Here is a 110748-nt window from a genome sequence, read left to right as displayed (position 1 = left end):
TTGGCGGCCAGCTTCCCTCCGGGGTAGCTGCGCAGCGTCACGCTCTCGCCGAACACGCCGGTCAGTCCGGCCTTGCGGACGGCCTTCAACGCCTTGTCGGCCTTGGCTGCGGGCAGGTTCTTCTCGAGGACCACGTACTGGGTCTTCGGGGTGCGCAGCTTCTCGATCGTCTCGAAGTAGTCGATCCGGTCCTCGCCGAGCGAGGTCACGAGGATGCGGGCGATCTTGGGCGCCTTGTCCGCCGTCATCGTCGGGTCGGCGGTGAGGGTCAGACCGTCCACGCTCGTGGCGATCACCTCGCCGTTGCGGTCGAGGATGTCGCCGCGCGGGGCCGGGATGGTCGTCGTGTGCGTCCCGGCCTGGCGCGCCATGGCCGCGTAGGCCTGGGCGTCGAGCCCCTGGATCCAGAACAGCCGGACGCCGAAGAGGCAGAACAGCGTCACCACCAGGACGAGGCTGATGCGCAGCCGGGAGCGGGTCAGTCGTTGGCGCTTCATCGGTCCACCCTCGTCACGTTGCTGCGCGGTTCCGCCGGCTCCGGGTCACCGATGACCTCGCCGTCGCTGGGCCGCAGGAAGGCCGGGTTGGCGTTGGGCACCATCCCGAGGCGGATGGCTCGCTCGGCGAGCGCGGCCGGCGCCTGGAGGCGGTCGACCTCGCGGCGCAGCTCCTGCTGCTGGACGCCCAGGGCGTCGGCGCGGGTCGACAGTCGCGCGATCTCGAAGGCCTGGGCCTGCAGGACCGTGCTCAGCAGGATCAGACCCACGAGTCCCGCTCCGAGCACCGTCAGCACGACGACCACGAAGGGGGCCCGGCTCGCGCGGCTGCGCACGGGCGCGACGAGACGCAGCGGCAGGCTCGTGGGTCGAGCCTGCCGGGTGGTCCTCTGGCGCGGACGTGCCGCGTGCATCGTGCTCATGCCGTTCCCTCCCCCTTCGCCACGTCGTGTCCTCTCATGCCGCGGTCCGTTCCACGGCCCGCAGCCGCACCGAGCGGGCGCGCGGGTTCTCCGCGGACTCCGCGTCGCTCGCCTGCTCGGCACCCCGTGTGAGCTGACGGAACCGCGGCTCCAGCTCGGCGGGGACGACGGGCAGGCCGTGCGGGACCTTGAGGGTGGTGACCTCGGCCAGGGCCCGCTTGGTGATGCGGTCCTCGAGCGAGTGGTAGGCCAGCACGACGACCCGGCCACCGACGGTGAGCGCGTCGAGGGCGGCCGGCAGGGCCCGGGCGTAGACCGCGAGCTCGTCGTTCACCTCGATGCGCAGCGCCTGGAAGGTGCGCTTGGCGGGGTGGCCGCCGGTGCGCCGCGCCGCGGCGGGGATGCTGTCGCGGACGAGGTCGACCAGGCGAGCGCTGCGCGTGAACGGCTCGGTGTCCCGGGCGGCGACGACGGCCTCGGCGATGCGCTTGGCGAACTTCTCCTCGCCGTGGACCCTCAGCACACGGGCGAGCCGGTCCGCGGGATAGGTGTTCAGGATGTCGGCGGCCGTCATGCCCACGCCCGGCGTCATCCGCATGTCGAGAGGCGCGTCCTGCGCGTAGGCGAAGCCGCGATCGGCGAGGTCGAGCTGCATCGACGAGACGCCGAGGTCGAAGAGCACGCCGTCGACGTGGCGCAGGCCGGCGTCGGCGAGCACCTCGGGCAGCTCGTCGTACACCGCGTGCGCGTAGGTGACCCGGTCCTCGAACTCCGCGAGACGGGCGCGAGCGCGGCTGAGCGCCTCGGTGTCGCGGTCGACCCCGACGATCCGCAGGTGCTCGAAGCGGCGCAGCATCGCCTCGGTGTGCCCGCCGAGGCCCAGCGTCGCGTCGACGACGACCGGGGTCCGTCCGCCCGAGCCCGTGGTGGCGTTCGACTCGATGGCCGGGGCCAGCAGGTCGAGCACGCGGTCGAGCAGGACGGGGACGTGGCGGGCGTCGGGTCCGCCGGGCTCCTCGGTCGTCACGAGGCGCCTGCCGTCAGCGCGACCACGACGCCCAGCACCACGGCGATCGCCACGGACACGCCGGCGGAGAAGGCCATGAGCACGGCAGCGTCGGCGACCTCGTGGCGGACACGGCGTCGTTGGTTCATGGCACCTCCTCGGGCGCTCGAGGGTCGGGGTGTGGCGGGGTGGTCGTGCTGGACGTGGAGCGGGGTGGTGGAGACCGTGTGGCCTGATCCCCGTCCGTACGGCTCTGGCACCGGGGAAGTGATGCCAGGACCGGACAGCCGGAGGTCGGACCCTGCGGGCGTGGTCAGAAGATGCCGGGCATCACCTCGTCCGACATGTCGGAGAACTGCTCCTCCTGCGACGAGGAGTACTCGTCCCAGCGACGGGCGTCCCAGATCTCGAGGCGGTCCATGGCCCCGACCACCGCGACGTCGCGCTCGAGCCCGGCCCAGCTGCGGAGCACCGGCGGGATGGAGATGCGTCCCTGCTTGTCCGGCACCTCCGAGGAGGCCCCGGAGTAGAGCATGCGCACGAAGTTGCGGGCCTCGCGGTTCGTGAACGGCGTCTCGCGGATGCGGTCGGTGAACGCGCTGAACGAGTCGGTCGTCCAGCCGTAGATGCAGTTCTCCTGGCCGCGGGTCAGCACGATGCCGCCCTCGAGCCGGGGGCGGAACTTGGCGGGCAGGAACAGGCGGGACTTGTCGTCCAGACGCGGCGTGTAGGTGCCGAAGAAGTTGTTCGCATCGATGCCCACCTCCTTCCACCTCGCCCTCTGCGACGTGCCCCGTGGTGCGACCACCGCGCCACGAATGCTCCATTTCGCACCACAGTACCCCACACTCCACCACCGTCAAGCCGATTCGCCTGGTTTCGCGGCACCTTTCCGCCCGCCCTCTCCCCCGACGCCAGGACGGTCCGGCGCTGGGATTGCAGCCCTGCACCGGGAAGCGCGCCGACCCGGGGCGCGTGGTGGAGCGTGGTGGAGCGACATCGCCCCCACGGAGGGCGCATGGGCCCCGACGCCCGCTCGAGGACGCACGAGACCCCGCACGCACGACGACGCCGGGCCCCGCGTGTGCGGGACCCGGCGTCGGGTGGTGGTGCGAGGGCCGGCGACTCAGCGTCGCGGGCTCGGGTGGGTCAGAGGTCGTCGCCCTCCTGGCGACGCTGCCAGCGCTCCTCCATGCGGTCGACGAACGACCCGGAGGGCTTGGGCGAGGACGGGCGCGAGGGCGCGGCGTCGGGCGACGCGGCCAGGCCGTGGCGCCAGGCCGTGACGAAGAAGTAGGCGCCGACCAGCATCACGAGGAACCCGGCGACACCGAGCCAGGTGGTGGCGGTGACCGCACCGGCGAACATGACGCCCAGGCCCACCAGGAAGCCGAGGCCCGCCAGGACGGCGATCTTGCGGTTGCGCGCCGCCTGCTTGGACCCGCGCAGCGTCGAGGCGAAGTCGGGATCCTCGGCCGCAAGGGACTGCTCGAGCTGCTGGAGCAGGCGGGCTTCTTCGTCGGAGAGTGGCACGGGGGCCTCCTGGTCAGGTGGAACTACGTCAAGTCTAGGCGGGCGATGGTGTGCAGACCACCCGAGATCCCTGAGAACTCGCTGGACGACCGGACGAGTCGCTCGAGAGCGTACAGCCGCTCCCGCGCGCCGGGCTCGGTGTCGACCACCGCACTGGGCACGAGGTCGGCGAAGGTCCGCAGTCCCGACACGGAGGAGAGGGCGAACCCGGCTCCCTCCAGCTCGGCCGCGAGCTCGCTCTCGACGTACCGCCGAGGCCCTTGGGCGCGCAGGTCCCAGGTCGGCGCCGTCGAGCCGTGGATCGTGGCGGCACCGTCGAAGTCACCGGTGATCGCGCGGGCGAGCACCGCTGCCGGCCGTCCGGCCACGACCACGCTCACCACGCCCGACGGGCGCAGGACGCCGGCCACCGCGGCCAGGGCCTCCGCGGGATCGTCGACGTACTCGAGCACGCCGTGCAGGACCGCGAGGTCGGTGGAGGCGGCGGCGACGTGCTCGCCCAGGTCGGAGGTGTCGGCCAGGACGCCGACCACGTGGTCCTCGACGCCGGCCTCGGCGGCCCGACGACCGAGGGACGCCAGGGCGTCTGGGCTGGGGTCCACGACGGTCACCCGGTGGCCCAGCGCCGCCAGGCGGACGGCGTCACCGCCGGTTCCTCCTCCGACGTCGAGCACGTCGAAGGGACCCTCCCCCGGCACGGCCGCGATCGCGTCGAGGACCGCCTGCCACATGATCTCCTGACGCACCGGACGCATGGCGCCACTGTGTCACAGCGCCTCGGTCCGCACCGAGGCTCCTCGCGCATGACCTAGGGTGCGGGCATGGCGAGGATCGTGGTGGTCGGCGGGGGCTTCGCCGGCACCTCGCTCGCGGCGCGTCTCGCGAAGCTGCGGCACGAGGTGGTGCTGCTCGAGGCCTCCGACCGGCTCGGCGGTCGTCTGCGCGGTCACCGGGTCGGTGACGGCGTGTGGCAGCTCGACCCCGACACGTTCACCCTCCCGGGGGTGCTGCGGGACCTGTTCCGCAAGTCCGGCCGCCCCCTGGACGCCGCACTGACCATCGAGACCGTCCCCGGGCGACGCCACGTGTTCGCCGACCGAACGGTGATGGACCTGCCCATGGGCCGACGGTCGGGCCAGGTCGACGCCTTCGTCGAGGCCTTCGGGGTCGACCCGTGGAGCCCCTGGCTCGACACGATGTCGGACCGTTGGGACACGGTGCGCCGACGTCTGCTCAACCAGGTCCCGGACGAGGACGCGCTCGACCGCTCCACCCGCCGGATCCTCGAGGCGCGGCGCACGCTGCGTCGCGAGACCCAGCGGGTCCTCGACGACCGGCAGCTGCGGCGCATCGTGCTGGACCCCGTGGTCCTGGCCGGCGACGACCCCCGCCTGGTGCCCGCCGCCGCAGCCGTCGTCCACCACGTGGAGAGGGGCTTCGGGCGGTGGGCCGTCGACGGTGGGATGCCCGCGCTGGCCGACGCCCTGACGACCCGCCTGCAGGAGCGTCGGGTCGAGGTCCGCCTGCACACCGCGGCCTCGGGGATCACCCGCGACCGGGGGTCCGTGACCGGCGTGACCACCGACGGCGGTCCGGTCGAGGCCGACGTCGTCGCCTGGTGCGCGCCGTGGTGGCCCGACGGCCTGCCGGAGCCGACGCTCCACCCGCGGATCCCGGCGCACCGCACGCTGGTCCGCCTGGCGGCGGACGCCCCCGACCTCCCCCGGGACGTGGCGATCCACTCGGACCCGCCCATGCAGCTGTGGGAGTCCTCGCCCGGCTGCTGGACGATCACGCACCACAACGCCGAGGACCCCCTCGTCGCACTCGTCCGAGTGGGCGTCGACCTGCGCGAGCACGTCGTCGAGCGCCACGACCTGCGACCGGCCGACCTGGTGCGTCTCGGCCACTGGGGCTGGCAGTGGAGGGGCTGGCGCACGATGCTCGAGCGACCGGGGCCGCGCCTGCCACCGGGTCTGCTCATGGCCGGGGCCCACGCCTACCCGGGCGGCTCCCTCGAGGAGATCGGCCTGGCCACCGAGGCCCTGGCCGAACGTCTCGGTCCCGTGCCCCGTCGTCCCGCCACCTGAGCAGACCTCAGACCAGGCCCTCGCCCCGCAGGGTCTCGAAGATCTCGCGCGTCGCCTTGGACCGGTTGAGCGTGATGAAGTGCAGCCCGGGGGCACCGGCGGCCAGCAGGTCGCGGCACAGCTGCGTCGCGAGCTCGATGCCGCGCGTGCGCACGGCGTCCTTGTCGTCGGCGACCGGCTCGATGACGTCGAGCACCTCGCGCGGGATCTCCGCCCCCGAGAGCTCGGCCATGCGCGCGACCTGGCCGAAGTTCAGGATCGGCATGATGCCCGGCACGATCGGCAGGTCGCTACCTCGCGCCCGCGTGCGCTCGACGAGGTCGACGTAGTCCTGCACGCGGAAGAAGAACTGCGTGATCGCGAACTCCGCGCCCGCCCGGTGCTTGGCGACCAGGACGTCGGCGTCCGGGTCGCGGCCCCCGGCATCGGGGTGGCCCTCGGGGAAGGCCGCGACGCCGATCGAGAAGTCACCCAGGTCGCGTGCCAGCTCCACCAGCTCGATCGCGTGGTCCATGCCCCCGGGGTGCGGCTCCCAGGGCTCCCGCGGGCCACCCTTCGGGTCGCCGCGCAGCGCGAGGACGTGGTGGATGCCGGCGCTCGCGTACTGCTTGAGCACCTGCTCGATCTCCGCGCGGCTCTGCCCCACGAGGGTGAGGTGCCCGATCGCGCGGATGCGGGACTGCTCGGCGATGCGCGACGTCACGCGCACCGTGCGCTCCTGGCTCGTGCCGCCGGCCCCGTAGGTCACCGAGACGAACGTGGGCTGGAGCGGCTCGAGGTCGGCGATGGTGCGCCACAGCACCTCCTCGCCCGCATCGTCCTTCGGCGGGAAGAACTCGAACGACACGCACGGGCGTGGGTGGCGGAGGTCCTCGAGAAGCGATCGCGAGGACGTGGGCGCAGGACCGTCAGTCACGGGCCAACGGTATCGTCCGAACGGTGGGAGCAGCCGACCTTGACCGATTTCGGGACGACGTCGCACGTGAGCTCTCTCGCTTCGGCGACGATCGGCGCGCGGCCCTCGTCTCGGTGGGCCCCGACCTGGCCCCCTTCCTCGACGCGGCGACCTCGTTCGTGGCCGGGGGCAAGCGGTTGCGGGCGGCGTTCTGCCGGGCGGGCTGGCTGGTGGCAGGTGGTGACCCCGACGACCCCGCCGTGGTCACGGCCTCCGCCTCGCTGGAGTGGCTGCAGGGCAGCGCGCTGGTGCACGACGACCTCATGGACGGCTCGGACACCCGCCGAGGGAACCCCAGCGTCCACCGTGCCTTCGAGGCGCAGCACCGGGCCGGGGGCCAGGACGCCGTGGGGGACGCCGAGCGCTTCGGCCTGTCGACGGCGGTGCTCCTGGGCGATTTGATGCTGTCGTGGGCCGACGAGCAGCTGCGCTCGTCCGGCCTGCCGCGCGTCCCGGAGGCGTTGCACTTCCTCGACCTGTGCCGGTCCGAGGTCGTGGCGGGCCAGTACCTCGACGTCCTCGCCCAGACCCGTCCGACCGTGACGGTTGAGGAGGCCATGACCATCGTGCGGTTCAAGGCGGCCTCCTACACGGTGGAGCGGCCCCTGCACATCGGGGCGGCCCTCGCCGGCGCCGACGCCGACCTCATCGACGGGCTGAGCGCCGTCGCCCTGCCTCTCGGCCAGGCCTTCCAGCTGCGCGACGACGTGCTCGGGGTCTTCGGCGACCCCGCGGTCACCGGCAAGCCCGCCGGGGACGACCTCCGAGAGGGCAAGCGCACCGTTCTCGTCGCCCGGGCCACCGAGCTCGGCAGCGACGACGACCGCGCCCTCCTCTCCCGCCTCCTCGGCACCCGCGAAGGGGTGGAGCCGCTCACGGACCTGATGGTGCGCACGGGCGCCCTCGCGGCCGTCGAGCGTGACATCGCGCGCCTCGAGGACGAGGCCGACGCCGCGATCACCGCGCTCGGCGACCACGCCCGGTCCGTCCTCGGCCCTCTGGCCCTGAGCGCGACCCGCCGCACCTCCTGACCCGCAAGGGGGTCCGGGCCGAACAGCGGGGCAGGACACGGGCGGCGGAGCACGCCCGGCGCGCGGGCGTTCTCTACACTCGTCGCAGGGTCAGCCGGCCCTGGGAGCGGACGTGAGGAGGTCCGGCGTGACGGTCATCCGCGACGACGCCCTCGTCGGACGCGTCCTCGACGGTCGCTACCGCGTGGGCGAACGGATCGCCCGTGGCGGCATGGCCAGCGTGTTCCACGGTCACGACGAGCGGCTCGACCGCCCCGTCGCGATCAAGGTCATGCACGCCGGCCTCGGCGACGACGACGAGTTCTCCCAGCGCTTCGAGCGCGAGGCCCGCGCCGCGGCCAAGCTGAACCACCGTGGCGTGGTGGCGGTCTTCGACCAGGGGCGCGACGGCGACGTCACCTACCTCGTCATGGAGTACGTCCCCGGCAGCACCCTGCGCGACGTCATGCGCGCGGAGACGCCGATGCCTCCCCTGCGAGCCCTGCACCTGCTGGCCGACGTGCTCACCGCGCTCTCGGCGGCCCACCGGGCCCACCTGGTGCACCGCGACGTCAAGCCCGAGAACGTCCTCATCACGCCTGACGGCGAGGTCAAGGTCGCCGACTTCGGCCTGGCGCGGGCCGTGAGCGCCGCGACCACCGCCACCGGCGGGACGCTCATCGGCACCGTCTCCTACCTGGCGCCCGAGATCGTGGTCAACGAGGGCGCCGACGCACGGTCCGACGTGTACGCGTGCGGCGCGCTGCTCTACGAGATGCTCACGGGCACCAAGCCGCACACGGGCGACTCCCCCATCCAGGTGGCCTACAAGCACGTGCACGAGGACATCGCCGCCCCGTCGGCGGTGCGTCCTGACCTCCCGCCCTACGTCGACGCCCTGGTCGCCCGCGCGACCGTCCGCGACCGCTCCCAGCGGTCGCAGGACGCCGGCGTGCTGCTGCGGCAGGTGCGTCTCGTCGAACGCGCCCTGGCCGAGGGGCTCGACGACGACCCCGACCTGACCGCCGACCTGCGGCCCCGTCCGATGGCCGCCGACGAGGAGCCGACCCGTCCCGTCGACCTCGAGCACGAGGCACCGGACGGCGAGCTCACGGGCCCGATGACGCCGGCCGAGGCGAGTGACCTCGACGACGGCGGCGAGACCGTGCTCGTCGACCGCGAGACCGGCGAGGTCGTCGCGCGCGCCGAGCCCACCATGCGGTGGAGCAGCGAGACGTGGACCGACAGCCGGACGGCGACGGCCGCCGCGGCACCGGGCCTCCACCCCGCCATGACCGCCGAGGACTACCAGCAGTCCCGCGACCAGGACCGTTCGAGCAGGCGCGGACGCGTGCTCCTGGTCGCAGCGGTCGTCGCCGCACTGCTTTTGGCCGCGTTCGGCTACTGGCTGGGCGTGGGCCGCTACGCCGACACGCCCCAGCTGGTGGGCCAGGCGGAGGCCCAGGCCGCCGAGGAGGCCGAGGCCGCAGGCTTCACGCTCGACGTCACCCGTCGAGCCTTCTCCGAGACCGCCCCGCTCGGCACGGTGCTCTCCACCGACCCCGCGGCCGGCGACCGCCTGCTGCCGGGCGACACGATCCACGCCGTGGTCTCCAAGGGCAAGGAGCGCTACGCGATCCCCAACGTCCAGGGACAGACCGTGGACCAGGCGCGCGTCGCGTTCGAGGAGCTGACGCTGCAGGTCGGCGACGTGACCGAGGCCTACAGCGAGAAGATCCCCGAGGGTCGCATCGTCCGCGCCGTGGACCAGAAGGTCGGTCAGCAGGTCAAGCGCGGCACCGTGATCGACCTCGTCGTGAGTCGCGGTCGCCAGCCGATCGACGTGGTCGACCAGACCGGGAAGTCGCAGGCCGACGCGGTGAAGGCGCTGGAGGACGCCTCCTTCGACGTGAACGTGACCCAGCGCTTCTCCGACGACGTCGACAAGGGCGTGGTCATCAGCCAGTCCCCGTCCGACGGCACCCGCTTCAAGGGCGACACGATCACGATCGTCGTCTCCCGCGGGCCCGAGAACGTCGACGTCCCCGACGTCATGGGCCGCCCCCGCACCGAGGCCGTGGCCGCTCTCGAGAAGGCCGGCTTCAAGGTCGACGTGAAGAACCGCATCCCCGGGGCCGACCGCGTCGTGTTCCAGGAGCCCGGCTCGGGCGAGGCCAAGGTCGGCTCGACCGTCACGATCTACGTCTGACCTCGCGGTCGGGCGCCTGCATCCACACCCGCGGGCTCGAGGGCGACGCACCCCACAGCACGTTTCTGGTGCACTCGTCCCAGTTGCACCTCTAGGCTGGCCTCGTGACCGCCTCCCCGACGCCGCCTGCCTCCCCCGAGCCCATCGACACCGCGCCGCGCATCGGTCCGGGTGACCGACGCGACCTCGGCCTCGTCAACCACGGCATCAGCAGCATCGCGGGCCGCGTCATCGGTGGCCACCGCCCGAACGTGTTCACCACGCTCGGGCGCCAGCGGCGACTGTTCCGCGCCTGGCTGATGTTCAGCGCGGCCCTCATGCCGTTCGGACGACTCCCGCGCACCGAGACCGAGCTGGTCATCCTGCACGTCGCGACCCTGCGCGGGTGCGACTACGAGCTCGACCACCACCGACGGATCGGCCGCAAGGTGGGACTGACGCCCGAGCAGGTCGAGCACGTCGGTGACGCCACGTGGGACGGCTGGACCGATCGTCAGCGCGTGCTGCTGGACGCGACGGCGTCACTGGTGCACGACCGCGACCTCGACGACGCCACGTGGGCCCGCGTGCGCGAGCACCTCGACGAGGCGACCGCGATCGAGCTGCTCATGCTGTGCGGGCAGTACGACGCGCTCGCCACCACGCTCATGACGCTGCGGGTGCCGCTCGACGGTCGCTGACCGCCGAGGGGTCGGTCAGCGCTCGCGCAGCATGTCGGCGACGAGGAACGCGAGCTCGAGCGACTGCTCCCGGTTGAGCCGCGGGTCGCACAGCGTCTCGTAGCGCGTCGCGAGGTCCTCGGCCGACAGCCGACGCCCGCCACCGACGCACTCGGTGACGTCGTCGCCGGTGAGCTCGACGTGCAGGCCACCCGGCCACGTGCCGAGCGAGCGGTGCACCTCGAAGAAGCCGCGGGTCTCGTCGATGACGTCGTCGAACTCCCGCGTCTTGTAGCCGGTGGACGCTTCGAACGTGTTGCCGTGCATCGGGTCGCACACCCACGCGACGTCGAGCCCGGCAGCGGTGACCTTCTCGACGAGGGCGGGCAGGAGGTCGCGGATCTTGCCGGCGCCGAACCGCGTGATGAACGTGACCTTGCCGGGCGTGCGCTCGGGGTTGAGCTTCTCGTAGAGGGCGATCGCGTCGTCGGCCGAGGTGGTGGGGCCGAGCTTGACGCCGATGGGGTTGGCGATGTGGCTCAGCAGCTCCACGTGGGCGCCGTCGAGCTGACGGGTGCGCTCGCCGATCCACACGAAGTGGCCGGAGACGTCGTACGGCTGCTCGGTGCGTGAGTCGATGCGGGTGAGGGCGTGCTCGTACTCGAGGATCAGGGCCTCGTGCGAGGAGTAGAAGTCGACCGAGCGGAAGGCGTCGGGCTCCACGCCGATGGCGTCCATGAAGGCGAGGGCGCGGTCGATCTCGCCGCCGACCTTCTCGTAGCTGACGCCGACCGGGCTGTTCTTGACGAAGTCCTTGTTCCACTCGTGCATCTGGCGAAGGTCCGCGTAGCCACCGGTGGTGAAGGCACGGGCGAGGTTCAGGGTGGCACTGGAGGCGTTGTAGACGTCGACGAGTCGCTGCGGGTCGTGCACGCGCGACTCGGGGGTGAAGTCGAAGCCGTTGACGGCGTCACCGCGGTACGCCGGCAGCGTGATGCCGTCACGGGTCTCGGTGTCGCGGGACCGCGGCTTGGCGTACTGGCCACCGAGGCGACCGAGCTTGACGACCGGCACGCTCGCCGCGTAGGTCAGCACGACGGCCATCGACAGCAGCACCCGCAGCTTGTTGCGGACGTTCTCGGCGGTGACGCCCTCGAACGTCTCGGCGCAGTCGCCGCCCTGCAGCAGGAAGGCCTCGCCGCGCGCCACGGCGGCCATCCGGTCGCGGAGGTCGTCGCACTCGCCGGCAAACACGAGCGGTGGCATCCGGCGCAGCTGCCCGAGCGCACGCTCGCGCGCAGCAGGGTCGGCATACGTGGGCTGCTGGGCAGCACCCATCGCATGGAGGTCGTCAAGGCTCGGAATGCTCACCGGTCAAGGATACGGGGACCCCGTCCGCGCCCACGACCACCCACGCGCACGTGGACGCCGCCGGGGCGACACGCTGCCGGCCGAAGCCCAGGTCGGCGACCCCAGCCACCACAGGTCGAGCGAAGCGAGACAGGCGGCTGGGCGGAGCCCAGGGCGGCGACGAAGGAGCCGCCGAAGCGGCGAGGAACGAGCCGCGAGCCGCCTACCATCCCAGCGTTCCCGGAGCCCCCTTGAACGGTCCGCTCACGCGCGAGGTGATCCAGCCGCCGTAGAAGTCGCCGTCCTGGGCCTGGACGACCTCGCCGTCGACGGTGCAGCGGTCCATGCGGCCGGGGTAGAGGGCCAGGTGGTCGAGGAGCATCTCGTAGCCGGGCCGGGGCCGGGGGTAGGTCCAGGCTCCGGCGGGGACGACGCGGTCGCCGACGACGAGGTCCCAGTAGCTCGCCTCACCCTTGAACTCGCAGACCGTGGTGCCGGCGATCGGCCGGAGCACGCCCTCGGCCACGGCGTCGACGGGCAGGTAGTAGGTCGGCGGGTGACTGGTCTCGAGCACGCGGTAGCTGTGCGTGGTCCGCAGGATCTCGACACCACCGAGCTCGACGACGACCAGCTCGTCGCTGGGCTCGACTGCAGGCGGTCGCGGGTAGCTCCAGACGTCCTCGACGTCGCGTCCTTCACTCATCCGAACAGCACCTCGGCCTCCTCGTAGAGCTCGGGCCGGACGAGCTTGAGCTCACCGGTCCCCTCGCTGAGCGGGACCCGGACGATGTCGGTGCCACGCAACGCCATCATCATGCCGAAGTCGCCGTCGTGCACGGCCTGGATGGCGTGCAGCCCCAGGCGGGTGGCGAGCCACCGGTCGAACGCGGTCGGGGTGCCGCCGCGCTGCACGTGGCCCAGCACCACGGCCCGCGCCTCCTTGCCGGTGCGCTCCTCGATCTCCTGCGCCAGCCGCTCCCCCACGCCACCGAGCCGCACGTGGCCGAAGGCATCCTTCTCGCCGGACTGCAGCGTCATGCCCGTGCCGTCGGGCGAGGCGATCGGCACTGCTCCCTCGGACACGACCACGATGGGCGAGAACCTTGTGGCGAACCGGCTCTCCACCTGCGCGCAGACCTTGTCGATGTCGAACGGCCGTTCCGGGATCAGGATGATGTTCGCGCCCCCGGCGAGCCCGGAGTGCAGGGCGATCCAGCCGGCGTGGCGCCCCATGACCTCCACCACCAGCACCCGGTGGTGCGACTCGGCCGTCGTGTGCAGCCGGTCGATCGCCTCGGTGGCGATGTTGACGGCGGTGTCGAAGCCGAACGTGAAGTCGGTCCCCGACAGGTCGTTGTCGATGGTCTTCGGCACGCCGACGACGGCCACGCCGAGCTCGGCGAGGCGGGTGGCGACCCCGAGGGTGTCCTCGCCACCGATGGCGATCAGTGCGTCGCAGCCGCGGGACTCGAGCGTCGCGCGGATCCGCTCCACGCCGCCCTCGACGGCGAACGGGTTGGTCCGCGACGAGCCCAGGATGGTGCCGCCACGCGGCAGGATGCCCCGGACGTCGGCGACGCCCAGCTCGCGGGCGTCGTCCTCGAGCGGGCCGCGCCAGCCGTCACGGAAGCCGATGAACTCGTCATCGAACGTCTGGACCCCCTTGCGGACCACCGCCCGGATCACCGCGTTGAGTCCGGGGCAGTCACCGCCCCCGGTCAGTACTCCGATCCGCATGGCTCGCTCCTTCGTCGGTACCGACGTCGTGCCCGCCTCGTGCCGGGGTGGGCCTCACTCGGGCTTGATCTGGTCCCACACCTCGTCGGACTCGGCGCGCTCGACCGCCTTGGCGGCCGCGCGCTCCGACTCCTTGTCGCGCTTCTTGGCGTCCTGGGCGTAGAGGTCGACGTACTCCTGGCCGGAGAGGCGCATGATCTCGTACATGATCTCGTCGGTGACGGCGCGCAGGATGAAGCGATCGCCCTCGAGGCCCTCGTAGCGGCTGAAGTCGAGCGGCTCGCCGAAGCGGACGCCCGGGCGAGCCATCTTGCCGAAGACCTTGCCGGGGGGCGCGACGACGTCGGTGTTGATGACGGCGAGCGGGATGACCGGTACGCCCGCCTCCAGCGCGATCCGCGCGACGCCCGTGCGACCGCGGTACAGCTTGCCGTCGTGGGAGCGGGTGCCCTCGGGGTAGATCCCGCACACCTCGCCCTCGGAGAGCAGCCGCAGCTGGGTCGCGATGGCGCCGGCGGCGGCGGAGCCGCTCGACCGGTCGATCGGGACCTGGCCTGCACCGGAGAAGAACTTCTTCTGGAACCAGCCCTTGATGCCGGGCGACTCGAAGTACTCGGCCTTGGCCACGAAGGTCACGCGACGCGGGATGACCAGCGGCATGAAGAGCCAGTCGCTGTAGGACAGGTGGTTGCTGGCCAGGATGACCGCCCCGTCCTTGGGCACGTTCTCGGTGCCCTCGGCCCAGGGCCGGAAGATCAGCTTCAACAGCGGACCCAGCGCCAGGAACTTCAGGAACCAGTAGAACAACGTCGCCTCCTCAGCGTCACCCGGACACTACCGCGCTCAGGGGGGTGCACGGTGGCGACACCGTGAGGGAGGATGCATCCATGAGCCCCACCTCCTCCGGATCCAGCGCGTCGCAGCCCTCCGTCGTGCCGGGAGCCGAGCCCTTCACGAGCGACGGCGGACCCGTCGGGGTCCTGCTGAGCCACGGCTTCACCGGCTCGCCGTACTCGATGGTCCCCTGGGGTCGCGACCTCGCCGACCGGGGCTACACGGTGCGGGTGCCCCGTCTGCCCGGCCACGGCACGACGTGGCAGCAGATGAACCGCACCACCTGGTCGGACTGGTACGGCGCGCTCGAGACCGAGCTGGACATCCTGCGCGACACCTGCGAGCGGGTCGTCGTAGGTGGGCTCTCCATGGGCGGCTGCCTCGCCCTGCGGCTGGCCGAGCAGCGTCCGCACGACGTCGACGCGGTGGTCGTGGTCAATCCCGCCATCGCCTCGCGCGACCCGCGACTGAAGGCCGTCCCCCTCCTCAAGTGGGTCGTCCCCTCGCTCGAGGCGATCGGTGGCGACATCAAGAAGCCGGGGATCGAGGAGAACGCGTACGACCGCACGCCGCTGAGGGCCCTGCACTCGATGATGCAGCTCTGGGGCGACGTGCGGGCCGACCTCGGACGGATCAAGGCCCCGGTGCTCTTCTTCCGCTCCACCGACGACCACGTCGTCGACGACAGCACCCTGTCGCTGGTGCGCGAAGGGCTGCGCCCCGGGCTCGGGGAGTTCGTCACGCTCGAGAACAGCTACCACGTGGCCACCCTCGACAACGACGCTCCGCAGATCTTCGAGCGCTCCGCCGCCTTCATCGCCGAGCACGCAGGGCCGGGACGCGCCGGTGGCTGACGTGGGCGGCCCCGGCTCGGGCGGGCGAGGGCCGGGCGACACAGGACCGGACGGGAACGCACCGGGCGACGGTCCCGACGAGGGCGGGCGCGACGCGTTCGACGACATCGTCAGCCGCCTCGACCTCGACCTGCCCTTCCCCGCGGAGGCCGACGAGCCCGACCCGGCACCGGTCGAGGAGCCTGCCGAGCCCGAGCCGTTCGAGCTCGACGACGAGCCCGACCCGGTGGACGAGCAGTTCTACCGTCGGGTCGACCCGGGTCCGGGTCGGCCCATGCACCGTGGGCGAGCCGTCGCCTGGGGCGGCCTGGTGGGATCGCCGCTGCTGCTCATGTTCGCCTCGCTGGCGGGTCAGTGGTTGTCCAGCCCCGTCCTGCTCGGCGCGGCCCTCACCTTCGTCGCCTCGGCGATCTACTTGATCGCGCAGCTGCCCGAACACGGACCCTCGCAGCGGGATTGGCCGGACGACGGCGCCGCGCTGTGAGTCGGGCCATGTCGGCCGCGCCGATCAGCCCGGCCTCGGGGCCGAGGTGCGCGCGGACGATCCGGGCCTCGGACCGGTAGCCGCGACCCGTCAGCGTGCGCGAGTAGGCCTCGCGTGCCGGGCCCAGCAGCATCTCGCCGGCGTCGCTCACCCCTCCGCCGACGACGAACAGACCGGGGTCGAGCGCCGCGGCGAGGTTGGCCATGCCGACGCCGAGCCAGTCGCCGACGTCGGCGATCCAGGAGATCGCCTCCTCGTCGCCGTCCTGCGCGAGCGGAGTGACGTGCGCCCCCTCGACGCGATCGGCCCCACCGGCGGCCTCGGCCAGCCGGCGGCCGATGGGCGAGCCCTCGGCCACCGCCGCCGCCGCCCGACGTCCGAGCACGCGCCCGCTGGCGTACTGCTCCCAGCAACCGAGGTTCCCGCACTCGCACCGGTTGCCGCCGGGCACGACCTGCATGTGCCCGAACTCCCCCGCGATGCCGAAGTGGCCGCGGTACGGCAGTCCGTCGATGACGAGCGCGCCGCCGATGCCGGTGCCGAGCGTGATGAGGACCAGGTCGGGCTCGTTCTGCGCGGCCCCGAACCGCCACTCGGCCCAACCGCTGGTGTTGGCGTCGTTGTCGACCATCACGGGCAGCATCGTCCGGCGGGCGACCCGGTCGCGCAGCGGCTCGTGCCGCCACGCCAGGTGCGGCGCGAAGAGGACGGTCGACTGCGACGCGTCGACGAAGCCTGCGGCGCCGATGCCCACGGCCTTGACCGGGAGCTCGGCGCGGAACTCCGCCGTGATCTCGGTGATCGCGTCGAGCACGGCCTCCGGCTCGGTCGTGGGCGTCTCGCGGCGGGTGCGGGCGACGACCCGTCCGTCCTCGTCGACCACGCCGGCCGCGATCTTGGTGCCGCCGATGTCGATGCCGACGGCCAACCTGTCCGCCATGTCAGTCCCCTGTTCCTGAGCCGGGTGCGGAGCCGACCCTCTGCGCCGTCGCACTGCGGGCGGAGCGGCCGAGGTCGGCGGCGCCGACGATGCCGGCGTCGTTGCCGAGGGTCGCGAGGCGCACCTCGGCCACACGACGGTGGAAGCGCGCGGGCAGGTGCTCCTCGAAGGCCTCCCGCACGGGGTCGAGCAGGAGGTCGGCGGCTGCCCCGACCCCGCCCCCGATCACGATGACGCTCGGGTCGAGCACGGCGGCGAGCGAGGCGCAGCCCTCGCCGATCCAGGCCCCGAGGTCGCGCAGCAGGTCCACCGCGAACGGGTCGCCCTCCTGGGCGAGGTCGGTGACCAGCGGACCCTTGATCTTCGCGACGCCACCGGCGCGGGCCACGAGGGCCGCCGCTGCCGGGTCGTCGCTCGCAGCCCGTTCACGTGCCTCGGCCACGAGGGCGCTGCCGCTCGCGTACTTCTCGAAGCACCCGTGCTGACCGCACCCGCACAGGCGCCCGTCGCGGACGAGCCGCAGGTGCCCGATCTCGGCCGCCGCGCCGAACCCGCCGCGCATGAGGTCGCCGTCCTGGATCACGCCACCACCGACCCCGGTACCGATGGTCACGAGCAGCAGGTCGTCGGAGTCGGCGCCGGCGCCGAACCGGTACTCGCCCCAGGCCGCGGCGTTGGCGTCGTTCTCGACGACGACGGGCAGCTCGACCAGCTGGGCGATCCGCTCGCCCAGCGGCTCGTCGCGCCAGTCGATGTTGGGGGCGAAGGTGACCGTGGACCGGTCCGCCGCGACGAACCCCGCCGCACCCACACCGATCCCGGCGACCGGGTGCTGGGCCTGCGCACGGAGCCGGCCCACCAGGTCGGCCACGAGCCCGGCGATGGCGTCGGCGTCGGGCGTGGGCTCCGAGACGCTGGCCAGGATGGTGCCGTCGGGCCCCACGAGGCCGGCGGCGATCTTGGTGCCGCCGATGTCGACCCCCACGCCGAGGCGCGTGTCGTGGTCGTGCGTCGAGCTCATCGGCTCGCCTCTCCCTCGTCGGTACGTCGGTCGCTCGTGTCGTGGGTGCCGTCGCCCTGGCGCAACGCGGTCTCGAACGCGTCGCGCACGGTGCGCGCGAAGTGCAGCGCCGCCACGGCGACCTCCTCGACCACGTCGGGGTTGGTCTTCACGAAGCCCACCACCTGGCACACCGGGCACCACGACGTGGTGCACACGTGCGCGTCGGCGTCGGCGTCGGGCGACCCGGCGTCGGCGTCGTTCCGCCGGGGCGCCGTGGTGTCGGCGTCGACGGCGAGCGCTCGCAACAGCTTGAGGGTCTCCTGTCCCAGCGACCCCACCTCGTCGTCAGCCAAGAGTCTCGACCCGTTGCTTCAAGCCGCTCAGGGCCGCGTCGATGATGACCTTCTCGGCCTTGCGCTTGAGCGTGCCGAGCAGCGGCACGGCGACGTCGACGGCGAGCTGGTAGGTCACCCGCGTCCCGCCGGCCACCTCGGCCAGCGCGTACGTGCCGTCGAGCGCGGTCAGCACCGTGGCCTTCTCCGCCAGGCTCCACGACACCGACCGGTCGCCGTCCCAGGTGTAGAGCAGCTCGTAGGTGTCGCGGATGGGTGCGGCGTCGAGGGTGAAACGGACCCGGTCGGCCCGATCGCCGACGGAGTCGCCGGCAGCTCCCGGCTCGACCACCTCGGCGCTGCGGACGCCGGTGGCCCACGACGGATAGGCGTCGAAGTCGGCGATCACGGCCATGACGTCCGACGGTGCGGCATCGATGACGATGTCGCTCGTGGTGCGCGCCATGGGCCCTCCTCGCTTCCTCGGGATCCTCATCGTAGTGGGACGCCGCTCCACGTCCGCCCCGCGGCTCCCGTGCCCGTTCGACGCCGAGTAGCCTGCCGTACGTGAACGCTGCGGACGGTGACCGACCTGACCCTGCCGCGTCGGACGGACGCCCCGACCGGGGCAACCTGACCGACGACGTGCTCGACCGCCTCGCGGCCGATCCGGAGGCCGTGGCCCTCGCCCGACGTGGGCCGGACGGCTGGTCCGACGTGACGATCGGCGCGTTCCACGCCGACGTCGTCACCGTCGCCAAGGGACTCCTCGCGGCAGGCGTCCGGCCGGGCGACCGGGTCGCCCTCCTGTCGCGCACGCGGTACGAGTGGACGCTCGTGGACTACGCCGTGTGGTGGGCCGGAGCGGTCACCGTGCCCATCTACGAGACGTCCTCGACCGACCAGGTGGCGTGGATCCTCTCCGACTCCGGCGCCGTCGCAGCCGTCGTGGAGAGCGCACAGCACCTCGGACGGGTCGACGAGGCCCGTCGCGACGCCCCGGACCTGAAGCACGTGTGGACCATCGACGAGGGCGGCCTCGACGAGGTCCGCTCCGCCGCCGCGGGCGTCAGCGACGCACAGCTCGAGCAGGCCAGGGCGACCCTCACGTCGGACTCGCTCGCCACCCTCATCTACACGTCGGGCACCACGGGCCGTCCCAAGGGCTGCCGGCTCACGCACGGCAACTTCCGGGCCGAGCTCTCCGGGGCGCTCGAGCAGCTGCCCGATCTGTTCGGCCGCGAGAACGCCTCGACACTGCTCTTCCTGCCGCTGGCGCACGTGTTCGCGCGGATCATCCAGGTCGGCGCCATCCGCTCCGGCACCCGGCTGGGCCACACGGCCGACGTGAAGGACCTGGTGGCCGACCTCGGCGAGTACCAGCCCACGTTCGTCCTGGCGGTCCCCCGCGTCTTCGAGAAGGTCTTCAACTCCGCGAGCACCAAGGCCTACGCCGACGGCAAGGGTCCGATCTTCGACCGGGCCGTGGCGACGGCGATCGCCTACAGCAAGGCCCAGGACGCGACGACGAGGCGCGGGAAGCCCAAGCGGGTGGGGGCGGCCCTGCGCGCCAAGCACGCCCTCTTCGACCGGCTGGTGTTCGCCAAGCTGCGTCAGGCGCTGGGTGGCCACGCCGAGTGGGCGATCTCCGGCGGCGCGCCGCTCGGCGACCGGCTGGCGCACTTCTACCGGGGCATCGGCGTCACGGTGCTCGAGGGCTACGGCCTCACCGAGACCACGGCAGCACTGTGCGTGAACACGCCGTCCGACCAGCGCATCGGGACGGTCGGGCGTCCGTTCCCCGAGACCGAGGTACGGGTTGGCGACGACGGCGAGCTGCTGTTCCGCGGCCCCCAGGTGTTCACCGGGTACTGGAACAACGACGAGGCCACGGCCGGGGCGCTCGACCCCGACGGCTGGTTCGCCACCGGCGACCTCGGCGACGTAGACGACGACGGCTTCGTCCGCATCACCGGTCGCAAGAAGGAGATCATCGTGACCGCCGGCGGCAAGAACGTCGCCCCCGCGGTGCTCGAGGACCGGGTCCGCGCCCACCCGCTGGTGAGCCAGTGCCTCGTGGTCGGCGACGGCAAGCCGTTCATCGCCGCGCTCGTGACGATCGACCGGGAGGCCTGGACCGGACCCCTGGACTCCCCCGAGCTGGAGACGCAGGTCCAGCAGGCCGTCGACGACGCCAACGCCCTGGTCTCGCAGGCGGAGTCGATCCGCAAGTTCGTCATCCTCGACGACGACTGGACCGAGGAGAACGGCTACCTGACGCCGTCGTTCAAGGTCAAGCGGACCGCGGTGCTGCGCGACCTTCACGACACGGTCGAGGCGCTCTTCTCCAGGTAGGCGCGCCACCGGGCGGTGATCTGCTCGACGCTCAGCCCGAGGCGCTCCCGGGCGGCGTCCGCGACGTCGCCACCGTCACGCACGTCCTCGTAGAAGGCCACGATCCGGTCGTTCGACGTCTCGTCGGCGAGCATCTCGAAGACGAGCCATGCGGACTCGTAGACCGCGCCGAGCCCGTGCCCGCCGGCGGAGGCGAAGGCCTGGGCGTCGGGAAGGGCGTCGGGCGGGCCGTCGGCACGGACCTGGGCGAGGATCTGCCCGGCGCTCACCGCGAGCGGCGCGTCGTCGTCGCGCAGCGCCACGTAGTCGGCGAAGCCCTCGGCCACCCACGTCACCATCGAGGTCCCGACCGCTCCGGTGAGCAGGTGCGCGGCCTCGTGCGTGATGACGACCTGCCGGGCGCGGGCGTCCATGCCGGCGAAGAGGTCGGGGTTGAGCACCACGACCCGCGCGGTCCCGGTGGAGCCGTCGACGGTGGTCGTGACACCGGCGATCGCGGCCACGTCCTCCTGGGACTGGCCCACCAGCGCCGCGGTCGTGGCCCTGCTGCTGGGGGCGATCACCGTGAGCCGACCGTCGGCCTCCGGCACCGTCGCCCGCACGCTGCGGTCCGCAGCCCTGGCCGCGGCCAGGGCGTCGAGGTCGGGCACGCCACCGTCGATGCTCACCACGCGGACCGCGTCGCCTGCCGACTGGACACGCACGTCGCCCGCCAGCCAGAGCGGGAGGCGGTCCCCCACGGCCGCGGCCCCGCGCACGGCGAAGGTGCCGTCGTCCCGGGGGTCGAGGCGCAGCCCCACCTGCGTGGACCGGACGCTCGTGCCGGCCACGGGCGACGCGTCACCGGCCCGCCACGAGACCTCGACCGTCGCGAGGGTGGAGCCGTCGGCGCGGTCCGCCACGTCACCGCCCGAGACGTAGCGCAGCGACACGTCGGTCACCGAGAGCGCCTCGCGCGCCTGCCAGGCCTGCTCGGCGAACGTGCGCGCCCGGGACCCCTCGCCGGCTGCGGCGACGAACTCCTGCTCCGTCGTGGCCCGTGAGAGCGCGGTCAGCTGGTCCGCCAGCACGACACGTGCGTCGTCGGGGATCGCGACGACGTCCGCGTCCTCCGACCCGCCTGACCAGGGCCGCTGCCAGAGCAGCACCGCGAGCGCGACCCCGAGGAGGACGAGCGCGGCCGTGATGTTGGCCGAAGGCCTCCTCACGGGGCGCCCGTCATGATCTCGCCGTCATCCGACACCCGGCACGGGTCGGCTCAGACGACGCGTCCGGCCTTGGTGAACCCGTAGGACACGCTCGTGACCTCGATGCTCTTGCCCGGCCGGGGCGCGTGGATGACCTTGCCGTTGCCGATGTAGATGCCGTCGTGCGACATGTCGCCGTAGAAGACGATGTCGCCGGGCTGGAGCTCGCTCATGGAGATCTTGCGCGACGCGGCGTACTGCGGACCCACGACGCGGGGCAGCGAGACGCCGGCCGCGGCGAAGGCCTTCATGACCAGGCCGGAGCAGTCGTAGCCCTTCGGCCCGGTGCCGCCGTAGATGTAGGGCTTGCCCAGCTGGGCGGTCGCGAAGTCGATCGCGGCCTTGGCGCGGCCGCTCGCGTCGACCTCGAAGCCGATCTCGACGTCGCTGGTGTTGAAGGCGGCCTGCTCGGCGGCCGTCAGACGGGCCAGCTCGGCCTTGGCGTCCTCGTACTTGGCCTTGATCTGGGCGCGCTTCGCGTCAGCCTTCTTGCGATCGCGCTCGAGCTCGGTCTTGCGGTCCTTCAGGCTGGCGCGTCGGTTCTTGAGCTCCTTGGCCGTTGCGGCGAAGGACTCGACGGCGTCGGCGCGCGTGCTGTTGAGCGCCTGGACCGCACCGAGGCCCTCGAGGAACTCCTCGGGGTCCTGGCTGCCGAACAGGCTCACCGTGGGGCCCAGCGGCGAGTCGAGCTGCTGCTGCACGACCGAGGCGCCCAGCGCGTCGCGCTGCTTGCGGTAGACGGCCAGCTGGTCGGCGATGTCGTCGTCGAGGTCGGCGATCTCGGCGCGCGTGTCCTTGACGTCCTCGTCGAGCTGGTTGACCTGCTCGGCCACCACCTCGACGTCGTGGAAGGCGGCCTCGACGTCCTCGGTGGTCACCGGGTCCGCCTGCGCGGGGCCGACCACTCCGACGGTGACGCCGATGGTCAGGGCCGCCACCGCTGCGGTGGCCAGGGTCGATCGTGTGCTGCGTGTACGGGCCAGGCCTCGTCGGTGCACGTGCACCCTCCAGTGTCCTCGACGCCTACCGGGTGAGCTGACGGGTTCGGGCCAAGGTCTGCCCTACCCACGGGCGCGGGCGCCCGTGCGATTCACCCCAGGAACGTGGTTCCCCGGTCCGCCCTGGACGTCTTCCCCACGTCCGCGGCGGTTCGGCGGTGCCTCCGATGTCGCTCTGGGTGAGCAGCATGCTCCGGACGCACGGTTGCCGAGTCTAACCGAGGGCGCGAGGAAGCGGGCGACGACCCGACCCCTCGACGGACCGCGTGGGCCCTGTGCGGGGTGAGGTGCGTCACCCGGCCTGGACGTCAGGTCCGGAGACGGGGGTGACGAGCCTCAGCGGTGGCACGAGACCCTCGTCGGCGAGGGCGGTGAGTGCGGCCATCTCCTCGGCGTCGACCTCGACACCCTGGGGCGGACCGCCGAGCAGCACGCTGACCACGCAGTCGCCGCACGCGCTGGGACTGCGGACGAGGCAGCTGTCGCAGTCGATCACGACGGATTCGGGGTTCATGTCGCCGACGCTAGGCAGGCGTCCCGACAGAAACCGTTCAGTCGTCATGCGTCGGGGTTGCCGTGAGTGGTCCCCCGACGGCTGCGGGGCTTCGGGGTGGGTCTTCGCCTGCGGCTGCGTCGCTCCGGCTGGGTCTCGACCTGCGGCTGCGTCGCTCTGGCTCGGTCTCGACCTGCGGCTGCATTGCTCCGGATAGGTCGTTCCTTGCTCATGCGTCGCTGTGGCTCGTCGTCGACCTGCTCTCCGAAAGGGCCTCGACCGGCGGACGAGTCCGGGCTCGGTCGGCCTCTCGGAGCGTGGCTCGGGGGGACGCAAGATTCTGCGTTCGTGCGTGAGGGGGCGAAGGATGCTGCGTTCGCTACCGGATCCCGTCACCAACGCAGCATCGTTCGGGCTTCAGCACGCGAAAGCAGAATCGTGCGTGGATCCCGCACAGATGAAGAATCGTGGCCGCGCCCCGCAGACCCACCCTGCGGCTGCGTCGAGGAGAAGACCCACCCCACCGACGACACCAACGGAATCGCCCACTCTGTCGGACGCCGCGCCTAGCGTCGGCGCCGTGACGAGCCCCTTCCCCCACCAGGCCAGCTTCGACGACCTCGGTCGAGCACTGAGCGACGTCACGTTCTGCGTCGTCGACCTCGAGACCACGGGCGGCTCGCCGAAGACAGGATCGCGCATCACCGAGATCGGTGCGGTCAAGGTGCGCGGTGGCGAGGTGCTGGGCGAGCTCCAGACGCTGGTGAACCCCGAGGAGAGCATCCCGGCGTTCATCACGGTGCTCACCGGGATCACCGACGCGATGGTCGTCGAGGCGCCCCGCATCGCCGAGGTTCTCCCCAGCTTCCTCGAGCTGGCCGCCGGCAGCGTGCTCGTGGCGCACAACGCCCCCTTCGACGTCGGCTTCCTCAAGCACGCCGCGCAGGAGCTCGGGATCCCCTGGCCGCGCTTCGAGGTGCTCGACACGGCCGTGCTGGCCCGGCGGGCGCTGCTGCGCGACGAGGTGCGCAACGTCAAGCTCTCCACCCTCGCCGCCCACTTCGGCGCCACCACCACGCCCGACCACCGGGCCCTGCACGACGCGCGCGCCACCGTCGACGTGCTGCACGGCCTGTTCGAGCGGCTCGGCTCCCTCGGCGTGAACTCCCTCGAGGACGCCGTCACGTTCACGTCGCGGGTCTCCCCCGAGCAGCGTCGCAAGCGCCACCTGGCGCAGCACCTGCCGCACGAGCCCGGCGTCTACCTGTTCCGCGACGTCCGCGACCACGTGCTCTACGTCGGCACGTCACGCGACCTGCGCAAGCGGGTCGCGAGCTACTTCACGGCGTCGGAGACCCGCACCCGCATGGGCGAGATGGTCCGCCTCGCCGAGCGGGTCGACTCCGTCGTCTGCGCCACGGCGCTCGAGGCGCACGTGCGCGAGCTCCGCCTCATCGCGGCGCACCGTCCCCCGTACAACCGCCGCTCGCGGTTTCCCGAGCGCCTCACGTGGATCAAGCTCACCCGCGAGCCCTGGCCCCGACTGTCGGTGGTGCGCCGCGTCCTCGACGACGATGCCGACTACGTCGGGCCGTTCGGCAACCGACGCCAGAGCGAGCTCGCCCTCGCCGCGCTGCACGAGACCTTCCTCGTGCGTCAGTGCACCACCCGCATGGGCCGACGCCCGCGCGGCAGCACGTGCGCCCTCGCCGACCTCGGCCGCTGTCTCGCGCCCTGCACCGGCGACCTCGACCCCGCCATCTACGACGCCGAGGTCGCACGCCTGCGCGAGGCGCTCACCGGCGACCCGCTCGAGGTCGTCGACCGGCTGCGCCTGCGGATGACCGAGCTGGGCGACCAGCAGCGCTACGAGGACGCCGCTGCCGTTCGCGACCGGCTCACCGCGTCCCTGCGGGCGGTCGACCGCACCCAGCGGCTGCGCCAGCTCACCGAGGTCGACGAGCTCGTGGCGGCGGCGCCCGGCGAGCGGGGCTGGGAGGTCCACGTGGTTCGGCACGGTCGCCTCGCCGCCGCCGGGCTCCTGCCCCGCACGGTCCACCCGTCCGCGTGGGTCGAGGCACTCCTGGCCACCGCCGAGGAGGTAGCCGCTCCTGCGCACGCCGCCCACCCCGCCCCGGTCGCCTCGGTCGAGGAGACCGAGACCCTCCTGCGGTGGCTCGAGACGCCCGGCGTGCGCATGGTGCGAGGCAGCTGGCACGTGCCTGTCGCCGGCGCCGCGCGGCACGTCGCCGACCTGCCGGTCGAGTCCGACGTCCACCGGGCGAACCGGTCTAGGCTGACGGCGTGATCACCGCCATCGTCTTCATCCAGGCCGAGGTCTCGCGGCTTCCCGAGACCGCCGCCCAGATCGCCGACCTCGACGGCGTCAGCGAGGTCTACTCCGTCACCGGCGACCACGACCTCGTGGCCATGGTGCGGGTGCAGCGCATCGACGACGTCGCCGCCGTCGTGGCCGACCGGCTCAACAAGGTCGAGGGCGTGCTGTCGACGCAGACCCAGATCGCGTTCCAGACGTTCAGCCGCCACGACCTCGAGGACGCGTTCAGCATCGGCCTCTGACGTCCGAACGCGCACGACGCACCGTCAGCGAGGGGGCGCGAGCTCCTGCGTCACGGTCGACCAGCGCGCCAGCACCTCGCGCGCTGCGCCGCTGTCGATCGACGTGCGCGCCTGCTCCATCCCGGCCCCCAGCCGCTCGAGCAGCGGCCCGCTCCCCCCGGCGTGGGCCGCCAGGGCCGCTCCGGCGTTGAGCAGCACGGCGTCGCGCACGGGTGAGGTCTCACCGTCGAGCACGCGCCGGAACACGTCGGCGTTGTAGGTCGGGTCTCCTCCACGCAATGCCTCGGGCGAGGAGAGGGCGACGCCGAGGTCTCGCGGGTCCAGCAGCCCCTCGACGACCTGTCCGTCCGCGACGGTCCAGACCCGCGTCGTGGAGGTGGTGGTGATCTCGTCCAGACCGTCGTCGCCCCGGAAGACGAACGCGTCGTCACCGCGGTCGGCGAACACCTGCGCCATGAGCGGAGCGGTCCGCAGGTCCGAGCACCCCACGGCCGACGCCGCCGGGCGGGCCGGGTTCACGAGCGGGCCGAGCACGTTGAACGGGGTCGCGATGCCGATCTCGCGTCGCGGCGGCCCCGTGAAGCGCAGCCCGGGGTGGAACAGGGGGGCGAAGCAGAAGGTGATGCCGGCGCGCTCCAGCACCGTCGGCACCGCCTCGGCCGGAACGTCGAGACGGATCTGCAGCACCTCGAAGACGTCGGCCGTGCCGCTGTCGCTGGAGGCCGCCCGGTTGCCGTGCTTGACCACGGGCACGCCCGCACCGGCTGCCGTGACCGCCGACATCGAGGAGATGTTCACCGTCTTGGCCCGGTCTCCGCCGGTGCCGACGATGTCGACGACCCGGCCGGGCACGTCGACGAGGACGGCCTTCGACAGGAGGGCGTCGACCAGGCCCTGCAGCTCGGGCTGGGAGATCCCCTTGGCGCGCAGCGCGACCGCGAAGGCCGCGATCTGCGCGGGCGTGCTCTCCCCGTCCAGGATCGAGGCCATGGCCCACGCCGTCGACCGGGCGTCGAGGTCGTGCCCGAGCACGAGCGCGTCGAGCACGTCGGGCCAGGTGTGGGCGCTCACGCCGTGAGCACGGACCGCGCGAGCCCGATGACCGCCTCGGCCAGCCGCAGCGGGTCGATCGGGTGCGAGACGGCGGCCTCGGCCCGCGACCACGTCGCGAGCCAGGCGTCCTGCGGCCGACCCGTGAGCACGAGCACCGGCGGCGCCTGGAAGATCTCGTCCTTCATCTGGCGCGCCACGCCCAGCCCACCGGCCGGGTTGGCCTCGCCGTCGAGGATCACGAGGTCGGGTCGGCGGCGGGTGTCGTCGAGGTGCTGCCACACGACCGGCTCGGTGGCGCACTCCACGTACTCGAAGGGCGGAAGGTCCGGGTGCGGACGCGTGCCGAGCGCTGTGATGACGGCATTCCTGACGTCTCGGTCGTCGCTGTAGACGAGGACGTGGAACCTGCTGCTCTCGGTCACGTTCGAATCGTACATAATGAGCGCGTGGCCACTACTTCCGTGATCCCCGCGTCCCGACTCCACGGCACCGAGGGACGTCCCTCGATGGTGACCGTCGGCACGATCGTCTGGCTCTCCAGCGAGCTGATGTTCTTCGCCGGACTGTTCGCCGCCTACTTCACGGTCAAGAACGTGACCCCGGAGCTGTGGGCCCAGGAGACGCAGCTGCTGAACGTGCCGTTCGCGACGATCAACACCGCGATCCTGGTGCTGTCGTCCCTGACCTGCCAGTTCGGCGTCTTCGCCGCCGAGCGCGGTCGCGCCGGACGCACCGGCACGTTGCTGCAGATGGGCAAGTGGGGCATGCGTGAGTGGTTCGTCCTCACGTACGTCATGGGCGCGATCTTCATCGGCGGCCAGGCCACCGAGTACGCCGAGCTCGTGCACGAGGGCGTGACGATCCCGTCCTCGGCCTACGGCTCGCTCTTCTACCTCGCCACCGGCTTCCACGGCATCCACGTCGTGGGCGGTCTGCTGGCCTTCCTGCTCGTGATCGGCCGCACCTTCGTCGCGCGCCGCTTCACCCACGAGCAGGCCATCTCGGCGATCGTCGTGTCCTACTACTGGCACTTCGTCGACATCGTCTGGGTCGCTCTCTTCGCGACGATCTACCTGATCCGCTGACGCCTCGCTCACCGGCACGGCGTTAGCCCAACCTAACCCTGCGGACCTGCGACATCGCTAGGTACGCTGGACACCCCTGACAGGAATGAGGTTCTCGGTGCGCACTCTGTCGACCCGCCGCCGTCATCCCCTCGCCGGACTCGCTGTCCTGCTGCTGGGACTCGTGACGGTAGGAGCCCTCTGGGCCGCCGCCGCACCCAAGGCCGCACAGGCCGAGGAGTACACCGCGCGCGACGTCGAGGTCGGGCGCGAGCTCTTCCTCATCGGCTGCGCGAGCTGCCACGGCCAGAACGCCGAGGGCATCACGACGAAGGACGGCGGGAACTACGGTCCGTCGCTGATCGGCGTGGGCGCCGCCGCGGTCGACTTCCAGGTCGGCACCGGCCGCATGCCGATGGCGCAGTCGGGCCCCCAGGCGCCGCGCAAGGCACCGGAGTACGACGCCGAGGAGACCAAGCAGCTGGCGGCCTACATCGCCTCGCTGGCCCCCGGCCCGGCCATCCCCGCCGAGGACGTCCTCGACTACGAGAACGTCGACGAGGAGGGCCTCAAGGAGGGCGGCGAGTTCTTCCGCACCAACTGCACCGCCTGCCACAACTCCGTCGGCGCCGGCGGTGCCCTGCCGAACGGCCGATACGCGCCTACCCTGAAGGGTGTGAGCGCCAAGCACCTCTACGAGGCCATGCAGACCGGCCCGCAGCAGATGCCTGTCTTCAACGACGACATCGTCACGCCTGAGGACAAGCGCAACATCATCGCCTACATCAAGAACGTCCAGGAGCAGCCGAACTACGGCGGCGTCGGTGGCGGCGGCCTCGGTCCCGTGGTCGACGGCGTCTTCGTCTGGGTCGTCGGCATCGGCGGCCTCGTCGGATTCGCCATCTGGATCGGCGCCCACGGCGCGCGCGTGAAGACCAAGAAGAAGGCAGCATGAGCGACGACCTCGAGCAGCACGGCAGCAGCACCCCCGCCACCACGGAGCCCATCCAGGACCCGGGCCTGCAGCCGCACCAGTGGCGTCCGACCGACGTCGACCCGGCGCAGGAGCGCCGCGCCGAGCGTCAGGTCTCGGGCATGTTCTTCGCCGCGGCCCTGCTCTTCGTGGTGTTCTGCTTCTCCTACTTCCTGATCGACGAGGACCAGACGTTCCTCAACTGGTCCGCCTCGAACTTCGCGCTGGGCGCCACCCTCGGCGGCGGCATGCTGCTCATCGGCGTCGGCATCATCCAGTGGGCCAAGAAGCTCATGGGCGACCACGAGATGGTCGAGATGCGCCACCCCGCCAAGTCCTCCGACGAGGACCGCGCGGCGGTCATGGCCGACATCAATGCCGGCATCGAGGAGTCGACCTTCGGCCGACGCCCGCTCATCCGCAACAGCCTGTTCCTCTCCGTCGGCGCGCTGGCGCTGCCGTCCGTGGTGCTCCTGCGTGACCTCGGTCCGCTCCCCCACGGCCAGGACGAGACGGTGTGGAAGAAGGGCATGCGGGTCGTCAACGACGTGTCCGGCCTGCCGATGCGTCCGGAGGAGATCGAGGTCGGTCAGCTCATCAACGCCGAGCCGGCCGTGTTCTTCCCCGCCGAGGGCGAGGAGGAGGCCGAGTACCACGGCCACGAGCTCCTGGCCGCGAAGTCCAAGGCCGCGATCATCGTCGTGCGCATGCGCCCGGAGGACATCACGCCCGAGCAGGGCAAGGAGAACTGGGGCATCGACGGGATCCTCTGCTACTCCAAGATCTGCACGCACGTCGGATGCCCGATCTCCCTGTGGGAGCAGCAGACGCACCACCTGCTCTGCCCGTGCCACCAGTCGACGTTCGACCTGGCCGACAACGGCAAGGTCATCTTCGGCCCGGCGCACCGCCCTCTCCCCCAGCTGCCGCTGGGTGTCGACTCCGAGGGCTACATCATCGCCATGAGCGACTTCCCCGACATCGTGGCGCCGAGCTACCCCGAGCTTGCGCGCGACCAGAAGAGACTGGATGGTGAGTCATGAGCAACGACACCTACACCCCGGTCGAGGACACGGCCTTCGGCAAGAAGGCCGCCGGTCCGGTGGGCTGGCTCGACGACCGTCTGGGGCTCGCCGGTGTGGCGAAGAAGAACCTGCGCAAGGTCTTCCCCGAGCACTGGTCCTTCATGCTCGGAGAGATCGCGCTCTGGAGCTTCGTCGTCCTGCTGCTGACCGGCGTCTTCCTGACGTTCTGGTTCCAGCCGAGCATGGCCGAGGTCGTCTACGACGGCTCCTACGCCCCCTTCCGGGGCCTGGAGATGTCGCAGGCCTACGCCTCGACGCTGCACATCTCCTTCGACATCCGTGGCGGTCTGCTCATGCGGCAGATCCACCACTGGGCGGCGGCGCTGTTCGTCGGCGCGATGATCGCCCACATGCTCCGCGTGTTCTTCACGGGCGCGTACCGCAAGCCGCGTGAGATCAACTGGGTCATCGGCGTCGGCCTGCTGACGCTCGGCATGGTCGAAGGCTTCGCCGGCTACTCCCTGCCCGACGACCTGCTGTCGGGCACGGGCCTGCGGTTCGTCGACGGCATGATCCGCTCGGTCCCGATCGTGGGCTCCTACGTGGAGTTCTTCATCTTCGGCGGCGAGTTCCCGGGCGAGGAGATCATCCCCCGTCTGTACATGGCGCACATCCTGCTGATCCCGGCGCTGCTGCTCGGCCTCATCGCCGCGCACATGCTGCTGCTGATCTACCACAAGCACACGCAGTGGCCCGGCGCCGGACGCACCAACGACAACGTCGTGGGCTACCCGATGCTCCCCGTGTACGCGGCCAAGGCCGGCGGCTTCTTCTTCGTCGTCTTCGGCTTCACCGCCCTCATGGGTGCCATCATCCAGATCAACCCGGTGTGGGCGTACGGCCCGTACAACCCGTCGGAAGTCACGGCGGGCTCCCAGCCGGACTGGTACATGGGCTTCTCCGAGGGCCTCGTGCGCCTCATGCCGGCGCTCGAGACCACGTTCCTCGGCTACACCTGGAGCTGGAACGTCTTCATCCCCGGCGTGGGTGGCTTGGGCGTCCTGTTCACGACGCTCTTCCTGTGGCCGTTCATCGAGCGCTGGATCACCGGCGACGAGCGTGAGCACCACCTGCTCGAGCGTCCGCGCAACGCCCCGACGCGCACCGCGTTCGGCGTGGCCGGCATGACGTTCTACGGCGTCGGCTGGGCGGCGGGCGGCAACGACATCATCGCCACCCAGTTCGGTCTCGACATCATGGCCCTGACCTGGATCTTCCGGTTCGGCCTGTTCCTCTTCCCGGTCGCGGCGTTCTTCATCACCCGTCGCATCTGCATCGGGCTGCAGCGGGCCGACCAGAACAAGATCCTGCACGGCTACGAGACGGGTGTCATCGAGCGCTCGCCCGACGGCAGCTACGCCGAGCGTCACGCTCCGCTCCCGGTCCTCGAGCAGTACCGCCTCACGGCCCACGACCGGGTCCCGGCTCTCGAGGCCCCGGCCGAGACGGACGAGAACGGTGTGGCTGCTCCGGCCGGACGCAAGGCCAAGCTGCGCCACAAGGCTCGCTCGTTCTACTACCACGGCGCGATCGACAAGCCGACCGTGGCCGAGGTCGAGCACGCCGAGGAGCACCTCGGTGAGATCGAGGGGCACCCCGTGCACCTCGGTGAGGACTTCCAGGGCGTGTCGGAGACCGGCATCCCGAAGTCGCACTGAGCACCATCACCGCACGAAGGCCCCCGCTCCGGCGGGGGCCTTCGTCGTTCCCGGGGGACGCAGGATTCTGCGTTCCCGGGCGACGCAGAATTCTGCGTTCGTGCGTGGGAGGTCGAAGGATTCTGCGTTCGTGGCGGTATCCCGTCGTGAACGCAGCATCGTTCGGGCTTCTGCACGCGAAGGCAGAATCCTGCGTCCGGCGGGGTGACGTCTGCGTGGGTGCGACGACAGGTGAACCTGGGCGAATCGCCGGGTGCGGCCGACTCGACGAAGCTTCGCCCTGAGGCTGCTTCGTCGTGAACGGGTCGCTCCTTGCTGCTGCGTCGCCCCGGCCGGCTCTTCACTCGCGGCTGCGTCGCTGTGGCTGCGAGTCGACCTGCTCTCCGAATGGGCCTCGACCGGCGGCGGGGTCCGGGGTCGGTCGGGTTCTCGGGGCGTGGTTCGGGGGGACGCAAGATGCTGCGTTGGTGTGTGAAGGGTCGAAGGATGCTGCCTTCGCTACGGGATCCCGTCACCAACGCAGCATCGTTCGGGCTTCAGCACGCGAAGGCAGAATCCTGCGTCCGCCGGGGCGCCGGTGCGCGGCGGATGGGCAGAGATTCTTCCTTTGCGTGGGACGGTCCACGAGAAGGGAGAATCCCTGCCCGTACGGGCACCTTTTCGTCGCCACGATTCTTCCTTCGCGTGGCACGGTCCACGCGAAGGAAGAATCGTGCGTGGATCCCGCGCAGATGGAGAATCGTGGCCGCGCCCCGCAGACCCACCCGGACCGAGACCCCCCGCTCCGGTCGAGGACCTTTCGGAGGCCGCCCCGCCTCGAAGCCACAGCGACGCAGCATCGAGCGAGAACCCCGCCGCGCCCAGCAGACCCAGCCGACTCGAGACCCACCGCTCAGGTCGAGACCCTCTCGGAGACCACCCCGACTCGCAGCCCCAGCGACGCAGCAGCAGGTGAAGCCCCACCGCCAGCGACGCAGCACCACCCGAAAGCCCACTGCAGTGGCGCAGCAGCATGCGCAAAGCGCCAGAGCCGAGTGCGGCAACCAGGACCCCCCAGAGCGCCCTCAGCGGCTCAGAACGCCCCTCAGGACGCCGCGGAGCTCAGCGCCGACCCCTTGGTCCACTCGCTCCAGTCGACGTTCCAGTCGGTCCAGCCGTTGTTGTCCTCGAGGGACCGGGGGCTGTTCACGAAGCGCACGACGTCGCCGCGGCGCGAGCGGTCGTAGACCCACTTGGCATCGGCGGTGCTCATGCCCACGCAGCCGTGGCTCACGTTCTCGCGGCCCTGCGAACCGACCGACCAGGGGGCGGCGTGCAGGAACTCGCCGGAGTTCGTGACCCGCATGGCCCAGCGGACGTCGCTGATGTCGTAGTAGTCGGGATCGGAGGAGTCCACGCCGGTGGTGGCGGCGTCCATGTCGACCGAGGAGAACTTCTCCATGATCACCTTGGTGCCGCGCCGGGTCTCGTTCCCGGGCTTGCCGGTGGACACCGGGATCGTGCGCAGCTTCTCGTCGTCGACGCTCATCGTCAGCGTGTGCTTGGCGACGTCGACCGTGGTCACGACCTTCTTGCCGATCGTGAAGGGGATGTCCTGGTCCTGCTGGCCGTACACCCCTCCCCCGGCGGGAAGGCTGTTGAGGTCGAGGTCCACCGTCACCTTCGTCCCGGCGGGCCAGTAGCGCTCGGGGCGGTAGTGCACGACGGAGTCGCTGATCCAGTGCCACGACCCCTCGACCTCGGGGGTGGACCGGACGTGCATGTTCTCCTCGAACAGCTCCCGGTTCTTCACGGGGATGTCGAAGGTGACGATGACCGGCATGCCCACGCCGACCGTCTCGCCCTTGAGCGGAGCCACCGACGGATAGGTCTGGTCGTCCAGGGTCAGCGTCTGGGTCGTGAACGTGCGCACGAGGTCGACGTCCTTGCCGTCGTCGCCACGGACCTGCGCGGTGAGCGTGTAGGCCGTGCCGGGCTCGAGCCGCGAGGCCGCCGTCCAGCCGGACTCGCCACCCTCGCCCTCGATGGCGTCGGCGCCGTCCTCGGTGGACAGGGAGGCCTCGACGATCGTCCCGTGCTCGACGTCGACCTCCACGAGGGTGTCGACGGGCACGTCGGCCGCCTTGTCCTTGACGTTGGCCGTGACGACGGCCGGCTCCTTGGGGGCCACGGCCTCACGGAGCGATCCGCCCGAGGTGCAGGCTGCCAGGAGCGACGCGATCGCCACGACGACGAGCACGACGCGGTGCCCCAAGAACGTTGACCTCACCGCGTCATCCTACGCGGCGGGGACCAACATCCAGGCTGATCAGTGGGCGTGGACGCCGCGGTAGTACTCGAAGATCCAGCCGCAGAGGGTCACGGCACCGATCGTCGCGCCGATGATGAACAGCCACCAGCCGATGACCACGCCGAGCACGATCGTGCCGAGCGCCAGGGCGCAGTAGAGCGGCCACCAGCTGTAGGGCGGGAAGAAGCCCAGCTCGCCGGCGCCGTCGGCGATCTCGGCGTCGTCCAGGTCCTCCGGACGGCTCGGGATCTGCTTGGCCACCACGTACAGGTAGAAGCCCAGCAGGGCGCACAGCAGGAACGTCATGACGAGCGCCGTGGTGCCTGTGGGGTCCTCGGTGAGCACCCAGTACACCGGCGCGATGAAGACGAAGAAGATCCCGCAGGAGATGATCGTCCAGTACTCGGCCTTCATGCCCTTCATGGCTCAGTGACCGTCCTTCTGCTGCTTGGCATCTCTTATGGCCGACTCTTTGCCGTTGGTGTTGGGAGCGTCCGCGAACACACCGCCCTCGTCGGGGTTGTGCAGCAGCTCCAGCTCCGCGATCTCCGGGTGGTGCAGGTCGAACGCGGGGCTCTCGCTGCGCACGCGCGGCAGCGAGTGGAAGTTGTGGCGCGGCGGGGGCGAGCTCGTGGCCCACTCCAGCGACCGTCCCCAGCCCCACGGGTCGTCGAGCTTGACGAGCGGGTTCTTGCGCGACTTCCAGACGTTCCAGAAGAACGGCAGCGTGGAGGCGCCGAGCAGGAACGCGCCGATCGAGGAGATCTCGTTGAGCGTCGTGAAGCCGTCGTTCGGGCCGTAGTCGGCGTAGCGACGCGGCATGCCCTCCACGCCCAGCCAGTGCTGGACGAGGAACGTCAGGTGGAAGCCGATGAACAGCAGCCAGAAGTGGATCTTGCCCAGCTTCTCGTCGAGCATCCGACCCGTGAGCTTGGGCCACCAGAAGTAGAAGCCCGCGAACATCGCGAACACCACGGTGCCGAAGACCACGTAGTGGAAGTGCGCCACCACGAAGTAGGAGTCCGACAGCGGGAAGTCGAGCGTGGGCGAGGCCAGGATGACGCCGGTCAGACCACCGAAGAGGAAGGTCGTGAGGAAGCCGATCGAGAAGATCATCGGGGTGTCGAAGGACAGACTTCCGCCCCACAACGTGCCGATCCAGTTGAAGAACTTCACGCCTGTCGGCACTGCGATCAAGAACGTCATGAAGCTGAAGAAGGCGAGATCGACCGCCCCGGTGACGAACATGTGGTGCGCCCAGACGGCGACCGAGAGCGCCGCGATGAGCAGCGTGGCGGCCACCAGGCCGACGTAGCCGAAGATCGGCTTGCGGCTGAAGACCGGCAGGATCTCGGAGATGATGCCGAAGAACGGCAGGGCGATGATGTAGACCTCTGGGTGCCCGAAGAACCAGAACAGGTGCTGCCAGAGGATCGGCCCCCCGTTGGCCGCGTCGAACACGTGGGCCCCGAGCATGCGGTCGGCCGCGAGGGTGAGCAGCGCGGCGGCGAAGATCGGGAACGCGATGAGCACCAGCAGGCTGGTGACGAGCGTGTTCCAGACGAAGATCGGCATCCGGAACATCGTCATGCCGGGCACGCGCATGCAGAAGATCGTGGTGATGAAGTTGACCGCACCCAGGATCGTGCCCAGGCCCGACATCCACAGGCCCATGACCCAGAGGTCGCCGCCCATGCCGGGCGAGTTCACGCCGTCGGACAGCGGGGCGTACGCGAACCAGCCGAAGCTGGCGGCGCCGCCGGGGACGAACAGTCCGCCGACCACGATGGTGGAGCCGAACAGGTACAGCCAGTAGCTGAACATGTTCAGGCGCGGGAAGGCGACGTCGGGCGCACCGATCTGCAGCGGCATGATCGCGTTGCCGAAGCCGAAGAACAGCGGCGTCGCGAACATCAGCAGCATGATCGTGCCGTGCATGGTGAAGGCCTGGTTGTAGGCCTCGTCGCTCAGCAGGTTCGATCCCGGCTGCGCGAGGTTCGCGCGGATCGCCAGCGCCAGGACGCCGCCGATGAGGAAGAAGATGAACGACGTGACGAGGTACATGTTGCCGATCACCTTGTGATCGGTCGTCGTCAGCACGCCCACGACCTTCTGGCCGAGCGTCGTCTCACGGATGACGGTGGTCTCCCGACCGTCGTCGAATGCCGCAGTCGTAGCCATCAGTTACCCGCACCTTCCTGGACGCTCTCGTCGCCGCTCTCCTCGCCGCGCAGGCCGGCGACCGTGTCGGCCTCCTTCTGTCCGGCGGGTGCACCCACCTGGCCGATCTCGACCAGGTCCTGCAGGTGCGCCTCGTACTCCTCGGGCGACACGACGTTCACCTTGAAGATCATGCGCGAGTGGTACAGGCCGCAGAGCTCTGCGCAGCGGCCCGTGAACGTGCCCTCGCGGGTCGGCGTCATGTCGAAGCTGTTCTCACGGCCCGGCACGACGTCCATCTTGAAGTAGAACTCCGGGATCCAGAACGAGTGGATCACGTCGGGGCTCGTCAGGTTGAACCGCACCGACTCACCCAGCGGGAGCCACAGCTCGGCCGGCTGGGCGGGCGTGCCGAAGTCGTACACGTCCTCGCCCTGCGTGGCCTGCTCGTCGAGGTAGTTGAAGGCCCACTGCCACTTGGAGCCGACGACCTGGATCGTGTGATCGGGGTTCTCGACCTCCTCGAGCACCTCGTTCTGGCTCGTGACGGTGTGGAAGAAGAAGACCGCGACGACCACGACCGGTGCGATCGTGTACAGCGCCTCCAGCGGGAGGTTGTAGCGCACCTGCGTCGGGATCTCGTCGTCGCTGCGACGCCGGTACCGGACCGACGCGTAGACGATCAGGCCGAAGACGAGCACGAACACGACGAGGACGGCGATCCAGGCGCCGAGCCACAGGTCCCACACGGGCTGCGACCGATCACTCGCGGCGACCGGCAGCGCGAGCCGCTCGATGTCGTTGTCCGCGACGGGCGAGCAAGCACTGAGGAGAACCGCGAGGACGACAGCAGCCGCCAACTTCATCCGACCCACGAGGCGCCTTTCTAGTCCACACCAGTCATGCGATGACACAAGAACAGTACCCCGACGTCGTCCGTGACGAGGAGGTAAGGGCACCCTTCCTAGGGTGCCCTCACGGGGTGAGCTCACACCAGGCTCAGGGCGGCGCCGACCTCGACCCGGGCGGCCTCGCCGTAGGCTCCCTCGAGTCGTCCGAGGAACGCCTCGCGGGTCAGGCGGTACTCCTGCGTGCCGGTCGTCTCGACGACGCTCGCAGCGATGGTGCAGCCGATCTGGGCGCACCGCTCGAGGGTCAGACCCGCGGCCACACCGGCGAGGAACCCGGCGCGGAAGCTGTCGCCCACACCGGTCGGGTCGACCGACGTCACGCCCGGGATGGCCGCGACCTCGACGGCCGGGCCCTCGGACGGGTACACCGTGACGCCGTCCTTGCCGCGCGTGACGACGCGGGTGCCGACGCGCGCCTGCACGTCGTCGGCCGACCAGCCGGTCTTGCTCTGGATGAGGGCGTCCTCGTAGTCGTTGCTGAACAGGTAGGCGGCACCGTCGACGAGGTCACGGATCAGGTCGCCGCCGGCCCAGGCGAGCTGCTGCGAGGGGTCCGCGGCGAACGGGATGCCGAGCGACCGGGCCGTCTCGGTGTGGCGCTGCATGCCGGCCGGGTCGTCCGGTCCGATGAGCAGCAGGTCGATCGGCCGCTCGCGGTGGATCTCCCCCACGTCGATGCGCCGCGCCTCGGCCATGGCACCGGGGTAGAACGTGACGATCTGCGCGTGGGCGTCGTCCGTCGTGATGGTGCACAGGGCCGTGTGGGCCGTGGGCGAGACGTGGACGAGGGAGCAGTCGACGCCCGCGTCCTCGAGCCAGGTGCGGTAGCCCTGCTCCACGAAGTCGGTGCCGACCGAGGCCACGAGCGTCGGTCGGTGGCCGAGTGCGGCCAGGGCGAAGGAGATGTTCGCCGCACACCCTCCTCGGCGGATGTCGAGGTCCTCGACGAGGAAGGAGACGGACAGCTTGTCCAGCTGGTCGGGGACCAGGGAGTCCGAGAACCTTCCCGTGAAGACCTGCAGGTGGTCGGTGGCCACGGAACCGGCGATCGCGAGATGCACCCGACGAGACTAGACGACGGCCCCCTGCGTGCGCAGGAGGCCGTCGTGTGAGGAGGTCGTGCGTGACCTCGGGCGTCGCCGCTCGTGGGCGACCCCTCGAAAGGTCAGTGGAACGAGTCGCCGCAGGCGCAGGAACCGGTGGCCATCGGGTTGTCGATGGTGAAGCCCTGCTTCTCGATCGTGTCGACGAAGTCGATGGTGGCTCCGCCCAGGTAGGGCAGGCTCATGCGGTCGACGACGACGTTGACGCCGTCGAAGTCGCGGACCTCGTCGCCGTCGAGCGTGCGCTCGTCGAAGAAGAGCTGGTAGCGCAGGCCGGAGCAGCCACCGGGCTGCACGGCGATCCGCAGGGCGAGGTCGTCGCGACCCTCCTGCGCGAGCAGGCTCCGGACCTTGTCGGCGGCGTTGGCGGACAACGTCACGCCCTCGGCGGGCGCGGTGACGCCGTCGGTGGCGGTGGTGGCCGTGTCGGGGGTCGTGCTGCTGTCGACGCTCATGTCATCTCCGTCGGTCTCGGGTGGTCTCCCTGGTGCAAACCAGGAGGAGGCCGGTTCTGTTCCATCGTACGTGCTCGACCTGGGCGCGATCACCACGTGCTCCGCCGCGGGCTCACCTGGACCAGGTGCGGGCGACCCGCTCGGCCACCTCGCTCAGCGAGCCGGCCGGATCGGCGAAGGCACGCTCCTCCCCCACGACGTCGAGCACCGCGTACGCCGACTCCACGCCCATGGCGCGCATCTCGCGCGCGCCCACCGTGACCTGGCCGGCGATCGCCACGCACGGACGGGCATGGCGTGCTGCCACCTGCGCCACGCCGTGCACGACCTTGCCGCTGCGCGACGTGTGGTCGTAGGCACCCTCCCCCGAGACCACCAGGTCGGCCGCGGCGCACGCGGCGTCCAGACCCACGGCGTCGGCCACGACCGCGACACCGGGCCGGCGCTCCGCGCCCAGGAGGAGGAGCGCGAGCCCGAGGCCGCCCGCAGCGCCGGCACCCGGCGAGTCCGCGACCCGCCGTTCCGCCGGGGTCGAGCCGCAGGCCGCCTCGACGAACCGGTCGAGCAGTCCGTCGACCTCGACCACGTCGGCGTCGGAGAGGCCCTTCTGCGGCCCGAAGGTCTTGGTCGCACCGAACATCCCGAGCAGGGGCACGTCGACGTCGCTCGCCGCCACGAGGCGCACCTGGCCGACTGCCGCGCGAGCCGGCTCGAGGTCGACCCGTGTGATGCCGCTGAGCCCGTCGGGCCCGGCGTCGAGCGGGCGGTCGGCCACCGCTCCGAGCGCGCCCAGCAGTCCGGCGCCCCCGTCGTTGGTGGCGCTGCCGCCCAGACCCACGACCACCGACTCGACGCCGAGCTCCACGGCGGCCGCGATCGCCTGACCCACGCCCCACGTGCTCGCCGACCTCGCCGACGGCGGTCCGAGCTGGAGCCCGCAGGCCTGTGCCGACTCCAGGTACGCGACGTCGTCGACGACGAGGACCGTCATCGGGACGTCGACCCCGGTCGACCCGGTCACCGTCACGACGTGGAGGTGACCGCCGAGGGCGTCGTGGAGCGCGTCGACGAAGCCGGGGCCACCGTCGGCCATGGGCAGCCGCACGATCTCGTCGTGGGGCGCCGCACGGGCCCAGCCGCGCGCGATCGCCCTGGCCGCCTCGGGGGCGCCCAGCGTCCCGGCGAACTTGTCCGGCGCCACGAGCACCCGCACGGTCGTCAGGCCAGTCGTTGCTCGGTGGCCGCGAGGAGCACGCACGTGGCGAGTCCCTCCATGGCCGTCCGCAGCTCCTCGATGGGCGGGAACGACGGCGCGATGCGGATGTTGCGGTCGCGCGGGTCCTTGCCGTACGGGAACGAGGCACCGGCCGGGGTGAGGGCGATGCCGGCCTCCTTGGCCAGCTGCACGACCCTCGTCGCGCAGCCGTCCGGGACGTCGAGGCTCACGAAGTAGCCGCCCTTGGGCTCGGTCCACGTGGCCACGTCGTGTCCGCCGAGTCGCTCGGACAGGACCTCGAGCACCACCGCGAACTTCGGGGCGAGGATCTCGCGGTGCCGGTCCATGAGCGCGTGCACGCCGTCGACGTCGACGAGGTGCCGCAGGTGGCGCAGCTGGTTGACCTTGTCGGGACCGATCGTCCGCTTGCCGATGAGTCGCGTGTACCAGGCGACGTTCTCCGGCGACGAGGCGAAGAAGCTGACCCCGGACCCGGCGAAGGTGATCTTGGAGGTCGACGCGAGCACGAAGGGACGGTCCGGGTGCCCGGAGGCGGCGCACAGGCCGACGATGTCGGCGGTCTTGGTGCGCTCCTCGGTCAGGTGGTGCACGGCGTACGCGTTGTCCCAGAAGATGCGGAAGTCGGGTGCGGCGGTCTCGAGGGCGGCCAGCTCGGCGGCCTTCGCCTCGCTGACGACCGCACCCGTGGGGTTGGCGTACGTGGGGACGATCCAGATCCCCTTGACGGCCGGGTCGGTGACGGCCTCGCGCACGGCGGCCATGTCGGGGCCGTCGTCGTGCATCTCGATGGTGCGCATGGTGATGCCGTACTGCTCGCAGATCGCGAAGTGCCGGTCGTAGCCGGGCGCGGGGCAGAGGAAGACGACCTCGTCCTCCTGCGACCACGGACGCGTCGAGCCGACCGTGCCCTTGAGCATGGCGAGCACCACCAGGTCGTGCATGATCGCCAGGCTCGCGTTGTCGCCCGCGACCACCTGGTCGACCGGCACGTGCAGCAGCTCGGCGAAGATCCCGCGCAGGTCGGCGTTGCCCACGATGCCGCCGTAGTTGCGGGTGTCGGTGCCCGCGCCGTCCTTGTAGTCCTGGCCCGGGAGGTCGAGCAGGGCGTTCGACAGGTCGAGCTGGGCCGCGGACGGCTTGCCGCGCGTGATGTCGAGGGCGAGACCGGCTGCCTTGAGGCGTTCGTAGGCGGCCGTCTGCTCGTCGTGGAGGGCGCTGATCTCTGCGGTCGAGAGGGTGTCGAGGCTCACGGTCCCAACCTACCCAAGACCGGCCGACCCGGACGCCCCAGCCGCAGTGCGCGCCCGAGTGCCCTAGACGGACAGGCCCGGCGCACCCCACAGCGCGAGCCACCGCTCGAGCTTCGGCTCGACCGGGACGTCACCCTCGACGAGCGCGCGGACCTGGATCTCGACCGGGTTGTCCCGACGCTGGCCGGCGACCGGCGCGAACGGGTAGAAGGTGCCCTGCTTGAACAGGTAGACCAGCGCCAGCGCTCCGCCGGAAGGTGCCGTGAACAGGACCGTGGAGCACAGGAGCTGGGGTCCGTACCCGGCGTCGGCGAGCGAGGAGTTCGCCGCGTGAAGGTCGGTGACCAGGCCGGTGAGGTCGCCCGGCGACCGGGTCACCTGCATCCAGCGGAAGCCTCGCCCGTCGTCGCTCAGCTCGACCGCCGCCGAGGCGTCGGTCCCGATGACCTGCTGCACCTCGGCCACGACCTGGTCGTCGCTCACGCCATCGACGTCGCGGAAGCACACGGCTCCGGCCCCCGTGGCCGTGAAGCCGGCAGCCTGCAGCGACAACCCCGCCTGGGGCACGCCGAACAGCACGTCGAGGTCGGCCTCCGGCGGCTTGGAGCGCCCGAGGATCCCGTCGAGCCAGCCCATCAGATCGGGCCCATCAGATCGGATCCGAGAGCTCGGCGCCGACCTTGGCCAGCTGCGCCAGGCGCTGCTCCAGCGGCGGGTGGGTGGCCATGAGGGCACCGGCCGACGCGCGGCTGATGGCCGGCGCGAAGAAGAACGCGCTCAGGGCCTGGGAGTCGCGCAGGTCCTTGTTGGGGATGCGGCTCATGTCGCCCGAGATCTTGGTGAGGGCCGACGCCAGCTTCGAGGGACGCCCCGTGAGGTACGCGCCGCTGCGGTCCGCGCTGAGCTCGCGGTACCGCGACAGCGCCCGGGTCAGCAGGAAGCTGATGAAGTACACCACCATGCTCACGAGGAACACGGCGATGAAGGGCAGGTTGTTGCCGTTGCGGTTGCTGCCGCCCCGGCCGAAGTACAGGCCCCAGCGGGTGATGAATCCGGCCAGCAGCCCGAGCGACGAGGCGACCGTCATGACCGAGACGTCGCGGTTGGCAACGTGGGCCAGCTCGTGCGCGAGCACGCCCTCGAGCTCGTCGGCGTCGAGGCGCTGCATGATGCCGGTCGTGACGCACACCGCGGAGTGGCTGGGCGTGCGGCCGGTCGCGAAGGCGTTCGGCATGTCGGTGACCGCGACGGCCACCGTCGGCTTGGGCATGTCGGCCATGACGCACAGCCGGTCGATCATGGCGTGCAGCTCGGGGGCCTGCTCCGGGGTCACGACCTTCGCGCCCATGGACCGCAGGGCGAGCTTGTCGGAGAAGTACCACTGGCCCCACGACATACCGAGGACGATGACGAGCCCGAGCACGAGGTTCGTGTTTGCGATCAGGATCGCGCCGAAGGCGACGTAGAGGGCGCCGAGCCCGAGGCTCACCCCGAACATCCGTCGGGAGAGCCCCGCGTCAGGCCTGAATCTGGTGCGGGCCACGGCCATCCTCCCCTGACTCGGTGTCCGTGGAGGACGGGTCGATCCCGAGCTCGCGGTCGAAGCGGCGCGCCTCGAGGTCGGCGGTGTCCTCGCCCGGCCGCGCGACGACCCCGTCGGCGACGAGCTCGTCCACGGCGTCGGCCTTGGCCTCGAGCTCTCGGGTGTGCCGCTCGGCCGCCTCCATCTGCTGGTTGACGGTGCTGAGCGAGGAGGTGATGCCGGAGTCGGCGCTGGTCAGCTGCGAACGGGCCTCGGCCGCGGACTGGCGGGCCGTGAGCGTGTCCTTGCGGAGCCGGAAGTCCTCGATGTTCTGCTCCAGGCGGGTCGCCGCGTCGGTGATCGTGGCCTCCTCCTTCTGGAGGGCGGCGTGCCGCTCGCGCAGGTCCGCCAGGGCCTCCTCGAGCCCGACCTTGCGCCCGAGTGCCGCGCGGGCCGCGTCGTCGTCACCCCGGGCGACGGCCTCGCGCGCCTGGCCCTCGAAGGTGCTGGACTGCTGCTCGAGCTGGCGGAGCCGCACCTCGACGCGCTTGCGGCTCGTGGTGACGTCCGCGACGCCGCGACGCACGCGCTGCAGGTGGGCCAGCTGACCGCGGTAGGTGTCGTCGAGCGAGCTGCGCAACGCGTCGCCGTCGAGCTCCTGGTGCGACCGCGACCGCCAGATGTCGCGAATCCTGCGTCCGATCCCCATGGCGCCAGAGTACGGGCACCGTGCACGACCGGGGCTGCACGACCGACGGACGCCGCAGCGGAGCATCTGGGTCCCAGGGCCCTGGGCGCCCGGGTACCCGTCTCGCTTCCATGGAGCCATGCAGACAGTGCGACCACGACGCTTCGAGCGGGGCCAAGGCTCGCTCGAGCTCGTGGGCGTCATCGTCCTCGCCGCGATCCTGGTCGGCGGGATCGTCTGGACCATCACGGCCAACAGCGAGCCCATCAGGGCCACCGTCAGCACGAAGATCTGCGAGATCACCGGCGGCAGCGACTGCGGCGAGGTGCCGGAGCCCACGGCACCCCTGCCCGGCGACTCGACGGTGCCGACCTATCTCGACCCGTCGCTCACACCGCAGGAGCAGGCCGAGGCCGGCGAGTACGTCGCCCTCGGCGACTCCTTCTCCTCCGGGGAGGGCGGCTCGGAGTACGACCCCGACACCGACGAGAACTACGCCTCCGAGGCCGAGGACTACTACGAGAACCTCGACGAGGACGGCAATCCCCAGCCGCAGCTCTACTGCCACCAGTACGGCTGCGTCGAGGTCCCGGTCACCCAGACCGAGGCGCCGTACAACAACATGTGCCACCGGTCCGAGGGCGCGTACTCCCAGCAGATCAACGACACGTTCGACTTCGCCGGCGGCTACACCTTCGCGGCCTGCTCCGGTGCCGTCACCGAGGACTTCACCGAGCCCAACAGCGACAACGACGATGAACCGGCGCAGCTGGACAACCTCGACGAGGACACCAGCCTGGTCACCTTCACCATCGGTGGCAACGACGCGAAGTTCGCGAACACGCTCGAGCAGTGCATCAAGGACGGGATGAACCCGTTCCACAGCTGCTTCGACAACCAGTCCGAGCGCGACGAGGCCGACGAGAACATCGCCCAGGCCATCGAGAACATGCGCGAGCTGCTGCCGCAGATCCGCGAGCAGGCTCCCAACGCGAGGATCCTGGTGCTCGGCTACCCGCGCTTCTTCCCCGAGGACCCGGGCAGCGCGTGGAGCGACGGCACGCAGATCGACACCGATGACATCCTGGCCATCAACGACCTGGTCGAGGACATGGACGGCCAGATCGAGGACCTCGTGAACGAGCTCAACGAGGAGAACCCCGGTGCCTTCCAGTACGTCGACATGTACGACGCCTTCAACGGGTGCGAGATCGGCACCTCCAACGCCTGCATGAACAACATCGAGGTCCGCATCGCCGACGGCAAGCCCGACAAGAACGGCAGCTACCACCCCAACGACCGAGGACACGAGGAGATGGCCGCCATCCTCGAGGAGGCGATCCGCAATGGTCCGTGACCCGTTCACCCGCGTCGCGTCGCTGCTCGCCGTCACCCTCCTGGTGACGGTGAGCGGCTGCACGGGCGGCGACGAGCCCGCCGCGCCCGAGCGCACGTCCGCCGACCAGCGCGCCGACCTCACGATCCTGCCGGAGGACGGGCTGCCGAAGGGCTGGGTCCGCGTGCCGGCCAGCGAGCGCATCTCGGGCAACCCCGGCAAGCCCCGCTACTGCGGCGTCCCCGCGGAGCCCGCAGACGTCAAGGAGGGTCGCGTCTCCTACTACGAGCAGGAGGGGCTGCCGCGCTCCGTGCTCGAGTACGGGATGGTCGCGGACGAGCAGGCCGCCACCGACACCCTCGACGCTCTCGTGGCGGTCCGGACCACGTGCGAGGAGGAGGGGTTCACGACCGAGCCCGTCCCCGAGGACGAGCTCGACGGGCTCGGCGACCAGCAGGTGGGCTGGGACTACGACGACGGCGCCGGCAACCGGTTCCGCGTGGTCGTGTTCCGGCGCGCCGAGGTCGTCGTGGTCCTCGTCGCGACGGGTGACACGTCGGTCCCGACGCAGGAGCAGGCGACCATCGCGCGCGACGTGGACGACCGCCTGCAGGGGTGAGGATGGCGAGGTCCTCCTGTGTAGGGTGACGCCGTGACGCAGGACAACGCCGCCCCGGACGACCGCCAGAGCAACAACGCCAAGGGCCGCGCGACTCCCAGTCGCAAGGAGGCCGAGGCCGCCCGCAAGAAGGCCATGAAGACGCCCCTGACGCGCAAGGAGCAGATGCGTCGAGAGCGCGACGCCCGCGCGCAGCTGCGCCAGCGGCAGCAGGAGGCGCTCCGCGCCGGCAAGGGCTCCGACCTGCCGCCCCGTGACCGCGGACCGGTCCGCGCCTTCGCCCGGGACTTCGTCGACCGCCGTCGCAACGTCGCCGAGTACCTGCTCCCGATCCTGCTGCTCGTGCTGGTGCTGAGCTTCATCAACCAGCCCTGGGCCCAGCTCGTCGTCTTCTACGCCTGGGCGGTCATGCTGCTGCTCACGATCCTCGACGAGGTGGTCATGGTCCGCGGCCTCAAGCGCGGTCTGCGTGAGCGGTTCCCGGACACCCCCACGAAGGGTGCCGTCGGCTACTCGGTGCTGCGCAGCACCCAGCTGCGTCGCTTCCGGCTGCCGGCCGTCTCCATCGATCGCGGCGCCCCGTTGCGGGACCGCTACTAGACCACCAGGTCGCAGCGCCGCCGCGACGCGGTCAGGACGGCACGACGCTGAAGCTCCACGTGACGCCGAACCGGTCGGTGAGCATGCCGAACCCTGCGCTCCAGGCCGAGGCCGCGAGCGCCTCGACGACGACGCCCTGCACCGCGAGGTCGTCCCAGTAGCCCTGGAGCTCCTCGAGGGTGTCCGACGCGACCGAGACGAACACCGCCTGGTCGGTGAGCGTCGTGTGGTTCTCCCGGCGGGTGGTGCCTCCGCCGACGAGCATGCCCTCGGTCCGGCCGGGGACGTCGTAGCCCATCACGCGGAACCCGTTGTCGGCGGACACCAGGCCGAAGAGGACTGCATCCGCCCCGGGCGCGTCGGCCGGCATGCCGGCGTCGGCGTAGGTGGTGATGGCGAGGTGGCCGCCGAACACGGACTGGTAGAGCTCCAGCGCCGCGCGGGCGTCGCCGCGGAAGTTCAGGTGGGTGACGGTCTGGATGGTCATGTCTTCTCCTTCGGTGGTGGCCGGCCGCGTCGGCCGGTGGACCCACCGTGGCACCCGTTCAGGTCAGATTCTGTCCTGAACTCCACGTAATCTCGATCCTGTGACCACGACCGCCAGACTCCTGCGTCTGCTGTCGCTGCTCCAGGCACGGCGGGACTGGCCGGGTCCCCTCCTCGCCTCGCGGCTGGAGGTCAGCGACCGCACGGTGCGCCGCGACGTCGAGAGACTCCGGGAGATGGGCTACACCATCCAGGCCGCCACGGGGCCGGACGGCGGCTACCGGCTCGCTGCCGGTTCCGAGCTGCCGCCGTTGCTCTTCGACGACGACCAGACCGTCGCGGTGGCCGTCGCGCTGCAGACCGCACCGGCCTCCGGCGTCGGCATCGAGGAGGCCGCGGTCCGCGCCCTCGTCACGATCCGTCAGGTGATGCCCGCGCGGCTGCGGCACCGCCTTGACGCGCTGCAGGTGACCACGATCCGACCCGGGGGCACGGCACGCCCGAGCGTGGCGGTCGACGTCCTCGTCACCCTCGCCAATGCGATACGGGATCGCGAGGTCCTCCGCTTCGACTACGTCGCGAGAGGAGCACCGGACGCGGGTGACGACGTCCCTGCGGCGCGACGTGTCGAGCCGCACCACCTGGTCAGCTCCTCCGGACGGTGGTACCTCGTCGGGTGGGACCTCGACCGCGAGGACTGGCGGATCTTCAGCGCCAACCGCGTCGGCCCGCGCACGCCGACCGGGCCGCGGTTCCGGCCACGGTCCGTGCCGGGCAGCGACGTGCAGGCGTTCGTGTCGGCACGGTTCAAGGGGTCGGACCTGGACGCGTGGCCCTGCCGCGGCACGGTCGTGCTGCACCGGCCGGCGCACGAGGTACGCCCCTTCGTGGACGACGGGGTGCTCGTCGCACTCGACGACCACCGCTGCAGCATCGAGACCGGCTCCTGGTCCTGGGGCGCGCTGGCCGCCTGGTTCGGGAGGTTCGAGTCGGCGATGGACGTCGTCGGTCCGCCGGAGCTGGTCTCGGCCTTCGCCCTCCTCGCGGAGTGCTACGACCGGGCCGGCGGCGCGTCCGCCCAACCGTGAAGCGGCCGGGTCCCGCGTCGCACGCCCCGGGCGGCGAGCGGCTCGACGGCTACGCGCTGTGCAGCGACATCGGTCCGTAGACCTCGGTGTCGCCGTCGAGCAGCCGGACCTGGTCGACGCCCTGGTCGATCAGCTCGGAGAACGTCTCCCCCACCCACGACTCCGCGTCACCGCGGCTGTCGAACTCCTCCGACCGGCCCTTGTCCTGCCCGTCGGCGGTCTCCAGCACCCAGCTCCAGCTCATCGCCGTCCTCCTCGTTCGGTCCAGCAGTCGGTCCGGTCATCGTCGCGCAGGCCACGGCCCGTGTCGCGTCGGAAGTCGTCAGGTCGAGGTCGTCACGAACGGCGGCTTGGTCACCGTGAAGCGCTCCGCACGCCGGCGGACCTCCACGACCACGTCGTCACCGTCGCCGACGGACCGGTCCAGGAGGGCCAGGCCGACACCCTGGCGCAGCGTCGGCGAGAAGGTGCCCGACGTGACCTCGCCGACCACGTCGCCGGGCTCGCCGTCGGGGCCGACGGACCGCACGACCATGCCGGGACGCGGGATGCCGCGTCCTGCGGCGACGAGGCCGCGCACCAGGGGAACGGTCTTCTCCTCGCGCTGGCGGGTCAGGGCGTCCTTGCCGGCGAACGTGGGCTTGTCCCAGCCGACCGCCCAGCCCGCGCGCGCCATGACCGGCGAGATCTCGAGGGACAGCTCGTGGCCGTGCAGCGGATACCCCATCTCGGTTCGGAGCGTGTCGCGGGCACCGAGGCCGCAGGGCCGCAGACCGTGCGGCGCGCCGGCCGCCAGGAGCGCCTCCCACACCGCGGGGGCGTCGTCGGCCCGGACCACGAGCTCGTAGCCCTTCTCGCCGGTGTAGCCGGTGCGGCACACGATGGCCTCGGCCCCACCCACGGGCGCCTCGACGAACGACATGTACGCGTGGTCGACGGGCACGCCGACCGCCTCGAGGACGGCCTCGCTCGACGGACCCTGCACCGCCAGCACGGCGAGCTCGCGGTGCCGGTCGACGACCTCGACCCCCTCCGGGGCCGACGCCTGCAGCTGCGCGACCACGGCGGCGGTGTTCGCGGCGTTCGGCACGAGGAAGACGTCGAACTCGCTGCGGACGTAGGCGATGAGGTCGTCGACCGTGCCACCGGTCTCGTCGCAGCAGAGCGTGTACTGCGCCTGTCCGGGGCCGATGCGCCGCAGGTCGTTGGTGAGGACGGCGTTCACGTGGTCGAGGGCGCCCGCCCCCCGCACGCTCGCCTTGCCCAGGTGGCTCACGTCGAACAGGCCCGCAGCCTCCCGCACGGCCGCGTGCTCGGCGAGCACCCCGCCGCCGGACTCCGAGGGATACTCCAGCGGCATCGTCCACCCGCCGAACTCGGCCATCTTGGCCCCCAGGGCCACGTGGTGGTCGTGCAGCGGCGAGCGGAGCAGGTCCATGCGACTCAACCTAGCGGCCTGCGTGATTACATGGGATCCATGGCCCCTTCGACGCCGTCGCGCGTGAACGAGTCCCTTCTGCCTGACGTCTCGGTCAGCACAGCCAAGCCGTCGTCGGTCAAGGCCGACGTCCTCGTGCTGGGCGTGCGCAACGACGACGACGCCGGCGACCACGCCTCGACGCTGGCCCTGCTGGGCTTCACCGGCGAGAAGGGCCAGGTCGTCACCGTCCCTGCCGGCGAGGCCGCCAAGGTCTCGACGGTGGTGGCCGTGGGCCTGAGCGCCGAGCCCGATGCGGAGGAGCTGCGCCGTGCGGCCGCGAGCGGCGTGCGTGCGGCGGCCCGCACCAAGGCCACGTCCGTGGCGCTGGCCCTGCACCCGGCCGAGGGCGACGAGGTCACGGCCGTGGCGGAGGGCGCCCTGCTCGGCTCCTACCGCTACGAGGCCTACAAGACCAAGCCGACGTCCGACGACGATCGCGTGCGGACCCTGACCGTGCTGTCCGCCTTCGCCCGCCAGTCGACGGTCGTCGACGCCGTCGAGCGCGCCGCCGTGGTGGTCCGTGCCACGGCCCTGGCGCGTGACTGGGTGAACACCCCGCCCGGCGACCTGCGTCCGCCGGCCTTCGCCGAGCAGATCGTCGAGCGCGCCGGTGGCACCCCCGTCAAGGTCTCGGTGTGGGACGAGAAGCGCCTCGAGAAGGAGCACTGCGGCGGCATCCTCGGCGTGGGCGCCGGGTCCGACGCGCCGCCCCGCCTGGTGCGCCTCAGCTACGAGCCCCGCAAGCCCGTCACCCACCTCGCCCTCGTGGGCAAGGGCATCACCTTCGACTCGGGCGGCCTCTCGATCAAGAGCGGCGCCGGCATGCAGACCATGAAGATCGACATGGCGGGCGCGGCCGCGGTCGTGGCCGCGACCCTGGCCATCGCCGAGCTCGGGCTGCCGATCAAGGTCACGGCGTTCGCCTGCCTCGCCGAGAACATGCCGAGCGGCTCGGCCACCCGCCCCGGCGACGTGCTCACGATGCGCTCCGGCTCCACCGTCGAGGTGCACAACACCGACGCCGAGGGTCGCCTCGTGCTCGCCGACGGTCTCTCCCTGGCGGTGGAGGCCGGCGCCGACCACATCATCGACGTCGCGACGCTGACCGGTGCGTGCGTCGTGGCGCTCGGTGAGCGCACCAGCGGCGTGCTCGGCAACGACGACGCGCTGAGCGAGTCGGTGCTCGACGCCGCGAAGGCCACCGGGGAGTCGATGTGGCCGCTGCCGATCGTCGAGGAGATGAAGTCCGCCGTCACGTCCTCCAAGATCGCCGACATCCGCCAGCACAACCCGAAGCCGTACGGCGGGACCCTGTTCGCGGCCGCCTTCCTGCGCGAGTTCGTCGGCGAGACCCCGTGGGCGCACCTGGACATCGCCGGTCCGTCGTTCAACGACGGGGCCGAGCACGGCTACACGCCGTCGGGCGGGACCGGGGTGTCGGTCCGCACGCTCGTGCGTCTGGCGAGCGACCTGGCCGCCGCCGGTGCCTGAGGACCGACCCGCCACCGACGACGGACCACTGCTGGAGGGCACCCGGCGCGCGCTCGACGCCCGTCTCGCCGAGGAGCAGGTCCGCCGCCGCGTCCCCTCGGTCACCGCGGCCGTCGTGCGCGGAGGTGCGGTGGTGTGGAGCGGTGCGGCCGGCCACCTCGACGGCAAGGCGGACTCCCCGCTCGCCACGCCGCGGACCCAGTACCGGATCGGGTCCATCACCAAGACGTTCGTCGGCACCCAGGTGCTGCAGCTGCGCGACGCCGGCCTGCTCGACCTGAACGACCGGATCGGCGACCACCTGCCGGAGCTCGGCGGGGGTGACGGGCCCCGGGCGGCGAGCGGCACCGACCTACCGGTCAGGGTCGCCCAGCTCCTGAGCCACACGTCGGGCCTGCAGGCCGAGACCAACGGACCGTGGTGGGAGCGGACGCCCGGCCAGGCCTGGGACGAGCTGCTGGCGTCGGGACCGCGCCTGCTGTTCACGCCCGGCACCCGCTTCCACTACTCCAACACCGGCTTCGGCGTGCTCGGCGAGCTCGTCTCCCGGCTGCGGGGTCGGCCCTGGCACGACACCGTGCACGAGGACCTGCTCGATCCCCTCGGCATGGTGGCCACCAGCCACCGGCCGACCGACGACGCCGCCCCCGGACTCGCGGTCCACCCGTTCGCCGACCTGGCGCACGTCGAGCCCGAGCACGACGCCGCCGCCCTGGCCCCGGCCGGCCAGCTCTGGTCCAGCGCCGAGGACCTGGCCCGGTGGGCCGCCTTCGCCGCCGGCCACACCGCCGGGCTGCTCGATGACGCCACGCTGCGCGAGATGCTCCGGCCCGTCGCGGTGAGCGACGTCACCGGACAGCCGTGGACAGGCGCCCACGCGCTCGGGTGGCAGGTCTGGAACGTCGCGGGCCGCCGGTACGTCGGCCACGGCGGATCCATGCCGGGCTTCCTGGCCTCGCTGCGCGTCGACGTCGAGTCAGGCGACGGCGTCGTGGTGCTGGCCAACACCACCTCGGGTCTGGGCCCGGTCGGGACCGACCTGCTGGACCTCGTGCGCGATCGCGAGCCGGTCGCCTCGCCGCCGTGGCGCCGTGCGACTGCCCAGCGGGAGAGGCTCGACCTCGTGGGTGACTGGTTCTGGGGGACGTCCCGCTACACCGTCCGGCTCGACGGGGACCGGCTCGTCCTCGGCGAGCCCGGGCAGGGCCGCGGTGCGCGCTTCGCCTCCACCGCCGACGGTGCGTGGGTCGGTCTCGAGGGCTACTACGAGAACGAGCGGCTCACGGTGCGCCGCGACGCCGACGGCCGGCCCGTCCAGCTGGACCTCGCCACGTTCGCGTTCACCCGGACCCCGTACGACGCGTCGCCCGACGTCGAGGTCCCGGGCGCACTCGACGAGGCGGGCTGGTCGTGAGCGACGATCCGCTCTGGGCCGCCTACGTCGCCGCGCACCCGCAGCACCGCGACGAGGTGCCCGCCGTCGGACCGTTCGGCAGCTCGGCCGCGATGGCGGACCGGCTCCTCGACTACGTGCTCCACGGCCCGAAGCGGGCCACCTGCGGACTGCCCGACCCCGACGAGCCCGTCGTGCTGGGCGGCCACTGGGTGGTGGAGGACGGCTCCGGGCGGTCACGCGTCGTGCTGCGCACCACCGACGTGCGCTCGGGACGGCTCGACTCCGTCGACGACGTCTTCGCATGGGACGAGGGCGAGGACGACCGCACCCGTGACTCCTGGCTGCGGGAGCACCGCCGCTACGTGGCGCGCGGACTCGGGCTGGCCGACGACGCCGATGTCGACCACGTCGAGGTCGTCTTCGAGCGGTTCACGGTCGTCTGGCCCCCCGAGCACGCCGACTGAGGCGTGCGGGTCAGTCGCCGGCGAGGCCGAGGGTGCGGGCGGCCTGCTCGACCTCGTCCCACTCGCTGCGGTCGCCACCGCGGCGGTCGGGGTGGGAGCGGGCACGCGCCTGCTTCCACCAGCGACGGAGCACCTCGTCGTCGGGGCGGACGGTGGCGTCGCCCGTGACGTCGGCCGACACCTGGAGGGTGGCGATCGCGTCGCGCTCGCGCGGCGAGAGCGGACGCGGGCCCGACGGCGCCGGCGCCGTGGAGCCACCGGGCGTGGAGCGACGCGGGCCCGGCGCGGACGAGCGCGCCCGACCGGTGTCGCGGGCCTGCTTGCGCACGGCGTAGTCGCGCATGCGCTGCGGGTACCCCACCCGGTTGGCGTCGTAGACGGGGATCGCCAGCTTGCGGGCGAGGTCGGCGGCCGCCTTGGGCGACTCGACCCGACGGCGGATGGACTCACCGTCCGACGCCACGAGGACGACCGTCGGCTCGTTGAACGACGTGCGCGGCTCGACGTACGCCTCGACGCCGTCACGCTCCCCCGCCCAGGCGCGCAGCGTGGCCATGTCGTCACGCGTCGCGCGACGATCGGAGCTGCCGCGTCGGCGGCCGAACAGAGCCATGGCGACATTCTGCCCGACGACTGGTGGACGACCGGGAGAATCGCGCAGGGACCCGCGCGGCAGGTCGTCGGGCGGCGCCCCACGGGTCACACCGCAACCTACTCGCCGGTCGCTCCCCCCGTGGTGCGGTCGCACGCGAGGGTGACAAGATGACGGAGAACGACTCATCCACGCGGGAGGACACTGTGGCGGACAGCCCGGGCGACCAGAACACCTTCGACATCGTCATCCTGGGCGGCGGCAGCGGCGGCTACGCCTGCGCCCTCCGCGCGGTGCAGCTCGGCCTCAGCGTCGCGCTGATCGAGAAGGGCAAGGTCGGGGGAACCTGCCTGCACAACGGCTGCATCCCCACCAAGGCGCTCCTGCACTCGGCCGAGGTCGCCGACGAGACCCGCCACAGCGAGAACTACGGCGTCAAGGCCACGTTCGAGGGCATCGACATGGCCGCCGTCAACGCCTACAAGGACGGCGTCATCGACCGTCTCTACAAGGGTCTGCAGGGCCTCATCAAGTCCGGCGGCATCACGGTCGTCGAGGGCGAGGGCGTGCTCGTTGCCAAGGACACCGTCGAGGTCGACGGCCAGCGGTACACCGGCAAGAACGTCGTGCTGGCGACCGGCTCCTACGCCCGCAGCCTGCCCGGTCTCGAGATCGGCGGTCGCGTCGTCACGAGCGAGGAGGCCCTCACGATGAGCGAGGTCCCCGAGCGTGTCGTGATCATCGGCGGCAGCGTCATCGGCGTCGAGTTCGCCTCCGTCTGGAAGTCCTTCGGGGCCGACGTCACGATCATCGAGGCCCTCCCCACGCTCGTGCCCCTCGAGGACCCGACGCTCTCGAAGAACCTCGAGCGCGCGTTCCGCAAGCGCAAGATCGCCTTCAAGACCGGCACCAAGTTCTCCGGTGTCGAGCAGACCGACTCCGGCGTGATCGTGACCCTCGAGGACGGCAAGACCATCGAGACCGACCTCGTCCTCGTGGCGGTCGGCCGAGGCCCGAACGGCAACGGCAACGGCTTCGAGGAGGTCGGTGTCACCGTCGACCGCGGCTGGGTGCCCACCGACGAGCGCCTGCACACCAACGTCGACGGCGTCTACGCCGTGGGTGACCTCGTGCCCGGTCTCCAGCTGGCCCACCGCGGCTTCGCCCACGGCATCTTCGTGGCCGAGGAGATCGCCGGCCTCAACCCCCAGCCCGTGCTCGACCCGGGCATCCCGCGCGTCACCTACTGCGACCCCGAGCTCGCCTCGGTGGGCATCACCGAGCCGCAGGCCAAGGAGAAGTACGGCGACGACAACGTCGAGACCGTCGAGTACAACCTCGGCGGCAACGGCAAGAGCCAGATCCTCGGCACCGCCGGCGTCATCAAGCTGGTGCGCGAGAAGGACGGCCCGATCGTCGGCGTCCACATGATCGGCGCCCGCTACGGCGAGCAGGTCGGTGAGGCCTCGCTGATCGTCAACTGGGAGGCCTACCCCGAGGACGTCGCGCAGCTGATCCACGCGCACCCCACGCAGAACGAGGCTCTCGGCGAGGCTGCACTCGCCCTGGCCGGCAAGCCCCTCCACTCGCACGCCTGACCCGAACGAGGACGACACCATGGCAACGACCGTCACCCTTCCCGAGCTCGGCGAGAGCGTCACCGAGGGCACCGTCACCACGTGGCTCAAGGCCGTCGGCGACACCGTCGAGGTCGACGAGCCCCTGCTCGAGATCTCCACCGACAAGGTCGACACGGAGATCCCCTCCCCCGTCGCCGGCACCATCCTCGAGATCAAGGTCGAGGAGGACGAGACCGTCGAGGTCGGCGCCGACCTCGCCGTGATCGGTGACGCCGACGAGAGCCCGTCGGACGACGGTGGTTCCGACGAGGCGCCCGCCGAGCCGGAGGACACCGAGGACGCCGACGTCGAGGTGGGTTCCTCCGACGACGAGGGCTCGTCCGACGACCAGGCACAGGCCGAGCAGCCCGGCGAGGAGCCGGCCCGCGAGTCCGACGGCACGCCCACCAACCAGGACGGCGAGGAGCCCCACCTGGAGACGAACCAGACCGGCGAGGGCACCGAGGTCAAGCTGCCCGAGCTCGGCGAGAGCGTCACCGAGGGCACCGTCACCACGTGGCTGAAGGCCGTCGGCGACACCGTCGAGGTCGACGAGCCCCTGCTCGAGATCTCCACCGACAAGGTCGACACCGAGATCCCCTCCCCGGTCGCCGGCACGATCCTCGAGATCAAGGTCGACGAGGACGAGACCGTCGAGGTGGGTGCCGTGCTCGCCATCGTCGGCGACGCCTCCGCGGCCGGTTCGTCCGGTGGCGACTCCGGCTCGTCGAAGGACGAGGCTCCGGCCGACTCCGGCGAGACCGACCCCGCAGAGGACCCGCAGAAGGCCGAGGAGCTCGAGGAGGCCGCCGAGGCCGAGAAGAGCCAGCCGGAGAAGGCCGACGAGGTCGCGAAGTCCGACTCGGGCTCCAGCGCACCCGCCCCGACCGCAGAGCCGGAGAAGCAGGCCCACCCCGAGAACGAGGCCCGCCCCGAGCCGACGAAGGACGCCCCGCAGCAGAGCTCCGGTGCCTCGACCCAGAGCGGCGGCGACACCTACGTGACGCCGATCGTGCGCAAGCTGGCCAAGGAGCACGGCGTCGACCTCGCCGCCGTCACCGGCAGTGGCGTGGGCGGTCGCATCCGCAAGCAGGACGTGCTCGACGCGGCCAAGAAGGCCGAGGAGCAGAGCAAGCCCGCGGAGCAGGCGCCTGCGGCCGCTTCGGCACCCGCGGCGGCCGCCGCCTCGACCGAGCCGTCGCCCCTGCGCGGCAAGACCGAGAAGGTCAGCCGTCTGCGCAAGGTCATCGCCTCGCGGCTCACCGAGTCGCTGCAGATCTCGGCCCAGCTCACGCAGGTGCACGAGGTCGACGTCACCGAGATCGCGCGGCTGCGCGCCAAGCACAAGAACGCGTTCCTCGAGCGCGAGGGCGTCAAGCTGACGTTCCTGCCGTTCTTCGCGAAGGCCGTCGTCGAGGCGCTCAAGGCCCACCCGACGCTCAACGCCGCCCTCGACCTCGAGGAGGGCACCGTGACCTACCCGTCCGGTGAGCACCTGGGCATCGCGGTCGACACCGAGCGCGGTCTGCTCGTCCCGACGATCAAGGACGCCGGCGACCTCTCGATCGCAGGCCTCGCCCGCAAGATCGCCGACGTCGCGGAGCGCACGCGCACCAACAAGATCTCGCCCGACGAGCTCTCCGGTGGCACGTTCTCGATCACGAACCTGGGCAGCAACGGCGCCCTGTTCGACACGCCGATCATCAACCAGCCGCAGGTCGCGATCCTGGGTGTCGGTGCCGTGGTCAAGCGTCCGGTCGTCATCACCGACGCGCAGGGCAGCGACAGCATCGCGGTGCGCAGCATGGCCTACCTCGCGCTCACCTACGACCACCGCCTCATCGACGGTGCCGACGCCGGCCGGTTCCTGACCGCGGTCAAGGAGCGGCTGCAGAGCGGCTCGTTCGAGGGCGAGCTGTGATCGGCTGACATGCACGTCGTCATCGGCGGTGCCTCGGGCTTCCTGGGCTCGGCCCTCGTCTCGCACCTGCGGGACGAGGGTCACCAGGTGACCCGCCTCGTCCGGTCGGGAAGCCCCGGCCCGGACGCCTCCCTGTGGGACCCGAGCCAGGGTCGGGTCGACCAGGTGCTGATCGACCGGGCCGACGCGGTCGTCAACCTGTCCGGGGCGTCCATCGCCCGGTGGCCGCGCACCAGCTCCTACAAGAAGGAGCTGTGGTCGTCGCGCGTCGACGCCACCACCACGCTGGCCAAGGCCGTGGCCGCCTCCGACTCCCCCACCGTGCTGCTGTCGGGCTCGGCCATGGGGATCTACGGCGCCGACCGTGGTCAGGAGCCGCTCACCGAGGGCGCTGCCCACGGCGACGGCTTCCTCGCCGACCTGTGCGTCGCGTGGGAGGCCGCCGCCGAGCCTGCCGTCCAGGCCGGTCAGCGGGTCTGCCTGCTGCGCACCGGCCTGCCCCTCGACGACGAGGGCGGCCTGCTCGGCCCCATGCTGCTGCCGTTCAAGGCCGGGCTGGGTCCGCGGCTGGGCAAGGGCACGCAGCGCATGTCGGTCATGTCGCGGCGCGACTGGGTGCGGGCCGTGGCGTTCCTGCTCGAGCGCGACGACCTCTCCGGTCCCGTCAACCTCTCCCTGCCCGACGCCCCCACCAACGCGGAGTTCACCGACGCCCTCGGCGACGCCCTGGGACGGCCGACGTTCCTCGTCGCCCCGGCGCCCGCACTGAAGGTGGCGCTCGGAGCGCTGTCCGACGACCTGCTGGGCTCGCTGCGCATGGCGCCCGCCGCCCTGCAGGCGGCCGGGTTCGTCTTCGAGGACCCCGACCTGCGCAGTGCACTCGCGTCGGCACTCGCCGACGACCGTGCTTCCTGAGCCCACCGGGACGCACCCCGACACCGCTGGGTCGCTGGTCCGGTACCTCGCCTTCTTCCGGGCCGAGGTCCGGCGCAAGCTCGACGGTCTCGAGCCGGACGCGCTCCGCACGACCGTGCTGCCGTCGGGCTGGACGCCGCTCGAGCTCCTGTCGCACCTCGTGCACATGGAGCGACGGTGGTTCGTGTGGGGCTTCCTCGGCGAGCCGCTGCCCGACCCCTGGGGCGACCAGGGACCGGACGGACGCTGGTCGACCACGGACTCGCCGGAGTCGCTGCTCGCACGGCTCGAGGCGGGCGCGGTGCGCACCGAGTCCGTGCTGCGCGAGCACCCGCTCGACGCACGAGCAGCCCTCGGTGGTCGCTTCGACGCGGACCCGCCCACGTTGCACACCATCGGCTTCCACGTGCTGCAGGAGTACGCCCGGCACGCGGGTCATCTCGACGTGGTGCGCGAGCTGGTCGACGGCGCGGTGGGCGAGGACGCGTCAGCGTGAGGCCACGACCCGCCAGCCGCTCGCGGTCTCCTCGAGGGTGACCCGACGTCGGGTGGGCTCGTCCGTCGGCAGCGGCACGGCCCCGCCCGCGTTCACGGCCCTCGTGGGCCCGAGCCGGTCGACCACGTCGAGGGCGACGCGGTCGGCGTCGCGCTCGACCACCCGGCACGACGACCGCAGCTGGGCCATGCCCTCGAGCCTCAGCGAGCGCTCGGCGTAGTCCTCCAGCACCTCGACGTCGCGCTCGCGCAGGCCGTCGGACGCGTAGACCGCAGCGAGCCGGTCGACGTCGGCGTGCACGAACGCGTGCGCCCGCTCCGCGTCGAGACGACCGAGCAGCAGGCACTCCTCGGCGGTGTCGCCCGGCCCGAGCAGGGTGCCCCACCAGGTGACGAGGGCAGCGAACCACGCAGTCATCCCCGCAGCGTGCCCAGCGCGGCCACGAGGGTCGAACGCGTGTCCACAGGCGGGCTACCGTAGGAGGCGTGACCCTGGAGATCATCGACGACTGGTACGGCGAGCGCGCTCTGGACTACGAGGCGGCCTGGGAGCTGCAGCGCGAGCTGCACGCCCAGCGCGTGGCCGGCGAGATCGACGACACCGCCCTCTTCCTCGAGCACCCGCCCGTCTACACGGCAGGCAAGCGCACCGAGCCGCACGAGCGTCCGTTCGACGGCACCCCCGTCGTCGACGTCGACCGCGGCGGCAAGATCACCTTCCACGGCCCGGGCCAGCTGGTCGGGTACCCGATCACGAAGCTCCCGTCGCACGTGCTCGTCGTCGACTACGTCCGGCGCGTGGAGGAGGCCCTCATCCGCGCGGTCGCCGACCTCGGCGTCGCGGCCGGTCGGGTCCAGGGCCGCTCGGGCGTGTGGCTCGCGGCCGACGCCCGTGGCCCGGAGCGCAAGGTCGCGGCGATCGGCATCCGCGTGACCCGCGGCGTCACGATGCACGGCTTCTCGCTCAACGCCGACGTCGACCTCGACTGGTACGACCGGTTCGTCCCCTGCGGCATCGCCGACGCCGGGGTCACCACGCTGTCGAAGGAGCTCGGGCGCGACGTGACCGTCCCCGAGGCCGCGGCGGCCGTCCGCCCGCACCTGGTGGACCTGCTCGCGTGGGAGCCCTACACGCCGTCGCCGGACCTGCAGACGGCCGAGCACGGGCACCCCCCGGAGGTGCCCGTGCTCGGTCTTCCCGGCTAGCCGCTGACGACTCAGGCGTCGGAGCTGGCCAGCGCCTCGCGGTAGGAGATCTTGTCCCCGGTGCGCAGCAGGGTCCGCTCGTAGACGGCGGCCCCGACCCGGACCATGACCGCGGCGACCACGATCGTGCCGCCGAGCGCGAGCGCGATCTGCCAGGCCGGGACCGCTCCTTCGGCCATCCGCGCCGGCATGAGCATCGTGGAGATGATCGGGACCATCGACAGGACCTCCTTGACCGCGTCCCCGGCGAAGAAGTACACGAAGTACGGCACCATCAGCAGCATCTGCGCGGGCATGGTGGTCGACTGCAGGTCCTGCTGGCGCGACGCCAGGGAGCCGGCGACGGCCCAGAGGCTCGCCAGCGCGGCGAAGCCGATCACGAAGAAGCCGATGTAGCTGATCATCGCCGGGGCCACGACCTCGAGCCCGGACAGCTGGCCCGTGACCGCGAGCCCGATCGCCGCGGCGGCGACGAACAGGACGATCTGCCCGATCGCCAGCACGGTGCTGCCGGCGATCTTGCCCCACAGCAGCTGCCGGATCGGGACGGCGGCGGCGAGGATCTCCACGACGCGGCTCTCCTTCTCCTGCGTCACGCTGCCCGCGATGGCCATGCCGAAGCCGATCGCCGTCAGGAAGAACAGCAGGATGAAGCCGAAGGCGGCCGCCTGCCGCAGGCCCGCGTCCTTCGACGCGGGGTCGAGCAGACGCTCCTGCGTGGTCGTCCCGGACTGCAGGGCGCTCAGGTCGACCTCCTGCGCGGCGGCGTTGCTCTCCAGCGCCTGCGAGGACACGGCGATCTCGAGGGCCTGGGAGACGGTGGAGTCGACGTCGCGGTCGCCCACGACCTCGTAGCCGTCGTTGGTGGCCAGGAGCGCCGCGTCGGCGTCCCCGTCCTCGACCAGACGCTCGGCCGCCCTGGCGTCGTCGACCCGGTCGGCCTTGATCGTCACGCGGTCGTCGAGGTTGGTCGCGACCGCCGACGCGGCGTCGACCACCTCGGCGGCGGCCGGGTCCACGACGGCGACGGTGCGGTCCTGGTCGCGTCCCTGGAAGAAGTCGGCACCGATGATGCCGCCCAGGATGATGACGAAGGACAGGACCGTGGTGATCAGGAACGACTTCTCCCACACGCGGGTGGTGATCTCTCGCTGGGCGACGACGCGCCAGAGGTTGCGCGTGCCGCGGGGGCTGGAGGTGCTCATCGGACGGACTCCTTGAAGATCTCGGAGAGGGGCTGGTGGTCGCGGGCGATCTCGATCACGGCGCTGCGCTCCCCCACGTGGCGGACGAGCTCGGGCGCGGTGAGGCCGTCGAGGTCGAGCAGGGCGGTCGGGCCGTCGACGTCGCGGACGACGACGCCACGCAGGTCGCGGAGCCAGGCGGCGTCCTCGCCGTCGAGGACCACGCGATAGCGGTCGGCGCCGCGTCCACGGAGCTCCTCGACGGGGCCGGCGGCGACGAGGCGACCGCCGGACAGGATGACGAGGTCGTCACAGAGGCGCTCGACGAGGTCGAGCTGGTGGCTGGAGAACAGCAGGGGCAGGTCGCCCGCCTCACGCTGGAGCAGGTCGACCATGGAGTCGACGGCCAGCGGGTCGAGACCGCTGAACGGCTCGTCGAGCACGAGGGCTGCGGGCCGGTGGACGAGGGAGGCAGCGATCTGGATGCGCTGCTGGTTGCCGAGCGACAGCTCGTCGAGGAGGTCGTCGGCGCGGCTCTCGAGGCCGAAGTGGCCGAGCAGCTCGTCGGTGCGGCTGCGTCCCTCGTCGGGGGTCATGCCGTGCAGCCGGGCGAAGTACACGAGCTGGTCGCGCAGCTTCATGCGCGGGTAGAGGCCGCGCTCCTCGGGCATGTAGCCGAAGGAGCGGCGGACCTCGGCCGTCACGGGCTCGCCGTTCCAGAGCACCTCCCCCGCGCTGGGTGCGAGCACGCCCATGATCATGCGCATGGTCGTGGTCTTGCCCGCGCCGTTGGCCCCCACGAATCCCGTGGTGCGCCCCGGTCGGACCTGGAAGGACACGTCGTCGACGACGGTGGTGTCCCCATAGCGTCTGGTGAGCTTCTCGACGGTGATCATGCGTCCACGCTAGGGATCCGAAGGGCGGTGGCGCATCGGCCGCGCGGCCACACCTGCCTCCCCCACGCGGCTACGTGGAGGCGTCGTCAGGCGGTCGCCTCACCGGACGGCTCTTCCCGGGAAGCAGGCCCGACTCAGTCGTCCATCAACCCCGACTCGAACGCGACGATGACCGCCTGCACCCGGTCGCGGGCGCCGAGCTTGGTGAGGATGCGCGAGACGTGCGACTTCACGGTGGCGCCGCTGACGAACATCTCGGCCGCGATCTCGGCGTTGCTGAGTCCGCGGCCGAGCGCCTTCAGGACGTCGCGCTCGCGCTCGGTGAGGTCGTCGAGCACGCTCGCGTCGCCCCGCGACCGGCCGGTGGAGCGGGCGATGACCCGCTGGGTCACCTCGGGGGCGAGGAGCGCGTGACCCTGGGCGGCGAGCCCGATGGCGCTCACCAGGTCCTCGGGCGGGCAGTTCTTCAGCAGGAACCCGCTGGCACCGGCCTGCAGGGCGGCGAACAGGTACTCGTCGTCGTCGAAGGTGGTGAGGATGAGCACGCGCGTGTCGGGGTGGTCCTGCGCGATGCGGGCGGTGGCGGTGATGCCGTCGGTGCCGGGCATCTGCACGTCCATGAGCACCACGTCGGGCCTCAACGCAGCGACCTGGCGCAGCGCCTCGTCGCCGTCGCGCGCCTCGCCGACGACCTCGATCTCGGTCTCGACCTCGAGGATCATCGAGAACCCGGCGCGGATCAGCTCCTGGTCGTCCACCAGCAGCACCCGGGTGGTCTGGTCGCTCATGCGTCCTCCTGGTCGACGGGGATGCGGACCCGGACGCGGTACCCGCCCGTGGGTCGTGGGCCGATGTCGGCGATGCCGCCGTGCATGGCGGCGCGCTCGCGGATGCCGTCGAGACCGAAGCCACCCGAGGCCTCGTCGGGGGCGGTGCGGGTGGGACCGTCGTCGAGCACCTCGACCTCGACGGCCGGACGCTCGCCCGAGTCTGTGAGGTAGCGCAGCGTGATCCTGGCCGACGGCGCCCCCGAGTGGCGCCGCACGTTGCTGAGCGCCTCCTGGGCCACGCGGTAGAGCGACAGCCCCACGGTGTCGGGGACGGGGAACGGCGCGCCCACGACGTCGACCACGACGGCGGGGCGTTCGGTCGTGACGGCGAGCGCCTCGATGTCGGCGATCCCCGGCTGCGGGCCGCGGTCGGCGGGACCGGCCTCCTCGGCGGACCGCAGCAGCCCGACGATCTGGTGCATCTGTGACACCGCCTGCCGCGACGACGTCTCGATGGCGGTGAGCGCCTCGCGGGCCCGCTCCGGGCGGGCCTCGAGGAGCCGCCCGGCTCCGGCCGCCTGGACCCCGATGCCACTGACGTGGTGCGCCACGACGTCGTGCAGGTCGCGGGCGATGCGGACGCGTTCGGCCTGGACAGCCTGCTGCTGCTCGAGACCCTGCACGGCGCGCTCGCGCTCGCGCTGGTCCTCGACGAGGGCGCTGCGGCGTGCGCTGAGGTAGGCCGACTGGCCCCACGCGATGGCACCGAAGAAGTACGCGACGTTGATGGCGAGGCTGTAGACGACGAGCGCCACCTTCGGAGGGAGCAATCCGGTCTGCTCGCCGAGAGGCCCCATGGTCCCGTTGTTCAGCGACCACACCAACCAGCCGAACATGCCGACGAGGACCAGCCCGGTCACCGCCCACAGGGCTCTCGGCAGCCGTGACCACGCCCACGCGGCGTAGAGGGCGGCGAAGAGCGTCATCTGGACGGTGAACACGACCCCGAGCTCCAGCAGCCGCTCGCCGATGACGATGAAGACGGCCGACACGACGAGCAGCACCGTGATGGGGAAGCGTCGGCGACCGCACAGGGCGAGGCCGCAGATCCCGAACCACACGTAGGCCTCGACGCCCTTCCAGCCCGTCGAGGCACCGGACGCGCTGGCGAAGACCTCGACCGACGCGACGCTGACGACAGCCGCGACGAGACCGACCAGGACGTCGGTGCGCACCTGGGCACGGGTCGGTCGCGGACGCGTCCACGAGCGGTCGAGTCTCCCCACGCCGCGACCCTACCCAGTGCTACGCGTGCGTAGCCCCGCGGACGAGATGGGGCTGGGTCGGCGGCGTACTGTGGAGGGCGTGACGATCGCACCCGAAGGCCGCAAGATGCTCAGGCTCGAGGTCCGCAACGCGCAGACCCCCATCGAGAAGAAGCCCGAGTGGATCAAGACCCGCGCCAAGATGGGGCCGGAGTACAACGAGCTGATGAAGCTCGTGAAGGGCGAGGGGCTCCACACGGTCTGCCAAGAGGCCGGCTGCCCCAACATCTTCGAGTGCTGGGAGGACCGCGAGGCCACCTTCCTCATCGGCGGCGAGCAGTGCACGCGGCGGTGCGACTTCTGCCAGATCGACACCGGCAAGCCGTCCGCCCTGGACCTCGACGAGCCACGTCGTGTGGCCGAGAGCGTGCAGAAGATGCAGCTCCGCTACTCCACCATCACCGGTGTGGCGCGCGACGACCTTCCCGACGGCGGCGCGTGGCTGTACGCCGAGACGGTGCGCAAGATCCACGAGCTGAACCCGGGAACCGGCGTCGAGAACCTCATCCCCGACTTCAACGGCAAGCCCGACCTGCTCGAGCAGGTCTTCGACTCCCGCCCCGAGGTGCTGGCGCACAACGTCGAGACCGTGCCGCGCATCTTCAAGCGGATCCGTCCGGCGTTCACGTACGAGCGGTCGCTCGGCGTCATCACGCAGGCGCGTGACTACGGGCTGGTCACCAAGAGCAACCTGATCCTCGGCATGGGCGAGACCCGCGAGGAGGTCTCGCAGGCGCTGCGAGACCTGCACGAGGCCGGCTGCGACCTGATCACCATCACGCAGTACCTGCGGCCCAGCCCGCGCCACCACCCCGTGGAGCGCTGGGTCAAGCCCGAGGAGTTCGTGGAGCTCAAGGACGAGGCCGACGAGATCGGCTTCGCCGGCGTCATGTCCGGCCCGCTCGTGCGCTCGTCCTACCGCGCCGGCCGCCTGTACCAGCAGGCCGTCGAGAAGCGTCAGACCACGGGCGAGGTCGTGCTGCGCCACACGGACGGCGTCGCGTAGCCGCATCGTAGGATGGGGTCATGTCCAACCCCGCCGCGCCACCGAAGGGACGCCTGGCCCAGCTGCGCCAGGCGTACACGATCACCAAGCAGAACGACCGCAACATCGGGTTGATCCTGCTGCTGACGTTCCTGATCGGCGCCGGTGTGACCGCGATCCTCGGTGTGCTCGTGCTGGGCACGGGCCTGTTCGGGACGATCATCACGGTCGTCTTCTCGATCCTCATCGGCATCCTCGCGCTGCTGGCGGTCTTCGGCCGCCGCGCCGAGAAGGCCGCCTACGCCCAGGTGGAGGGCCAGCCCGGTGCCGCCGCCGGTGCGCTGCAGATGATGAAGCGCGGCTGGAACGTCAAACCGGCTGCCGGGTTCACCAAGAACCAGGACGTCATGCACCGCGTGATCGGTCGCCCGGGCATCGTCCTCGTCGGTGAGGGCAACGGCTCGCGCGTGCGCAGCCTGCTCGCAGCCGAGCGCAAGAAGCACGTGCGCATCGTCGGCGACTCGGTGCCGGTGCACGAGGTCGTCGTGGGTCGTGGCGACGGCGAGGTGCCGCTGCCCAAGCTGGTCAAGCACCTGCGCAAGATGCCGAAGTCGGTCAAGCCGGCCGAGCAGACGGCGATCATCAACAAGCTCAAGGCGCTCGACGCGATGCGTCCGACCGCACCCATGCCGCGTGGGCCCGTGCCCACGAGCATGAAGGGCGCGCGCCGGGCGATGCGCGGTTGATGCACCGTTCGACGCGCTGGCGGGGCCTGGCCACCGGACTCGCAGCTGCGGCCGTGCTGGCCGGGTGCGGAGGCAGTGCGACTCCCGGTGAGATGTCGGCGCAGACGTACCGCTCCCTCGAGGCGCGCGGCGACCAGCTGACGCCCGAGACGGCGAAGGACCGGGGCGCGACCGATGACGACGAGCTGGCGCAGACCTTCCTCGACGAGGGTGGCGCGCCCGAGCCGTCCGGCGCCCAGTGCCTGTACGCCAAGACGTCGTACCGCGATTCCTACCGAGGCGTGGCGCGCTTCTGCTTCGAGGGCGACCGCGCGGTCTCCGTGGAGCGCAACCGCGCCGACCTCGACCAGTAGGTCACGCGCGTACGCTCAGGTGCGCGACGCGGACGGCGGGGTGCGACGTGCGACCCGCGAGCCCGACACGATCTCGTGCAGCCCGCGCTGGTCCTCGTTCTGGATGAGCGCAGGGACCACGAGGCACAGCAGCGCGGTGCGCAGCGCGGCCCTCGGCACCCCGATGGGGCGGCCGTCGGGGCCGACGACGCCGATGCTCATGATCCGCTTGCCGATCGAGAAGCCGAGCGTGCCGGTGAGCAGCGTGACCTCGAGGAAGAACACGCCGAGCGTGTAGAACGAGCTGACCGCTCCCTCCCCCGCCAGCGGCGTGCGGGTGACGGCCACGACGCTCAGCGTCGCGACGGCCCAGTCGATGAGGAGCGAGACCAGGCGGCGGCCGAACGAGACGTCGTACACGTCGCTGAGCCTATCGGCCCGGCCCGAGCCACTGAGTCCGTCACCGCTGGTTCACGTGTCACAGGGACTTGTAACATGCCGGAAACAATGGAGTGACGACCGGGAAACTGCCGCTGCCTAGCGTCGGTGACGCGGACGCCGAGGCGCCGCTCCCGCCACATCGACGATCTGGCCACCCACGCGTGGCCGAGGAGGCCCCATGTTCGGCAATGCCGACGAGTTCTTCAAGTACGTCAAGGACGAAGGCGTCGAGTACCTCGACGTCCGCTTCACCGACCTGCCCGGCATCCAGCAGCAGGTGACGCTGCCGGCGTGGACGTTCGACGCCGACGCCGCCGAGAACGGTGTGGCCTTCGACGGCTCGTCGATCCGCGGCTTCCAGAGCATCGACCAGTCCGACATGGTGCTGTTCCCCGACTTCGGCACGGCCTACCTCGACCCGTTCAAGGCGCGCAAGACGCTCGCGATGGAGTTCTTCGTCCACGACCCGATCACGGGTGAGGCGTACTCGCGCGACCCCCGCAACATCGCCCGCAAGGCCGAGGCGTACCTGGCCACCACCGGCATCGGTGACACCGCCTTCTTCGCCCCTGAGGCCGAGTTCTACATCTTCGACCGCGTCAACTTCGGCACGAGCGCCAACAAGTCGTTCTACGAGATCACGTCGCTGGAGTCGGCCTGGTCGACCGGTGGGGACCTGACGGACAACCGTGGCTACAAGGTCCGCTACAAGGGCGGCTACTTCCCCGTCGCGCCGACCGACCAGACGGCCGACCTGCGCAACGACATGATGTCGAACCTCGCCGACGCGGGCCTCGTCCTCGAGCGTGGCCACCACGAGGTCGGGACCGCCGGCCAGGGCGAGATCAACTACAAGTTCGACACGCTGCTCAAGGCAGCCGACGACGTCATGAAGTTCAAGTACATCGTCCGCAACACGGCCTGGGCCGCGGACAAGACGGTGACCTTCATGCCGAAGCCGATCTTCGGCGACAACGGTTCGGGCATGCACGTGCACCAGTCCATCTGGAAGGACGGCTCGCCGCTGTTCTACGACGAGGCCGGCTACGGCGGACTGTCCGACCTGGCGCGCCACTACATCGGCGGCATCCTGAAGCACGCGCCGTCGCTGCTGGCGTTCACCAACCCCTCGGTGAACAGCTACCACCGTCTGGTCCCGGGCTTCGAGGCCCCGATCGCGCTGGTCTACTCGGCCCGCAACCGCTCAGCCTGCGTCCGCATCCCGATCACCGGCTCGAACCCGAAGGCCAAGCGCATCGAGTTCCGCTGCCCGGACCCGTCGAGCAACCCGTACCTGGCGTTCTCGGCCCTGATGATGGCCGGCATCGACGGCATCAAGAACAAGATCGAGCCGCCGGCCCCGATCGACAAGAACATCTACGAGCTGCCGCCGGAGGAGTACAACGAGATCGACATGGTCCCGACGTCGCTCAACGCGGTGCTCGACAACCTGGAGCAGGACCACGAGTTCCTGACCCAGGGCGACGTGTTCACGCCCGACCTCATCGAGACGTGGATCGACTACAAGCGCACCGAGGAGATCCTCCCGGTCCAGCTGCGTCCGCACCCGCACGAGTTCGAGCTGTACTACGACATCTGATCGACGGGGTGGCTGAGCACGACTGAGCCACCTCTCGACGGTCGACAACGACCCCTGTCCTGCGGCGCGGAGACGCGTTGCGCGGGCAGGGGTCGTTGCGTGTGCGGACCGCTGGCACCCCGCCGCAAGACGGCCCCGGCTCGACAGCTCATCGCGACAGAACAATGAGTCCGCCATCGCGTCACGTCCCGGCAAGCCGCCCGTCTCATCCCCGTCAGAAGGCCGATCGGGGGGTACGAAGATGTGGGACGAGAACTGGGCGACGCGAGCCGCCTGTACGGCGACGGACGATCTGTTCGTCAAGGGCGCGGAGCAGAACATCGCCAAGCGCATCTGCAACGGGTGTGACGTGAAGGCGGCGTGCCTGGCCGAGGCGCTCGACAACCGCATCGAGTGGGGCGTCTGGGGAGGAGCCACGGAGCGCGAGCGGCGGCAGATGCTGCGCCGGCGGCCTGACGTGACGGCGTGGCGTGACCTCCTGAGGCTCGCTGCCTAGCTCGTCGACACAGGCTGCACGTCATCACTTCGTTCGAGACGAGCTGAGACCGACGCAGTCAGGCGGAGATCTCCCCCGCCCGTCCTAGACGGGCACGGTCGGCGGCCTTCATGCCGCGGACGACGGAGCCGACGTCGCGGACCTGCGAGCCGCCGCGCCAGGTGCCGCGCACGCCGTGCTGCCTGAGCATGTAGCCGTAGTAGTCCTCGACCTCGACGTCCTTGGCGATCAGCGCCGGGACCTTGGCCAGAGACACCTCGCCGGTGGCGTCGTCGACGCGCTCCGTGGCGGCTCCGGCCTCGAGCTGCGCGCGGGACTGCGCCTCGTGCAGGCGCTCGCCGATGCGTTCGGTCCAGCCGGCGTAGAAGGCCGCGCGGGCGGTGCTGCCGTGCACCGGCTTGTGGGCGCCGGAGCGGAGGTAGGCGTCGCCGTCGGTCACCATCTGGATGACGAGCGAGGCGTAGAGCGTCTTGGCCACCTCGATGTCGGTGGCGAAGCCGAACAAGGTGACGCCGGTGTTGTCGCCGCGGATCGTGCAGCGCAGGTCGTTGGCGCGGGACACCGCGATCATCAGGCTCACGTACCGCACGTTCGAGCGCTGGCCGCTGTGCCCGAGGCGCACTGCCTCGAAGGTCGGCTGCGCCGCCGCCTCGCCCTGGCTCGCCCCGGCGCGCGCGAGCGTCAGCTCGATGGAGTGCGTGGTGGCCAGCTCCTGCGCCTTGGCGAGGAACGCGTCGCGCTCGGCCTCGGTGGAGGCGCCCTCGGCGTGGCGCAGCAGCTTGCCCACCTTGGCGACCATGCCATCGTCGACGCCCTCGGGGCGGTCCACGCCGACCTCGGTGTACGCGGCACGCAGCATCGCCGCGACCTCGCTCCACCCGAGGTCCTCGAGCAGCTGCACGAACGTGGCGCGGAACCCGGCGCCGTGCTCGTCGATGATCGCGCCGTCGAGGCCGGTGTTGAGGTGGTGCGCCAGCTCGTGCGCCGCGACCAGGCCGCGCAGCGCCCACGCTCCCCCGCGCTCGCGCTGCGGCAGCCAGATGGTGCCGTCGCGGCACGACGCGCGTCCCTTGCCCGAGTGCGCGACGACGCGCACCTCCTTCGCCTCCCGCCCGCGGTACCCCGAGCCGAACTGCTTGGTCTGCGCGCGGAGCCGCTCGAGGGCGGCGTCGACGAACCGCTGCACCTCCGACGGGCGCGTGAACCGCGGTTCGGGCTCGGGCGTGAACGTGACCCACCGGGCCCCGCCACCGCGGTTCAGCCGGACCTGCACGGCGCCGTCGTCGGGCGAGACAGCGTCGAGCCACTCAGCCACGAGGTCTTCGGCGGCGTAGGTGCCGGCCTGCTCGGGATCGCTCATGTCGTGAACGGTGCCAGGTGGCTCCGACACGGTGGTCGACGACCCAGGTCTCGACAGCACGCACGATGTTCCTGGACATTCTTCCCACGTGGTGGTGGACTCGGTGCCGTGGACGACACCGTCCGCGCGAGGGGGGACGAACGATGACGTGGTGGAACCAGATGAGCAGCCGCGCCCGGTTGGGCGCCGTGGTCGGTGCGGTCCTCGTGCTGGCGCTCGGCACCGGGACGGCCTTCGCGCTCACCTCAGGCGGGTCGGACGAGAAGGACACGACGGCGACCCCGACCACGTCGACCACACCCACGGCTTCGGCGAGCCCGACCGACGACGTCAAGGCCTCCGACGACCCTTCCGGCGCGGACCAGACCAGCACCGGCGGCGCATCGACCGGCACGATCGTGGTCACCGTCGCCACGTCCACCGGGGAGCGTCCGATCGAGAGCGGCGTGGCTGCCACGAACGTCGACACCGGCCAGCGCTACGACAGCGGCATGGGCAATGACCGTCCGTCGTGGACCCTGAAGGGCGTCGCCCCAGGCCGCTACGTCGTCAGCGCCGGGTCGGACGACGACGACTGGGAGTCGGCCTGGTACGGCCAGACCAACCCGGTCGAGGGCGACCGGTCGCAGGCGAAGGTGGTCACCGTCGAACCCGGCGAGACGGTGCGCGTGACCGTCACCCTCATCTTCTGGCCGTGCGCCGAGCCGCCCGGCACCTACCCCGAGTGCGGGACCAACCCCGACCCCGAGCCGACGCCCACGACCTCCGCCTCAACCCCTGCGGCCGAGCCCGAGCCGTCATCCGCTCCCTGACGCGAAGTCTCGGACCCGTGCCCGCCGACCGTGGGCCGACGTACGCTGCTGCATGGGCACCCTGACGTTCACCGCCACCATGTCCGTCGACGGCTATGTGGCCGACGCCGACGGCGACTTCCAGTGGGCCGGACCGGGCGATGCCGTGTTCGCCGCGCACATCGACCGGTTGTCCCAGGTCTCCACCGAGGTGCACGGACGCAAGACCCATCTGCTCATGGCGTACTGGGACGCCGAGCCGGAGCCCGGCGCGTGGGGCCCCGCCGAGCACGAGTGGGCTCGCCTGTGGGCCGGCACCGAGAAGATCGTCGCCTCGTCCACGTTGTCGCAGGACGACCTCTCGAAGGGTGCCCGCCTCGTGCCCCACCTCGAGCTCGACGAGCTGGAGCAGATCGTGCGCGACGCACCCGGCGACGTCGAGATCTTCGGCCCCACCACCGCCGCTCCGGCCATCCGCGCCGGCCTCGTGGACGAGTTCCGCCTCTACGTCGTGCCGAAGGTCGTGGGCAGCGGCCTCCGGGCCTTCCCCCACGAAGCGAATCTCGACCTCGAGCTCGTCGACGAGGGACGGCTCGACGCGGTCACGTACCTGCGCCTGCGCCGCCGCTGAACCCGACCCCCGTCGACGCTCGGCACCACGAGACCGGTGCGTGTCGAAACCACATCGCAACCGCCGGAACCTGGACGCTGTCGGTGCCGTGTGGTGAGGTGAACAGGCCGGTCTCTGCGTCGCGTTCTCGCGGCCGCCGGCAGTTCCTAGGGGGGACAACACGTGAACACAGGTATGTCTCGAGCCCGACGCGGGCTCACCATCGGGGCCGTCACTCTGGCCCTCGGGGTCGTCGCCACCACGCTCACCAGCGCCGGCGCCGCCACCACCGCGAAGTCGACGCCCGTGCCGATCGCCACGCCCGAGGGCCAGGTCAGCAGCTACGTGGTCAACGCCAAGAAGGCGAACGCCACCGGCACCGCCGACGCACGCGCCATCGTGAAGAAGGCCGGCGGCACGGTCATCCAGCAGTGGCCGCAGATCGGCGTGATCGTCGCGCACTCCACCCACGCCGACTTCCGCGCCGACGTCTACCGCCTCGGACGCAAGAGCGTCGCGTCGGTCGGCGCCACCCGCACCGTCCCGGTCAGCGAGCGCACCGAGGCCACCACGCTGCGCAAGAGCCAGGGCGTGGTCAAGGAGGAGTTCGCCAACACCGCCGACGAGTACGTCAAGCCCGACCCGCGTGAGGGCGAGCAGTGGGACATGGCGCACATCAAGGCCGACCACGCGCACGAGATCACCGACGGGTCGAAGAAGGTGCTGGTCGGCGTGCTCGACAGCGGCATCGACGCCGACCACCCCGACCTGGCCGCGAACATCGACGTCAAGAACTCGGTCAACTGCACCGACGCCGGCACGGTCGACCGCTCGGCCACCGGCTGGCAGCCGACCACCAGCGACCACGGCACCCACGTGGCCGGCACCATCGGCGCCGACCGCAACGGCGTCGGCATCACCGGCGTCGCGCCGAACGTGCGCATGGCCTCGGTCAAGGTCGTCAACGACGACGGGTTCATCTACCCCGAGTACGCCATCTGCGGCTTCATGTGGGCCGGCCTCAAGGGCATGGACGTCACCAACAACAGCTACTACATCGACCCGTTCGAGTACTGGTGCAAGGACCAGGCCGACCAGGGCGCCGTGCTCGACGCCGTCGGCCGTGCCGTGAAGTGGTCGACCAAGCAGGGCGCGCTGCACGTCGCGGCCGCCGGAAACTCCGGCACCGACCTGACGAACAACACGACCAACGACACCAGCCCGAACGACAGCACGCCGATCGAGCGCACCATCAACAACGGGTGCCTCGACATCCCGACCGAGCTGCCCGACGTCGTCACCGTCTCGTCGTACGCGCGGATCGGTGCGACCAACGAGACCCAGCTGTCGTACTTCTCCAACCGCGGTCTGAACATCATCGACGTCGCGGCTCCCGGCTCGTCGATCCTGTCGACGATCGTGAAGGACAACGGCTACGGCCTCAAGAGCGGCACGTCCATGGCGTCGCCGCACGTGGCGGGCGTGGCGGCGCTGATGAAGTCGCAGCACCCGACCTGGGGTCCGAAGAAGATGCTGAAGCAGCTGGCCAAGCAGGCCGATCAGCGGCCCTGCGCGCCGGAGCAGGCGATCGGTGCCGGCGGAGCCCCGTGCAAGGGGTCGGCGGCGAACAACAGCTATGCCGGCAACGGCATGGTCGACGCGCTCGACGCCGTCCGGTAGCACCCGCCTGACGGACTGCACCACCTGACGGAGCGGTCCCGAGCCACGCGCTCGGGGCCGCTCCGTGTCGTTGCACCCGTCGACCACCCGACCGCTGCCATGCTGGGCCGGTGAGCTCCGCCCCCTCCCGCGCCCGTCGGCTGGTCTGGGTCGTCGGCATCCTCGCCCTGGTGTGGCTGGCCGTCTCGGAGCTGGGCATGACGTCCGACGACGGCGGCACCGCGAAGCCCCCGACCACCAGCACGAGCACGACCGGGCGCCTCACGGTGACCGACCTGAAGGACGGCGACTCCTTCGAGGCCTCCGACGGCCGCGAGTACCGGCTCGGCATGGTGAACACCCCCGAGCCCGACGAGCGGTGCTTCGACGAGGCCGAGGCCTTCACCCGGAACTTCCTGGCCGGCGGCTTCACGGCCGACGCCTACGACGAGGACGACTACGGACGGGTCGTCGCCGAGGTCCTTGACGGCGAGGGGCGCTCCCTCAACGTCGCCCTCGCCCGGAGCGGCCTCGCGGACGACCGCTACCTGGACCCGTTCCGGGACGACCACCCCGACCTCGCCGATCGCCTCGACGACGCGTTCGCCTCGGCGAAGAAGCCGGCCTGCCGCTGACGTGTCAGCCGATGCGCTCGGTCAGGGACACGATGATCCCCTCGGGCCCGCGGACGTAGGCCATGAGCCACGTGCCCTCGTGCTCGCCGACCTCGCCCACGAGCTCATGACCCTCGGACACGAGCCGCTCGATGGTCGCGCGGAGGTCGTTGATCTCCAGGCACACCGCCCGCAGACCCACGACGTTCGGCTCTGCGGCGTCGGCGGCCACCGTGCCGGGTCGGTCGTAGCGCGAGACCTCCAGCGCTCCCCCGCCGCCCGGCGGTCGCAGCCAGACGGTCTCGGTGCTCGCGTCCTCCATCCCGACGACGGTGTCGAGGAACTCCCCCTCGATCGTCATCCGGGCGTCCAGCTCCAGCCCGAGACCGGTGAAGAAGGCGATCGTCGCGTCGAGGTCGGCGACGGTCACGTTGACGTGGTCGAGGCGAGGCAGCTGCGTCATGGGTCCATCCACCTCCGCGTGTGCCCGGATGTCAACCGTCCTCGGCCGGTGCACGATGGACGCATGGCACCCGCGCTCGCGTCCGTGTACGCCGCCTGGACCGACCACCTCGACGGCCTGGAGCCGGAGCAGCTCGGTCGGCCGTCGCGGGCAAGCGCATGGACCGTGAAGGAGCTGCTGCTCCACCAGCTCCTCGACGCCCGCCGCGCGCTGGTCGCGCTCGCCACGCCCGCGCACGTCGACCCGGACGTCGACGCGGTCACCTACTGGCGGTCGTTCCACCCGGACGAGGGAGACGGTGGGGACTCCCACGCCCGGTTCGTGGGCGCGTGTGCCGCGGCCTACGACCAGGAGCAGCTGGTCGAGGAGTGGCGCGGCACGTCGGCAGCCGTCGTGCACGCGGCGTCGAGCCCGACGTCGGCTCTGGTCAGCACGCAAGGACATTCCCTGACGGTCGAGAACCTGTGCTCGACGCTCGTCGTCGAGGCCACCGTGCACCTGCTCGACGCGCACGGCACTCCCCCGGCCGACGCACTGGAGCACACCGTGGGGGTGCTCGCGAAGCTGCGTGGACGCCCTCTGCCGGCCGACGGCGCGGACGAGGTGCTCCGCGCCACCGGACGTCTGCCCAGCGACGAGCCCGACTACCCCCTCCTGGGGTAGCTCAAGGCTCGATCACGAGCGAGGCGATCCGACCGGCGGCGTCGAGGACGAAGCGGAAGTGCAGGTCCGCGACGCCTCCTGGGAAGTCGCCCTCGAGGTGGTGCACGACGTCGTAGCGATCGGTGCCCGCGCTCGCGGCGCCCGTGACCTCGGTCGTGTAGGTGTACTCGCTCTCCGCCTTGCCGAGCCACGCGCGCAGCTGGGCGAGCCCGGTGTGGGTGTGGCCCTCGTCGGTCACGGTCGCGTCCTCGGCGAAGCACGACAGCTCGGTCTCGCGGTCGTGGGCCTGGTGGGCCGTGACGAAGGTGCGCACAGCACTCGGCAGTGCGTCGAGGGACAGGGTGACGGTCTGGTTCTCGTAGGTGCTCATGGCACGACCGTGGACCCTCTCCCTGCTGGAGGGTCAAGCACTGGACCCTCCAGCAGGGAGAGGGTGCAGAGTGTGAGCATGAGCAGCGCCATGACGATCGGCGACTTCGCCGCCCTGACTCACCTGTCGATCCGCACGCTGCGCCACTACCACCAGGCCGGCGTGCTCGAGCCGGCCGAGGTGGACGCCTCCAGCGGGTACCGCCGCTACACCCACGAGCAGATCGCCACGGCGCGCGTCATCCACCGTCTGCGCGAGCTCGACCTTCCGCTCCCCCAGGTGAAGACGGTCATGGCGACCGACGACCCGGCGCAGCGGTCGTCGATCATCGCCGAGCACCTCCAGCGGCTCGAAGCCGAGCTCGCGCGGACCCGGTCGACCGTCACCGCCCTGCACCGGCTGCTGCAGCCCGACCCCGATCCCGTGGTCGAGCTGCGCACCCTGCCGTCGCGGTCGGTCGCCGCGGTACGCGCGACCGTTGACCACGACGACGTCCTCGACTGGTACGACGCTGCCGTCGCGGTCCTCGACGCCGCCGTGGAGCCTGCGTCACGTCGCGGCCCGCTGTCGGGCCGGTACGCCAACGCACTCTTCGCCGACGGCACGGGTTCGGTCAGTCTCGAGTACACGGTCGACCACGACGCCCGGGTCAACCCCGTGGCGGGCGTGGAGGTTCTCGACCTCCCGGCCGTCGAGCTGGCCGTGGTCGTGCACGAGGGTGACCACGGGACCATCGACGAGTCCTACGCCCGACTGGGCTCCTGGGTCGGCGAGCACGTCCTCACCATCGGCGACGTCGTGCACGAGACGTACCTGGTCGGCCCGCGCGACACGTCCGAACCGACTGCCTGGCGCACCGAGATCGGCTGGCCCGTGCTGCGCCTGTCGTCCCTGAGCACCGACTGACCGCGGCGTCCCGAACGGTCAGGGCCTGCCCTGGCCCTTGCCCTTCCCACCGGCCGTCGTGTCCGCCTGCTCGGCGGTCTCCTCGATCGGCTCGACGGTCTCGGACGGCTCCTCGTCCTTCGGCTTCGCCGGCTTCTCCTCCTTGGGCTCCTTCTTCTCCTCGCCCTTCGGCTCCTCGGGCTTCTTCTCCCTGGGCTCGGCCGGGTCCTCCCCGCCGGACGTGCCCGACCCGGAGCCCGACGAGACCGACAACGTGACGGTCGCGCCCACCTCCTGGCGACCCGTGCGGTCGAGCGCCAACACCGTGCCCGCCGGCTCAGCCGACGCGACCGGGGAGGTCTTCACGTCGAAGCCGAGCTTCTCGAGCGCGTCGGTGGCGTCGTCGACCGACGTGCCCACCAGGTCGTCGGGCACCGAGACGAAGCCGGAGGCCACCTCGAGGGTGACCACGTCACCGTCGGCGAGCGGCCCACCGGCGCGAGGACTCTGCGCGGCCACGACGCCCTTCTCGACGTCCGGGGCGTCGACCTCCGTGATGCGCACTCGCCCGCCAGCGTCCTCGACCTCGTCGGTGGCGTCGTCGACCGACCGGCCGACGACGTCGGGCACGGTGGGGTCGTCCCCACCGAACACGCCGCCGAACAGCCCGCCGCTCATGCCGATCAGCAGCGCGACGACGGCCAGGGCGGCCACACCGGCGAACATCCGTGTCCGGGTGGCACCGCGCCGTCGCTCGTCGTCCTGCGCCGGCACCTGCGTGGTCGCCGACGCCGCCCCGGCAGCCGCCAGCGGTGCGGGCGAGACGACGGTCGCCGGACCGGTGTGCGCGACCGTCATCGGGCCGGTCGGCGCGTCGGTCAGCGCGGGGATCACCGACGTCGCTCCGCCGGTGCTGCGCTCCACGGTGTCGCGAACCTGTGCAGCGGTCGGGCGCAGCGCAGGATCCTTGGCCGTCATCGCCACGACCAGGCGCGCCAGCTCGTCCGGCACCGACGCGGGCAGCGCCGGGAGCTCCTCGCTCACCTGGGCCAGCGCTGCGGCCACGGACGTCTCGCGGCGGAACGGCGACGTGCCGGTGAGGCACTGGTAGGCGACCAGACCGAGCGAGTAGACGTCGGACGCGCCCGTGGCGGTCTGTCCGCGTGCCTGCTCCGGGCTGATGTACTCGACCGTCCCGAGCACGGCACCGGTCTCGGTGAGCGGCTCCGGCGCCACCCCCAGGGCGATGCCAAAGTCCACGAGCACCGGCCGCGAGTCGGTGGACAGCACGATGTTGGCGGGCTTGACGTCGCGGTGCACCACTCCGGCCTCGTGCGCCGCGGCGAGCGCGTCGCCGACACCACCGAGGAGCCGCTCGACGGGCTCGACGCCCAGCGCACCGCGCCGTCGCAGCACGTCCGACAGCGGGACGCCCTCGACGAGCTGCATGACGATGAAGGGGTCGCCGTCGGGGCTCGCGTCGTCCTCGCCGACGTCGTGGACCGTCGCGATGCCGGGGTGGTTCAGCAGGCCCGACGTCCGGGCCTCCGCCATGAACCTCGCCCGAGCGGCGTCGTCGCCGACGCGGTCGCCGCGCAGGACCTTGACGGCCACGTCGCGACCGAGGCGAAGGTCGCGGGCGCGGTAGACCTGACCCATGCCGCCGGAGCCCAGGACCTCGCCCAGCTCGTAGCGGTCGTTCAAGCGTTCGGCCATCAAGCCAGGTTAGGACAGCCCGCCGGGGTGCGCCTCTGGGAAGAGCGTCCCGGTTCGCCTCGTTTCGAGTCGTCGGGCGGCTCGGCCGGTGGCACGCTGGTCGCGTGCCCTCGCTCCCCCCGTTGCCGCCGGTCGACGACACCGACGCGGTCGTGGCGTGGGTGGCCGAGCACCTCGGCAGCCTGACGCTCGAGGGACCCGACGCCGTCCGCCCCGGCGGGCACCGCGGCGGGCAGACCGCGGCCGACACCGCCCTCGCGACCCTCGACGTCGCGGGCTACGCGCGTTCGCGCTCGACCGTGCTGCCGGAGTCTCGGCGGGGCGCCAGCCGGCTCTCGCCGTACATCACCCACGGCCTGCTGGACCTGCCGACGATGTGGGACGCCGTGGCCGACGCTCCCGCGGCGGACCGCCGCCGCTACCGCGACGAGCTGCTCTGGCAGGAGTACGCCCGCCATGTCTACGCCCGGCTCGGACCCGCCATGCGCGAGCCCCTGCGCCGGGAGCCGCCGCACCCCGACGTCGACCCCGACTGGGACGAGCAGATGGCCTGCATCGACTGGGTGCAGACGTCGCTGGAGACCGACGGCTGGCTCGTGAACCAGACGCGCATGTGGTTCGCCTCCCACTGGACCGTCAGGCACGGACGCGACTGGCGTGCGGGCGAGGACCACTTCTACCGGCACCTGCTCGACGGTTCGCGCGCCGCCAACCGGCTCGGCTGGCAGTGGACCGTCGGCGCGGGCACCGGAAAGCCCTACGGCTTCAGCCGCTGGCAGGTCGAGAAGAGAGCCCCCGAGCTGTGCCGGGGGTGCGCCCTCCGCGACGCGTGTCCGATCCAGGGGTGGCCGGACGCCACGCCCGGGCCCGATGTCGAGCACGCCCCGGTCCGCGTCGGGCACGCCGCCGGCGCACCTGGCCCGGGTCCGGACTCACCGGTGGTCGAGGGAACGCCCGAGGCCGTCTGGCTCACGCCCGAGTCGCTCGGCGACGCCGACCCCGCCCTCGTGGCCCAACCCGACCTCCCGGTGGTCTACGTCTTCGACGAGCCGAAGCTGCGCGAGCTGCGCCTGTCCGGCAAGCGGCTCGTGTTCCTCGCCGAGTGCCTGGCCGACCTCGCGTCCCGTCGTGACGTCGAGGTGCGGCTCGGCGACGTCGGCGAGGAGCTGGCCGGCCGACCGCTTGCCGCCACCTTCGCGCCGGTGCCGTGGTTCACGAACCGGGCGGCGCACCTCGACCTCGCGGTGGTCCACCCGTGGCGGTGGCTGGAGCGACCGACCTCGCAACGTCTCACCTCGTACAGCGCCTGGCGCAAGGGAGTCCACCGATGACCACACCACTGGCCGACCTCGGCGCCCACAGCACGGCCCTCGAGGTCGTCGACGGGATCGACCTCACCGGGCGCACCGTCGTCGTGACCGGAGGAGCGTCGGGCATCGGCATCGAGACGGCGCGTGCGCTCGCGTCGGCCGATGCGTCCGTGACGATCGCGACCCGCGACCTGGCGGCCGCCGAGCGCGCCGCCGCGGACGTCGTCGGCACCACGGGCAACACTCAGGTCCGGGGCGCACACCTCGACCTCACCGACCTCGACTCCGTCGACGCGTTCGTCGCGGCCTGGGAGGGCCCGCTCGACGTGCTCGTGAACAACGCCGGCGTCATGGACACGCCGCACCGCACGACGAAGCACGGCTGGGAGCTCCAGCTCGCGACCAACCACCTCGGCCACTTCGCCCTGACGCTCGGTCTGCACGACGCGCTCGCCGACGCCGACGCGGCCCGGGTGGTCGTCGTCTCCTCCAGCGGCCACGGGTCCTCCCCCGTCGTGCTCGACGACCTGATGTTCGAGCGGCGCGCCTACGACCCAGGACTCGCCTACGGGCAGTCGAAGACGGCCAACGTGCTCTTCGCCGTCGAGCTGACCCGTCGGTGGGCCGACGAGGGGATCACCGCGGACGCCCTCATGCCCGGCGGCATCTGGACGGGCCTGCAGAAGCACTGGGACCCCTCGCACCTGGAGGACCTCAAGCGGCAGACGGCCGGTTCGGGCGTCGTGAAGACCCCCGAGCAGGGCGCGGCGACGTCGGTGCTGCTCGCCGTCCACCCCGAGGTGGTCGGCTCGGGTGGTCGCTACTTCGAGGACTGCCACGAGGCCGAGGTCGTCGACCAGATCGTCGACGGCGTGCACGGCGTCCGGGCCTACGCCCTCGACCCCGACGCGGCCCGCGCTCTCTGGGACCGGTCGGTCGAGCTGCTGGCCGAGGCCGGTCACCCCGTGCGCTGAGCGTCGAAGGGCTCTCGCCGGCTGGGGCGTCGTCGTGGCCGGGGTCTCGACTGCTGCTGCGTCGCTCGGCTGGACCACCGCTTGCTGCGGAGCTCCCTCGGCTGGGTCTTGGCCTACGGCTGCGTCACCGTGGCTACGAGTGGGAGCGGTCTCCGAAAGGGCCTCGACCGGCGGACGGGTCCGGGCTCGGGCGAGCACTCGGAGCGCGGCTCGGGGGTCGCAAGGTTCTGCGTTCGTGGGTGATGGGTCGAAGGATGCTGCGTTCGCTACGGGATCCCGTCGTGAACGCAACATCGTTCGGGTCTCTGCACGCGAAGGCAGAATCCTGCGTCGGCCGGGCCGCGTCGTGCGGTGGGTGGGTGGGCAGAGATTCTCCCTTCTCGTGGACCGTTCCACGCAGAAGGAGAATCCTTGCTCCGGTCGAGGCCTTTCGGAGACCACACCCACTCGGACTCACAGCGACGCAGCAGCACGTGAAAGGACGGCCGGAGCGTCACAGCAGCACCTCAGAGCCGGACCGAGCAGCGCAGCGGCGAGCGAAGGGCCAGCCGCCTCAGAACGCTGGGTGATTCCCAGGTCGACCTGGGAATCACCCACCGCCGTCAGGCGGGGGCGAGGCGGAGCAGGCGGCCGGAGCCCTCGTCCTCCAGGATCCAGATGGAGCCGTCGGGGGCCTGCTCGACGGCGCGGACGCGCTCGCCGTCCCAGAGCGTCTCGTCGTCGCCCGCGGTGGTGCCGTCGACGTCGACCCGCACGAGCGCCTCGCCGGACAGCGCGCCGAGGAACGCGTCGCCCGTCCACTCCGGGAACAGGTCGCCGGTGTAGATCATCAGGCTGCCCGGGGAGATCGACGGCGTCCAGCCGGTCTTCGGCGCCTCGAAGCCGTCGCCGTCGGCGTGGTCGGGGATCTCGCCACCGCCGTAGTCGCTGCCGTTCGACGCCTCGGGCCAGCCGTAGTTGGCGCCCTTCTCGATCACGTTCAGCTCGTCGCCGCCCTCGGGACCCATCTCGCTGGACCAGAGGGTGCCGTCCGGAGCGAACTCAAGGCCCAGCGGGTTGCGGTGCCCGTAGCTCCAGATCTCGGCCGAGGCGCCGCCCTCGTCGGCCAGCGGGTTGCCCTCGGCCGGCTCGCCGTCGAGCGTGAGCCGCACGATCGTGCCCAGTGTGTTCGACGTGTCTTGCGCCGGCGTCTTCTTCTGCCGGTCACCCGACGACACGAACAGGTGCTCGCCGTCGGGGTCCACGGCGATGCGGTGCGAGAAGTGCCCGTTGCCCGAGACCTTGGGCGTCTGGCGCCAGATGACCTCGAGGTCGGCCAGCGACGCCTCGTCGTCGGACGTCTCGAGCGTCGCGCGGCCGACGACGGCGCCACTGCCTCCGGAGCCGGGCTCCACCCAGCTGAGGAACACCTGCTGGTCGTCCTCGAAGGTCGGCCCGGCGACCACGTCGCCCAGACCGCCTTGGCCCGCCACCGCGACGTCGGGCACGCCGTCGACCTCGACGCGGTCGCCGGTCTCGGCGTCGCGCAGGTGCAGGGTGCCGGTGCGCTCGGTCACGAGCAGGTCACCACTGCCGGGCAGGAACGTCATGGCCCACGGGGCGTCGAAGGCGTCGATCTCCTCCACCTCGAACGGCGGGTTGCCGCTCGCGCTCGACGCCGACGTCGAGCCGGGCGTGGCCTCCGCGTCGTCGCTGCGGTCGGTGTCGCTGGAGCAGCCCGCCACGAGCACGGCCGCCAGTCCCAGTCCGAGAAGCCTCATGCCTCGAGTCTCGCCGACCCCGCCAAGGTCCGCAGGTCTGCGCGACCTCGCAGCGGATGCCGCGATCGTCCGATGGTGCGACGGTGGAGACATGACCGCTGAGCAGCAGGACCGTCCCGCCGACCGCCACCGTCGACCCGACGGCGTCACCGACGCCACGGTCGAGGCGCTAGGGAAGCTGAGCGAGGCGCTCGAGGCCGTCGAGGAGGCCCGTGGCTCGCTGTACGCGTTCCACCGCCTGTCCGGACATGCGGACCTTCAGGCCGGCGAGGCGGCCGACATGCTGCGCGAGGCCGGTCACGCCGAGCTGGCCGACCGGGTCGAGACCGAGCTCATCGGCCGCAACGTCATCGAGGGCCGGTGGACCTTCCAGCTCGTGGAGGAGTACGACGAGGGCTACTACGCCACCTTCCGCGACCTGGAGCGTGCCGCCCGCGACGACCTCGCGGAGGGCAAGCCGCACCTCTTCGAGGCCGAGATGAAGGAGGACCGGCGCACGCGCGGCCGGCGTCACCACGAGGCGACCCCCGACTGACCAGCCCCACTGACCAGCCCCACTGACCAGCCGCGACGCTCAGGCGGCGTCGCGCCGGGCCACGTAGATCGTCGCGGTGGACGTTCCCCCGGTCAGCGGGTTGTCGAACGTGACGACGTGCGCCTCGGCCTCGGCGAACGCCGCGCGCATCACGGCGACGAACTCGGTGTCCGGCGGCTCGTCGGACCACAGCCCGAAGATCCCGCCCGGCGTGAGCATGCGCGCGGCCGCCTGCTGGCCCTCGACGGTGTAGAAGTCACCGTGGTCGGTGCGCAGCACGCGGTCGGGTGCGTGGTCGATGTCGACGAGCAGCACGTCGACCGGCCGCTCGAGCCGTTCGGCACGCACGAGGTCGAAGAAGTCGTCCTGCACCAGGCTGGTGCGGGGGTCCGTGGCGAGACCGCGGGTGTCGTCGAACAGCTCGTCGCGGTGCCAGGAGATGACGGGAGCCAGTGCGTCCACGACGATCAGCTCGGTGACGCGGTCGTCGCGCAGCGCCTCGAAGGCGGTGTAGCCGAGTCCCAGCCCACCGACCAGGACGCACAGCTCGTCACCGTCGGCGGCGTCGAGGCCCAGGGTCGCGAGCGCCCGCTCGCTGACGGTGAACTGGCTCGACATGAGGTAGTCGTCGCCCAGCTTGACCTCGTGCACGTCGCGCTGGGTGGCGAGGTCGAACCGCCGCCGCAGCACGATGAGGCCCCACGGGGTCTCGGCCCAGTCGAGCTCCTCGAACCTCACCATCGAACCCCTCCTTCGGACGCGTCCCGGCCTGCACCGTAGCGGACGCCGGGCGAGGCGATCGTGCGTCGGCGACCGGGCCTCGCGCCCACGCTCGAGATTCCCGCCCGCACCTGAGGGCCCGCCAGAGCCGAGTGCCCCGCACCCACCTCGGTTCTCCCCCACTCACCATGGCGCGCACGCCACGGTGAGTGGCAGGAAACCCAGGTGAGCTCGCGATTCCCATCAGGTGATGGGAATCGCGAGGCCCGTGGGGCGGGTCCTTCGGCCACAGGAGAGGTGGTCGGGACCCCGTCCGTGTGTCGTCGCGCGACCCGCAAGACGGCGCTGCCGGTCCGTGCACACTGCCGCGCCGTTAGAGTCGGGTCGATGTCCTCCCCCACCTCCCTGCTCGCCGAGGCGGCTCGCCGCCGGACCTTCGCGGTGATCTCGCACCCCGACGCCGGCAAGTCGACGCTCACCGAGGCCCTGGCCCTGCATGCCCGGGTGATCTCGGAGGCCGGCGCCACGCACGGCAAGGCCGGGCGCAGGGCCACCGTCTCGGACTGGATGGAGATGGAGAAGGCCCGCGGCATCTCGATCTCCTCGACGGCGCTGCAGTTCGAGCACGAGGGCCACGTCATCAACCTGGTCGACACCCCGGGTCACGCCGACTTCTCCGAGGACACCTACCGCGTGCTCTCGGCCGTCGACTTCGCGGTGATGCTGCTGGACGGCGCCAAGGGTCTGGAGCCCCAGACGCTCAAGCTGTTCGACGTCTGCCACCGCAGCGGCATCCCCGTCATCACCGTCATCAACAAGTGGGACCGACCGGGACTCGACCCCCTCGAGCTGCTCGACCAGATCCAGCAGCGGATCGACATCCGACCCACGCCGATCACCTGGCCGATCGGCATCGCCGGCGACTTCCGCGGCGTGCTCGACCGTCGGCACGGTCACGCTGTCGAGTACGAGCGCACCTCCGGCGGCGCCACCCGCGCGGGCGAGACGGTCCACGCACCCGAGCGCGCCGACGAGGTCTTCGGCGACCCGTGGCAGGAGGCCGTCGGCGGCGTCGAGCTCCTGAGCGCGGACGGCGCCGACCACGACCCCGAGTCCTTCCTGGCCGGTCGCACCACGCCCGTGCTGTTCGCAGCGGCGGCCCTCAACTTCGGCATCACCCAGCTGCTCGAGGTCATGCTCGAGCTGGCGCCCGCGCCTCGTGCGCGCCTGGACGCGAAGGGCGACCCGCGACCGGTCGACTCCCCCTTCAGCGCCTTCGTGTTCAAGATCCAGGCGGGCATGAACACCGCTCACCGCGACCACGTGGCCTTCGCACGGATCTGCTCGGGCGTGTTCGAGCGCGGCGAGGTCGTCACCCACGCCCAGAGCGGGCGGCCGTTCGCCACCAAGTACGCGCAGAACCTGTTCGGACGCGACCGCGAGACGACCGACCTCGCCTACCCCGGCGACGTGATCGGGCTGGTCAACGCGTCCCAGCTCGCCATCGGCGACACCCTGCACCTCGGCCCGACTGTCGTGTACCCGCCGATCCCCAAGTTCGCCCCCGAGCACTTCGCGACCATCACGGCGCGCGACACCTCGCGCTTCAAGCAGTTCCGCCGCGGCATCGAGCAGCTCGACCGTGAGGGCGTCGTGCAGGTCCTCCGCTCCGACTTCCGCGGCGACCAGGCCCCGGTCCTGGCGGCCGTCGGCCCCATGCAGTTCGAGGTCGTGACCGACCGCCTGGCCCGCGAGTTCAACGCCGAGACCAGGCTCGAGCCCCTCCCCTACACCGTCGCCCGGCGCATCGAGCCGGCCGACCGCGAGACCCTCGCCGGCACCAACGGCGTGGAGACGTTCGAACGCAGCGACGGCGCTGCCCTAGCGGTCTTCTCCGACCGCTGGCGGCTGCAGTTCGTCGCCCGCAACCACCCAGACATCACCTTCGAGTCGCTCTCAGCCGACGTCGATGACCGCACTCCCACCTCCTGAGGAACCCCATGGCCAACAACAACGGCAACCGCAGCAACAACCGCAACCGCAACGGGAACGGGAACACCAACAAGAACAACCGCTCCGCCACGAAGCCGAGGCGCCAGGCACCCTCCCGCCTGCCGAAGGGCGGCCTGCGGGTCATGCCGCTCGGCGGCCTCGGCGAGGTCGGCCGCAACATGACCGCCTTCGAGCACGACGGCAAGATCCTGCTCGTCGACTGCGGCCTGCTGTTCCCCGAGGAGCACCAGCCGGGCATCGACGTGATCCTCCCCGACTTCTCGGCCATCCGTGACCGGCTCGACGACGTGGTGGGCCTCGTGCTCACCCACGGCCACGAGGACCACATCGGTGCCACGCCCTACCTGCTGCGCGAGCGGGGCGACATCCCGGTGATCGGCAGCAAGCTCACCCTCGCGTTCGTGAGCGCCAAGTTCCGCGAGCACACGGTCGACCCGCCCCTGAAGACCGTGGCCGCCGGCGACGTGATGAAGCTCGGTCCGTTCGAGCTGGAGTTCATCGCCGTCAACCACTCCATCCCCGACGGCCTCGCCGTGGCCATCCGCACGTCCGCCGGCCTCGTGCTGCACACCGGCGACTTCAAGATGGACCAGTTCCCGCTCGACGACCGCATCACCGACCTGCGCGCGTTCGCGCGGCTCGGCGAGGAGGGCGTCGACCTGTTCCTCACCGACTCGACCAACGCCGAGGTGCCGGGCTTCACCACCTCCGAGCGCGAGCTGCAGCCGGCCATCGAGACCGTGTTCCGCACGGCCCCGCGCCGCATCATCGTCTCCAGCTTCGCCAGCCACGTGCACCGCATCCAGCAGGTGCTCGACGCCGCGCACGCCAGCCGGCGCAAGGTCGTGTTCGTCGGCCGGTCGATGGTGCGCAACATGGCCCTCGCCCAGGAGCTCGGCTACCTCAAGGTGCCCAAGGGACTGCTGGTGGACCTCAAGGCCGCGAACAACCTCGCCCCGAACCAGGTCGTGCTCGTGTGCACCGGCTCCCAGGGCGAGCCCATGGCCGCACTGGCCCGCATGGCCGACGGCACCCACCAGATCGACGTCGGCGAGGGCGACACCGTGCTCCTGGCCAGCTCGCTCATCCCCGGCAACGAGAACGCCGTCTTCCGGCTCATCAACGGCCTCGCGTTCCGCGGCGCCAACGTGGTGCACTCCGGCAACGCGAAGGTCCACGTGTCGGGCCACGCCAGCGCCGGCGAGCTCGCGTACTGCTACAACATCGTGCGACCCAAGCACGTGCTGCCGGTGCACGGCGAGTGGCGCCACCTGCACGCCAACGGCGCCATCGCCGAGCGCACCGGCATCCCCCACTCCTCGGTGCTGCTGTGCACCGACGGCGACGTCGTCGACCTCGTCGACGGCCACGCCCGGGTCAGCGGACACCTGCCGAACGAGCACGTCTACGTCGAGAACATGGTGGTCGGCCGCACGACCGAGCACACGCTCGAGGAGCGGCGCACCCTCGCCAACGAGGGCATGCTCACGATCATCGCGATCGTCGACGTCGAGCGCGGCACGTTCGCCGAGCCGCCGGAGTACGTGATGCACGGCCTCATGGAGGACCTGCGCGACTTCGAGCCGCTCACCCAGCAGCTGGCCTCGGCCCTGAAGAAGGCGGACGGGAAGACGCCGGCCGACGCCGAGGAGTCCATCGAGCGCACCGCCGCCTCGTGGATGCGTCGCACCTACCGACGCGAGCCGATCATCCACGCCATCGTCGTCGAGGAATGACCGACGGCGGGGCCACGGGGGGATGAGCGCCGTGCAGATGCAGATCGGCGAGATCGCCGAGCGCGTCGGCCTGAGCCTGCGCACCATCCGCTTCTACGAGGAGGCCGGGCTCGTCATCCCCGACGCGCGCAGCACCGGAGGCTTCCGGCTGTACTCCGAGGCCGCCGTGGCGCGGCTCGAGCTCATCAAGAAGATGAAGCCGCTGGGCTTCTCGGTCGAGGAGATCGGCGAGGTGCTCGGCATCCTCGACCTGCTCCAGGACCCGGCCGCCACGACCGAGCAGACGCAACATGCCCTCGACCGGCTCGACGAGGTCCGGGCGACGGTGGTCGAACGCCTCGAGGAGCTCGAGGCCAAGACCGAGGCGGCCCGTGGCTTCGCGCGGGACCTGGCCGCTGTCGCACAGAGGAACCGCCCGTCCGAGTGATCGGACGGGCGGCTCGCCTGCTGGTCGCGACCGGAGGTCAGGACCGGACGTGCTCGCTCAGGGGTGCTCGACGTCGCCCCGCCAGGCGCCGGTCTCCTGACCGCCCCGGGACTCGATGAACTTCTTGAAGTTCCGCAGGTCGCCCTGCGTGCGGCGCTCGAGGATGCCGGTCTTGTCGGCCACCTTCTCCACGAAGCCCTCGGGATCGACGTCCATCTGCACCGTCACACGGGTGCTGGTGTCGCCGAGGCGGTGGAACGTCACGACGCCCGCGTGCTCAGGTCCGTCGTCGGAGCGCCAGGCGACCCGCTCGTCGGGGTGCTGCTCGGTGACGGTCGCGTCGAACTCACGCGTGACCGGTCCGACCTTGATCACCCAGTGCAGGTGCGTGTCGTCCCGCTGGTCGATGCGCTCGACGCCCTCCATGAACTGCGGGAAGTCCTCGAACTGCGTCCACTGGTCGTAGGCGGTGGTGACGTCCACGTCGACGTCGATGGTCTCGGTGATGGTGCTCATGGGTGTCCTTTCGCAGACTGCCCATGACCTACCCGGTGCCCGGCCCCCCGAAACGCTCCCGTGGAAGCGCCCCGGTCCACGGCACGGTCCGCGTCAGGTCAGCAGGCTCACGCCGCCGGGTCCGACGAGCAGCGCCACGACGATCAGCACCGCGCCCCAGAGGATGTCGCCGCGCACGATGCGCAGCACGCCGATGATGCCGATGACCACGGCGGCGATCCACAAGATGGTGTCCCACATGATGGTGCTCCTTCCCGCCCGGTCCGCGCTGGACCGGTCGTTCCCGTCAACGTAGGACCGGGCGGCCGGGCGCGCATCCGGAGCGATCTTCCGGAGATGGGAGGATGGGACGGTGCGCGCCATGGTCCTCGACACTGTCCGTGCGTCTCCGGACGTGCGGGACGTCGCACGTCCGGTGGCGCCCGACGGCGGGGTCGTCGTCGAGGTTCGTGCCACCGGGCTGTGCCGCAGCGACTGGCACGCCTGGGCCGGGCACGAGGACCTCGTGTTCCCCCACGTCCCGGGGCACGAGCTCGCCGGTGTCGTGAGCGAGGTCGGGTCCGGCGTGGCCGACTGGGCGGTCGGCGACCGGGTCACCACGCCCTTCGTGTGCGGGTGCGGACGCTGCGACTGGTGCCGAGCCGGCGATGCCCAGGTGTGCCCCGACCAGCAGCAGCCCGGCTTCACGCACTGGGGGTCGTTCGCCCAGCACGTCGCCCTGCACGCGGCCGACACGAACCTCGTCGCCGTGCCCGACGGCGTCGAGTTCGCGACCGCCGCCGCCCTGGGCTGCCGGTTCGCGACCGCCTACCGGGCTCTCGTCGCCCGGGCGCGCCTGCGCGAGGGCGAGTGGGTCACGGTGGTCGGTGCCGGCGGCGTCGGCCTGAGCGCCGTCATGGTCGCGCACGCCCTGGGTGCGCGCGTCGTGGCCGTCGACCGCAACCCCGAGGCCCTGGCCGTCGCCGCCCGTCTGGGCGCCGAGCACACCGTGACGGCCGACGACGACGTGCCCGCCACGGTCGCCGACCTGACCGGCGGCGGGTCCCACGTCGCCATGGACGCGGTGGGGAGCGAGCAGACGAGTGCGACGTCGCTGCTGAGCCTGCGGCGTCGGGGCCGCATGGTGCAGGTCGGCCTGCTGCCCGGTGTCGAGGGACATCCGCGAGTCCCGCTCGAGCGGGCCATCGCCTGGGAGCTCGACGTCCTCGGCAGCCACGGCATGGCCGCCGTCGACTATCCGCCGATGATGGAGCTGGTGGCGAGCGGACGACTGCGCCCCGACCTCCTGGTGGAGCGCACCATCGGCCTTCAGGCCGCAGCCGCCCTGCTGCCCACCTTCGACCAGGCGGCCGTGGCCGGGATGACGATGATCGACCCGTGGTTGCCCGAGTGACCTGATCGGCTCGCGTCGCCCGACGTCACGGTGAGCCGTGCTCGGCCCACCACCGGGACGTCGCTGCCTCGGCCTCGGCGTCGTGGATGCGCTGGAAGTTGCGGCCGCCGCGAGCGAAGGTGGCGGGCACCGCGGCGGGGACGTCCGACCACGGCACGGGCGCGTCCGACCACCGGCAGGAGCGGACGTGCTGGAGGTCCGCCGCTGCCGCTGCAGGCGCTTCGTCGAAGCGCCACTCCCCCTCGATCCGGCCGAGCCACAGATCCGCGTCGTCGTCGCGTGTCCAGACGAAGTCGCCGACGGGCAGGGCGGCGAAGCGCTCCAGACGGGCGGCGACACGCTCACCGTGCTGCTGCTCGACCCGCCCGATCGCCTCGTCGAGGTTCGCGGGAGTGACGTCGAGTCGACCGCCCAGGCCGACGACACCACGCCGCAGCGCGTGCTCGACGGCTGCGGCGTGGTCGACGGTGTCGTCGCGCGAGCGCAGCGGCGCCCGGTGGACGGCGGGGTGGACGGGACTCAGGTGCCGACCTCGGTCAGCCGAGCACGGAGGCGGCGTCGACGTCGCCGTCGGCGGCCTCGATGGCCTCGGCGAGTGCGGTCACGTGCTGGTCCTCCAGCGTCACGTCGGCCTCGCCCAGGCCCTTGCGCAGCTCCGTCTCGACGGTGCCCTCGGGGGCACCGTCCTGGTAGGCGCCCACGCGGTCGACGACGTTCTGGACAGCTTCGAGCTTCTCGGGGGTCAGATCAGTCATGCCCTCGACGCTACGCACCGGCGGACGATCCGCAATCCGACCTCGGAGCGCCCCGACCTCGGAGCGCCCCGACCTCAGAGCGCACCGACCTCAGAGCGAGCCGACGTCGGGCGCGGTGTCACCGAAGTACCGGTGGAGCTGCTCGTCGCGGTAGCGCGCGGACCACGTGTCGATGTGGCGGCGACCCCGTTCAGTCCTGCCCAGCACGCGGTACCGCACGGCGTTGCCGACCAGGGCGTTGACCGTGGCCCACGGCAGGCGCAGCGGCAGCCCGAGCTCGCGCATGCTCGCGGTGCCGAGGAACGGCCGGAGCATGCTGAGCAGCCGTCGGGGTGCGTACCAGCGGTGGAACCGGGCGAACCGGCGGTAGTGCAGGTGCGGCTGCGCATCGACGATGCTCTGCGTCAGCCTGCGCCCGGCGTCGGTGATGTCGTCCTGGCTCAGCAGCACGTGGTAGTTGAAGTGGTGCTGCTCGCGCTCGGTGTCGAACAGCCACGCCTCGTCCACGCCCAGCAGCCAGCCGATGTAGCGCCACAGGTGCATCACCGCTCGAGACTCGTCCTTGGAGACCGGCACGCCGAGCGCGCGCACGCCCAGCAGCAGCGCTCCCGAGAACAGCCCGAGCGTCGCGGCCTGGTCGGTCTGGTTGATCGGGGCGCCCCAGTGCCCGGTGTCCCAGCGGTCCCCCTCGGAGAAGCGCTGGTTCACGATCGCGTGCATGAGCCGGACGTGCACCGTGAGTCGCCAGCCGAGCGCTCCGGGGCGCATGGCGCCGGGCTGGGAGACGGCGATCGTCCAGTGCTGGGTCTCGGCCAGCCGCCGCACCGTCGTCTCGCCCGTCAGTCCACCGGTCGCGACGAGCAGGTCGGTGGGCCCGCCGAAGCGGTAGCCGCCGATCAGCGACAGCTGGAGCAGCACGTCGCCCGCGTTGCGGCCGAAGGTCCGGTAGACCCGCGCACCCTCCTCCAACAAGTCCCAGTCGACCCAGTCCGGCGTCGTGGAGACCACGCCGAGGAGGTCGCGGAGCACCGGTGGCGCTCCCTCCAGGTCCCCCTCGAGCGCGCGACGCAGCTGGTCGTGGGTCACGCGGTCCGCGCCCTTCGCACGGAACGCCGCGGCCACCCGCGCTCCGGGGTCGTCGATGCGCAGGTAGCACTCCCCGATGGACCGCAGGAGCGACTCGTCGACCTGACGCACCCGACCGAACACCCGCAGGGGGCGACCCATGCGAGCACCTCGCGCCTGGGCGGCCCGGTGCCGGGTGGGCACGGGTGCGGTGTCGGCGGGAGTAGGCGCGGGACGAGCAGGAACGGTGCCGGCCGGAGCGGAGGTCATGCGCAGGAGCGTGACACGAGCAATTGCTCGCATACAATTCGCGTATGAGCCGACCACCCGAGACCCTGCGCAAGGCGCCCCGCCAGGACCGGTCGCGCCGGATGGTCGAGCGGATCCTCGAGGCTGCCAGGCTGGTCCTCGTCGAGGAGGGGTACGAGCGCGCGACCACCAATCGCATCGCCTCGCGTGCCGAGGTCAGCCCAGGCTCTCTCTACCAGTACTTCCCCGACAAGCAGGCGATCCTGGTGGCGGTCATCGACCGGTACTCCGCCGAGATCGGCGAGGAGCTCACCGCCGTGCTCGCCGACCGGCTCGACCTGCCGCCCGACCAGCTCGTCCGAGCGGCGTACGAGGGACTGCTCGACGTGCTGGAAGAACACCGCGAGTACCTGCGCCTGGTCACCCAGGAGCTGCCCCTCTCCCGCGTCGCCGGCCACGTCGGGCAGGTCGAGCGTCGCGTCGCCGACCTCGTCGGGGCGTACCTGACGGTCTCCCGCACGCCCACGCCGCTGCCCACGTCAGCCTCGGCGTGGCTGCTGGTGCGCATGGTCGAGCACCTCAGCGTCGACTACGTGCTCCAGCGACCCGACATCGCTCGCGACGTGTTCGTCGAGGAGCTGGTGCACCTCACCGCGGCCCACCTCGCCGCCCGGCCGGCCACCGCGGTGCCCGCGGTGGCGGAGCCCGCCGGCGCGCGGCCCGACGGCACGGGACCCGCCGCCCGGAGCTGACGACCTGCCGACGTGAGCAATGCCTCACCCCCCGGGCGAGACAGGTGCGGACCCGGCCTGTTGGATGGGGCGAGCACACGTCGCCCAGCCCGGAAAGTTCGCATGAGCCGCATCTCCCGCAGGACCTTCGTCGCCGCCCCCACCGACCTCGTGTGGGAGCTCGCCCAGGACTTCGCCCGTTGGCACCCCCGCCTCAGCATCTACTCCGGAGGCCCGGAGGCGGACGCCGACCTGGTCGTCACGGTGCTGAGCCAGGACGACGAGACCCGCACGCTGTCGTACTCGATGCCGGAGCCGCCGTTCCCGATCTCCGAGCACCGCGCGACGATCGAGGTCCAGGAGGGCGCCGGCACCACGTGCTACGTCGAGTGGTCCGCGGAGTTCGAGTCCGACCCGGGCATCATCCACCTGCTGGAGGACCAGCTCGGCGACGACGTGTTCCGCCTCGCGCTCGACAAGCTGGCCACCGCCGCCCAGGACCAGCACGCCGCCAACGTCCTGGCCTGAGGGCCGCCCGAGGGCCTGCCTCAGGCCCGGACCAGACCCAGCACCTCGCGGGCCTGGTCGGTCAGGGCGCCGCCGGCGGCGCCGCGCGGGACGTCGGTGAGGAACCCCCGGCGCCGCGCCTCGGCGACGCGGTTCGTCCAGGTGCCGGCGCTGCCGCCCAGCGCCTCGGCCATCCGCTTCGACGGCGCACGCTCCCCGCGCTCGACGATCCGCGCGTACTCCAACGCGACGGCTGCGAGCGCGAGGTCGTCGCGCCCGAGCCGTCCCGATCGCTCCTGCAGCAACGCCTGCACGGTGGTGAGCGGCTCGGCGTCCTGGCCGGCGCTGCGGGTGGCCAGGCGTCGCGCCTCGGCCACGAGGGCGCCGAGCGGAAGCTCTCGCACGTCGTTGCCGGCGAACGACCGGTCGCCGGTCCCCCGCCGCACCACGAGCTCGCGCACCGACCACTGCCGATGACTGCCCTCGCGGTGCAGGCGCAGCCCGACCGACCACTCGTCGGCGACCCGCAGCGCGACGAGGCGCTCACCGTCGGCCGTCACGCCCACGGCGTGCTCGCGCGTCACGTCGTCGAGGAGCGTGCCGAGATCATCCATGCGCAGCACCGCCTGACTGATGGTGGTAGTCCCTTCACGGTACCACCGGACCCTGAGCCCACGCTCCCTTCGAGAGGGCGGTCGGTCAGCTCCGCCAGTCGCGGAAGCCCAGCACGATGAGGCGCATCTCGCGGCGGGCCTTGCGCTTGATCTCCTCCTCCAGGTCGGTGCGACCGTCGGGGGTCTGCACCACCTGCTCGGCGCGGTAGACCATGTTGCGGACGAAGAGCCCCGAGGCGAGCTTGACGTCCTCGGCCGACCACGTCTCGATGTGCGGGAGCCGCGCCAGCACCACGGCGAGCTCGGAGATGAACAGCTCGAGCTCACGCTGGATGGCCTGCCGCACGGCGTCGGAGCCGCTCGCACGCTCCCGGGCGACGAAGCCGAAGTGGGCCTTGTTCTGCTTGACCACCCGCACCAGGATCTCGGCCGACGCGTCGATGATGTCGGCGAAGGTCTCGGGGTCGCGCTGCGCGTCGCGGATCATCGCCCGCAGGGTCCCGAACGACTGCTCCACGAGCGCGAGCCCGAGCTCGTCCATCGACGCGAAGTGCCGGTAGAAGGCCGTCGGGACCACACCGGCCTGGCGGGCGACCTGGCGCAGGCTGATCTGGGCGAAGCCCTGGTCGCGGCTCAGCTCGAGGGCGGCGGCAAGGATCGCGTCGCGCGTGCGCTCCTTCTGCGCCTGGCGCGTCGTCTCCGCACGGGGCGACGCGGCTCGTCCTGCTTCCGCCACGCCTGGAGTCTAGGCCGTGCCGCCGTCGTCCCCTCGGTGAACGCGTGTGTCGCCGTGTGCCAGGTCACCGACTCGCCCTCTTGCCCTGCAGTGGTTCACACCCCCACACTTTGAGTGTACGCTTGTACACCGAACGACTTCGACTGGAGAGGAACCGCATGGGACTCGTCCGTTCCGCCCTCGCCTCCCGCGCCGTGGCCTCCTTGACGTCGCCCAAGTCCCTCGACCACTACCTCGACCAGGTCCATCCGCTGTGGACCGTCGAGGCCGTGCGCGCCCGGGTGGTCGAGGTGCGACGCGAGACCGGCGACGCCAGCACCGTGGTGCTGCGTCCCAACGGCGCCTGGAAGGGCTTCGTCCCCGGCCAGCACGTGCAGTTCGGCATCGAGGTCGACGGCACCCGCAGGGTCCGCGTGTTCTCCGTCTCCAGCTCCCAGACCGCGTCCGACGGCACCTTCAGCGTCTCCGTGAAGGCCCACCCCGACGGCTACGTCTCCCAGTTCCTGCACCGCGAGCTCCAGCCCCGCACCGTCGTCTACCTGTCGCAGGCCGAGGGCGAGTTCGTGCTCCCCGCCGAGGTGCCCGAGGACCTCCTGCTGCTGAGCGGCGGGTCCGGCATCACCCCGGTCATGTCGATGGCGCGCACGCTGCGCGACCGCGGGCACCGCGGCCGGGTCACCTTCCTGCACTACGCACGCTCGCGGGGCGACGAGATGTTCACCCCCGAGCTCGACCGCCTGGCCGCCGAGCTCCCCGGAGCCACCGTGGTCCGCGTCTACACGCGCGAGCCCGAGGTCGGGGCCGAGCTCGAGGGCCGCTTCGCACTCGACCACCTGCGCCGGCTCGACGTCGACCCGACGGTCGCCACCACCTTCTGCTGCGGGCCGGCCGGCCTGATCGCCACCGTCCGCGACACCTACGACGAGCTCGGCGCACGCGACCTGCTGCGCACCGAGTACTTCAAGGTCCCGTCCGTCGACCTCGACGCGGCCGACGCCACGGGCACCCTCAGCTTCGACGACGCCGGCACCAGCACCGACAACAGCGGCAGCACCATCCTCGAGCAGGCCGAGGCCGCCGGTCTCACGCCCGCCTTCGGCTGCCGCATGGGCGTCTGCAACACCTGCGCGGTCAAGAAGCTCAGCGGCGCCGTCCGCCACGTCGTCAGCGGCGAGGTCAGCGCCAACACCGACGAGACCATCAAGGTCTGCGTCAACGTCCCTGTCGGCGACGTCAGCGTCGCACTCTAAGGAAAGGGAGTCCCCATGTCTCGCAAGCGCACCCCGATCGCACCGTTCAGCGCCTCGGAGCACAACGCCGCACCGGAGCCGCTCGTCGGCGCCGACGCCTCCAAGCGGTCCACCATCGGCCTGGAGTACATGAGCTACGAGGAGCTGGAGGGGTTCGGCGAGGAGCTGGACGCCATCCGCCAGCGCACCCTCGACTCGCTCGGCCAGGCCGACGCCGACTACATCCGCCGGGTCATCCGCATCCAGCAGACGTTCGAGGTCCTCGGCCGCATCGGCATCTTCACGCCGTTCTTCTGGCCCACCTTCGTGGCCGGCATCGTGTTCCTCGGCCTCTCCAAGATCCTCGAGAACATGGAGATCGGCCACAACGTCATGCACGGCCAGTACGACTGGATGAACGACCCGCTGGTCGACGGCAAGCGCTACGAGTGGGACAACGTGGCACCGGCCGAGGACTGGAAGCACGGCCACAACTACATCCACCACACGTACACGAACATCCACGGCATGGACCGCGACATCGGCTACGGCCTGCTGCGGATCGACGACGACCAGCCCTGGTACCCGAACCACCGCTTCAACCTGCCGCTCGCCTTCGCGCTGATGCTCTTCTTCGAGTGGGGCGTGATGTACCACGGTCTCGAGCTCGACGAGTACCTCGGCGGCAAGATGACGAAGAAGGAGTTCCGCGACCGCAAGAGCCGCGCCGCGCGCAAGGCTCGCCGCCAGGTGCTCAAGGACTACGTGACCTACCCGGTCCTGGCCATCGCGCTCGTGCCGTTCGTCGGCTGGTGGGCCCCGCTCGCCGTCCTGGGCGCGAACTTCGCGGCCAACCTGATCCGCAACATCTGGACCTTCCTCATCATCTTCTGCGGCCACTTCCCCGCCGAGGTGCAGACCTTCGCCGAGGAGGACGCGCAGAACGAGACCCGCGGCCAGTGGTACCTGCGCCAGCTGCTGGGCTCGGCCAACATCAGCGGCAGCCGCGCCTTCCACGTGATGAGCGGCAACCTGAGCCACCAGATCGAGCACCACCTGTTCCCCGACATCCCGGCGCGCCGCTACCCCGAGGTCGCCCGCGAGATCCGCGCGATCTGCGAGAAGCACGGCCTGCAGTACAACAGCGGCCGGTTCAGCAAGCAGCTCGCGAGTGTCGCTCGCCAGCTCGCCGGCTTCTCGCGCAAGCCCGACGACCCCTACAAGCAGGGCAAGAGCCCGGAGTCCAAGGCCCTGCGTCGCGCCAAGCGCGAGGCCGCGCAGCAGCGCGAGTCCGAGCACGCGGCGGCCTGAGCGAGCCCCAGGTCCGCCACGAGACGACGCCCCGGCACCGCCCGGGGCGTCGTCGTGCGGCATCCCGGCGGTACGCCACAATGGACTCGACCGGACGACCACCCTCGAGGAGACGGCCATGGCGATGAGCCGGCGCGAGATCGCGAAGGACGCCGTGCAGCAGGGCGTGGAGGCGGCGATCACCACGGGCGGGCGCATCAGCGCCATCCTGTTCGACACCGCGCGTCGCGTCACGACCGAGGTCGGGGCGTTCGGCACCGAGCTGTTCGAGATCACCGAGGCCAGCCGCCGCGCCGGGGAGGACCCCGACGACGGCGGACGCGTCACACCCACCCATCCGCAGGACCACTGAGGGCGAATCCCTTTCATGACCAGCTCCCCGACGTCCGGCTCCCCCACCTCCGAGCGTCGCCCCCGCGTCGCCGTCGTCGGTTCCGGCGTCTCCGGCCTCACCGCCGCCTACGTGCTGCGCAGCACCCACGACGTGACGCTCTTCGAGGCCGACGACCGCTTCGGTGGCCACGCGCACACCCACGCGCTCGAGGCCGACGGCACCACGCACCACGTCGACAGCGGCTTCATCGTGCACAACGACCGCACCTACCCGTTGCTGCGTCGCCTGTTCGCCGAGCTCGACGTCGACGTGCACCCCACCGAGATGTCCATGAGCATCCGGTGCGAGGGCTGTGGCCTGGAGTACGCGGGTGGCCGCAAGCTGCCCGGGCTGTTCGCCCAGCGTCGGCGCGCGTTCGACCCCACCTACCTCGCGATGCTGGCCGGCGTGAAGCGGTTCCAGCGCGCGGCACTGGCCCTGCTGGACTCCGAGCCCGACGCATCAGAGCCCCAGACGTACGGCGACTTCTTGACCGCGCACGGGTTCTCGCAGCACTTCGTGGCCCACTACGCCATCCCGGTCGTGTCGTGCGTCTGGTCGTCCGGCCAGGAGACGGCGCTGCAGTACCCGGCGCGCTACCTCTTCGCCTTCCTGCGCCACCACGGCTTCCTGTCCATCTCCGGCTCGCCGCAGTGGTTCACTGTCCAGGGCGGGTCGGGCTCCTACGTGCAGCGCGTGACGGCCGCCATCGGCGACGTCCGCGCCTCCACCCCCGTGCGTGGGATCTCGCGCAAGCCCGACGGCGTCGTCGTGCTCGACGCGTCCGGCACCGAGCACCAGGTCGACTCGGTCGTCATCGCCACGCACGCCGACGACGCACTGGCCCTGCTGACCGACCCCACCGACGAGGAGCGTCGCGTGCTCGGGGCGTTCACGTACTCCCACAACGAGACCGTCCTGCACCAGGACCCGAGCGTCCTCCCGCGCGCCGCCGACGCCCGCGCCGCGTGGAACTACCGGATGGACACGTGCAGCGGACGCGGCGACAGCACGGCGGTCACGTACTGGATGAACCGGCTGCAGGGCATCGAGAGCAGCAAGCCGTACCTCGTGAGCCTCAACTCCACGAGCCGCATCGACCCCACGTCGGTGCTGGCCACCATGCAGTACACCCACCCCGTGTACACGCCGACGTCGGTCGCGGCGCAGCAGGACCTCCCGTCGCTGTCCGGCGGGCGCACGGCCTTCGCCGGCGCGTACCACGGCTGGGGCTTCCACGAGGACGGCTGCCGCTCCGGCGTCGAGGCGGCGCGATCGCTCGGGGCGAGCTGGTGACCACCCCCCTCGAAGACACCTCCTCGAGCACCGGTGCCGGCTCGGCGGGCCTGCCCGCCGTCCCCGCACTCGTCGTGGGCGCGGTCTCGCACACCCGGCGCGTGCCCGTCCGACACCGGTTCAGGTACCGCATGTACCAGTGGCTGGTCGACGTCGACGACCTGCCGCGTCTGCCTCGCTGGCTGCGACCCTTCTCCACCTTCCGGGCGGCCGACCACATCGGCGACCCCGACCGCACGCTGCGCGAGAACGTCGAGACGTTCTGCCGCGAGCAGGGCCTCGACGCGACCGGCCGACGCATCCTCATGCTGGCCAACGCACGCACGCTCGGGCACGTCTTCGACCCGCTGACGGTCTTCTGGGTGCTCGACGGCGACCGCACGGAGGCCATCGTGGCCGAGGTGCACAACACCTACGGCGAGCGGCACGCCTACTTCCTGAGGCCCGACCCGCAAGGCCGCACGAGCACCGACAAGGCGTTCTACGTCTCCCCCTTCTTCACGGTCGCCGGCCGCTACGACCTGCAGTTCCGCCTGCAGGCCGAGGCCGTGGCCAGCACCGTCATCCTGCGCCAGTCGCCCTCCGACGACGGCTCACCCGCCACGACGCCCGGCGAGGCCGTCTTCAGCGCCACGTTCCGCGGCGAGCCCCGACCCGTCACCGCGGGCCGGCTCGCGCGCCTGCTCGTCTCCATGCCGTTCATGACCCATCGGGTGAGCCTGCTGATCCGAATCCATGGTGTGTGGCTCTGGCTGCGCCGACTCCCGGTCGCCCCGCGACCGGCTCACGAACCCCAGAAAGGCACGACCCGATGACCGACACCCTTGCCACCCGCTGGCCCGGCGTCGCGCAGACACCGCGCACCCCCTTCAAGGCACGTGTGGCCAAGGCTGTGGTGCGGCCCGCCATCAACACGCTCCCCGTCCGTCTGACGTTCCCCGACGGCACCGCCTGGGGCGCCGGCGGCGCAGCCGCACCCGAGATGCAGATCCGCCGACCCGCGGCCTTCTTCAGCCGACTCGGCCACGACACCAAGATCGGCTTCGGCGAGGCCTACATGGCCGGCGACTGGACCGAGGGCCCCGACACCGACCTGGCCGACCTGCTCACGCCGTTCGCCGAGCGCCTCACCACGATCGTGCCGCCGGCACTGCAGAAGCTGCGCGCGCTCGTCGATCGCCAGCTGCCCCAGCACGAGCGGAACACCAAGGAAGGCTCTCGTTCCAACATCGAGCGCCACTACGACCTCTCCAACGACCTGTTCCAGCGCTTCCTCGACCCGTCGATGACGTACTCGGCCGCGTGGTTCGAGAGCCCCGACGAGTCGCTCGAGCGCGCTCAGCAGCGCAAGCTCGACGGCATCCTCGACCAGGCCGGCGTCGGCGAGGGCACGCGGGTGCTCGAGATCGGCAGCGGCTGGGGCTCGCTGGCCATCCGCGCTGCGCAGCGCGGCGCACAGGTCACGACGATCACGATCTCCAGCGAGCAGGCCGCCCTGGCCCGCGAGCACTTCGAGGCGGCAGGGGTGTCCGACCGCATCGACCTGCGCCTGCAGGACTACCGCGACGTCACGGGCGAGTTCGACGCCGTGGTCAGCTGCGAGATGATCGAGGCCGTGGGCGAGGAGTACTGGCCCACGTACTTCGCCAAGATCGACGAGGTGCTCGCCCCCGGCGGCAAGGTCTCGATCCAGGCCATCACGATGGCGCACCACCGGTACCTGACGACGCGCAACTCCTACGGGTGGATCCAGAAGTACATCTTCCCCGGCGGTCTCATCCCCTCCCCCGAGGCGATCGACCTCTCGCTCGCGAACCACACCCGCGGGCTCGAGGTCACCGAGCGCCGATCCCTCGGCCAGGACTACGCCCGCACGCTGCGCCGCTGGCGCGACGACTTCGACCGCAACTGGGCCGACATCGCGACGTTCGGCTTCGACGAGACCTTCCGGCGTCTGTGGGACTTCTACCTCGCGTACTGCGAGGCGGGCTTCGCCGCCGGGTACCTCGACGTCTTCCAGCTGCGCATGGAGCGCACCGCCTGACCTTCTTCGTCACACTCGACCCACCCATCCTCCGGGTCGGCGGCGGCGAACTCCTGATGAGGGAAACATCCCGCGTAGCGTCAGGAGGGCATCGTGGCGAGCACCAGCCGACTTCCGGATCCGATCCAGGAATCGTACGAGTGGCAGCACGCGGGAGCGTGCCGTGGCGTGGACACGGAGACGTTCTTCCCGCCGGAGACGGAGCGCGGGCCGCGCCGACGTCGGCGCGAGGCCGCGGCGAAGGCGCTGTGCGCGACGTGTCCCGTGGTCCAGCAGTGCCTCGACCACGCGCTCTCGGTGCGCGAGCCGTTCGGCGTGTGGGGCGGGCTCAACCAGACCGAGCGCGAGCACCTGCTGCGCGCGGCAGGCTGAGCCGGGTCAGAGCTCGCCCGTCTTCGGCCAGGGGTTGGCCTTGCATCCCTGCAGGCCCTTCGACTGCTGCTGCATGACCGGGGCCGCCTTGCCCTTGCCCGGGCAGCGCACGTGACCCTTGCCGAGGAAGTGTCCGACCTCGTGGTTCACCACCATGTGCCGGTAGTCGCGGATCGAGCGCCGGGCCTTCGACCACACCGACGTGCCCTTGTTCCAGCGCGTCTCGTTGATGATGACGTTGCGCCCGACCCGGCAGCTGTACGTGGAGCTGCAGCCCGAGGAGTACGACGGCACGCGGGAGGCCTTCGCGAGGACGAGGGTGAACGACCCGCCCTTCGAGACCTCCTTGAACCGGATGCCTCCACCGCGCCAGCCGCGTGCGTCGGCCAACGTCTGAGCGGCCTGGGTGCGGAACGTGGACAGGCTCGCCTTCGAGCCGTTGCGCCTCACCGAGTAGGTGATCGTGCGTCGCACGTCGCGCCGGTGCTTGACCAGGCCCGTCGAGAGCGAGGCCGCCCAGCGCGTCTGGTGGTAGCGCTTGGAGGCGGTCACCCGCACCGCCAGCCGGTGGCCGACGTCGCCGGGCTTGATCGTGTACGTGCGCCGGGTGGCACCGGCGACCGGCTTGCGGTCGCGGTACCAGCGGTAGCGCAGCGTGACTCCCCCGGTGCTCCACCGTCCCGCCGAGGCGGTCAGGGTCTTGCCGTAGCGGCGGGTGCCCGAGACGACGGGCCGGGCGCGCGAGACCAGCAGGGCCGGACCGACCGTGGTCGGTGCCGTGGTCGTGACGGCGTCGTCGAGCTCCGGGCTCGAGGCGGTGACCCGCACCGAGACCGCGCGGGCGTGGTCGGCAGCACCCAGGCGGTAGGTGGCGGCGGTCGCCTCGCCGATCGGGGCACCGTCGCGCAGCCACTGGTACGCGACGGAGGCGTCGGTGGGGCTCCACGTGCCCGGTGAGGCGGTGAGGGTCGAGCCGTAGCGCGACGTGCCCGTCACCACGGGCGGCTCGACCGGCACCACCGCGGTCGCCGCTGGCGGCTCCGGGACCTCGTCGGCCAGCGCAGGCCCCGACGTGGCGCCGAGGACCGTGGCCACGAGGGCGAGCAGCAGCGTGGCCACCACGGAGCGGACCGCACCTCGGCGCGACGTCGCCCGATCATGGGTCGTGACCGCGTCGGTTCCCGGCCCCCCGTCCGTCCCCAGCACCGTGGTCACTCCCAGAAGATCCGTTCGACGACCTGCCGTGCGTGCCGGGTGGCACGCAGGTAGTCGTCGATCATGCGTTCGCTGTGCTGCTGACCGTATCCCAGCAGGTGCGCCACGCCTGCCCTTTCGTCGGACTGCTCCACCATGGACTCGGCGGGCTTGGCACGCATGAGGACGACGGCGTTGCGCAGCCGGCTCACCAGCTGCCAGGCGCGGCTCAGCACCTCGGCGTCCTCGGCCGTCACCAGGTCCGCCTCGGCGGCCGCCGACAGGGCGCCGAGCGTCGACGTCGTGCGCAGGCCCGGGACGGCGTGGGCGTGCTGAAGCTGCAGCAGCTGCACCGTCCACTCGACGTCGGCGATGCCGCCGCGTCCGAGCTTCAGGTGGGTCTTGGGGTTCGCGCCCCGGGGCAGCCGCTCCGACTCGACCCGCGCCTTGATCCGGCGGATCTCGCGGACCTCGGCCTCGGACATGCCCTGCTCCGGCCACCGCAGCGGGTTGACGAGCTCGGTGAACCGCTCGCAGAGCTCCGGGTCGCCGACGCTCGCCCGCGCACGCAGCAACGCCTGCGCCTCCCACACGGCCGAGTACTTCTCGTAGTAGGAGACGTATGCGGCGAACGAGCGCACCAGCGGTCCGTTGCGACCGTCGGGCCTGAGGTCGGCGTCGACCTCCAGCGGCGGGTCGTCCCCCGGGGTCGAGAGGACCTTGCGCAGCGTGGTCGCGACCGCAGTCGCCGCAGCCGCCGCCTCGCCGTCGTCGGCACCGGGTCGGGGCTCGTGCACGAACATGACGTCGGCGTCCGAGCCGTAGCCGGACTCCCGCCCCCCGAGCCGGCCCATCAGCACGATGGCCATGCGCGTGGGGAACGGGTCCTTGCCGGCCTCCTCGCGCTGCCGGGTCACGGCGTCGATGCAGGCCGCGAGCGCGGCCGCGAGGGTGGCCTCGGCGATGTCGGAGAGCGCCACGCCGACCTCGTCGACGTCGAGCCGGCCGAGCACGTCGGCGATCCCGACGCGGGAGAGCTCGCGACGACGGACCCGCCGCACGGCCTTGATGGCCTGCTCCGGCGTCGTGTGCCGACGGGCGGCCAGCTGCATCTCGCCGCGCAGACGCTCGCCGTCGCGCGGCACGAGCTCGTCGTCGTCGCCGAGCAGGGCGACCGAGTCCGGAGCTCGCTGGATGAGGTCGGACACGTAGCGGCTGGAGCCGACGACCGCGGCGAGCTGCTCGGCGCCCTCACCCTCGTCGCGCAGCTTGCGCAGGTACCAGTGGGACTCGCCGAGCGACTCGCTGATCCGCCGGAACGTGAGCAGGCCGGCGTCGGGGGACGGCGACTCGGCGAACCACTGCAGCATCGCCGGAAGCAGCGACCGCTGGATGGCGGCCCGCCGCGAGACCCCCGACGTGAGCGCCTGGATGTGGCCGAGCGCGCCCTTGGGGTCCACGAAGCCCAGAGCCATGAGCCGTGCCTGGGCGGCCTCCGGCGTGAGCCGCAGCCCTTCGTCCGGCAACGACGTGACCGCCTCCAGCAGCGGTTGGTAGAAGAGCTTCTCGTGCAGGCGCCGCACGAGGCGCTTGTGGGCGTTCCAGTCCTTCTCCAGGCCCTCGGCCGGGTTCTGGCGGTAGCCCATGGACCGGCCGAGGCGGCGCAGGTCCTCGAGGTCGTCGGGCACGACGTGGTTGCGGCGCAGCCGGTAGAGCTGGATGCGGTGCTCCAGGGTGCGCAGGAACTCGTAGGCGTCCTCCATGGCGGCACCGTCGCGCCGGCCCACGTAGCCGCCCTCGGTCAGCTCGCGCAGCGCCTCCAGCGTGGTGGGGCTGCGCAGCGACTCGTCGCCCCGCCCGTGCACGAGCTGGAGCAGCTGGACCGCGAACTCGACGTCGCGCAGGCCGCCCGCGCCCAGCTTGAGCTGGCGCTCGCGCTGCTGGGACGGGATGTTCTCGATCACGCGGGTGCGCATGGCACGGACCTCGCGCACGAAGTTCTCGCGCGTGCTCGCCTCCCACACCTTCGGCGACAGCGCGTCCAGGTAGGCCTGTCCGACCTCGGCGTCTCCGGCCGCGAACCGCGCCTTGAGCAGGGCCTGGAACTCCCACGTGGAGGCCCAGCGGTCGTAGTAGGCCACGTGGCTGCGCAAGGTCCTGCTCAGCGGGCCCTGGTTGCCCTCCGGCCGGAGGTTGGCGTCGACCTCCCAGATGGTGCCCTCGCGCGTGTGGTCCGAGCAGAGGCGCATCATCGTCGACGCGAGCCGTGCGGCCACGCGGGAGGCGGTCTGCTCGTCCGCACCCTCCGCGGGCTCGTGCACGAAGATCACATCGACGTCGCTCACGTAGTTGAGCTCGCGACCGCCGGTCTTGCCCATGGCGATCACGGCGAGCCGCACGCTGTCGGAGTCGGGCTCCTGTCGGCGCGCCAGGTCCAGCGCCGCACCCAGCGTGGCCACCGCGAGGTCCGCCAGCTCCCCGGCGGACTCCTCGAAGCCGGTGAGCGCGGTCAGGTCGCGGGCGGCGACGTGCAGCAGCTTGCGTCGGTACGCGACCCGCAGCTCGTCGGCGTCGTCCACCTCGCCCAGCTGCTCACGCATCGTCGCGAGGTCGAGGGGCACGGGCGACAGGCGGTCGGCGCCCAGGTCCTCGACGTGCTCGGGGTGGCGGGCCAGGAAGTCGCCGAGCGCCTCGCTCGTGCCCAGCACGATGAGCAGGCGCTGGCGCAGCTCGTCGTCGGCCCGCAGGGTCGTCAGCAGCCGGTCGGTGCCCCACGCCTCGGCGATCGCGACGAGGGAGGAGAGCGCCGTGTCGGGACTGGCCACGGCCGCCACCTGCTCGACCAGGGCGTCGTCGATGCCCTCGAGGCGGGCCAGGTGCGCAGCCGCCGCAGCGCCGTCGAGGAAGCCGCGTCGGGCAAGGGCCAGCTCCGGGGACTCGGTGGACACGGCTGCAGGCTACGGCACGTGACGCGACCCGCGGCTGCGCTGCCTAGCGGTGGTCGTGGACCTGCTGCCGCTTGCGGTCGACGTGGCCCTGCCCCTGCGCTACCTGCGGTCGTCACGACTCACTGGCGCACTGCCCGCGGTCACGACTCACCGGTGCGCTGCCTCGGCCTTCGCGGGAGGCGGTCTCCGAAAGGCCTCGACCGGGGACCTGGGGCGGGCGCCGGTCCGGAGGCGCGGGACTCATCTGGTGCCGGGGGTGGACCCACGATTCTTCCTTTGCGCGTGATCGGCGCAGGATTCTCCCTTCGCGCGTGCCCGCGGTGGATCCTCCACCGCACGAGCGCCCAGACGGTGGAATCCACACCGCTCGGCGCCTGCGGTCGTCAGTGATTGTCCCTTCGCGTGGAACGGTCCACGAGAAGGGAGAAGCCCTGACCACCCCCGACGCGCAGAAGGAGAATCGTGCGTCCAACCCCCAACCCCCAGCACCCGCCACAGCCCGAGAACCCGGACCGCGTCCTGCGCCAGCCGCCCGGTCGAGGCCTCTTGGAAGCCGACCCCGGCGCGAGCCGAGGCGGCGCAGCAGCGAGCCGAAGCCACTGCAAGCGGTCGCGTCTCCAGCCAACCCGACGCGCCGACCTCAGAGCACGGGCAGCAGCCGGTCGATCTCGAACTGGGTGACCTGGGACCGGTAGGCCTCCCACTCCTGGCGCTTGTTGCGCAGGAAGAAGTCGAAGACGTGCTCGCCCAGGGTCTCGGCCGCGAGCTCGCTGTTCTCCATCTCGCGGATCGCCTCGTCCAGGTTGCGCGGCATGGGCGTGAGGCCCATCGCCTTGCGCTCACGGTCGGTCAGCGACCACACGTTGTCCTCGGTCTCGGGCGGCAGGCTCGAGCCGTTCTCGATGCCCTTGAGCCCGGCGGCGAGCACCAGGGCGTAGGTCAGGTAGGGGTTGCAGCCGGCGTCGATGCCGCGGTGCTCGACACGGGCGGACCCGCTCTTGTGCGGCTTGTACATCGGCACCCGCACGAGGGCGGAGCGGTTGTTGTGGCCCCAGCTCAGGTAGTTGGGCGCCTCGTAGCCGCTGGCCAGACGCTTGTAGGAGTTGACCCACTGGTTCGTGACGGCGGTGATCTCGGGGGTGTGCTCCAGGACCCCGGCGATGAAGGAGCGGCCCGTGGCACTGAGCTGGTACTCGGCCCCGGCCTCGTAGAAGGCGTTCTCGTCACCCTCGAACAGCGAGAGGTGCGTGTGCATCGCCGAGCCCGGGTGGTCCGTGAAGGGCTTGGGCATGAAGGAGGCCCACTTGCCCTGGCTGAGGGCCACCTCGCGCACGACGGTGCGGAAGGTCATGACGTTGTCGGCCGTGGAGAGGGCGTCGGCGTAGCGCAGGTCGATCTCCTGCTGGCCGGGTCCGCCCTCGTGGTGGCTGAACTCGACGCTGATGCCCATGTTCTCGAGCATCGTGATGACCTCGCGACGGAAGTCCTGTCCCCCGCCCTGGGCGGTGTGGTCGAAGTACCCGGAGTCGTCGACCGGCACGGGCCTGCCGCCGACGTCGGGCTTGCCTCGGAAGACGTAGAACTCGATCTCGGGGTGCGTGTAGAAGGTGAAGCCCGCCTCGGACGCCTTGTGCAAGGTGCGCTTGAGCACGTGCCGCGGGTCGGCGAACGACGCACTGCCGTCGGGCATCGCGATGTCGCAGAACATGCGCGCGGTCGCGGGGGCCTCGCCCCGCCACGGCAGGATCTGGAACGTCGACGGATCGGGCTTGAGGAGCATGTCGGCCTCGTGCACCCGGGCGAAGCCCTGGATGGCCGACCCGTCGAAGCCGATGCCCTCGGCGAACGCACCCTCGAGCTCGGCGGGAGCGATCGCGACGGACTTGAGCGACCCGAGGACGTCGGTGAACCAGAGCCGCACGAAGCGGACGTCGCGCTCCTCGAGCGCCCGGAGGACGAAGTCTTCCTGCTTACCCATGGGGCTGAGTCTCGCACGGGTCGTGTTACGGCGATGTTACGTGGCCGACGCGCCTCACGGGGCGCGTGACGACGTGCCCTCGACCATCCGTCCGCGGACGTACTGCCACCCCTCGTCGCCGCGCACGAAGCGGCTGACCTCGTGGAGCACGCCGAGCCCGGCCTCACGATCGGTCCCGCCCCACGCCGCGCGGAACTCGACGACACCGAAGGAGTCGTCGGGCCGACCAGCCTCGGTGCGAAGCACCTCCAGCCCGGTCCACACGAGGGCCGGGTCGTGGTCGATGCGCGCCGGCCGGGTCGTGGGGTGCCACGTTCGCAGCAGGTAGCCGCCGTCGCCGAGCACGTAGGCGGTGTAGCGCGACCGCATCAGCCGCTCGGCCGTCGGTGCCGCACCACCGGCGAGGAACGGCCCGCAGCACGTCGCGTAGGCGTCGCCGGTGCCGCACGGACAGGTCCTGGCCATGGCTCCATCATGGTCGGTCGAGCCCTAGGCTGGCCGTGTGCCCCAGCTGCGTCTCGCCCTCGCCCAGGTCAACCCCCGCGTCGGGGACCTCGACGGCAACGTCGAGCTCGTCGTCGCGGCCGCGCACGACGCGTCCAGGGCCGGAGCCCACCTGCTCGTGATGCCCGAGATGGTCCTCAACGGCTACCCGGTCGAGGACATGGCCTACCGGCTGTCGTTCATCGAGGGCACGCGCGACCGCGTGCCCGCCCTCGCCGCGCGCCTCGTCGAGGAGGGCCTCGGCGACCTCGTCGTCGTCGTCGGGCACCTCGACACCGCGAAGGACCACGTCGACACCGACCGGCTGGGGGTGCCCAAGAACGCGCCCACGAACTCCGCGTCGGTGCTGACCGGTGGTCGGGTCGTGACGCGCTACGACAAGCACCACCTCCCCAACTACGGCGTCTTCGACGAGTTCCGTCACTTCGTGCCCGGTGACGAGACCCAGGTCGTGCAGGTGCACGGGGTCGACGTCGCGATCGCGATCTGCGAGGACATCTGGCAGGACGGACCCTCCGCGGCCGCCGACGCCGCCGAGGCGGGACTCCTCGTGGTGCTCAACGGCTCTCCGTACGAGGCGGCGAAGGACGACGTGCGGCTCGACCTGTGCGCCCGTCGGGCCCGCGAGGGCAGCTGCGCGCTCGCGTACGTGAACCTCGTCGGCGGGCAGGACGAGCTGGTCTTCGACGGCGACTCGCTCGTCGTCGACGCCGCGGGCGAGCTGGTGGCACGCGCCGCCCAGTTCGAGCCGGAGCTGCTCGTCGTCGACCTCGACCTGCCCGCCGCCACCGCGCCCATGCCGGACCCCGGCACGCGCTTCCACGGCCTGCGGGTCGAGCGCACCGTGATCTCCTCCGATCCCCTGCCGGCCTACGAGCCGGCGGTGCCGGTGGTCGCCGAGAGGTGGGACGACCTCGGCGAGCGGTACTGGGCGATCGTGCTGGGCCTGCGCGACTACGTGCGCAAGAACGGCGCCTCGTCGGTGCTGCTCGGCCTGTCCGGCGGCATCGACTCCACCCTCGTCGGTGCGATCGCGGTCGACGCCCTGGGCGCCGAGAACGTCTTCGGCGTCTCGAACCCGAGTGACTGGTCCTCCGAGCACAGCCGCACCGACGCCGCCGAGCTCGCGCGCCGCACCGGCCTGCAGCTCGACACCGTGCCGATCGGGCCCATCTTCGACGCGTTCCAGTCGACGTTGGGCCGGACGACGACCCGGCTCGACGGCATCGCCGAGGAGAACCTGCAGGCGAGGATCCGCGCCGTCGTCTGGATGGGTCTGTCGAACCAGCACGGGCACCTCGTCCTCGCGTGCGGCAACAAGTCCGAGCTGGCCACCGGCTACTCCACGATCTACGGCGACGCGGTGGGCGCGTACGCCCCCATCAAGGACCTCCCCAAGACCTTGGTGTGGGAGGTCGCCCGGTGGCGCAACGCGTGGGCCGAGGAGCGTGGTGAGCAGCCTCCGATCCCCGAGAGCACCATCAGCAAGCCGCCGTCGGCCGAGCTGCGTCCCGGTCAGCTGGACTCGGACTCGCTGCCGCCCTACGAGCTGCTCGACGCCGTGCTCGACGCCTACGTGGAGCGCGACCTCGGCTCGGCGGCCGTGATCGCCGAGGGCTTCGACGCCGCGCTCGTGGAGCGGGTGGTCACCCTCGTGGACAAGGCCGAGTACAAGCGTCGCCAGTACCCGCCCGGACCCAAGGTCAGCCGCCGCAACTTCGGCCGCGACCGCCGCGTGCCCATGACCAACGCGTGGCGCGAGTCGCTCGACTCGTGACCTCCCGCACATCGACGCGACATCCGGCGTCGATGCGGCAGGATGGGACCTGTCCGTGGACCCCCACCGAGGGGCTGCGAGAAGAGAGGGACCCACCATGACCGAGCACACCCCTGCCCCGACGTCGGCCGAGGAGACTGCCCCCTACGGCAGCGCGAGCACCTCCGCGCCCGACTCCCCCGGCTCGAGCCCCGCCACACCCGTGGCAGCCGGCCCGACGACCGACCCCGCGATCCGCCGCGTGCGGACGCACCACCTGCAGCAGTGGAAGGAGCAGGGCCACAAGTGGGTCATGCTCACGACCTACGACCAGTACACCGCCGCCACGTTCGACGAGGCCGGCATCCCGGTGCTGTTCATCGGCGACTCCGCGGCCAACAACGTGTTCGGGTACGAGTCCTCCCTGCCGGTCACGGTCGACGAGCTGCTCCCGCTCGTGAAGGCCGTCACCCGCACCGCCCGGCGTGCCCTCGTGGTCGCCGACCTGCCGTTCGGGTCCTACCAGCGCTCGCCTGAGCAGGCGTACGACACGGCGGTGCGGTTCATGAAGGAGGGCCAGGCCCACGTGGTGAAGCTCGAGGGCGGGGCCGAGATGGCTCCGCAGATCGAGCTGCTCACGAAGGGCGCGATCCCCGTCATGGCGCACATCGGCTTCACCCCTCAGTCCGAGCACGCGCTCGGTGGCTACCGGGTGCAGGGCCGTGGCGACGCCTCGGCGAAGCTGATGGAGGACGCCCTCGCTGTGCAGGAGGCCGGTGCCTCGTCCGTCGTCATGGAGATGGTGCCCGCCCCCATCGCGGCCGAGATCACCCGCACGCTGCACATCCCCACGATCGGCATCGGGGCCGGAGCCGACTGCGATGCCCAGGTGCTCGTCTGGCAGGACATGCTGGGCCTGCGCACGGGCAAGGCGCCGCGCTTCGTGAAGCGCTACGCCGACCTGCACTCGGTGATCCTGGGCGCCGCCCAGGAGTTCGCAGCCGACGTCGCGGGCGGCACGTTCCCCGGGCCGGAGCACACCTTCGACTCCTGACCGCGAGCCCGGCCGACGTGGCCCGGCTCAGGTGCGCCAGTCGAACAGCGAGACGCCGACGGCGTTGACGGCGAACCAGGCCGCCAGGGCGTAGAGCGGCACCCAGGTGGCGCGGGCCGGCTGGGTCGCGATCGTGCGACGCAGCACCGGCACGAAGCACGCCAGCACGACGAGGTGCAGCAGCACGCCCCACCACGGCGCGTAGAGCACGGTGGAGATCACCAGCCACAGCATCACCACCAGCCCGGTGACGCCGATCCACGGACCCGAGCGGTCGAGCTGCAGGTTCGTGCGGCTCACGCGTCGGCGGAGGGCTTGTCGTCGTTCCAGTCGGGGTCGTTGTCCCACGACTCGTTGCGCTCCTGGACCTTGTCGAGGGCACGCGCAGCGTCGGCCTCGGTCGGGTAGGGGCCCAGGCGGTCGGCGGCCTTGCAGCCGTCCTCACCCTCGACGGTGTGGTGCTTGAGACAGAAGAAGAATGCGGGGGCCTCGGCGCTCATGGACCCATCCTGCCCCACCCTCGGTGCCGATGCCCCTCGCGATCGTCGGAGGCGGAGCGGCCTCGTAGCATCGGGACGTGTCTCCCCTCGTCGCCGGCCGCGTCTCCCCCGTCCGCCACGTCCCGTCGCGCATCGACCGGCCCGAGTACGTCGGCCAGCCCGCTCCCCTGCCCTACCGCGGGTCTTCGGTGCGCGATGCCGACACGATCGCGCGCATGCGGGTCGCCGGCAGGATCGCAGCGCAGGCGCTCGACGCGGTGGAGGCGGCGATCGCACCGGGCGTGACCACCGACGAGCTCGACCGGGTGGGCCACGACTTCCTCGTCGCCCACGACGCCTACCCGTCGACGCTGGGCTACCGCGGCTACCCGAAGTCGCTGTGCAGCAGCGTGAACGAGGTGATCTGCCACGGCATCCCCGACGACCGTCCCCTCGAGGACGGCGACATCGTCAACATCGACATCACCGCCTACGTGGACGGCGTCCACGGCGACACGAACCAGACCTACCTCGTCGGCGACGTCGACGAGGAGTCGCGCCTGCTCGTGGAGCGCACCCGCGAGGCCACCCACCGCGCGATCCGCGCGGTCAAGCCGGGTCGTCAGATCAACGTGATCGGTCGGGTCATCGAGGCCTACGCCGCGCGCTTCGGCTACGGCGTCGTCCGTGACTTCACCGGCCACGGCGTGGGCCCGGCGTTCCACGACGGGCTGATCGTGCCGCACTACGACGAGCCGTCGGCCGACACGATCATCGAGGTCGGCATGACCTTCACCATCGAGCCGATGCTGACGCTCGGCTCGATCGAGTGGGACCTGTGGGACGACGGCTGGACCGCCACCACCCAGGACCACTCCCGCACCGCCCAGTTCGAGCACACCCTGCTGGTGACGCCCGAGGGTGCGGAGATCCTCACCCTCCCCTGACCTGTCCTCCGGACGCACACGTTCGAGAGCCGTGGAGCCTGCCCGCGTGGCACACGGTCGAGGCGTGCTGAAGTCGCCGGACACCTGAGCAAGCGTCCCCACCCACGCAGGACGGCACCCCCGGCGGGGGTGCCGGGCCGTGGGCGGCGAACAGGAAGAGTGAACGAGGCGGCCTGTAAGCCGGATTCTGTCCCCGGTCCGAGGACCGGGGGGCGACCATCCATCTGGGTCACGCATCGCTGCGCGCCTCGAGCGACCTACCCGCTGACATCGGACGAGCAGCCCGTCAGCGCAGGCGCCGGAGCGCCCTCTTGGTCTTGCTCCCGGTGGGGTTTACCTAGCCGACGCCGTCACCGACGTCGCTGGTGAGCTCTTACCTCACCGTTTCACCCTTGCCCGCACCCCGTCACCCAAGAGGGTTCCGGGGCCGTTGGCGGTCTGTTCTCTGTGGCACTGTCCCGCACGTCACCGTGGGTGGCTGTTGGCCACCACCGTGCTCGGTGGAGTCCGGACTTTCCTCGACGGGCCTGAGCCCGCCGCGGCCGCCCGGCCGCCTCGTTCGTGGGCCAGT

The 110748-nt window shown here is 71.4% G+C and carries 116 protein-coding genes, 1 other RNA gene and 1 riboswitch (1 of these 118 only partly in view); of the genes, 55 read left to right on the top strand and 62 right to left on the bottom strand.

Features of this window, described 5'->3' with window-relative positions:
• The 7 genes from NBW76_RS08925 to NBW76_RS08900 all read right to left on the bottom strand — a co-directional run.
• Positions 1-497, bottom strand: partial view of a penicillin-binding protein 2 gene (locus NBW76_RS08925; RefSeq protein WP_056555607.1) — the 5' end (the start) only. 1267 nt of this gene lie to the left of the window's left edge; the window shows 497 of its 1764 coding nt (coding positions 1-497); it begins with the start codon at positions 495-497; the stop codon falls past the left edge of the window.
• Positions 494-919, bottom strand: a complete 426-nt coding sequence (locus tag NBW76_RS08920; protein ID WP_056555604.1) for a hypothetical protein — start codon at positions 917-919, stop codon at positions 494-496. The genes NBW76_RS08925 and NBW76_RS08920 overlap by 4 nt, the downstream gene beginning before the upstream one ends.
• A 34-nt stretch (positions 920-953) precedes the next feature.
• The gene (rsmH, locus tag NBW76_RS08915) at positions 954-1946 is read right to left on the bottom strand and encodes a 16S rRNA (cytosine(1402)-N(4))-methyltransferase RsmH (RefSeq protein WP_056555601.1); all 993 of its coding nucleotides are present in this window, start codon (positions 1944-1946) and stop codon (positions 954-956) included.
• Complete coding sequence (locus NBW76_RS16865; RefSeq protein WP_255353829.1) at positions 1943-2074, bottom strand: hypothetical protein; 132 nt, start codon at positions 2072-2074, stop codon at positions 1943-1945. Before NBW76_RS16865 ends, rsmH begins: the two co-directional genes overlap by 4 nt.
• 164 nt (positions 2075-2238) lie before the next feature.
• Entirely contained in the window at positions 2239-2688 is a 450-nt protein-coding gene (gene mraZ, locus NBW76_RS08910; RefSeq protein ID WP_250246796.1) for a division/cell wall cluster transcriptional repressor MraZ, read from the bottom strand.
• A gap of 386 nt (positions 2689-3074) precedes the next feature.
• Entirely contained in the window at positions 3075-3458 is a 384-nt protein-coding gene (locus tag NBW76_RS08905) for a DUF3040 domain-containing protein (protein ID WP_055965740.1), read from the bottom strand.
• 23 nt (positions 3459-3481) lie between these two features.
• The gene (locus NBW76_RS08900; protein WP_056555599.1) at positions 3482-4213 is read right to left on the bottom strand and encodes a methyltransferase domain-containing protein; all 732 of its coding nucleotides are present in this window, start codon (positions 4211-4213) and stop codon (positions 3482-3484) included.
• A gap of 66 nt (positions 4214-4279) precedes the next feature.
• On the opposite strand from NBW76_RS08900, the gene NBW76_RS08895 reads away from it, so the two are divergent.
• Entirely contained in the window at positions 4280-5548 is a 1269-nt protein-coding gene (locus NBW76_RS08895; protein WP_055965735.1) for an NAD(P)/FAD-dependent oxidoreductase, read from the top strand.
• 7 nt (positions 5549-5555) lie between these two features.
• On the opposite strand, the gene metF is transcribed toward NBW76_RS08895, so the two are convergent.
• Entirely contained in the window at positions 5556-6464 is a 909-nt protein-coding gene (gene metF / locus NBW76_RS08890) for a methylenetetrahydrofolate reductase [NAD(P)H] (protein ID WP_055965733.1), read from the bottom strand.
• Positions 6465-6577: 113 nt separating this feature from the next.
• Between metF and NBW76_RS08885 the strand changes: the two genes are divergently transcribed.
• From NBW76_RS08885 to NBW76_RS08875, 3 genes are all read left to right on the top strand, one after another.
• On the top strand, positions 6578-7534 hold the full coding sequence (locus NBW76_RS08885) for a polyprenyl synthetase family protein (protein WP_235497671.1): 957 nt from the start codon (positions 6578-6580) through the stop codon (positions 7532-7534).
• 127 nt (positions 7535-7661) lie between these two features.
• Positions 7662-9722, top strand: coding sequence for a Stk1 family PASTA domain-containing Ser/Thr kinase (gene pknB / locus NBW76_RS08880; protein ID WP_056555593.1), 2061 nt, complete (start codon positions 7662-7664; stop codon positions 9720-9722).
• Positions 9723-9826: 104 nt separating this feature from the next.
• The gene (locus NBW76_RS08875; protein ID WP_235493019.1) at positions 9827-10402 is read left to right on the top strand and encodes a carboxymuconolactone decarboxylase family protein; all 576 of its coding nucleotides are present in this window, start codon (positions 9827-9829) and stop codon (positions 10400-10402) included.
• Positions 10403-10417: 15 nt separating this feature from the next.
• On the opposite strand, the gene NBW76_RS08870 is transcribed toward NBW76_RS08875, so the two are convergent.
• From NBW76_RS08870 to NBW76_RS08855, 4 genes are all read right to left on the bottom strand, one after another.
• Positions 10418-11752, bottom strand: a complete 1335-nt coding sequence (locus tag NBW76_RS08870; RefSeq protein ID WP_369796998.1) for a class II 3-deoxy-7-phosphoheptulonate synthase — start codon at positions 11750-11752, stop codon at positions 10418-10420.
• Positions 11753-11954: 202 nt separating this feature from the next.
• Entirely contained in the window at positions 11955-12434 is a 480-nt protein-coding gene (locus NBW76_RS08865; RefSeq protein ID WP_055965725.1) for a DUF427 domain-containing protein, read from the bottom strand.
• The gene (locus NBW76_RS08860) at positions 12431-13468 is read right to left on the bottom strand and encodes a 6-phosphofructokinase (RefSeq protein ID WP_055965723.1); all 1038 of its coding nucleotides are present in this window, start codon (positions 13466-13468) and stop codon (positions 12431-12433) included. The genes NBW76_RS08865 and NBW76_RS08860 overlap by 4 nt, the downstream gene beginning before the upstream one ends.
• Before the next feature lie 54 nt (positions 13469-13522).
• On the bottom strand, positions 13523-14275 hold the full coding sequence (locus NBW76_RS08855; protein WP_055965721.1) for a 1-acyl-sn-glycerol-3-phosphate acyltransferase: 753 nt from the start codon (positions 14273-14275) through the stop codon (positions 13523-13525).
• An 80-nt stretch (positions 14276-14355) separates the two neighbouring features.
• Between NBW76_RS08855 and NBW76_RS08850 the strand changes: the two genes are divergently transcribed.
• Together NBW76_RS08850 and NBW76_RS08845 are read left to right on the top strand one after the other, a co-directional pair.
• Positions 14356-15156: a carboxylesterase gene (locus NBW76_RS08850; RefSeq protein WP_056555592.1), complete on the top strand. Its 801-nt coding sequence runs from the start codon at positions 14356-14358 to the stop codon at positions 15154-15156.
• Positions 15149-15640 (top strand): hypothetical protein, encoded by a 492-nt coding sequence (locus NBW76_RS08845; protein ID WP_055965717.1) that lies wholly within the window; start codon positions 15149-15151, stop codon positions 15638-15640. Before NBW76_RS08850 ends, NBW76_RS08845 begins: the two co-directional genes overlap by 8 nt.
• On the opposite strand, the gene NBW76_RS08840 is transcribed toward NBW76_RS08845, so the two are convergent.
• Genes NBW76_RS08840 through NBW76_RS08825 form a run of 4 tightly spaced genes read right to left on the bottom strand, consistent with a single transcriptional unit; the run spans position 15546 to position 18381 of the window.
• Positions 15546-16580 (bottom strand): ROK family glucokinase, encoded by a 1035-nt coding sequence (locus NBW76_RS08840; RefSeq protein ID WP_055965714.1) that lies wholly within the window; start codon positions 16578-16580, stop codon positions 15546-15548. The two genes, NBW76_RS08845 and NBW76_RS08840, sit on opposite strands and share 95 nt — an antisense overlap.
• Position 16581: 1 nt before the next feature.
• Entirely contained in the window at positions 16582-17601 is a 1020-nt protein-coding gene (locus tag NBW76_RS08835) for an ROK family glucokinase (RefSeq protein WP_082481986.1), read from the bottom strand.
• A complete protein-coding gene (locus NBW76_RS08830; protein WP_156364835.1) occupies positions 17598-17936 on the bottom strand; it encodes a hypothetical protein in 339 nt (112 codons plus the stop codon). Before NBW76_RS08830 ends, NBW76_RS08835 begins: the two co-directional genes overlap by 4 nt.
• Entirely contained in the window at positions 17929-18381 is a 453-nt protein-coding gene (locus tag NBW76_RS08825) for an SRPBCC family protein (RefSeq protein ID WP_056555586.1), read from the bottom strand. Before NBW76_RS08825 ends, NBW76_RS08830 begins: the two co-directional genes overlap by 8 nt.
• Positions 18382-18482: 101 nt before the next feature.
• On the opposite strand from NBW76_RS08825, the gene NBW76_RS08820 reads away from it, so the two are divergent.
• A complete protein-coding gene (locus tag NBW76_RS08820; RefSeq protein WP_056555584.1) occupies positions 18483-20270 on the top strand; it encodes a long-chain fatty acid--CoA ligase in 1788 nt (595 codons plus the stop codon).
• Here the strand turns inward: NBW76_RS08820 and NBW76_RS08815 are convergent.
• The 3 genes from NBW76_RS08815 to NBW76_RS08805 all read right to left on the bottom strand — a co-directional run bounded on the left by NBW76_RS08815 (position 20237) and on the right by NBW76_RS08805 (position 23029).
• On the bottom strand, positions 20237-21478 hold the full coding sequence (locus tag NBW76_RS08815; RefSeq protein ID WP_056555581.1) for a hypothetical protein: 1242 nt from the start codon (positions 21476-21478) through the stop codon (positions 20237-20239). The genes NBW76_RS08820 and NBW76_RS08815 overlap by 34 nt on opposite strands.
• Before the next feature lie 50 nt (positions 21479-21528).
• Positions 21529-22455 (bottom strand): C40 family peptidase, encoded by a 927-nt coding sequence (locus tag NBW76_RS08810; protein WP_056555580.1) that lies wholly within the window; start codon positions 22453-22455, stop codon positions 21529-21531.
• A gap of 67 nt (positions 22456-22522) precedes the next feature.
• Positions 22523-22683: riboswitch (cyclic di-AMP (ydaO/yuaA leader) on the bottom strand.
• 124 nt (positions 22684-22807) lie between these two features.
• Positions 22808-23029: a hypothetical protein gene (locus tag NBW76_RS08805; RefSeq protein WP_055965699.1), complete on the bottom strand. Its 222-nt coding sequence runs from the start codon at positions 23027-23029 to the stop codon at positions 22808-22810.
• Between the two features lie 559 nt (positions 23030-23588).
• Here NBW76_RS08805 and NBW76_RS08800 point away from each other — a divergent pair.
• Both NBW76_RS08800 and NBW76_RS08795 read left to right on the top strand, forming a co-directional pair.
• Positions 23589-25316: a DEDD exonuclease domain-containing protein gene (locus NBW76_RS08800; protein WP_235493018.1), complete on the top strand. Its 1728-nt coding sequence runs from the start codon at positions 23589-23591 to the stop codon at positions 25314-25316.
• Positions 25313-25588, top strand: a complete 276-nt coding sequence (locus NBW76_RS08795) for an Lrp/AsnC family transcriptional regulator (protein ID WP_055965697.1) — start codon at positions 25313-25315, stop codon at positions 25586-25588. The genes NBW76_RS08800 and NBW76_RS08795 overlap by 4 nt, the downstream gene beginning before the upstream one ends.
• A 24-nt stretch (positions 25589-25612) precedes the next feature.
• Here the strand turns inward: NBW76_RS08795 and trpD are convergent, their stop codons facing one another.
• Positions 25613-26659: an anthranilate phosphoribosyltransferase gene (gene trpD, locus NBW76_RS08790; protein WP_056555577.1), complete on the bottom strand. Its 1047-nt coding sequence runs from the start codon at positions 26657-26659 to the stop codon at positions 25613-25615.
• The gene (locus NBW76_RS08785) at positions 26656-27078 is read right to left on the bottom strand and encodes a response regulator transcription factor (protein WP_056555574.1); all 423 of its coding nucleotides are present in this window, start codon (positions 27076-27078) and stop codon (positions 26656-26658) included. The genes trpD and NBW76_RS08785 overlap by 4 nt, the downstream gene beginning before the upstream one ends.
• 69 nt (positions 27079-27147) lie before the next feature.
• On the opposite strand from NBW76_RS08785, the gene NBW76_RS08780 reads away from it, so the two are divergent.
• From NBW76_RS08780 to NBW76_RS08765, 4 genes are all read left to right on the top strand, one after another.
• The gene (locus NBW76_RS08780) at positions 27148-27726 is read left to right on the top strand and encodes a heme-copper oxidase subunit III (protein WP_055966478.1); all 579 of its coding nucleotides are present in this window, start codon (positions 27148-27150) and stop codon (positions 27724-27726) included.
• 97 nt (positions 27727-27823) lie between these two features.
• On the top strand, positions 27824-28660 hold the full coding sequence (locus tag NBW76_RS08775) for a c-type cytochrome (protein ID WP_055966474.1): 837 nt from the start codon (positions 27824-27826) through the stop codon (positions 28658-28660).
• Positions 28657-29721: a ubiquinol-cytochrome c reductase iron-sulfur subunit gene (locus NBW76_RS08770; RefSeq protein ID WP_055965691.1), complete on the top strand. Its 1065-nt coding sequence runs from the start codon at positions 28657-28659 to the stop codon at positions 29719-29721. Before NBW76_RS08775 ends, NBW76_RS08770 begins: the two co-directional genes overlap by 4 nt.
• Positions 29718-31421 (top strand): cytochrome bc complex cytochrome b subunit, encoded by a 1704-nt coding sequence (locus NBW76_RS08765; protein WP_055965689.1) that lies wholly within the window; start codon positions 29718-29720, stop codon positions 31419-31421. Before NBW76_RS08770 ends, NBW76_RS08765 begins: the two co-directional genes overlap by 4 nt.
• A gap of 1084 nt (positions 31422-32505) precedes the next feature.
• Here the strand turns inward: NBW76_RS08765 and NBW76_RS08760 are convergent.
• From NBW76_RS08760 to NBW76_RS08710, 11 genes are all read right to left on the bottom strand, one after another.
• Positions 32506-33690 (bottom strand): Ig-like domain-containing protein, encoded by a 1185-nt coding sequence (locus tag NBW76_RS08760; protein WP_235493017.1) that lies wholly within the window; start codon positions 33688-33690, stop codon positions 32506-32508.
• Between the two features lie 39 nt (positions 33691-33729).
• Entirely contained in the window at positions 33730-34134 is a 405-nt protein-coding gene (locus tag NBW76_RS08755; protein WP_311209294.1) for a cytochrome c oxidase subunit 4, read from the bottom strand.
• 3 nt (positions 34135-34137) lie between these two features.
• The gene (gene ctaD, locus NBW76_RS08750; RefSeq protein WP_056555568.1) at positions 34138-35892 is read right to left on the bottom strand and encodes a cytochrome c oxidase subunit I; all 1755 of its coding nucleotides are present in this window, start codon (positions 35890-35892) and stop codon (positions 34138-34140) included.
• Complete coding sequence (coxB, locus tag NBW76_RS08745; RefSeq protein WP_055965683.1) at positions 35892-36737, bottom strand: cytochrome c oxidase subunit II; 846 nt, start codon at positions 36735-36737, stop codon at positions 35892-35894. Before coxB ends, ctaD begins: the two co-directional genes overlap by 1 nt.
• 122 nt (positions 36738-36859) lie before the next feature.
• Positions 36860-37843 (bottom strand): carbohydrate kinase family protein, encoded by a 984-nt coding sequence (locus tag NBW76_RS08740; protein WP_055965681.1) that lies wholly within the window; start codon positions 37841-37843, stop codon positions 36860-36862.
• Positions 37844-37947: 104 nt separating this feature from the next.
• Complete coding sequence (locus NBW76_RS08735) at positions 37948-38340, bottom strand: iron-sulfur cluster assembly accessory protein (RefSeq protein WP_055965679.1); 393 nt, start codon at positions 38338-38340, stop codon at positions 37948-37950.
• A gap of 112 nt (positions 38341-38452) precedes the next feature.
• On the bottom strand, positions 38453-39553 hold the full coding sequence (locus tag NBW76_RS08730; protein WP_056555565.1) for a glycerate kinase: 1101 nt from the start codon (positions 39551-39553) through the stop codon (positions 38453-38455).
• A gap of 5 nt (positions 39554-39558) precedes the next feature.
• Positions 39559-40827, bottom strand: a complete 1269-nt coding sequence (locus tag NBW76_RS08725) for an aminotransferase class I/II-fold pyridoxal phosphate-dependent enzyme (RefSeq protein WP_056555562.1) — start codon at positions 40825-40827, stop codon at positions 39559-39561.
• 63 nt (positions 40828-40890) lie between these two features.
• Entirely contained in the window at positions 40891-41463 is a 573-nt protein-coding gene (locus NBW76_RS08720) for a hypothetical protein (RefSeq protein ID WP_055965673.1), read from the bottom strand.
• Between the two features lie 13 nt (positions 41464-41476).
• Positions 41477-42370, bottom strand: a complete 894-nt coding sequence (gene htpX, locus NBW76_RS08715; protein WP_056555798.1) for a zinc metalloprotease HtpX — start codon at positions 42368-42370, stop codon at positions 41477-41479.
• A complete protein-coding gene (locus NBW76_RS08710) occupies positions 42345-43058 on the bottom strand; it encodes a PspA/IM30 family protein (protein ID WP_055965671.1) in 714 nt (237 codons plus the stop codon). The genes htpX and NBW76_RS08710 overlap by 26 nt, the downstream gene beginning before the upstream one ends.
• Positions 43059-43176: 118 nt before the next feature.
• On the opposite strand from NBW76_RS08710, the gene NBW76_RS08705 reads away from it, so the two are divergent.
• From NBW76_RS08705 to NBW76_RS08695, 3 genes are read left to right on the top strand one after another with little or no spacing between them, the layout of a single operon-like run.
• Entirely contained in the window at positions 43177-44394 is a 1218-nt protein-coding gene (locus NBW76_RS08705) for an SGNH/GDSL hydrolase family protein (protein ID WP_162237355.1), read from the top strand.
• Positions 44384-44992 carry a hypothetical protein gene (locus tag NBW76_RS08700; RefSeq protein WP_056555559.1) on the top strand — a complete coding sequence of 203 codons (609 nt, stop codon included), beginning with the start codon at positions 44384-44386 and terminating at the stop codon, positions 44990-44992. The genes NBW76_RS08705 and NBW76_RS08700 overlap by 11 nt, the downstream gene beginning before the upstream one ends.
• Positions 44993-45025: 33 nt before the next feature.
• Positions 45026-45592: a DUF3043 domain-containing protein gene (locus NBW76_RS08695; RefSeq protein WP_055965665.1), complete on the top strand. Its 567-nt coding sequence runs from the start codon at positions 45026-45028 to the stop codon at positions 45590-45592.
• Positions 45593-45623: 31 nt separating this feature from the next.
• Here the strand turns inward: NBW76_RS08695 and NBW76_RS08690 are convergent, their stop codons facing one another.
• Positions 45624-46079 (bottom strand): VOC family protein, encoded by a 456-nt coding sequence (locus tag NBW76_RS08690; RefSeq protein WP_056555556.1) that lies wholly within the window; start codon positions 46077-46079, stop codon positions 45624-45626.
• A 100-nt stretch (positions 46080-46179) separates the two neighbouring features.
• Between NBW76_RS08690 and NBW76_RS08685 the strand changes: the two genes are divergently transcribed.
• On the top strand, positions 46180-47166 hold the full coding sequence (locus NBW76_RS08685) for a YafY family protein (protein ID WP_056555553.1): 987 nt from the start codon (positions 46180-46182) through the stop codon (positions 47164-47166).
• Between the two features lie 49 nt (positions 47167-47215).
• Here the strand turns inward: NBW76_RS08685 and NBW76_RS08680 are convergent, their stop codons facing one another.
• Together NBW76_RS08680 and gcvT are read right to left on the bottom strand one after the other, a co-directional pair.
• Positions 47216-47410 (bottom strand): hypothetical protein, encoded by a 195-nt coding sequence (locus NBW76_RS08680; RefSeq protein WP_055965659.1) that lies wholly within the window; start codon positions 47408-47410, stop codon positions 47216-47218.
• 78 nt (positions 47411-47488) lie between these two features.
• Positions 47489-48604 (bottom strand): glycine cleavage system aminomethyltransferase GcvT, encoded by a 1116-nt coding sequence (gene gcvT, locus NBW76_RS08675; RefSeq protein WP_056555550.1) that lies wholly within the window; start codon positions 48602-48604, stop codon positions 47489-47491.
• A 63-nt stretch (positions 48605-48667) separates the two neighbouring features.
• Here gcvT and NBW76_RS08670 point away from each other — a divergent pair, with 63 nt between their 5' ends.
• Genes NBW76_RS08670 through NBW76_RS08660 form a run of 3 tightly spaced genes read left to right on the top strand, consistent with a single transcriptional unit; the run spans position 48668 to position 51997 of the window.
• The gene (locus NBW76_RS08670) at positions 48668-50137 is read left to right on the top strand and encodes a leucyl aminopeptidase (RefSeq protein ID WP_235493016.1); all 1470 of its coding nucleotides are present in this window, start codon (positions 48668-48670) and stop codon (positions 50135-50137) included.
• Positions 50130-51551 (top strand): serine hydrolase, encoded by a 1422-nt coding sequence (locus tag NBW76_RS08665; RefSeq protein ID WP_235493015.1) that lies wholly within the window; start codon positions 50130-50132, stop codon positions 51549-51551. The genes NBW76_RS08670 and NBW76_RS08665 overlap by 8 nt, the downstream gene beginning before the upstream one ends.
• The gene (locus NBW76_RS08660) at positions 51548-51997 is read left to right on the top strand and encodes an ASCH domain-containing protein (RefSeq protein ID WP_200914512.1); all 450 of its coding nucleotides are present in this window, start codon (positions 51548-51550) and stop codon (positions 51995-51997) included. Before NBW76_RS08665 ends, NBW76_RS08660 begins: the two co-directional genes overlap by 4 nt.
• 10 nt (positions 51998-52007) lie before the next feature.
• Here NBW76_RS08660 and NBW76_RS08655 read toward each other — a convergent pair whose 3' ends face one another.
• A complete protein-coding gene (locus tag NBW76_RS08655) occupies positions 52008-52610 on the bottom strand; it encodes a hypothetical protein (protein WP_200914511.1) in 603 nt (200 codons plus the stop codon).
• A gap of 149 nt (positions 52611-52759) precedes the next feature.
• Here NBW76_RS08655 and lpdA point away from each other — a divergent pair, with 149 nt between their 5' ends.
• From lpdA to NBW76_RS08635, 4 genes are read left to right on the top strand one after another with little or no spacing between them, the layout of a single operon-like run.
• Entirely contained in the window at positions 52760-54187 is a 1428-nt protein-coding gene (lpdA, locus tag NBW76_RS08650) for a dihydrolipoyl dehydrogenase (protein ID WP_156364833.1), read from the top strand.
• A gap of 19 nt (positions 54188-54206) precedes the next feature.
• On the top strand, positions 54207-56129 hold the full coding sequence (gene sucB, locus NBW76_RS08645; RefSeq protein WP_250246795.1) for a 2-oxoglutarate dehydrogenase, E2 component, dihydrolipoamide succinyltransferase: 1923 nt from the start codon (positions 54207-54209) through the stop codon (positions 56127-56129).
• A gap of 9 nt (positions 56130-56138) precedes the next feature.
• The gene (locus NBW76_RS08640; protein WP_082481982.1) at positions 56139-57044 is read left to right on the top strand and encodes a TIGR01777 family oxidoreductase; all 906 of its coding nucleotides are present in this window, start codon (positions 56139-56141) and stop codon (positions 57042-57044) included.
• Complete coding sequence (locus NBW76_RS08635) at positions 57034-57540, top strand: DinB family protein (RefSeq protein ID WP_056555787.1); 507 nt, start codon at positions 57034-57036, stop codon at positions 57538-57540. Before NBW76_RS08640 ends, NBW76_RS08635 begins: the two co-directional genes overlap by 11 nt.
• On the opposite strand, the gene NBW76_RS08630 is transcribed toward NBW76_RS08635, so the two are convergent.
• Positions 57532-57957 carry a hypothetical protein gene (locus NBW76_RS08630; protein WP_056555543.1) on the bottom strand — a complete coding sequence of 142 codons (426 nt, stop codon included), beginning with the start codon at positions 57955-57957 and terminating at the stop codon, positions 57532-57534. The two genes, NBW76_RS08635 and NBW76_RS08630, sit on opposite strands and share 9 nt — an antisense overlap.
• A gap of 68 nt (positions 57958-58025) precedes the next feature.
• Here NBW76_RS08630 and lipB point away from each other — a divergent pair, with 68 nt between their 5' ends.
• A complete protein-coding gene (lipB, locus tag NBW76_RS08625) occupies positions 58026-58745 on the top strand; it encodes a lipoyl(octanoyl) transferase LipB (RefSeq protein ID WP_056555541.1) in 720 nt (239 codons plus the stop codon).
• A gap of 11 nt (positions 58746-58756) precedes the next feature.
• On the opposite strand, the gene NBW76_RS08620 is transcribed toward lipB, so the two are convergent.
• The 4 genes from NBW76_RS08620 to NBW76_RS08605 form a co-directional block, all read right to left on the bottom strand.
• Positions 58757-59950, bottom strand: coding sequence for an ABC transporter permease (locus NBW76_RS08620; RefSeq protein WP_055965648.1), 1194 nt, complete (start codon positions 59948-59950; stop codon positions 58757-58759).
• Positions 59947-60825 (bottom strand): ABC transporter ATP-binding protein, encoded by an 879-nt coding sequence (locus NBW76_RS08615; RefSeq protein ID WP_055965646.1) that lies wholly within the window; start codon positions 60823-60825, stop codon positions 59947-59949. Before NBW76_RS08615 ends, NBW76_RS08620 begins: the two co-directional genes overlap by 4 nt.
• A 134-nt stretch (positions 60826-60959) precedes the next feature.
• Positions 60960-61613, bottom strand: a complete 654-nt coding sequence (locus tag NBW76_RS08610; RefSeq protein WP_056555538.1) for a response regulator transcription factor — start codon at positions 61611-61613, stop codon at positions 60960-60962.
• Positions 61610-62881, bottom strand: a complete 1272-nt coding sequence (locus tag NBW76_RS08605) for a sensor histidine kinase (protein ID WP_156364832.1) — start codon at positions 62879-62881, stop codon at positions 61610-61612. The genes NBW76_RS08610 and NBW76_RS08605 overlap by 4 nt, the downstream gene beginning before the upstream one ends.
• Before the next feature lie 106 nt (positions 62882-62987).
• Here NBW76_RS08605 and lipA point away from each other — a divergent pair, with 106 nt between their 5' ends.
• Genes lipA through NBW76_RS08590 form a run of 3 tightly spaced genes read left to right on the top strand, consistent with a single transcriptional unit; the run spans position 62988 to position 65004 of the window.
• Positions 62988-63926: a lipoyl synthase gene (gene lipA / locus NBW76_RS08600; RefSeq protein ID WP_200914523.1), complete on the top strand. Its 939-nt coding sequence runs from the start codon at positions 62988-62990 to the stop codon at positions 63924-63926.
• Between the two features lie 20 nt (positions 63927-63946).
• Positions 63947-64651, top strand: coding sequence for a DUF4191 domain-containing protein (locus tag NBW76_RS08595; RefSeq protein ID WP_056555532.1), 705 nt, complete (start codon positions 63947-63949; stop codon positions 64649-64651).
• Positions 64651-65004: a hypothetical protein gene (locus tag NBW76_RS08590; RefSeq protein ID WP_056555530.1), complete on the top strand. Its 354-nt coding sequence runs from the start codon at positions 64651-64653 to the stop codon at positions 65002-65004. Before NBW76_RS08595 ends, NBW76_RS08590 begins: the two co-directional genes overlap by 1 nt.
• 15 nt (positions 65005-65019) lie before the next feature.
• Here the strand turns inward: NBW76_RS08590 and NBW76_RS08585 are convergent, their stop codons facing one another.
• Positions 65020-65403, bottom strand: coding sequence for an RDD family protein (locus NBW76_RS08585; RefSeq protein WP_055965635.1), 384 nt, complete (start codon positions 65401-65403; stop codon positions 65020-65022).
• 199 nt (positions 65404-65602) lie between these two features.
• Here NBW76_RS08585 and glnA point away from each other — a divergent pair, with 199 nt between their 5' ends.
• Both glnA and NBW76_RS08575 read left to right on the top strand, forming a co-directional pair.
• Positions 65603-67024 carry a type I glutamate--ammonia ligase gene (gene glnA / locus NBW76_RS08580; RefSeq protein ID WP_055965632.1) on the top strand — a complete coding sequence of 474 codons (1422 nt, stop codon included), beginning with the start codon at positions 65603-65605 and terminating at the stop codon, positions 67022-67024.
• Positions 67025-67265: 241 nt separating this feature from the next.
• On the top strand, positions 67266-67520 hold the full coding sequence (locus tag NBW76_RS08575) for a WhiB family transcriptional regulator (protein WP_055965630.1): 255 nt from the start codon (positions 67266-67268) through the stop codon (positions 67518-67520).
• A 58-nt stretch (positions 67521-67578) separates the two neighbouring features.
• Here the strand turns inward: NBW76_RS08575 and NBW76_RS08570 are convergent, their stop codons facing one another.
• Positions 67579-68880 carry a DUF2786 domain-containing protein gene (locus NBW76_RS08570; RefSeq protein WP_082481981.1) on the bottom strand — a complete coding sequence of 434 codons (1302 nt, stop codon included), beginning with the start codon at positions 68878-68880 and terminating at the stop codon, positions 67579-67581.
• Between the two features lie 143 nt (positions 68881-69023).
• Here NBW76_RS08570 and NBW76_RS08565 point away from each other — a divergent pair, with 143 nt between their 5' ends.
• The 4 genes from NBW76_RS08565 to NBW76_RS08550 all read left to right on the top strand — a co-directional run bounded on the left by NBW76_RS08565 (position 69024) and on the right by NBW76_RS08550 (position 72575).
• Positions 69024-69692, top strand: coding sequence for a hypothetical protein (locus NBW76_RS08565; protein ID WP_056555527.1), 669 nt, complete (start codon positions 69024-69026; stop codon positions 69690-69692).
• Positions 69693-69744: 52 nt separating this feature from the next.
• A complete protein-coding gene (locus tag NBW76_RS08560) occupies positions 69745-70302 on the top strand; it encodes a dihydrofolate reductase family protein (protein ID WP_056555524.1) in 558 nt (185 codons plus the stop codon).
• Between the two features lie 174 nt (positions 70303-70476).
• Complete coding sequence (locus tag NBW76_RS08555; RefSeq protein WP_056555521.1) at positions 70477-71961, top strand: S8 family serine peptidase; 1485 nt, start codon at positions 70477-70479, stop codon at positions 71959-71961.
• A 110-nt stretch (positions 71962-72071) separates the two neighbouring features.
• Positions 72072-72575: a thermonuclease family protein gene (locus NBW76_RS08550; protein WP_056555518.1), complete on the top strand. Its 504-nt coding sequence runs from the start codon at positions 72072-72074 to the stop codon at positions 72573-72575.
• A gap of 4 nt (positions 72576-72579) precedes the next feature.
• On the opposite strand, the gene NBW76_RS08545 is transcribed toward NBW76_RS08550, so the two are convergent.
• Positions 72580-73017, bottom strand: a complete 438-nt coding sequence (locus tag NBW76_RS08545) for a VOC family protein (protein ID WP_055965621.1) — start codon at positions 73015-73017, stop codon at positions 72580-72582.
• Between the two features lie 63 nt (positions 73018-73080).
• Between NBW76_RS08545 and NBW76_RS08540 the strand changes: the two genes are divergently transcribed.
• Entirely contained in the window at positions 73081-73680 is a 600-nt protein-coding gene (locus tag NBW76_RS08540) for a maleylpyruvate isomerase N-terminal domain-containing protein (RefSeq protein ID WP_056555515.1), read from the top strand.
• 1 nt (position 73681) lies between these two features.
• On the opposite strand, the gene NBW76_RS08535 is transcribed toward NBW76_RS08540, so the two are convergent.
• Positions 73682-74050 carry a nuclear transport factor 2 family protein gene (locus NBW76_RS08535; RefSeq protein ID WP_056555512.1) on the bottom strand — a complete coding sequence of 123 codons (369 nt, stop codon included), beginning with the start codon at positions 74048-74050 and terminating at the stop codon, positions 73682-73684.
• A gap of 78 nt (positions 74051-74128) precedes the next feature.
• On the opposite strand from NBW76_RS08535, the gene NBW76_RS08530 reads away from it, so the two are divergent.
• Positions 74129-74956: a MerR family transcriptional regulator gene (locus tag NBW76_RS08530; RefSeq protein WP_056555509.1), complete on the top strand. Its 828-nt coding sequence runs from the start codon at positions 74129-74131 to the stop codon at positions 74954-74956.
• 18 nt (positions 74957-74974) lie between these two features.
• Here NBW76_RS08530 and NBW76_RS08525 read toward each other — a convergent pair whose 3' ends face one another.
• A complete protein-coding gene (locus NBW76_RS08525) occupies positions 74975-76651 on the bottom strand; it encodes a protein kinase (RefSeq protein ID WP_082481980.1) in 1677 nt (558 codons plus the stop codon).
• Positions 76652-76755: 104 nt separating this feature from the next.
• Between NBW76_RS08525 and NBW76_RS08520 the strand changes: the two genes are divergently transcribed.
• Both NBW76_RS08520 and NBW76_RS08515 read left to right on the top strand, forming a co-directional pair.
• A complete protein-coding gene (locus tag NBW76_RS08520; RefSeq protein ID WP_056555503.1) occupies positions 76756-77982 on the top strand; it encodes an FAD-binding domain-containing protein in 1227 nt (408 codons plus the stop codon).
• Complete coding sequence (locus NBW76_RS08515; RefSeq protein ID WP_056555501.1) at positions 77979-78935, top strand: SDR family NAD(P)-dependent oxidoreductase; 957 nt, start codon at positions 77979-77981, stop codon at positions 78933-78935. Before NBW76_RS08520 ends, NBW76_RS08515 begins: the two co-directional genes overlap by 4 nt.
• Before the next feature lie 602 nt (positions 78936-79537).
• Here NBW76_RS08515 and NBW76_RS08510 read toward each other — a convergent pair.
• Positions 79538-80695, bottom strand: coding sequence for a PQQ-dependent sugar dehydrogenase (locus NBW76_RS08510; protein ID WP_056555498.1), 1158 nt, complete (start codon positions 80693-80695; stop codon positions 79538-79540).
• Between the two features lie 91 nt (positions 80696-80786).
• On the opposite strand from NBW76_RS08510, the gene NBW76_RS08505 reads away from it, so the two are divergent.
• Positions 80787-81230, top strand: a complete 444-nt coding sequence (locus NBW76_RS08505; protein WP_055965604.1) for a hypothetical protein — start codon at positions 80787-80789, stop codon at positions 81228-81230.
• Between the two features lie 39 nt (positions 81231-81269).
• Here the strand turns inward: NBW76_RS08505 and NBW76_RS08500 are convergent, their stop codons facing one another.
• A complete protein-coding gene (locus tag NBW76_RS08500) occupies positions 81270-81971 on the bottom strand; it encodes a spermidine synthase (RefSeq protein ID WP_056555495.1) in 702 nt (233 codons plus the stop codon).
• A 366-nt stretch (positions 81972-82337) separates the two neighbouring features.
• Here NBW76_RS08500 and NBW76_RS08495 point away from each other — a divergent pair, with 366 nt between their 5' ends.
• The 3 genes from NBW76_RS08495 to NBW76_RS08485 all read left to right on the top strand — a co-directional run bounded on the left by NBW76_RS08495 (position 82338) and on the right by NBW76_RS08485 (position 86126).
• Positions 82338-83942 carry a peptide chain release factor 3 gene (locus NBW76_RS08495; RefSeq protein WP_055965599.1) on the top strand — a complete coding sequence of 535 codons (1605 nt, stop codon included), beginning with the start codon at positions 82338-82340 and terminating at the stop codon, positions 83940-83942.
• Positions 83943-84085: 143 nt separating this feature from the next.
• Positions 84086-85699 carry a ribonuclease J gene (locus NBW76_RS08490; protein WP_235493034.1) on the top strand — a complete coding sequence of 538 codons (1614 nt, stop codon included), beginning with the start codon at positions 84086-84088 and terminating at the stop codon, positions 85697-85699.
• A gap of 37 nt (positions 85700-85736) precedes the next feature.
• Complete coding sequence (locus NBW76_RS08485; protein WP_235493033.1) at positions 85737-86126, top strand: MerR family transcriptional regulator; 390 nt, start codon at positions 85737-85739, stop codon at positions 86124-86126.
• A gap of 57 nt (positions 86127-86183) precedes the next feature.
• Here NBW76_RS08485 and NBW76_RS08480 read toward each other — a convergent pair whose 3' ends face one another.
• Entirely contained in the window at positions 86184-86642 is a 459-nt protein-coding gene (locus tag NBW76_RS08480; protein ID WP_055965594.1) for an SRPBCC family protein, read from the bottom strand.
• Between the two features lie 93 nt (positions 86643-86735).
• A complete protein-coding gene (locus NBW76_RS08475) occupies positions 86736-86882 on the bottom strand; it encodes a GPGG-motif small membrane protein (protein ID WP_164468781.1) in 147 nt (48 codons plus the stop codon).
• Positions 86883-87003: 121 nt separating this feature from the next.
• Here NBW76_RS08475 and NBW76_RS08470 point away from each other — a divergent pair, with 121 nt between their 5' ends.
• Positions 87004-88035 carry a zinc-binding dehydrogenase gene (locus NBW76_RS08470; RefSeq protein WP_200932680.1) on the top strand — a complete coding sequence of 344 codons (1032 nt, stop codon included), beginning with the start codon at positions 87004-87006 and terminating at the stop codon, positions 88033-88035.
• A gap of 25 nt (positions 88036-88060) precedes the next feature.
• On the opposite strand, the gene NBW76_RS16860 is transcribed toward NBW76_RS08470, so the two are convergent.
• From NBW76_RS16860 to NBW76_RS08460, 3 genes are all read right to left on the bottom strand, one after another.
• Positions 88061-88192: a hypothetical protein gene (locus NBW76_RS16860; protein ID WP_255353828.1), complete on the bottom strand. Its 132-nt coding sequence runs from the start codon at positions 88190-88192 to the stop codon at positions 88061-88063.
• A gap of 379 nt (positions 88193-88571) precedes the next feature.
• Complete coding sequence (locus NBW76_RS08465) at positions 88572-88790, bottom strand: hypothetical protein (protein WP_056555488.1); 219 nt, start codon at positions 88788-88790, stop codon at positions 88572-88574.
• 90 nt (positions 88791-88880) lie between these two features.
• The gene (locus NBW76_RS08460) at positions 88881-90017 is read right to left on the bottom strand and encodes an oxygenase MpaB family protein (RefSeq protein WP_250246826.1); all 1137 of its coding nucleotides are present in this window, start codon (positions 90015-90017) and stop codon (positions 88881-88883) included.
• Between the two features lie 152 nt (positions 90018-90169).
• Between NBW76_RS08460 and NBW76_RS08455 the strand changes: the two genes are divergently transcribed.
• Positions 90170-90856 carry a TetR/AcrR family transcriptional regulator gene (locus tag NBW76_RS08455; RefSeq protein ID WP_056555483.1) on the top strand — a complete coding sequence of 229 codons (687 nt, stop codon included), beginning with the start codon at positions 90170-90172 and terminating at the stop codon, positions 90854-90856.
• 102 nt (positions 90857-90958) lie between these two features.
• Entirely contained in the window at positions 90959-91363 is a 405-nt protein-coding gene (locus NBW76_RS08450) for an SRPBCC family protein (RefSeq protein ID WP_055965581.1), read from the top strand.
• Between the two features lie 20 nt (positions 91364-91383).
• Here NBW76_RS08450 and NBW76_RS08445 read toward each other — a convergent pair whose 3' ends face one another.
• Both NBW76_RS08445 and NBW76_RS08440 read right to left on the bottom strand, forming a co-directional pair.
• The gene (locus NBW76_RS08445; protein WP_156364831.1) at positions 91384-91956 is read right to left on the bottom strand and encodes a hypothetical protein; all 573 of its coding nucleotides are present in this window, start codon (positions 91954-91956) and stop codon (positions 91384-91386) included.
• An 85-nt stretch (positions 91957-92041) separates the two neighbouring features.
• Entirely contained in the window at positions 92042-92692 is a 651-nt protein-coding gene (locus NBW76_RS08440) for a TetR family transcriptional regulator (RefSeq protein WP_055965577.1), read from the bottom strand.
• A 158-nt stretch (positions 92693-92850) separates the two neighbouring features.
• On the opposite strand from NBW76_RS08440, the gene NBW76_RS08435 reads away from it, so the two are divergent.
• The 7 genes from NBW76_RS08435 (at position 92851) to NBW76_RS08405 (ending at position 99317) form a co-directional block, all read left to right on the top strand.
• Positions 92851-93942, top strand: a complete 1092-nt coding sequence (locus NBW76_RS08435) for a ferredoxin reductase (protein WP_055965575.1) — start codon at positions 92851-92853, stop codon at positions 93940-93942.
• Between the two features lie 15 nt (positions 93943-93957).
• Complete coding sequence (locus tag NBW76_RS08430) at positions 93958-95232, top strand: acyl-CoA desaturase (protein WP_082481978.1); 1275 nt, start codon at positions 93958-93960, stop codon at positions 95230-95232.
• A gap of 118 nt (positions 95233-95350) precedes the next feature.
• Entirely contained in the window at positions 95351-95584 is a 234-nt protein-coding gene (locus tag NBW76_RS08425) for a hypothetical protein (protein ID WP_056555481.1), read from the top strand.
• Positions 95585-95599: 15 nt separating this feature from the next.
• Positions 95600-96901, top strand: coding sequence for an NAD(P)/FAD-dependent oxidoreductase (locus tag NBW76_RS08420; RefSeq protein ID WP_056555478.1), 1302 nt, complete (start codon positions 95600-95602; stop codon positions 96899-96901).
• A complete protein-coding gene (locus NBW76_RS08415; RefSeq protein ID WP_235493013.1) occupies positions 96898-97716 on the top strand; it encodes a DUF1365 domain-containing protein in 819 nt (272 codons plus the stop codon). Before NBW76_RS08420 ends, NBW76_RS08415 begins: the two co-directional genes overlap by 4 nt.
• Positions 97713-98945: a cyclopropane-fatty-acyl-phospholipid synthase family protein gene (locus tag NBW76_RS08410; RefSeq protein WP_055965569.1), complete on the top strand. Its 1233-nt coding sequence runs from the start codon at positions 97713-97715 to the stop codon at positions 98943-98945. The genes NBW76_RS08415 and NBW76_RS08410 overlap by 4 nt, the downstream gene beginning before the upstream one ends.
• 93 nt (positions 98946-99038) lie before the next feature.
• Complete coding sequence (locus NBW76_RS08405) at positions 99039-99317, top strand: WhiB family transcriptional regulator (protein WP_055965567.1); 279 nt, start codon at positions 99039-99041, stop codon at positions 99315-99317.
• 6 nt (positions 99318-99323) lie between these two features.
• On the opposite strand, the gene NBW76_RS08400 is transcribed toward NBW76_RS08405, so the two are convergent.
• The 4 genes from NBW76_RS08400 to NBW76_RS08385 all read right to left on the bottom strand — a co-directional run bounded on the left by NBW76_RS08400 (position 99324) and on the right by NBW76_RS08385 (position 105902).
• Positions 99324-100532, bottom strand: a complete 1209-nt coding sequence (locus NBW76_RS08400; protein WP_056555475.1) for a DUF3152 domain-containing protein — start codon at positions 100530-100532, stop codon at positions 99324-99326.
• Positions 100529-103459 (bottom strand): bifunctional [glutamine synthetase] adenylyltransferase/[glutamine synthetase]-adenylyl-L-tyrosine phosphorylase, encoded by a 2931-nt coding sequence (locus NBW76_RS08395; RefSeq protein WP_056555472.1) that lies wholly within the window; start codon positions 103457-103459, stop codon positions 100529-100531. The genes NBW76_RS08400 and NBW76_RS08395 overlap by 4 nt, the downstream gene beginning before the upstream one ends.
• Before the next feature lie 640 nt (positions 103460-104099).
• Positions 104100-105437: a glutamine synthetase family protein gene (locus NBW76_RS08390; RefSeq protein ID WP_055965561.1), complete on the bottom strand. Its 1338-nt coding sequence runs from the start codon at positions 105435-105437 to the stop codon at positions 104100-104102.
• Positions 105438-105491: 54 nt separating this feature from the next.
• Positions 105492-105902 carry a YchJ family protein gene (locus NBW76_RS08385; protein ID WP_056555468.1) on the bottom strand — a complete coding sequence of 137 codons (411 nt, stop codon included), beginning with the start codon at positions 105900-105902 and terminating at the stop codon, positions 105492-105494.
• Positions 105903-105939: 37 nt separating this feature from the next.
• On the opposite strand from NBW76_RS08385, the gene NBW76_RS08380 reads away from it, so the two are divergent.
• On the top strand, positions 105940-107718 hold the full coding sequence (locus NBW76_RS08380) for an NAD+ synthase (RefSeq protein ID WP_056555465.1): 1779 nt from the start codon (positions 105940-105942) through the stop codon (positions 107716-107718).
• Between the two features lie 97 nt (positions 107719-107815).
• Positions 107816-108751, top strand: coding sequence for a 3-methyl-2-oxobutanoate hydroxymethyltransferase (panB, locus tag NBW76_RS08375; RefSeq protein WP_082481976.1), 936 nt, complete (start codon positions 107816-107818; stop codon positions 108749-108751).
• Positions 108752-108778: 27 nt separating this feature from the next.
• Here panB and NBW76_RS08370 read toward each other — a convergent pair whose 3' ends face one another.
• Together NBW76_RS08370 and NBW76_RS08365 are read right to left on the bottom strand one after the other, a co-directional pair.
• On the bottom strand, positions 108779-109051 hold the full coding sequence (locus tag NBW76_RS08370; protein ID WP_055965554.1) for a hypothetical protein: 273 nt from the start codon (positions 109049-109051) through the stop codon (positions 108779-108781).
• The gene (locus tag NBW76_RS08365) at positions 109048-109251 is read right to left on the bottom strand and encodes a hypothetical protein (protein ID WP_055965552.1); all 204 of its coding nucleotides are present in this window, start codon (positions 109249-109251) and stop codon (positions 109048-109050) included. The genes NBW76_RS08370 and NBW76_RS08365 overlap by 4 nt, the downstream gene beginning before the upstream one ends.
• Before the next feature lie 77 nt (positions 109252-109328).
• Here NBW76_RS08365 and map point away from each other — a divergent pair, with 77 nt between their 5' ends.
• On the top strand, positions 109329-110177 hold the full coding sequence (gene map, locus NBW76_RS08360) for a type I methionyl aminopeptidase (protein WP_056555461.1): 849 nt from the start codon (positions 109329-109331) through the stop codon (positions 110175-110177).
• 160 nt (positions 110178-110337) lie between these two features.
• On the opposite strand, the gene rnpB is transcribed toward map, so the two are convergent.
• Positions 110338-110735, bottom strand: an RNA gene (gene rnpB, locus NBW76_RS08355) — RNase P RNA component class A.
• Between the last annotated feature and the right edge of the window lie 13 nt (positions 110736-110748).

Origin of the sequence: Aeromicrobium sp. Leaf245 (assembly GCF_942548115.1) — a bacterium.
GTDB lineage: Bacteria > Actinomycetota > Actinomycetes > Propionibacteriales > Nocardioidaceae > Aeromicrobium.
Note: the sequence above shows the minus strand (reverse complement) of the source record. Positions and strands in the feature narration are given on the sequence as shown.

Coding starts and splice junctions, on each gene's coding strand:
- NBW76_RS08920 (WP_056555604.1), bottom strand. CDS start 919: ATGAGCACGATGCACGCGGCACGTCCGCGCCAGAGGACCACCCGGCAG.
- NBW76_RS16865 (WP_255353829.1), bottom strand. CDS start 2,074: ATGAACCAACGACGCCGTGTCCGCCACGAGGTCGCCGACGCTGCCGTG.
- NBW76_RS08900 (WP_056555599.1), bottom strand. CDS start 4,213: ATGCGTCCGGTGCGTCAGGAGATCATGTGGCAGGCGGTCCTCGACGCG.
- NBW76_RS08895 (WP_055965735.1), top strand. CDS start 4,280: ATGGCGAGGATCGTGGTGGTCGGCGGGGGCTTCGCCGGCACCTCGCTC.
- NBW76_RS08865 (WP_055965725.1), bottom strand. CDS start 12,434: ATGAGTGAAGGACGCGACGTCGAGGACGTCTGGAGCTACCCGCGACCG.
- NBW76_RS08860 (WP_055965723.1), bottom strand. CDS start 13,468: ATGCGGATCGGAGTACTGACCGGGGGCGGTGACTGCCCCGGACTCAAC.
- NBW76_RS08850 (WP_056555592.1), top strand. CDS start 14,356: ATGAGCCCCACCTCCTCCGGATCCAGCGCGTCGCAGCCCTCCGTCGTG.
- NBW76_RS08840 (WP_055965714.1), bottom strand. CDS start 16,580: ATGGCGGACAGGTTGGCCGTCGGCATCGACATCGGCGGCACCAAGATC.
- NBW76_RS08835 (WP_082481986.1), bottom strand. CDS start 17,601: ATGAGCTCGACGCACGACCACGACACGCGCCTCGGCGTGGGGGTCGAC.
- NBW76_RS08825 (WP_056555586.1), bottom strand. CDS start 18,381: ATGGCGCGCACCACGAGCGACATCGTCATCGATGCCGCACCGTCGGAC.
- NBW76_RS08805 (WP_055965699.1), bottom strand. CDS start 23,029: ATGAACCCCGAATCCGTCGTGATCGACTGCGACAGCTGCCTCGTCCGC.
- NBW76_RS08785 (WP_056555574.1), bottom strand. CDS start 27,078: ATGTACGATTCGAACGTGACCGAGAGCAGCAGGTTCCACGTCCTCGTC.
- NBW76_RS08780 (WP_055966478.1), top strand. CDS start 27,148: ATGGTGACCGTCGGCACGATCGTCTGGCTCTCCAGCGAGCTGATGTTC.
- NBW76_RS08770 (WP_055965691.1), top strand. CDS start 28,657: ATGAGCGACGACCTCGAGCAGCACGGCAGCAGCACCCCCGCCACCACG.
- NBW76_RS08765 (WP_055965689.1), top strand. CDS start 29,718: ATGAGCAACGACACCTACACCCCGGTCGAGGACACGGCCTTCGGCAAG.
- NBW76_RS08755 (WP_311209294.1), bottom strand. CDS start 34,134: ATGAAGGGCATGAAGGCCGAGTACTGGACGATCATCTCCTGCGGGATC.
- ctaD (WP_056555568.1), bottom strand. CDS start 35,892: ATGGCTACGACTGCGGCATTCGACGACGGTCGGGAGACCACCGTCATC.
- coxB (WP_055965683.1), bottom strand. CDS start 36,737: ATGAAGTTGGCGGCTGCTGTCGTCCTCGCGGTTCTCCTCAGTGCTTGC.
- NBW76_RS08735 (WP_055965679.1), bottom strand. CDS start 38,340: ATGAGCGTCGACAGCAGCACGACCCCCGACACGGCCACCACCGCCACC.
- NBW76_RS08720 (WP_055965673.1), bottom strand. CDS start 41,463: ATGGGCTGGCTCGACGGGATCCTCGGGCGCTCCAAGCCGCCGGAGGCC.
- NBW76_RS08710 (WP_055965671.1), bottom strand. CDS start 43,058: ATGGGGATCGGACGCAGGATTCGCGACATCTGGCGGTCGCGGTCGCAC.
- NBW76_RS08705 (WP_162237355.1), top strand. CDS start 43,177: ATGCAGACAGTGCGACCACGACGCTTCGAGCGGGGCCAAGGCTCGCTC.
- NBW76_RS08700 (WP_056555559.1), top strand. CDS start 44,384: ATGGTCCGTGACCCGTTCACCCGCGTCGCGTCGCTGCTCGCCGTCACC.
- NBW76_RS08690 (WP_056555556.1), bottom strand. CDS start 46,079: ATGACCATCCAGACCGTCACCCACCTGAACTTCCGCGGCGACGCCCGC.
- NBW76_RS08680 (WP_055965659.1), bottom strand. CDS start 47,410: ATGAGCTGGAGCTGGGTGCTGGAGACCGCCGACGGGCAGGACAAGGGC.
- gcvT (WP_056555550.1), bottom strand. CDS start 48,604: ATGGACCTGCTCCGCTCGCCGCTGCACGACCACCACGTGGCCCTGGGG.
- NBW76_RS08655 (WP_200914511.1), bottom strand. CDS start 52,610: ATGGCTCTGTTCGGCCGCCGACGCGGCAGCTCCGATCGTCGCGCGACG.
- lpdA (WP_156364833.1), top strand. CDS start 52,760: ATGACGGAGAACGACTCATCCACGCGGGAGGACACTGTGGCGGACAGC.
- sucB (WP_250246795.1), top strand. CDS start 54,207: ATGGCAACGACCGTCACCCTTCCCGAGCTCGGCGAGAGCGTCACCGAG.
- NBW76_RS08640 (WP_082481982.1), top strand. CDS start 56,139: ATGCACGTCGTCATCGGCGGTGCCTCGGGCTTCCTGGGCTCGGCCCTC.
- NBW76_RS08630 (WP_056555543.1), bottom strand. CDS start 57,957: ATGACTGCGTGGTTCGCTGCCCTCGTCACCTGGTGGGGCACCCTGCTC.
- NBW76_RS08620 (WP_055965648.1), bottom strand. CDS start 59,950: ATGAGCACCTCCAGCCCCCGCGGCACGCGCAACCTCTGGCGCGTCGTC.
- NBW76_RS08615 (WP_055965646.1), bottom strand. CDS start 60,825: ATGATCACCGTCGAGAAGCTCACCAGACGCTATGGGGACACCACCGTC.
- NBW76_RS08610 (WP_056555538.1), bottom strand. CDS start 61,613: ATGAGCGACCAGACCACCCGGGTGCTGCTGGTGGACGACCAGGAGCTG.
- lipA (WP_200914523.1), top strand. CDS start 62,988: ATGCTCAGGCTCGAGGTCCGCAACGCGCAGACCCCCATCGAGAAGAAG.
- NBW76_RS08595 (WP_056555532.1), top strand. CDS start 63,947: ATGTCCAACCCCGCCGCGCCACCGAAGGGACGCCTGGCCCAGCTGCGC.
- NBW76_RS08590 (WP_056555530.1), top strand. CDS start 64,651: ATGCACCGTTCGACGCGCTGGCGGGGCCTGGCCACCGGACTCGCAGCT.
- glnA (WP_055965632.1), top strand. CDS start 65,603: ATGTTCGGCAATGCCGACGAGTTCTTCAAGTACGTCAAGGACGAAGGC.
- NBW76_RS08575 (WP_055965630.1), top strand. CDS start 67,266: ATGTGGGACGAGAACTGGGCGACGCGAGCCGCCTGTACGGCGACGGAC.
- NBW76_RS08570 (WP_082481981.1), bottom strand. CDS start 68,880: ATGAGCGATCCCGAGCAGGCCGGCACCTACGCCGCCGAAGACCTCGTG.
- NBW76_RS08565 (WP_056555527.1), top strand. CDS start 69,024: ATGACGTGGTGGAACCAGATGAGCAGCCGCGCCCGGTTGGGCGCCGTG.
- NBW76_RS08560 (WP_056555524.1), top strand. CDS start 69,745: ATGGGCACCCTGACGTTCACCGCCACCATGTCCGTCGACGGCTATGTG.
- NBW76_RS08555 (WP_056555521.1), top strand. CDS start 70,477: ATGTCTCGAGCCCGACGCGGGCTCACCATCGGGGCCGTCACTCTGGCC.
- NBW76_RS08545 (WP_055965621.1), bottom strand. CDS start 73,017: ATGACGCAGCTGCCTCGCCTCGACCACGTCAACGTGACCGTCGCCGAC.
- NBW76_RS08540 (WP_056555515.1), top strand. CDS start 73,081: ATGGCACCCGCGCTCGCGTCCGTGTACGCCGCCTGGACCGACCACCTC.
- NBW76_RS08535 (WP_056555512.1), bottom strand. CDS start 74,050: ATGAGCACCTACGAGAACCAGACCGTCACCCTGTCCCTCGACGCACTG.
- NBW76_RS08530 (WP_056555509.1), top strand. CDS start 74,129: ATGAGCAGCGCCATGACGATCGGCGACTTCGCCGCCCTGACTCACCTG.
- NBW76_RS08525 (WP_082481980.1), bottom strand. CDS start 76,651: ATGGCCGAACGCTTGAACGACCGCTACGAGCTGGGCGAGGTCCTGGGC.
- NBW76_RS08515 (WP_056555501.1), top strand. CDS start 77,979: ATGACCACACCACTGGCCGACCTCGGCGCCCACAGCACGGCCCTCGAG.
- NBW76_RS08510 (WP_056555498.1), bottom strand. CDS start 80,695: ATGAGGCTTCTCGGACTGGGACTGGCGGCCGTGCTCGTGGCGGGCTGC.
- NBW76_RS08505 (WP_055965604.1), top strand. CDS start 80,787: ATGACCGCTGAGCAGCAGGACCGTCCCGCCGACCGCCACCGTCGACCC.
- NBW76_RS08500 (WP_056555495.1), bottom strand. CDS start 81,971: ATGGTGAGGTTCGAGGAGCTCGACTGGGCCGAGACCCCGTGGGGCCTC.
- NBW76_RS08495 (WP_055965599.1), top strand. CDS start 82,338: ATGTCCTCCCCCACCTCCCTGCTCGCCGAGGCGGCTCGCCGCCGGACC.
- NBW76_RS08490 (WP_235493034.1), top strand. CDS start 84,086: ATGCCGCTCGGCGGCCTCGGCGAGGTCGGCCGCAACATGACCGCCTTC.
- NBW76_RS08485 (WP_235493033.1), top strand. CDS start 85,737: ATGCAGATCGGCGAGATCGCCGAGCGCGTCGGCCTGAGCCTGCGCACC.
- NBW76_RS08480 (WP_055965594.1), bottom strand. CDS start 86,642: ATGAGCACCATCACCGAGACCATCGACGTCGACGTGGACGTCACCACC.
- NBW76_RS08475 (WP_164468781.1), bottom strand. CDS start 86,882: ATGTGGGACACCATCTTGTGGATCGCCGCCGTGGTCATCGGCATCATC.
- NBW76_RS08470 (WP_200932680.1), top strand. CDS start 87,004: ATGGTCCTCGACACTGTCCGTGCGTCTCCGGACGTGCGGGACGTCGCA.
- NBW76_RS08465 (WP_056555488.1), bottom strand. CDS start 88,790: ATGACTGATCTGACCCCCGAGAAGCTCGAAGCTGTCCAGAACGTCGTC.
- NBW76_RS08460 (WP_250246826.1), bottom strand. CDS start 90,017: ATGGGTCGCCCCCTGCGGGTGTTCGGTCGGGTGCGTCAGGTCGACGAG.
- NBW76_RS08455 (WP_056555483.1), top strand. CDS start 90,170: ATGAGCCGACCACCCGAGACCCTGCGCAAGGCGCCCCGCCAGGACCGG.
- NBW76_RS08450 (WP_055965581.1), top strand. CDS start 90,959: ATGAGCCGCATCTCCCGCAGGACCTTCGTCGCCGCCCCCACCGACCTC.
- NBW76_RS08445 (WP_156364831.1), bottom strand. CDS start 91,956: ATGGATGATCTCGGCACGCTCCTCGACGACGTGACGCGCGAGCACGCC.
- NBW76_RS08435 (WP_055965575.1), top strand. CDS start 92,851: ATGGGACTCGTCCGTTCCGCCCTCGCCTCCCGCGCCGTGGCCTCCTTG.
- NBW76_RS08430 (WP_082481978.1), top strand. CDS start 93,958: ATGTCTCGCAAGCGCACCCCGATCGCACCGTTCAGCGCCTCGGAGCAC.
- NBW76_RS08425 (WP_056555481.1), top strand. CDS start 95,351: ATGGCGATGAGCCGGCGCGAGATCGCGAAGGACGCCGTGCAGCAGGGC.
- NBW76_RS08420 (WP_056555478.1), top strand. CDS start 95,600: ATGACCAGCTCCCCGACGTCCGGCTCCCCCACCTCCGAGCGTCGCCCC.
- NBW76_RS08410 (WP_055965569.1), top strand. CDS start 97,713: ATGACCGACACCCTTGCCACCCGCTGGCCCGGCGTCGCGCAGACACCG.
- NBW76_RS08390 (WP_055965561.1), bottom strand. CDS start 105,437: ATGGGTAAGCAGGAAGACTTCGTCCTCCGGGCGCTCGAGGAGCGCGAC.
- NBW76_RS08385 (WP_056555468.1), bottom strand. CDS start 105,902: ATGGCCAGGACCTGTCCGTGCGGCACCGGCGACGCCTACGCGACGTGC.
- panB (WP_082481976.1), top strand. CDS start 107,816: ATGACCGAGCACACCCCTGCCCCGACGTCGGCCGAGGAGACTGCCCCC.
- NBW76_RS08365 (WP_055965552.1), bottom strand. CDS start 109,251: ATGAGCGCCGAGGCCCCCGCATTCTTCTTCTGTCTCAAGCACCACACC.